We start from the raw sequence: 112543 nt of genomic DNA on the forward strand, positions 1-112543 counted from the left end.
CCCCGCTTCTTTCCCTACCTGACCGTCTCCCCCGACCTCACCCCCGAAGCCGCCCGCGCCGAAGCCACCTCCCTGATGGAATGCCTGCGCGAAGTCCTCGACTTCTATTTCGACACCGATTCCGAAGAGCAGCGCCAAACGCTGCTGAACACCTGCGTGTACCTGAACCAGTTGCTCTACCCGCTGATCCGCCACGAAACGGGGGCACAGCCATGAGCGAGCCAGCCCCCCAGGGGAACACGGCCGGCCGCACCCACTGCCTTGAGCTGTACAGCATCCGCCCCGGCATCCCCTTCCAGCATGCCTTCGACGAGTTGTCGGTACTGCTCGGCTGCATCCGCCACCTCACCTGCGAGGCCGAAATGGAAAGCGACCTGCTCGCCGGCAGTTCGGCGCGCATCCTCAGTGCCATGGCCAAGGCGCTGATTGATGACATGGAATTGGGGATGGGCCGAGGTAGCGAGTAGCCTTCGGGGCTGCTGCGCAGCCCTTTCGCGGCACGAGGCCGCTCCTACAGGGGACCGCGTATCCCCTGTAGGAGCGGCCTTGCCGGGGCGCCGGACCGGCCGGAAAGGGCCGCAAAGCGGCCCCAAAATCAACCAACCAACACATCTCCCGCAGAACTCCCACCGCCCCACCCTGTCTGTCCTCCTAACAAGCCAGCCAGCCCGTCTAAGCTCTGTGGGTCGGCTCACTGCCCCTGGTTCCAAGGAGGAAGCATCATGTTGCTGTTGTGGTTGCTGGTTCTGGTGTTGGGCGCTGCGTACCTCACGCACCGTCGCCTGCCGCCGTTGCAAATCCTCGCGGCGATGGCCGCCTACACCCTGCTGATGGGCCTGTTCAGCCACGCCCCCGGCTGGCTGCTGACGCTGATCTGGGCGGTGATCGCCCTCAAGGTCGCCTTCATCGCCCTGCCCGAAATGCGCCGCAAGCTGTTCACCGCGCCCGTGTTCACCTGGTTCCAGCGCACCCTGCCGCCGATGTCGCAAACCGAGCGCGAAGCCATCGACGCCGGCACCGTGTGGTGGGACGGCCACCTGTTCAGCGGCCGCCCCGACTGGCACACCTTGCTCGACTACCCGGCGCCCAAGCTCACCGAAGAAGAACAGGCCTTCATCGACGGCCCCACCGAAGCCCTCTGCGCCATGGTCAGCGACTGGCAGATCGGCCAGGACCTCGACCTGCCCCCCGAGGCCTGGGCGCACATCAAGCAACACGGCTTCTTCGCCCTGATCATCCCCAAGGAATACGGCGGCAAGGGGTTCAGCGCCTACGCCCATTCGCAGGTGGCGATGAAACTGGCCACCCGCAGCGGCGACCTGGCCTCGACGGTGATGGTCCCCAACTCCCTGGGCCCGGCGGAGCTGCTGCTGCACTACGGCACCGACGCACAGCGCAACCACTACCTGCCCCGCCTGGCCCGTGGCGAGGAGATCCCCTGCTTCGCCCTCACCGGCCCGCTGGCCGGCTCCGACGCCGGCGCCATGCCCGACACCGGCATCGTCTGCAAGGGCCAGTGGAATGGCGAAGAAGTCATCGGCCTGCGCCTGAACTGGGAAAAGCGCTACATCACCCTCGGCCCCGTCGCCACCCTGCTGGGGCTGGCGTTCAAAGCCTACGACCCAGACCACCTGCTGGGTGAACAGGAAGAACTGGGCATCAGCCTGGCGCTGATCCCCACCGACATTCCCGGCGTGGACATCGGCAAGCGCCACCTACCGATGGGCGCCGCCTTCATGAACGGCCCCAACAGCGGCAAGGATGTGTTCGTGCCGCTGGACCAGCTTATCGGTGGCCAGCAGATGCTCGGCAAGGGCTGGATGATGCTGATGAACTGCCTGTCGGTGGGCCGCTCCATCTCCCTGCCCGCCGTGGGCACCGGTGCGGCCAAGTACACCAGCCTGGTCACCGGCCAGTACGCCCGGGTGCGCGAACAGTTCAACGTGCCGCTGAATGCCTTCGAGGGCATCCAGGAATCCCTGGCGCGCATCGGCGGCAACGCCTGGCTGATGGACAGCGCCCGCCTGCTCACCGCCAAGGCGGTGGATTTGGGCGAAAAACCCTCGGTGCTGTCGGCGATCCTCAAGTACCACCTTACCGAGCGCGGCCGCGAGTGCATCCAGCACGCCATGGACGTGCACGGCGGCAAGGGCATCATCATGGGCCCCAACAACTACCTGGGCCGTAACTGGCAAGGCGCGCCGATCTTCATCACCGTCGAGGGCGCCAACATCCTCTCGCGCAACCTGATGATCTTTGGCCAGGGCGCCATCCGCTGCCACCCGTTCGTGCTGCGCGAGATGGCCCTGGTCGGGCGCGAAGACCACGACCATGCGCTGAAGGAGTTCGACGACCTGCTGATGCAGCACATCCTGTTCGCCGCCGGCAACGCCGCCAGCACCCTGGTGCTGGGCCTTGGCCTGGGGCATTTCGAGCGGGTGCCGGGCGATGCCCTGAGCCAGGGTTATTTCCGCGCCCTCAACCGCCAGGCGGCGGCCTTCGCCCTGCTGGCCGACCTGTCGATGATGCTGCTCGGTGGCGCACTCAAACGCCGCGAACGGCTCAGTGCCCGCCTGGGTGATGTGCTCAGCTACCTGTACCTGGCCAGCGCCGCGCTCAAGCGCTACCACGACCTCGGCTCGCCCGAGCGCATGCGCCCGCTGCTGCGCTGGGCACTGGAGGAGAGCCTGGGCAAGGCCGAGCAGGCCCTGGATGCGTTGCTGGACAACTTCCCCAACCGCTTCATCGGCTGCGCCCTGCGCGTGCTGGTGTTCCCGCTCGGCCGCCGCCACACCGGGCCCAGTGATGAACTGGATGCCGAAGTGGCGGCACTGATCGGCCGCAGCAAAGGCGATGCCGCACTGGAAGAACTGCTGGCCGGCTGCTTCCGGCCACAGGCCGCGGGTGACCCGGTGGCCGCCCTGCAACGGGCCTGCGACCTGCTGGACGAGGTAGCGCCGTTGCAGGTGGTGATGCACAAGGCCCTCAAGGCGGGCACGGTGCAACCGCAAGCGGGCCAGCCGGTGATCGATGCGGCGGTGCAGGCCGGGGTGTTGCAGCCGGCCGACGGGCAACGCCTGCAGGCCGCCGAGCAGGCCAGGCGGGTGGTGATCGACGTGGATGCGTTCGACAAGGAGCAACTGTTGCCGGTACCCGGCAAGGTGCGTTGAATTCCATCGCTGGGCCTGTGGGAGCGGGCAAGCCCGCTCCCACAGGTACGGCGCTGGAGCCAGACGTTGCGCGATTAGGCGTATACTCCGCCCCCTGTTTTGAACCACCGAGGACCACCCCATGGCCACCCCCCACCTGGACTACCACCTGCAACTGCTGCACCACCTGCGCACCATCCTGGCCGCGCTGGGCGAGGCCGAGCAGGTGCCCGAGGAGAGCCACGCCCTGTTCCTCGACCGCTACGACGAGCTGCTGACCCTGCTGCCGCAAGACCCGCTCGAAAGCCAGTACCTGGGCCAGGACCTGCTGTGCCAGGTGATCCAGCGCTACCCGCAAATCGCCCACCTGGTACCGCGCGACCTGCTGTGGTTCTTCGGCGGCGACTGCCTGCACTTCATGCCCGACGAAGAGCTCGACCTGTACCAGCAACTGGAAGAGCGCCGTTACGAGGCCGAGCAGAACGGCGAGCCGTTCGACTGGCACCAGGAAAAGCAGCTGCTGTCGATGCCGGGCGACAACACCACCAGCCACTGATCGAGCCCTTTCGAAATTCCCTCCCCCGCAAGTCGATTTACCCTACATCGCCTGTGCGCCCACCTTACGTAGTCTTGTGCTCCGCCCCGCAGCAGGCCCCGCCTACTGTGGGGCATCCCATAGACTACGGATGTCCTTCATGAAAAAAACCCTGATTGCCCTGGGCCTGAGCCTGGGCGCCACCGCCGGTATTGCCCACGCCAACACCGGCACCATCAACTTCCATGGCCTGGTCACCGCCGGTACCTGCTCCATCGAAATCATCGACCCCACCACCGGCCTGCCACTGAGCCGCGTGTTCATGGGTAACGTGCCGGCCAGCAAGTTCACCGCCATCGGTACCGAGTTCGGCAGCCGCGATTTCTCCATGCGTGTCACACCTGGCACCAACTGCGACACCACCGGCAAAAAAGGCGTGGTGACCTTCACCGGCGCGTATGGCGCGGCGGGCGCAGCGGGCGACCTGCACGCTCTGGATTCGGCCAGCACCGCCGGCCTCGCCCTGGCGATCAAGGACAACACCAAGACCCTGATCGCCTATGGCAAGACCTGCACGCTCTGGATTCGGCCAGCACCGCCGGCCTCGCCCTGGCGATCAAGGACAACACCAAGACCCTGATCGCCTATGGCAGCGACTCCAAGGAATACGACCTGGACGACACCGACCCGACCGACATGCTGTTCTCGGCGCATTACCGCTCCATCGCCGCGAACGTCGCCCCTGGCCCGGCCAACACCGACGTCGCCTACGTGTTCACCCTGAAGTAATCCCCACGCCCGGTGAGGCACCCTGCCTGACCGGGCGTCCTTGTGCCGCAACCCATCACCACGGTCCCCCATGAACCTTCGCCCTCAACGCCTTCGCCGCGCCCTGCTGAGCCTGGGCCTGGCCGCCAGCCTGCCCTGCGCCGAAGCCGCACTGACCATCAACGCCACCCGGGTCATCCACAGCAGCGACGCACGCAGTTCGTCGGTGGTGGTCGCCAACCCCAGCAACCGCCCCTTCGCCGTGCAAACCTGGGTCAACACCGAAAAAGATGACACCCTGGCCGCCGTGCCGCTAATCCCCACACCCGCGCTGTTCCGCCTGGACCCAGGCAAAGAGCAGATGGTGCAGATCAACGGCCTGCCCAACGACCTGCCGCAGGATCGCGAGTCACTGTTTTTCTTTAACGTTCAGGAAATCCCGCAGCAAGCCAGCGGCGGCGAGAACGTGCTGACCATCGCCCTGCGCACGCGCATCAAGCTTTTCCATCGCCCGGCCCAGCTCAAGGACAAGCCGGAGGATCAGCTCGAACGCCTGGCCTGGTCGCTGCAAGATCTCGACGGCAAGCCGCACCTGGTGGTCGACAACCCCTCCCCCTATCACTACACCTTCAACCACCTGCGGGTCGGTGCCGAAAGCCAGACACAGGATGTGAAGGCCGCGGCCATGGTGGCGCCCTTCGCCCGCCAGGCGTACCCGTTGCCGAAGGGCCAGGCGCGCCCGACCCGGGTCAGCTACCTGCTGGAACATCAAATGATGACGGTCATAAACACGCTTGATCTTGCGCACCACCTCGCCTGCTCGGTACAGACTTTCCTCGGAGTGGAACACATAGCTGGCACCCGCGTTATAGAGGTTGTCTTCGCCGTCGATCCAGCTGACCGCACTGTTGCCCGCCATGAAGTTCTCGGCACTGTAGGCCCAACGCGTTTCCATCACCGGCTGCTTGCCACCGGGGTCGAGCGTGTGGCTCCCGACCCGCGGCAGCCGCTCACGCGGGCCGCCTTGCGGCAAGCGATGGCCGCCCGCGTCGTAGGTGAGGGTTTCCAGGCTGCCGGTCGGGGTCTCCACGCTGGCCAGGCAGGTCATGCCCTGAGTGCTGGCATCAGTGAGGTAGGTAAAACGCCAGCTGCCTTGCTCGTCAGGCAGCACCACCTTGTCCACCAGGCCCCCGATCAGGTGCACCGCATAGCTGGCGAGCGCCTTGCCCCCAGCGCCGGCATTGGGGTGCAGGTTCAGGTTGTAGCGGTTGCTGCTGGCGTAATCCACCTGTAACAGGTGTGCGCCGCTGGCATCGCGGATGCTGGCCAGGCATTGGTGGGTGCTGCCCGCAGGCTGGCCGAAGGCGCGCTGGACTTCACCATCACCTACCGCTGAACAGGCAAAAGCCCCGGGTGCCAGCGGCACACGGGGCTTTCTATGCGACTTTTAAAACGCCAGAAACGAAAAAAGAGACTTTCGTCTCTTTTTTCGTTCATCTATTTGGAGCGGGAAACGAGACTCGAACTCGCGACCCCGACCTTGGCAAGGTCGTGCTCTACCAACTGAGCTATTCCCGCAATGTGAAGCTTTACCGCATTTGGCGTGAAGCGCCTTGAAGACCTTCACCACCCTGCACCGTTTAGAACGACGCCGTTGAAACTGGAGCGGGAAACGAGACTCGAACTCGCGACCCCGACCTTGGCAAGGTCGTGCTCTACCAACTGAGCTATTCCCGCAATATGGCGTCCCCTAGGGGACTCGAACCCCTGTTACCGCCGTGAAAGGGCGGTGTCCTAGGCCACTAGACGAAGGGGACTAAGCCGACGCTTTTCAGCGCACCAGGGCATGAACCTCGCGATTCAACCTGGATTTTCTTTTCCTGCCCTGCCGAAGCATTGCCGGAGAAACTGGAGCGGGAAACGAGACTCGAACTCGCGACCCCGACCTTGGCAAGGTCGTGCTCTACCAACTGAGCTATTCCCGCATTGGCGTCCCCTAGGGGACTCGAACCCCTGTTACCGCCGTGAAAGGGCGGTGTCCTAGGCCACTAGACGAAGGGGACACAGCTACATCTTCACTCCCTGCCGCGTTTCGCTGTGTGCTTTACGCTGCAAGTGGCGCGCATTCTATGGATGCCATGGAAAGCCGTCAACCCCTTTGTAGAAATTTATTTAAATCAATGACTTCCCGCGTTCCTATAAGGTGCTGACAGGCGCGCCCGAGGATTGGCGTTGATTTTCTGACGGCAGCCCGGCAAGCTCATGGCAATGCGCCAGCACCTAGAGAAATCCAGATCGCGGCCGATATACAGCAGTAGCCCCGCAGGCCTGTGCATACAACGACCCCTACCTGTCCGCCGGGCTGCACTGTTCGCTTTTCGGCGAACTCACTACACTCTCGACAGATGCAAAACTTCTTCATGAGGCGTTTACGGTGACACCACTTCTGATCACCCTGCTTATCGTTGCGGGTATCGCATTGCTGATCGTGATCGGCTACCTCAACAACGTGGTCGAAAACGGCAAACTCGAACGCGCCAGGCTCAAGGTAGAACTGGCCGACCGCCTGCGCCGTTGCGGCGAAATCACCGAAACCTTCCCCGGCCAGTTCATGACCCCGGCGCTCAAGCTGCTGCTGACCCGCCTGGAGCTGAACCTCAACCAGCGCCAGCTGGCACTGGACAAGCACAGTGCCGAGCTCAAGGCGCGTATCGCCGAGCTCGAAGGCCTGATCGCCCAGGGCGACAAGCTCCCGGTCGGCAACCCGCCCTCGCCTATCCACACCGAGGTCAAGGCCAAGGACGTGCGTTTCTTGCTGGAGCTGCTGCACAACCAGATCGTGCGCGCCACCCAGGAAGGCTTCCTGGCCACCAACGAGGGCAAGTACTGGGTCAAGGAGATCCGCCACATCCTGGTGCTGCTGCACATCGAGTTCTTCAACAACCTCGGCCAGCAGGCGCTGCAGCAGAACCAGCCGGGCCAGGCGCGGCTGGCCTTCGAGCGTGGCGTCCAGTACCTGCGCAAGCAGCCCGAACCCAAACAGTATGAAGAGCAGCTCACCTACATGGAGAAACTGCTGAACCGGGCGAACGCCCAGGTGCTGGATCAGATGGAGCCGGCAGCGGACGATCAGAATGCGCTGACCGAAGGCCTCAAGACCGACGAAGACGAGACCTGGAAGAAGAAGGTCATCTACGACTGATTACGCATCGCCGCGGAGCGGCCTTGACGGGGCGCCGGTCCGGTCGGAAAGGGCCGCGCAGCGGACCCAGGGTCTCAGCGTAAAAGCAGATATCGCCGGTGCTGCTTTGCAGCCCTTTCGCGGCACAAGGCCGCTCCTACAGGGTCCGTGCGAACCGTGTGGGAGCCGGCCAACACAGGTGACACAAGAAAGGGGCCTTTGCAGGCCCCTTCTTCATTTCAGCAATCGCTCAGCTCGAGGAAGATCGCCGCCAGGCGCTCCAGCCCGGCCTGGTCGGCCTCACTGAAACGCCCAAGCTTCGGGCTGTCCAGGTCAAGCACGCCGATCAACCGACCGTCTTTTACCAACGGAATCACCAGCTCACTGTTCGACGCACTGTCACAGGCGATATGCCCGGGGAAGGCGTGCACGTCCTCGACCCGCTGGGTCTGCCGGGTGGCCGCTGCCGCGCCGCACACGCCCTTGCCGAACGGAATGCGCACGCACGCCACCTGGCCCTGGAACGGCCCGAGCACCAACTGCTCGTTGCGGTTGAGGTAAAAGCCGGCCCAGTTCAGGTCATCCACCTGGTTGTACAAAAAAGCCGAGAACTGCGCCGCGTTGGCGATGAAGTCACGCTCGTTGGCAAACAGCGCCTGCACTTGCGCAGCCAGCAGGGCGTAGCCGTCGAGGCCCTGGCCACTGGCGTTGAGGTCGATCATTTATTTCTGCTCCAGCAATTGCAGCCCGACCCAGTAGCGGGCGAACTGATAGGCACAACGGCCATTACGGTTGCCGCGGCCGGTGGCCCAGCGCACGGCGAGAATATCCAGTGCTTCGGTACGTTCCCAGCGCAGCCCGGCCGGGCGCGCCAACTGGCCGATCCAGTGCTCGACCACGTTCAGGAAGTGCTCCTGGCTGAAGGGGTAGAACGACAGCCACAGGCCGAAGCGGTCAGACAGGGCAATCTTGTCTTCCACCGCTTCGTTGGGGTGCAGCTCGCCGTCGACCATCTTCCAGTTTTCGTTGTCGCTCTGTTTTTCCGGCACCAGGTGGCGGCGGTTGGAGGTGGCGTACAGCAGCACGTTGTCCGGGGCCTGTTCCAGCGAGCCGTCGAGCACGCTCTTGAGCACCCGGTAGTCGCCCTCCCCGGCTTCGAACGAGAGGTCGTCGCAAAACAGAATGAAGCGCTGTTCGAGCTTTTGCAGTTGCTCCACCACACGCGGCAGGTCGGCCAGGTGGTCGCGCTCGATTTCGATCAGGCGCAGGCCTTCGCTCGCGTGTTCGGCCAGCAGCGCGCGCACCAGCGACGACTTGCCGGTGCCGCGCGAGCCCCACAGCAAGGCGTGGTTGGCCGGCATGCCGTTGATGAACTGGTGGGTATTGCGGCCCAGCTGGTCGCGCTGCTGATCGACGCCGATCAGGTCGGACAGGCGGATATCCAGGCTGACCTCGAGCGGCATCAGGTAGCCACTGCGACCATCGCGCTGCCAGCGGGCGGCGAGGGTCTGCGACCAGTCGATGTCGGGGCGTGGGGCGGGCAGCAAAGGCTCGAGGCGCGCGAGGACGGATTCGGCGCGGTCGAGGAAGGTAATGAGGCGGGGATCCATGACGACTCCTGGTAGATGGCTAGCAAGGCTGAATGTTTGACAGACCCGCCAGCAGCCAAGGCTGATCGGCTATGCTTGCGCAGCGCACGGAGCACATCACCGGCTTGGGACCCATGGATATCAAGTTCACCAATCGCCTGTCATACAAGCAAGCCCGGTTGACAGTCCTGGTCGGCTTCATCCTGGGAACATTGCTCAGTCTCATCCAGATCGGCATCGATTATGCCAGCGAAGACGCGTCCATCAACCGTGAAATTCAGGCGCTGCTGAAGATCAGCCACGACACCGCCTCACGGATTGCCTACAACATCGACACCGAACTGGCCCAGGAACTCACCGGCGGCCTGCTCAAGTCCCCGGCGCTGCTGCGCGCCCGGCTGATCGACAACAATGACACGGTACTGGCCGACACCGAACGCCCGCGGCTGGAAAGCCGCTACCGGCCGTTGTCGGACTTCCTGTTCGGCGAGCAGCGCCAGTTCCAGGACCGCCTGTACCTGGCCCACATGCCCGGCGAATACCTGGGCACCCTGTATCTGGACGTCGATACCTTTGCCTTCGGCGGGCGTTTCCTCGACCGCGCCGGGGTCACCCTGGTCAACGGCTTCGCCCGCAGCCTGGTACTCACCGGCATTCTCCTGGGGCTGTTCTACCTGATGCTGACCAAACCGCTGGTGACGGTGATCAGCGCCTTGAGCGGTGGCGATGCGCGCACACCCCGGCAAACCCGGGTGGACTGCCCCAAGGGCCACGAAAACGACGAGATCGGCGTGCTGGTCAAGGTCGCCAACCAGCAGTTCGTCAGCATGGCCACCGAGATCCAGCAGCGGCGCAACGCCGAGAACCGCCTGACCCAGTACCTTAACGAACTGGAAGACATCGTCTCGGCCCGCACCAACGAGCTTGAGGCCAGCAACAGCCGCCTGAGCCAGTCCAACCAGGAACTCGACGAAGCGCGCCAGCGCGCCCTGGGCATGGCCCAGGCGCGTGCCGCCTTCCTGGCCAACATGAGCCACGAGATCCGCACCCCGCTCAACGGCATGCTCGGCATGATCGCCCTGGCCCTGGACAGCCCCCTGGCCGGCGAACAGCGCCAGCAGCTGTCGATCGCCCACGACTCGGGCAAGGTACTGGTGGAGCTGCTCAACGATATCCTCGATTTGTCCAAGTTCGACGCCGGCCAGCTGGAGCTCGAACGCATCCCCTTCGACCTCGGGGCAATGGTCGAGGACACCGCCAACCTGCTGTCGCAGAACGCCGCAGCCAGTGTCGAGCTGACCTGCCTGATTGCCGCAAACTTCCCCAGCAGCGTGCTCGGCGACCCCACCCGGGTACGGCAGATCGTCAGCAACCTGCTGTCCAACGCCCTCAAGTTCACCCGCTTCGGGCGCGTCGACCTGCGCCTGTCGAGCATCGTCGGCGGCGTGCGCCTGGAGGTCAGCGACACCGGCATCGGCATCCCCGAGGAGGCCCAGGCGCGCATCTTCCAGCCCTTCACCCAGGCCGGCGCGGGTATCACCCGCCAGTATGGCGGCACCGGCCTGGGCCTGACCCTGACCCACAACCTGTGCAAGGCCATGCAGGGCCGCCTGCACATCCAGTCCGAAACCGGCTTTGGCAGCCGCTTCAGCGCCGACCTGCCGCTGCCCGCCCACACCGAGGCGATCCCGCCGGTGCCGCTGACCGGGCGCGTGGTGGCCCTGACCAGTGCCGGCAGTGGCCTGGCCGAGCTGCTGCAGGGGCTGCTGCCGCGCTGGGGGCTGGACTATGCGCGGATAGACGCGGCGAGCGAGCTGAGCGGGGCCGTCGACCTGCTGATCACCGATGACCTGGACCCGCTACTGGCGCTGCGCCCAAGCATCCAGGCGCCGATCCTGCTGGTCACCGCCTACGGCAGCTTCCTGCCCAGCGAGCAGGCGACGCAACTGGCACCGTTGCAGCAACTGGCCCGCCCCCTGGCGCGCAACGCCCTCTACCACACCCTGCGCCGCACCCTGCAGGGCGAGGCCAACGCCCCCCTGCCCCACGAGGTGTCGATGGCACAGGAACGCCGGGCACGCATCCTGTTGGTCGAGGACAACCCGGTGAACCAACTGGTGGCCAAGGGCATGCTGGGCAAGCTCGGCTGCCAGGTGCAAGTCGCTGCCCAGGGTGCCGAAGCCCTGGAATTCCTTGAGCAGGAAGGCTTCGACCTGGTGCTGATGGACTGCAACATGCCGGTGATGGACGGCTACGAGGCGACCCGGCGTATCCGCCAGAGCGGTCGCTGGCCGGAGCTGCCCATCGTCGCCCTGACCGCCAATGCCATGCCCGAGGAGCGCGAGCGCTGCCGCGCCGCCGGCATGAACGACTACCTGGCCAAGCCATTCCGCCGCGAGGAGTTACTGGCGCTGATCGACCATTGGGTGCCGCTTAGCGTTTGAGCAAACGCTCGATGTCGGCCTCAAGGGCCTGGGGCTTGGTGGTCGGCGCGTAGCGGGTGACCTTGCCGGTGGCCGGGTCGAGCAAAAACTTGGTGAAGTTCCACTTGATCTTCTGCGAGCCCAACAGGCCCGGGGCGCGCTGCTTGAGCGCGGCGAACAACGGGTGGGTGCCGGGGCCGTTGACCTCGACCTTGCGAAACAGCGGGAAGCTCACGCCGAAATTGACCTCGCAGAACTGCGCGATCTCTCGGGCATCGCCCGGCTCCTGCTTGCCGAACTGGTTGCAGGGGAAGCCCAGCACCACCAGCCCCTGCTCGCGGTAGTCCTGCCACAGGCGCTGCAGGCCCTTGTACTGCGGGGTAAAACCGCACTGGCTGGCGGTGTTGACCACCAGCAGCGCCTTGCCGGCGAAATCGCCCAGCACTTTCTGCTCGCCGCCGAGGGTGACGCAGGGAATGTCCAGCAGTGCATCGGCCATGCGTTTGCTCCTTCAATCGCGGGGTTTGAGGTCCAGGCACACCGAGTTGATGCAGTAACGCAGGCCGGTCGGTGGCGGGCCGTCGGGGAACACGTGGCCCAGGTGGGCGTCGCATTGCGCACAGGTGACTTCGGTGCGGATCATGCCGTGGGAGGTGTCGCGGATCTCGATCATCGCGGCCTCTTCAATGGGCTGGTAAAAGCTCGGCCAGCCGCAACCGGAGTCGAACTTGGCCTTGGCGTCGAACAGCGCCAGGTCGCAGCAGATGCAGTGGTAGATGCCGTCGCGCCGTTCGCTGTTGTACTTGCCGCTGAACGGCCGCTCGGTGCCTTTGAGGCGGCACACCTGGTATTGGGCGGGGTCGAGCATGGCGCGCCATTCTTCCAGTGTCTTGTCGATCTTTTGCATGAAGGAACCTCGGCAGGCTGAATTTCACCTCGCACCGTCTTTATTTATGGCGCGGGTGGAACGTATATTAGTTGGCTTTCCAAGCCAGCCAGTCTGGCATGCGCCTCGCCCTTTTCAAACCTTTACGCCGGCGGCGCGCCGCGCCTTGTCCAACCAGGATCCCATCATGCAGTTCAGCAAATCGAACAAGCTCGCCAATGTCTGCTACGACATTCGCGGCCCGGTGCTCAAGCACGCCAAACGCCTGGAAGAGGAAGGCCACCGCATCCTCAAGCTGAACATCGGCAACCCGGCGCCGTTTGGCTTCGAGGCGCCGGACGAAATCCTCCAGGACGTGATCCGCAACCTGCCCACCGCCCAGGGCTACAGCGACTCCAAGGGCCTGTTCAGCGCGCGCAAGGCCGTGATGCAGTACTGCCAGCAGAAGCAGATCGAAGGCGTCGGCATCGAGGACATCTACCTCGGCAACGGCGTGTCCGAGCTGATCGTGATGTCGATGCAGGCCCTGCTCAACAACGGCGACGAAGTGCTGATCCCGGCCCCCGACTACCCGCTGTGGACCGCCGCGGTAAGCCTGGCCGGCGGCAAGCCGGTGCATTACCTGTGCGACGAGCAGGCCGACTGGTTCCCTGACCTCGAAGACATCAAGGCCAAGATCACCCCGAACACCAAGGCCCTGGTGATCATCAACCCGAACAACCCCACCGGCGCCGTGTACTCCAAGGAGCTGCTGCTGGGCATGCTGGAGCTGGCGCGCCAGCACAACCTGGTGGTGTTCTCCGACGAGATCTACGACAAGATCCTCTACGACGAGGCCGTGCACATCAGCACCGCATCGCTGGCCCCGGACTTGTTGTGCCTGACCTTCAACGGCCTGTCCAAGTCTTACCGCGTGGCCGGTTTCCGCTCCGGCTGGCTGATCATCTCGGGCCCCAAGCAGCATGCTTTGAGCTACATCGAAGGCATCGACATGCTGGCCAACATGCGCCTGTGCGCCAACGTGCCGGCGCAGCACGCCATCCAGACCGCCCTGGGCGGCTACCAGAGCATCAACGACCTGGTGCTGCCGCCAGGCCGCCTGCTGGAGCAGCGCAACCGCACCTACGAGCTGCTCAACGAAATCCCCGGCGTGAGCTGCGTCAAGCCGATGGGCGCGCTGTATGCGTTCCCGCGGATCGACCCCAAGGTGTGCCCGATCTTCAACGACGAAAAGTTCGCCCTCGACCTGCTGCTGTCGGAAAAACTGCTGATCGTCCAGGGCACGGCGTTCAACTGGCCGTGGCCGGACCACTTCCGCGTCGTCACCCTGCCACGGGTGGATGACCTGGAGCAGGCCATTGGCCGCATCGGTAACTTCCTGCGCACCTATTCGCAGTAAGTGATAACCCCATCGCAGGCTGTCGCCAGCTCCCACAGGTAACTGGTCTCTCTGTGGGAGCTGGCGACAGCCTGCGATGATCCGTAAAGCATTCTTACATCCTGCAACGCTCTATCCCACAGCCCTTCCGGCATCCTCTGCCATACTCCCCGCGTACACAGTTTGAAATAGTCGACCGGTTGAATCCGCCAGGCCTCCCCCTTATATACCCCCGCAGTACGCAACAATCTTATCCGTCAGGAGAACGTGACAACCATGATGCGCATTCTGTTGTTTGTAGCCACCAACCTCGCGGTGGTGCTGGTTGCAAGCATTACCCTGAGCCTGTTCGGCTTCAACGGGTTCATGGCCGCCAACGGGGTTGACCTCAACCTTGGCCAGTTGCTGGTCTTCTGCGCCGTGTTCGGTTTCGCAGGCTCGCTGGTCTCGCTGTTCATCTCCAAGTGGATGGCGAAGATGAGCACCGGCACCCAGATCATCAGCCAGCCGCGCACCCGCCACGAGCAGTGGCTGCTGCAGACCGTCGAGGAGCTGTCCCGCGAGGCCGGCATCAAGATGCCCGAGGTGGGTATCTTCCCGGCCTACGAGGCCAACGCCTTCGCCACCGGCTGGAACCGCAACGACGCGCTGGTCGCGGTATCGCAAGGCCTGCTCGAGCGCTTCTCGCCCGATGAAGTGCGTGCGGTACTGGCCCACGAGATCGGCCACGTGGCCAATGGCGACATGGTCACCATGGCGCTGGTGCAGGGCGTGGTGAACACCTTCGTGATGTTCTTCGCCCGCATCATCGGCAACTTCGTCGACCGGGTGATCTTTAAGAACGAAGAAGGCCACGGCATCGCCTATTTCGTGGCAACCATCGTCGCCGAGCTGGTACTGGGCATCCTCGCCAGCATCATCGTCATGTGGTACTCGCGCCGCCGCGAGTTCCGCGCCGACGAAGCCGGCGCCCACCTGGCCGGTACCGGCGCGATGATCGGCGCCCTGCAGCGCCTGCGCAGCGAACAGGGCCTGCCGGTGCACATGCCCGATACCATGAAGGCCTTCGGCATCAACGGCGGCCTCAAGCACGGCCTGGCCGGCCTGCTGATGAGCCACCCGCCGCTGGAAGACCGCATCGACGCACTGCGCCGCCGCGGTTGATTCAGGACAGCAAACAAAAGGGCGACTTCGGTCGCCCTTTTTTATACGTGTGTGATGGCTGATCCGGCCTCATCGCTGGCAAGCCAGCTCCCACAGGAAAGGCGCATAGCTTGGGCTGGTGCGATCGGGGTGGGAGCCGGCTTGCCGGCGATGAGGCCAGACGGGCCACCCTCGCTGTCAACGGCTCAACCGGTAAACCCTCTCTACCAGGCTTGGCACTCCAGCGTTTTGAAACTTAGGGCTGTCAGCCAGTATTTGTGCCTGCTCAGCCTGCAAAGGCTGCCAACCCGCAAACCCCTGGCGCACTTCCTCATCCCCCACCGAAAACGGCGGCCCGTCGATCAACGCCTGGTCGTAATCCAGTGTCACCAGCAAGCCCTTGGCCTTGGGTAGCAACGCATCCAGCAGCTCCATGTAGCGCTCGCGCATATCCGGTGGCAGGGCAATCAGCGCCGCCCGGTCGTACAGCCCGGTGCAGCCGGCCACATCCTCGGCATTCAACGCAAAGATATCCCCGCACCACAGCTCGATCTCGCCACAGCGCCACACCTCGAAAGTGCCCTGCTGCGAAACCTCGGCCACCAGCCCGTGCTCGACAAAGAAGTCTTGCACCGCCCGCCGCGACAGCTCGACACCCAGCACCCGATACCCCTGCGCCGCCAGCCACAGCAGGTCGAGGCTCTTGCCACACAAGGGCACCAGCACCTGGGCCCCGGCGGCCAGGCCCAACGCCGGCCAGTGCGCCTGCAGGTACGGGTTCACCTGGGGCTGGTGGAAGCCGATCTGGTTGTCCGCCCACCGCTTGTGCCAGAACGCTGGCTCCATGATTCCTCCCGGTTTTTCGATATATAGCCGTGAAAACTTATATTGGATCTCGATCGTTTACTGACCGAAGATGACAGCATCTTACCTGCCAGGACCTCACCATGCTGCCCAGCCTGTTCATCTCCCACGGATCGCCCATGCTCGCCCTGCAACCCGGCGCCAGCGGCCCGGCCCTGGCCGCACTGGCCCGCGCCCTGCCACGCCCGAAAGCGATCGTGGTGGTGTCGGCGCACTGGGAAAGCCGTGAACTGCTGGTAACGAGCAACCCACAACCGCAGACCTGGCACGACTTCGGCGGCTTCCCGGCGGCACTGTACGCCGTGCAGTATCCGGCACCGGGCGAGCCGGCGCTGGCCCGCCGAGTGGCCGATCTGCTGGGCGCCAGGCTGGACGATCAACGCCCCTTCGACCATGGCGCCTGGGTGCCGCTGTCGCTGATGTACCCGCAAGCGGACATCCCGGTCATCCAGGTATCACTGCCCAGCCAGGCCGGCCCAGCCCTGCAGCTGAAGGTGGGCGCGGCGCTGGCGGCACTGCGCGAGGAAGGCATTCTGCTGATCGGCTCGGGCAGCATCACCCATAACCTCGGCGAACTCGACTGGCACGCCGGGCCGGATACCATCGAGCCCTGGGCGCTGGCGTTTCGGGACTGGGTGGTGGAGAAGCTGCAAGCGGACGACCAGGCGGCCTTGTTGGCTTACCGCCAACAAGCGCCGTTCGCGGTGCGCAACCACCCGAGCGATGAGCACCTGTTGCCGCTGTATTTCGCCATGGGGGCCGGCGGGCAGTTCGGCATCGTGCACCAGGGGTTTACCCTGGGGGCGCTGGGGATGGACATCTACCGATTCGACTGACACAGCCTTGTGCCGCGAAAGGTCGCAAAGCCCCCCGATTCTCAGGCAAAAAAAATCCCCGGCCTAGACCGGGGATTTTTTCATTACAGCGCCAGGATCAGTCCTCGCGGTAGCGGCGCAGCTTGAGCTGCTTACCGGCTACGCGGGTGTCCTTGAGCTTGGTCAGCAGACGCTCCAGGCCATCTTCCGGCAGCTCGACCAGGCTGAAGCTGTCGCGTACCTGGATGCGGCCGATGGCGTCACGCGCCAGGCCACCTTCGTTGAGGATCGCGCCCAGCAGGTTCTTGGCGGCGATACCGTCACGGGCACCCAGGGCAGTACGGCAACGCACACGGCCTTCGGCCAGCGGCATCGGCGCACGGCGCTCACGGTCACCACTGCGCTCGCTGCGCTCACCACGGTCGGCACGCTCGGTGCGCTCGCGCGGGGTGTGGGTCGGCACCAGCGGCTGCTCGCGCTCGACCGAAGCCAGGTCCAGGGCTTGGCCGTTGGTGGCTTTGCGCAGCAGGGCCGAAGCCAGTGCACGCGCGCTGCAACCCAGGTCGGCGGTCAGGCGGTCGAACAGCTCGCCGTGGCTGGCCTCGGACTCGGCCACCAGCGGCGCCAGGCTCTTGGTCAGCTTCTTGATGCGTGCATCGAGCACCGCTTGCGGGTTAGGCAGGCGGGCTTCGGCGACTTTCTGGCCGGTCACACGCTCGATGACCTGCAGCATGCGGCGCTCACGCGGGGTGACCAGCAGCAGCGCACGGCCTTCGCGACCGGCACGGCCGGTACGGCCGATACGGTGCACGTAGGACTCCGGGTCGTACGGCATGTCAACGTTGAACACGTGGGTGATGCGCGGTACGTCCAGGCCACGGGCAGCGACGTCGGTGGCGACAACGATGTCCAGGCGGCCATCCTTGAGCGAGTCGATCACGCGCTCACGCTGGTTCTGGGCGATGTCGCCGTTCAGCGCGGCAGCCTTGTAGCCCTTGGCTTCCAGTGCGGCGGCCAGGTCCAGGGTGGCTTGCTTGGTACGCACGAAGGCGATCAGCGCGTCGAACTCTTCCACTTCCAGCAGGCGCAGAACAGCCGGGATCTTCTGGTCGGCATGGACCATCAGGTGGGCCTGGTCGATCGCGGTGACGGTCTGGGTCTTGCTCTGGATCTTGACGTGCTTCGGCTCGCGCAGATGGCGCTCGGCGATCGAACGGATCGAAGACGGCAGGGTGGCGGAGAACAGCACGGTCTGGCGCGAGGCCGGGATGGCGTCGAAGATCACTTCGAGGTCGTCCATGAAGCCGAGCTTGAGCATCTCGTCCGCTTCGTCCAGTACCAGGTACTGCACGGTGGACAGGACTTTCTCGTCGCGACGCAGGTGGTCGCACAGGCGGCCAGGGGTGGCAACGACGATTTGCGCGCCGTTACGGATGGCACGCAGTTGTGGGCCCATCGGGGCACCACCGTAGACAGCCACTACGTTAACGCCCGGCATCTGCTTGGCGTAGGTTTCGAATGCGGTAGCAACTTGCAGCGCCAACTCACGGGTTGGCGCCAGGATCAGGGCTTGCGGTTCGCGCTTGCTCACGTCGATCTTGTTGAGGATCGGCAGGGCGAAGGCAGCGGTCTTGCCGGTGCCAGTCTGCGCCTGGCCGATCATGTCGTGACCGGCGAGGATGATCGGGATCGACTGTTGCTGAATGGCCGACGGCTCTTCGTAGCCGGTGGCCACAACGGCAGCAACAATATTCGGATTGAGTTCGAGAGCGGCGAATCCGCCGGTTTCCTGGGTCATGGGTCTGCCTCTAAAGTGCATCCGCAAAGACCCATGCTCCAAAACTGCACATGCCTTGAAAGACCAAACGGTCACCCAGGCAGCTTTGGCGGCGGGGATTTGCGAAAACGATGGAAAAAGGGAACGTCTTGGGAAAGTCCGACTAGCGGACGCGCAGCCGAAGCTGGGTTCGGAGGATTTGCACCACCTGATTTGAGGTCCGCTAAAAGACCGGCGCGTACTATATACGAAATTGCCTGCAACCGTGAGAAATATTTCAGCGGGAAAGGCCAGTATGTGGCCACTGCTTCGCCCTGGCTGAAACGTTTCCCTGTAGGAGCGGCCTTGTGCCGCGAAAGGGCCGCAAAGCGGCCCCCGACAATCTTGTGGTGGGTACACATCCTGGGGCCGCTCTGCGGCCCTTTCCGGCCGGTCCGGCGCCCCGGCAAGGCCGCTCCTACACAGATCGCGTTGGCCTGCGACCCTGTCAGGTTGCCGGCCTTACGGCCTTGATCAGGTACTCCAGCGAATACCCCAAGCGAGGCGCCAGCGACTCGGCCCGGGCGCGCAGGCTGTCGATGTCCAGCTGCTGATCCAGGTCGGCGGGCACCAGCAGGATCACATTGCCCTCCTTCACCGGCAGCTCCCAGTAATGGCGGTGATACAGCCCGCGCAACAAGGCGGCGCCCAGCGGCCGGCCGTCATCGCTGGCCCACTGGTTGATCACCAGCCAGCCACCCGGGTTGAGCTGCTTCTGGCAGTTCTCCAGGAACGTCCAGGCCAGGTGGCCGACACCGGGACCATGGTCGGTGTACAGGTCGACAAAGATCAGATCGGCCTTTTCCGCCGTTGGCAGCAGCTCGATGGCGTCGCCCACCCGTACATACAGACGCGGGTCATCGTCCAGGCCCATGAACTCCATGGCCAGGCGCGGCACGTCGGGGCGCAGCTCGATGGCCTCGACATCGTCCAGCGGCAGGTACTTAAGGCAAGCTTGGGTCAGGGTGCCGGCGCCGAGGCCAAGGAACAGCGCACTCTCGGGCTGTTCATGGCACAGCGCGCCAACCAGCATGGCGCGGGTGTAGTCGTACTCCAGCCAGCTGGGGTCGGCGGTGAAGGTGCAGCTCTGCTCGATGGCGTCGCCGAACTCGAGGAAGCGGTAGTCCTCCACCTCGTACACGCTGATGACGCCGAAGGCATCCTCCACCCGTGCCAGCAGCCGCTCTTCCCGCTCCGTCGCCATCCCACCACCGCCCGCGCAAAACGCGCATTGTCCGCCAATGCCGGTGGTGCAACAAGCACGTCGGCGGCTGTACCATGGCAGCTACGCCTGAACCGACACTTATAGATAGAGCCCGTGATGACCCAACCCTGGAGCCCTGACAGCTGGCGCGCCCTGCCGATCCAGCAGCAACCCGTCTACCCGGACGCCGCCCACCTGCTGAAGGTGGAGCAGACGCTGGCCAGCTATCCACCGCTGGTGTTCGCCGGCGAGGCCCGTGAGCTGCGCCGGCAGTTCGCCGAGGTCACCCAGGGCCGGGCGTTCCTGCTCCAGGGCGGCGACTGTGCCGAAAGCTTCGCCGAGTTCTCGGCGGCGAAAATCCGCGACACCTTCAAGGTGCTGCTGCAGATGGCCATCGTCATGACCTTCGCTGCCGGCTGCCCGGTGGTCAAGGTCGGGCGCATGGCCGGCCAGTTCGCCAAGCCGCGCTCGGCCAACGACGAAACCATCGGCAACGTCACCCTGCCGGCCTATCGGGGCGATATCGTCAACGGCATCGGCTTCGACGCCGCCAGCCGCATCCCCGACCCCGAGCGCCTGTTGCAGGCCTACCACCAGGCCACGGCCAGCCTCAACCTGCTGCGCGCCTTCGCCCAGGGTGGGTTTGCCGACCTGCACCAGGTGCACAAGTGGAACCTGGACTTCATCGCCAACTCGGCGCTGGCCGACAAGTACCACCAACTGGCCAACCGCATCGACGAAACCCTGGCGTTCATGCGTGCCTGCGGCCTGGATACCGCGCCACAGCTGCGCGAAACCAGCTTCTTCACCGCCCACGAAGCGCTGCTGCTCAACTATGAAGAAGCCTTCGTACGCCAGGACAGCCTGACCGGCGATTACTACGACTGCTCGGCGCACATGCTGTGGATCGGCGACCGCACCCGCCAGCTGGACGGTGCCCATGTCGAGTTCCTGCGCGGCGTGCACAACCCGATCGGGGTGAAGGTGGGGCCAAGCATGAACCCCGAAGAGCTGATTCGCCTGATCGACGTGCTCAACCCGGACAACGACCCGGGCCGCCTGAACCTGATCGTGCGCATGGGCGCAGGCAAGGTTGGCGCGCACCTGCCGGGGCTGATCCGCACCGTCGAGCGCGAGGGGCGCAAGGTGCTGTGGAGCTCCGACCCGATGCACGGCAATACCATCAAGGCCAGCAGCGGCTACAAGACCCGTGACTTCGCGCAGATCCTCGACGAGGTCAAGCAGTTCTTCCAGGTGCATCAGGCCGAGGGCAGCCATGCCGGCGGCATCCATATCGAGATGACCGGGCAGAACGTCACCGAATGCATCGGCGGTGCCCGGCCGATCACCGAGGACGCCCTGTCCGATCGCTACCACACCCATTGCGACCCGCGCATGAACGCCGATCAGTCGCTGGAGCTGGCGTTCCTGATCGCCGAAACCCTCAAGCAGGTGCGCCGCTGAGCAAGGCCTGACGCAGCCGGCTGCCCTCGCCACGGGGGCAGTTGAGCTGCACCTGCGCAAGCCCCAGCCAGCCGGCCAGGCGCCGCAACTCGATGGCCAGCGCCTGGTAGCCCTCCTCGTCCAGCCCTCGATCCTCTTCATGCACCGCATGTACCGCCAGCCGACCATGGCCACGTTCGGCGCGCAGGTCCAGGCGCGCGGCAATGCGCTCGCGGTGCAGGAAAGGCAGCACGTAATAGCCGTACACCCGCTTGTGCGCAGGGGTGTAGATCTCCAGCCGGTAGCGGAAGTCGAACAACCGCTCGGTGCGGCTGCGCTCCCAGACCAGCGAATCGAACGGCGACAGCAAGGCGCTGGTGTGGATACGCCGGGGGATTCGCGGCGTGCCCGCCAGGTAGGCCGGCTGCTTCCAGCCCTGAACCGAGCACGCCTGCAAGCGCCCGTCCGCCAGCAATTCGGCCAGGGCGGCCTTGCTTTGCTGGGGTGACAGGCGAAAGTAATCGCGCAGGTCCTGCTCGGTGGCCACGCCGAGCGCGTTGGCGGCTTGCAGCAGCAGGCCCTGATGGGCTTCGGCCTCGCTGGGCACGGGCTGGTCGAGAATGGCCGCTGGCAGCACCCGTTCGGGCAGGTCATACAGGCGCTCGAAGCCGCGGCGCCCAGCCACCGTCACCTCGCCTGCGGCGAACAACCATTCCAGCGCGTGCTTCTCTTCGCTCCAGTCCCACCAGGGGCCGGCGCGCTCCTCGCGGGTCGACAGGCTGCCAGCGCCCAGTGCACCGCGCTCGCACACTGCCGCCAGTACGCGCTCGATCACCTCGGGACGCTCACGGCCAAAGGCCGCGAGCTGGCGGTAGATGCCCTTGCCCTCACGGGCTTGAGCCATGCGCCAGCGCATCAGCGGATAGAGCGCCAGTGGCAGCAACGAAGCCTCGTGCCCCCAGTACTCGAACAGCCGGCGCTGGCGACGCGTGCCCCAGGCGAGCTGGTCCAGCGACGCCTGTGGGTAGTCGCCCAGGCGCGAGAACAGCGGCAGGTAGTGGGAACGCACCAGGGCGTTGACCGAGTCGATCTGCACGACGCCCAGGCGCTGGAAGGTGCGGTTGAGGCTGGCCGGCGTGGCCGGGGTATCGGGAGACTTGCCAAAACCTTGAGCGCACAGCGCCAGGCGGCGGGCCTGCTGGATGGACAGTTCGAGGGGCAAAGCCTGTCACTCCGATTGATCTGCAACCCTTCTAGTGTCTGCACCATAGCATTCGCGGCCAAAGCCGCTCCCACAGGTTCAGCGAGTACCTGTGGCAGCGGCTTTAGCCGCGAAGAAGCCAGCGAGGTCTTCAGCCTCTCACTTACGCAGCGGGTCCTCCCAGAAGTGGCGGTCGGCTTCCTGCTGGATATCCGCGCGCGACAGCCCCAGGTCGTGCAGCGTCGCATCGCTCAGGCGCGCCAGTTCATCGCGCTGGCGGTGCAACTCGTACCAGCGCAGGAACAGCCCGCCGGCATCGTGAAGCCAATGGTTCAGGGTCGACACAGGTTGGTGAGCAGCATTGAAATGACCTTTCATCTTGACGCCCTCCTTGTGGATGGCTTCAGTCTCTGCCCAGGCCTAAGATCAATCCAACGAATGTTTCTGATGCCATGCATCTCGGAGATTGATGCAATGTCCCAGTATCAGAGTCTCGATGCCGACGTGCTGCGCACCTTCGTCGCCATCGCCGAGCAAGGCGGCTTCACCCGCGCCGGTGAAGTGGTCAACCGCACCCAGTCGGCGGTCAGCATGCAGATGAAACGCCTGGAGGAAGACATCCTGCAGCGCCAGCTGTTCGAGCGCGACGGCCGCCAGGTGCGCCTGACCGCCGAGGGCGAGGTGCTGCTGGGCTACGCCCGGCGCATCCTCAAGCTGCATGGCGAAGTGTTCAATACCCTGCGCATGCCGCACATGGTCGGGGTGGTGCGCATCGGCACACCCGACGACTACGCCATGCGCTACCTGCCCGGCATCCTCACCCGCTTCGCCCAGGCCTACCCGCTGATCCATGTCGAGGTGCACTGCGACTCGTCGAAACAGCTGATGCTGCGCCAGGACCTGGACCTGACCATCGTCACCCGCGAACCGGGCAACGAAGTTGGCCAGCTACTGCGCCAGGAACGGCTGGTGTGGGCGGCGGCCCGAGGGTACTGCCCACAGGAACAGCGGCCGATGCCGCTGGCGCTGTTCAACACCGACTGTTTCTGCCGCGCCTGGACCTGCAATGCCCTGGAGCAACAGGGCATCGAATACCGCATCGCCTACACCAGCCCCAGCCTGGCGGCGATTTTCGCCATCGTCAGCGCCGGGCTGGCGGTGACCGCGCAGTTGCACAGCCTGGTCGGCGGCGAGCTGCGCATCCTGAGTGAGGAAGATGGCCTGCCGCAGCTGCACATGGCCAATGTGATGCTGCTGCGCAACGCGCAGCAGCAGTCGCCGATCACCGACTGCATGGCCGAGTACATCGTCGAGGGGTTCAAGTGACCTAAGCCGCTCCTACAGCGGACGTGCAACAGGTGCAGCGGCCCCTGCAATCAAAGCTCGAAACCGAGCATCACCGCACACACCACCAGGAACACACAGAACAGCGCGCGCAACACCTTCTCCGGCAACGCATGGGCCAGTTTCACCCCCCAGCTGATGCTGAGCAGCCCACCCACCGCCAACGGGATACCGACGCTCCAGTCCACGCTCTGATGCACCCCGTAGGTGAGCAAGGTCACCGTGGTACTCGGTGCCGCCAGCGCCAGCGACAAGCCCTGGGCCACCACCTGGGTGGTGCCGAACACACTGGTCAGGATCGGCGTGGCCACCACCGCCCCACCCACACCGAACAACCCGCCCATGGTCCCGGCGAAGCTGCCCAGCACGCCCAGCCATGGCCAGGGATAGCGCAATTCATTGCTCGGCGGCCGCACCCGCAGGAACATCCGCGCCACGTTCCACACCGCCAGCGCCACCAGGAAACCGACAAAGCCCAGGCGCATCGACTGGGCATCGATGCCCACCGCCCAGATCGAGCCCAGCCAGGCAAAAAGGAAGCTGCACAGCGACAATGGCACGGCATGGCGCAGCTCGATGCGGTTGCGCTGGTGGTAGCGCCACAGCGCCAGCAGCACGTTCGGCACCACCATCACCAGCGCGGTGCCCTGGGCCAGTTGCTGGTCAAGGCCAAACAGCACGCCCAGTGCCGGAATGGCGATCAACCCGCCACCGATGCCGAACAGCCCGCCCATGGTGCCTAACGCGGCGCCCAACACGATATACATCAACCACTCGATCATCAGCGCCTCATCCGCACACCTGCAAAGAATCAACGCATGCTACCCAGTCGCGGCTGGCGGGGAAACGCACAGCAGCGCACAATGGCTGTGCGCAATACGCATAAGCAGACCCGCCATGAGCCCCGATATCCTCACCGAACAACTGAGCCTGTTCCTCGACGTGCTGGAAACCGGCAGTTTCTCTGCCGCCGCCCGCCGCCACCCCTTGACCCCATCAGCCGTGGCCCGGCGCATCGACAACCTGGAAAGCGCCGTCGGCAGCCGTCTGTTCGCCCGCAGCACCCACGCCGTGCGCCCCACGCCCGCCGGTAACGCTTTCGCCGAGCGGGCCCGGCGCATCATCGAAGAGTTGCGCCTTGCCCGTGCCGAGGCGGTGTCGCTGAGCAACGCCCCCGAGGGGCTGATTCGTATCGATGCCCCGGCGGCCTTCGGTCGCCGCCACCTGGCCCCGGCCATCGCCGACTTCCTGGTGGCCTACCCCGGGCTCGACGTGCAGTTACGCCTGATCGACAGCTTTGTCGACCTGCACGGCAGCCACCTGGGCGAAGTAGACCTGGTACTGCGCGCCGGCCCCCTGGCCGACACCCGCCTGGTGGCCACGCCCCTGGCCTACATGGTGCGGATCGCCTGCGCCAGCCCTGGGTACCTGGCCAGCCGTGGCGTGCCCGCCTGCCCCAGCGAGCTGCCCGGGCATGACGGCCTCGACTGGGACGGCCTGGCGCCGCCGTTCGCCTGGCGCTTCACGGTCGATGGCCAGGCGCGCCTGTACCGGCCCACGCGCATGCGCATGACCGCCAACAATGCCGAAACCCTGCTGTTCGGCGCACTGGGCGGCCTGGGCATCGCCCACCTGCCCACCTGGCTGATCAGCGACTACCTGCTGCGCGGCGAACTGCTGCCACTGTTCTGCGACAACGGCCTGCCTGAGCCTGAGAGCAGTGGCATCTATGCGCTGCGCCTGGAACATGAAACGAACTCTCGCAGCCGCTTGCTGCTCGAATTCCTCAAGAGCCGCTTCAGCCCGGTGCCCCCCTGGGACCTGGCGCTGCGCAGCGAGCTGCGCTGGCAATGAGCGCGCCAACCTTCAGCGTGCTAGATTTTCCCCTACACCGATTTCAAGGACCTGCATGAACGCCACCCCCCAAGCCCCCTGCGACGAGCTGCTGCTGGACAACCAGGTCTGCTTCGCCCTGCATTCGACGTCGCTGCTGATGACCAAGGTCTACAAACCCCTGCTGCAGGCGCTGGGCCTCACCTACCCGCAGTACCTGGCCATGCTGGTGCTGTGGGAACAGGACGGCATGACAGTGGGCGAGATCAGCCAGCACCTGCTCACCGACCCCGGCTCGCTCACCCCGCTGCTCAAGCGCCTGGAAAGCGAAGGCCTGCTCAAGCGCACCCGCAGCCGTGAAGACGAACGGGTGGTGCTGGTGCAGCTGACCGACAAGGGCCGTGCCCTGCAACAGCAAGCCCGCGACGTGCCGCACTGCATCCTCAAGGCCAGCGGCCGCACGGTCGAGCAACTGGCCAAGCTGCAGGCAGAACTGATCGAACTGCGCGCGAACCTGCAAGAAAACCTCTGACGACTATGCTGGGTGGTGGCCGTTCGGACGAGTGGCCGAACATTTAGCTTGCGCACAAACTAATTGCGCGCTAAGTTCTGTCCCGTACCCACCCAGCGCCCCTTCCATCAACGGGCGCACAGCATATGAACGAGGCTCAAGATGCAAAAGGTCACTCCGCTGTACATCGCAGAAGCCACTTCCACCGGCGGTCGCGACGGTAAATCCCGCTCCAGCGACGGCAAGCTGGAAGTCAAGCTGAGCACCCCTAAAGAGCTGGGCGGCGCTGGCGGTGACGGCACCAACCCCGAGCAGATGTTCGCCGCCGGCTACTCGGCCTGCTTCATCGGCGCCCTGAAATTCGTCGCCGGCCAGGAGAAAAAGGCCCTGCCGGCCGATGCCTCGATTACCGCCAAGGTGGGTATCGGGCAGATCCCCGGTGGCTTCGGCCTGGACATCGACCTGCACATCAACCTGCCGGGCCTGGCCCAGGCCGATGCCGAAGGTTTGGTGGAGAAGGCGCACAAGGTCTGCCCTTACTCCAACGCCACCCGCGGCAATGTGGATGTGCGGTTGCATGTGACGGTCTAAACATTGCGCGGGGCCGCTACGCGCCCCATTCGCCGGCAAGCCGGCTCCCACCTACAGCGTAAGCCCAAGCCTTGCGCTAACCCTGTGGGAGCCGGCTTGCAGGCGATGAAAGCGACGCCGTTTCACAGGCACAAAAAAAACCCGGCCAAGGCCGGGTTTTTCGTGCTCATCGCAAGAAGCATTACTTCTTGGAACGGCCCTTGAAGCTGTTGTCGCGAGTGTCGATGTCGATCCACTCGTCGATCTGGATGAAGTCGGCAACCGAGATCTCGGTACCGTTCTTCAGCTTGGCCGGCTTCATGACCTTGCCCGAGGTGTCGCCGCGAGCAGCGTTCTCGGTGTAGACAACCTGACGGCTGATGGTGGTCGGCAGTTCTACCGATACCAGGCGGCCTTCGAAGAACACGGCTTCGCAGATGTCTTCCATGCCTTCTTCGATGTACGGCAGAACGGCGTCGATGTCTTCGGCGTTCAGTTCGTACATGGTGTAGTCGGTGGTGTCCATGAAGGTGTACGAGTCACCGCTGATGAACGACAGGGTCGCTTCTTTGCGATCCAGGATCACGTCGTCCAGCTTGTCGTCCGCACCGTATACGGTTTCGGTCTTGTAGCCGGTCAGCAGGTTCTTCAGCTTGGTCTTCATGATCGCGCTGTTACGGCCCGACTTGGTGAACTCAGCTTTTTGAACCAGCCACGGGTCGTTATCGATCCGCAGTACGGTACCGGGTTTCAGCTCTTTACCAGTTTTCATTACGAAGTATCCGAATCTGGATGGATTTATAAAAATCGAGGCCGCGTATCATAGCGAATTTCGGTAAAACTGTACCAGCCTCGTGGCAAGGTCCGGCTGAGCGGCCTGTTCGGCGCACCACTGGCGGGCGTGGGCGCGCAATTCATCCCAGTGCGGCTGCAGCGCTTGCCAGGCATGCCCCATCGGCTGGTCCATGTTCCAGGCACGCCACATGGCGGTCAGCGCCTGGCCGGCGGCGTCCGACAGCCCGCGACGGTAAATGGCCAGGAAGGCTTCGAGTTTTTCCCAGTGGGCGTTCTCGTCCTGGACGTAGATGTGCCACAGCATCGGCGCGCCGGCCCATTGCGCGCGCACGAACGAATCCTCGCCGCGCACGGCGTTGAAGTCGCAGCTCCACAGCAGCCTGTCGTAATCGTCCTGGCTGACGAACGGCAGCACCTGCACGGTCAAGGCGCCGCGCCGGTGCAACGCCCCCACGGGCAGCTCCGGCTCGCCCAGCCAGCGGCCCAGGTCACCCAGGATGCGCCCTTGCGGCACCAGCAGGTGGACAGGCTGCCCATCGGCCGCCAGCACATCCAGCCAGTTGCCCAGTTGTGGGTTCTCGTAGGCGAACAGTGAGATCAGCCGCGCGCCTTGTTGGGGGGCAATGCCCAACCCGGCCAGGAAGCTCGTGCGCTCGAACGCCTCACGGCGTGGCAGCAACGAGGCTTCGCGCAACAGTCCACCGGTTTTTTCGGTGAAGCCCGGGAAGAAGAAAATCTTGCGCAGCCCGTTGGCCTGCGGAGAAGGCAGCCCATGGCAGCCCTCGACCCAGTCTTCGGCACTCAGGTAGTCCAGGTTCAGCCACAGGGGCGGCTTGGGCCGGCGGGCCATGGCCTCGACAAACGCCATCGGCAACTGGCAGGCAAAGGCCCCGATCACCACTTGAGCAGGCTCCGCGCCCTGCCATTCGGCGGCCCAGCGGCGCACCTCGACGCCCTCCTGCCATTGCTGCCCGGCATTGCAGTCCAGCGCCGGGCACAGGCGTGCGAAGGACTGCGGGTCATCCACCCACAGGCGCACGGCCAGCCCATGCTCGGCCACCAACTGGCGGGCCAGGCGCCAGGTCACGCCGATGTCACCATAGTTGTCGACGACCGTGCAGAAGATGTCCCAGGTGGTTTTCATCGCCACGTCCCGTTACCTGCAAAAAAGACCGCGAATTCTGCGCACAAATGCGCGCCGACAAAAGCGCCGCGCTAAAAAAACCTGCCACGCCATGCGACAATGCCGCCATCGATCCGCCCTGCCAGGAGGCCGCCATGCCCCGCCCCCGCGAACTGAAGATCACCCTCAAGCCCGTGCAGCTGATCCTGTGCGTCGCCTTCGGCCTGTGGCTGGGCGCCGTCGCTATCGCCCTGAGCCTGTGGCTGGCCCTGCGCCTGTGGCCGGAACAGGTGCAGCCGGTGGCCCAGGCGGTGGCACCCGCCATTGCCCAGCCCGCCCCCGCCGCTGCGCCCGTGCAACCGGGGGATGCCCAGGCGCAGATGTTCGAACGCTACAAGGACATCCTGCACCAGCAGGAACTGCAACAGGCGGCTGAAACGGCCGAGCGAAGCCCCCGTAATCTGAATAACCCCAAGTGCCAGTTCTGGCTGCAGCAGAACCGTACCGCGCCGACCGACAAGAGCCAGGCCAACGTGCTGGAGTTCTGCTACTGAGATGAACAAGACCAGCCTGCTGCAGCGCATCATCGCCACCCTCGAACACGACATGGAAGTGCTGCGCCAGGCAGCCCAGACTGCCTACGAAACGGCCACCGCCGAAGAGAACATCGCCGAGAACAAATACGACACCCTGGGGCTGGAGGCGTCCTATCTCGCCACCGGCCAGGCCCGGCGCACCGCCGAGATCCGCCAGGCGCTGCTGACCTATCAACAACTGGTGCTGCGTGACTACGACCCGGCGCGGGGCATCCAGATCGGCTGCCTGGTGACACTGGAAGACGAAGACGGCCGCCAGCGCCTGCTGTTCCTCGGGCCTGAAGGGGCCGGGCTGAAGATTGGCGAGGGCGATGCCCTGGTGACGGTGATCACCCCGCGTGCGCCGCTGGGGCAGCAACTGGTGGGCAAGAAGCTGGATGACGAGGTGAGCCTGGTGGTGAATGGGGTGGCGCAGGTGCAGTTCATCGTCGCTGTTGCCTGAACTGCCTGCTCAGCGGTGTGTAGGAGCGGCCTTGTGCCGCGAAAGGGCTGCACAGCAGCCCCGGCAATTTATGTGGTAACGCTAAAAACCGGGGCCGCTGTGCGGCCCTTTCGCGGCACAAGGCCGCTCCTACAGAAAAACCGCGCAAGGCAGTTGCTCCCACAGAGTCCCGCGCTAATCATTGCAACGCATTGAACCGCCCCGCCAACCCCTGTTCGGCAAACTGCTCGACCACAAAATCGATGAACGCCCGGGTCTTGCCCGGCAACAGCTTGTGTTCGGCGTAATACAGGCTGATGTTGCCATCGTCCACGTACCAGTCCGGCAGCACCCGCTGCAGCCTGCCCTCGGTCAGGTACGGCAGCGCAAACGGCAAGCTCACCAGGGCAATGCCCAGCGCCTGCCCGGCCACGGCGCAGGCGGCATCGGAGTCGCTCATGGTCATGCTCTGCGGCAATTGCAGCGGGCACTGTTCCTGCCAACGGCTGGTCAGCGGCCAGGCCCGCACGCGGCCGGTCTGCGGCGAACGGATCAGGATGCCTTCATGCTGCGCTAACGCGCTGGGATGCTCGATCGGCGGGTGCCGCTGCAGGTACGCCGGCGCCGCCACCAGCACCCGGTGCGCCGGGGTCAGTTTGCGCGCCACCACCCCCAGCGGCAGCTCGAAACCACCGCCGATGGCGGCATCGAAGCCCTGCCCGATCAGGTCGACCTGGCGGTTGTCGAAATGCCAGTCCGGGGTAATCGCGGGATAACGCCTTAGAAACTCCCCCAACAGCGGCAGTACATACAGCCGCCCGAACACTGTGCCCATGCTCACCCTTAGCACGCCCGCCGGCTGGCCCTCGGCGCTGGCCAGGTTGGCCATGGCGTACTGGATAGTGCGCAAGCTGTCGCTGACCTCCCCCAGAAAACGTTGCCCCGCCTCGGTCAGGGTCAGCTTGCGGGTACTACGCTGGAACAACCGCACGCCCAGGCGCGCCTCAAGCTGGGCGACGTTCTTGCCGACCGCCGCCGGGGTCAGCGACAGGCGCCGGGCGGCTTCGGCGAAGCTGCCCACTTCAGCGCTGCGGACAAAGCATTCAAGGTGACTGAACGATTCCATGGCTTGGATTCTCAACCAACGGTTTACTCAGATGATCGTGATTACCATCTTATCAGTGGGTAATCATCGGTCGATACTGCGCCCATCCAAGGCAACCTGCCTTGCTTGAATACTGGAGATCAGCATGTCCCAAGCACTTCCCCTGAGCGGCAAAGTGGCCCTGGTCCAGGGCGGTTCCCGTGGCATCGGCGCGGCCATCGTGCGCCGCCTGGCCCGCGACGGCGCCAAGGTAGCATTCACCTATGTCAGCTCGGCCGCCACCGCCGAAGCCCTGGCCGGCGAGATCAACAACGCCGGCGGCCAGGCCCTGGCACTGCGCGCCGACAGCGCCGAGGCCGCTGCCGTGCAGCAGGCCGTGGCCGACACGGCCAAAGCCTTCGGCGGGCTCGATATCCTGGTCAACAATGCCGGCGTGCTGGCGGTGGCGCCGGTGGCCGAGTTCGACCTGGCCGATTTCGACCGCATCCTGGCAGTCAATGTGCGCAGCGTGTTCGTCGCCACCCAGGCCGCAGCGAAACACATGGGCCAGGGCGGGCGGGTCATCAACATCGGCAGCACCAACGCCGAACGCATGCCGTTTGCCGGCGGCGCGCCCTATGCCATGAGCAAGTCGGCGTTGGTCGGCCTGACCAAAGGCCTGGCCCGTGACCTGGGGCCGCAGGGCATCACCGTGAACAACGTACAGCCCGGGCCGGTGGACACCGACATGAACCCGGCCAGCGGCGACTTCGCCGACAGCCTGATCCCGCTGATGGCCATCGGGCGGTATGGGCATGTGGAGGAAATCGCCAGCTTCGTGGCCTACCTGGCCGGGCCGGAGGCGGGGTATATCACCGGCGCCAGCTTGACGGCCGATGGTGGGTTTGCGGCCTGAGGCAAACTTAGCCTGTGCTGGCCTCATCGCTGGCAAGCCAGCTCCCACAAGGGTCAGGCAATAGCACATCACCCTGTGGGAGCCGGCTTGCCGGCGATGAGGCCAGCACAGGCAGCAACACCCTCAGCCATCTGAACCCAAGCTCTGCTCCATCACCTCCAGAAACGCCCGCGCCGCGGGCGTCGGGCTGGGCGACCATACCGCATACAAATGCCGCACCGGCGCATCGCGCAACGGCACCACCGCCACCCCGCCAAACCCCCGGGCAATCCGCTCCGGCACCAGCCCCACGGCCATGCCGCGCTGGACGAACTTTTCCACCAGGCGAATATGGCCGATCTCGAACTGCACCCGATGCACCAACCCCGCCGCCTGGAACGCTTCGTCGGTCTGCCGGCGCGCGCCAGTGCCTTCGGGGAAGTCCACCAGCACCTCGGCGGCCAAATCCGCCAGGGCCAACCGTGCCGTGCCCGCCAGGGCATGCGTAGGGGGCAGCACCGCCACCAGCTCTTCGCGCGCCAGCAGGCGATGCTGCACACCCTGCAGCACTTCGCCCTGCCACAACCCCACAAACCCTACGTCCAGGCGCCGCTCGCACACATCGGCCATCAGCAGCTCGCTCTTGGCGGTCAGCCAGCGCACGTCCACGTCCGGGTGGCGGCGATGGAACACGGCCAACAGGTCGACCAGGTCGAGCGCGGTGAGCGAACTGATTTCACCGATCGACAGCCGCCCGCGCACCTGGCCACAGGCAGCGGCCACGTCATCGGCAATGCGCCTGGCGGCCTCCACCGCCGGCCGCGCGCTGAGCACGAAGGCTTCACCGGCGTGGGTCAGGCGCACCCGCCGCGAGCTGCGCTCGAACAGGCTCACGCCCAGTTGTGCCTCCAGCCGCGCCACCTGGTGGCTGAGCGCCGACTGCACCACATGGCAGCGCTCGGCGGCACGGGTGAAACTGCCGGTGTCGGCCACCGCCAGGGCGTATTCAAGCTGCTTGAGATTCATCGATTTATCTTATTTCGAGATGGATAAGCTGAAAACTATACATTGGCGTCATGCCAGACACTTCCTGATACTGGTCGCCATTCCACCTTGCCTGCCACGAGACAACCATGAACACCCCCACTCTCAGCCGCGCCCTGATCCTGCTGATGGCCACCGCCACCGGGCTGGCCGTGGCCAGCAACTACTACGCCCAACCGCTGCTGCACAGCATCGCCGAGCAGTTCGGCCTGAGCACCGCCGGCGCCGGCACCATCGTCATCGCCGCCCAGCTCAGCTATGGCGCCGGCCTGTTGTTGCTGGCGCCCCTGGGTGACCTGTTCGAACAGCGCCGGCTGATCGTGACCATGGTGCTGATCGCCACCGCCGGCCTGGTCATCAGCGCCTGTGCACCGAGCCTGCCCTGGCTGATCCTTGGCACCGCGCTCACCGGGCTGTTCTCGGTGGTGGCGCAGATCCTGGTGCCGATGGCTGCCGCCCTGAGCGCCCCTGACCAGCGCGGCCGCGCCGTGGGCACGCTGATGAGCGGCCTGCTGCTGGGCATTCTGCTGGCCCGTACCGCCGCCGGCTTCATGGCCGAGCTGGGCGGCTGGCGCAGCATCTACGTGCTGGCCGCGGTGCTGATGGCGATTACCGCCCTCGCCCTCTACCGCAGCCTGCCACAGCACCACAGCCACGCCGGGCTCAAGTACCCGGCACTGATCGGCTCGGTGTTCCGCCTGTTCATCGAAGAGCCGGTGCTGCGCCTGCGTTCACTGCTCGGCTTGCTGGCGTTCAGCCTGTTCGCGCTGTTCTGGACGCCGCTGGCATTCCTGCTGAGCAGCCCGCCGTACCACTATTCCGACGCCGTGATCGGCCTGTTCGGCCTGGCCGGCGCGGCCGGGGCGCTGGCGGCCAACTGGGCCGGGCGCCTGGCCGACCGCGGCAAGGGTTCGCTGGGCACCACCGTGGGCCTGGTGGCGCTGCTGCTGTCGTGGCTGCCGCTGGGCTTTGCGCAAAGCTCGCTGGCGGCGCTGCTGCTGGGCGTGCTGCTGCTGGACCTGGCGGTGCAACTAGTGCACGTGAGCAACCAGAATGCGGTGATCGTGCTACGCCCTGAAGCGCGTACACGGCTCAATGCCGGCTACATCACCTGCTATTTCATCGGCGGCGCGCTGGGGTCGTTGCTGGGGACGCAGTTGTTCCAGCTGTATGGCTGGAACGGGATCGTCGCCGCCGGGGTGGTGATCGGCGCCGTGGCGCTGGCGGTGTGGGGGTTGGCCGAGCGCAAACGGGTCAAGGCGGCGCCTGCGCCTGCATGAGGGACTTGCACGCTCCTACAACGGACGAGCAAGCCCATTAAGTGGGAGACGGCGATGAAGCCCACGCAGCTGTTCAGGCCCCACCCACACCAAACGCCTCATCCACCCGCGCCAGCTGCGTCTCGCTCAACACCCCCGCCTGGTAATGCAATTTGATCCATGCCAGCAGGTAGTCATACCGCGCCTGGGCCAGGTCGCGGCGGGTGGTGGCCAGCTGCTGCTCGGCATTGAGCACATCCAGGTTGACCCGCTCGCCGCCCTGCACGCTCTTGCGCGTCGACACCACCAACGCCTCGGCCGCCACCAGCGCCCGCTGGTAGGCACGCAGGCGGCTGGCCCCGGACTGGCAGGCGTTGTACTGCCTGCGCAGCTCGATCAGGGTGCTGCGGGTAGTGCCGTCCATGGCGTACTCGGCCTGTTCCAGGTGCCGGCTGGCCTGGCGGGTCGAGGCCGAGACGGCGCCACCGGCGAAGATCGGCACACTGACCTCGATGCCCACGGTATTGGTGTCGTAGCGCTGGTTATAGGTATTGCCGCTGTCCGACTCCTGGCGCCGCGAGGTGGCAAACGCGGTGACCCTGGGCAGGTGCCCGGCGCGGTTGCGCTCCACTTCGTGACGCGCCACCTCCACCGCCTGGCGCGAGGACGCCAGCTGTGGGTTGTTGGCCACGGCCCGTTCCTGCCAGGCGTCATAGCCACTCGGCTCGACCGGCGGCAGGACGAAGCCGGCCTGCAGCGGCGCCAGGTCCTCGACCCGCACCGCCGGCTCGCCGATCAACGCACCCAGCTCGCGCAGCGCGGCATCCTGCTCGTTGCGCGCCTGGATCTCCTCGGCATCGGCCAACTCGAAACGGGCCTGGGCTTCGAGGATGTCGGTGCGGGTGCCTTCGCCCGCATCGAACAGCCGTTGGTTCTGCTGGAACTGCTGGCGGTAGGCCTGCTTGCTGGCCACGCTGATGGCGATCTGGTCCTGGGCGAACAGCGCCTGGGTATAGCTGGTCATCACCCGCACCAACAGTTGCTGGCTCTGATCGCGGAAGCTCTCGTCGGCGAACAGCGCCTGGGCCACGCCCTTGCGGTAGCTCGCATAGGCTTCGTAGTCGAACAGCGGCTGCTGCAGGATGAAGCTCGACCCCATGCTGTTGTAGTTGCGGTCCTCGGTCTGGCGCCGCGAATCCCCCAGGTAGGACACCTCGGAATCGTTGCGGCCGCGGTTGTAACTGTACGTCAGGCTCGGCAGCAGCCCGGCACGGCCAATGTCGCGGTAGGCCTGGCCGGCCTCGTGCTCCTTGAAAGCGGCCAGGTAGGTCGGGTCGCGGCGCAGCGCCTGCTCGTAGACCTGGAACGGCCCCATGGCCGCTTGCGCGGCCGCCGGCAGCCAGGCACAGGCCGCCAGCAGCCCGATCAATTGCAGCTTGTTCACACGCAGTCCTTATTGTTCGGTCAAGGCGCTGCCTGCACGGTCGAGCAGGGGCTTGAACAGGTAGTTGAGCAACGAGCGTTCGCCGGTACGCACGAACAGTTCGGCCGGCATGCCGGGGCGGATCGACAACCCTTGCAGGCGTGCCAGCGCCGCGTCGCTGACGCTGCTGCGCAGTACGTAATACGGCTGGCCGGTACGTTCGTCGATCAGCTGGTCGGCCGACACCAATGCCACTTCGCCGGTCACCCGGGGCGTGCGGTTCTGGTTGAAGGCGGTGAACAGGATGTCCACCGGCAGCTGTGGCGCCACCTTGTCCACCAGGTTGACCGGCAGGCGCCCTTCCACCTCCAGGGCGGTGCCCTGGGGGACGATTTCCAGCAAGGTGTCGCCGGCACGCACCACCGCGCCCTCGGTGTGCACGCCCAGGTTCACCGCAATGCCATCGGCCGGGGCGAGGATCTCGCTGTGCTGCAGGTCGAAATGCGCGGAGTTGAGCTGCTGTTCGAGCGTCGCCGCTTTCACCTGGGCCTCGGCCAGCTGGCTGCGCACTTCTTTCTGGTACTCCTCGCGGCGCTGCTGCAGGTTGAGCCGCGCCTCGACGATCACCTGTTCGAGCCGCGCGCTTTCGCCAGCGTTCTGCGCCAGGTCGCGCTGCACCTGCGACAGTTGGCGCTGGTACTCCAGCACCCGGTTGCGCGGGATGTAACCCTCGCCGGCCAGCGGGCGCAGGCTGTCCAGTTGCTCGCGCAACGAATCGGCCTGGGCCTGCAGGTCGCCCCGGGCGCGGCGCATGCCGGCCAGCTGGGCCTGGGAGCCGTCGATGCTGGCGGCCAGGGCGCCCTGCTCGCGGGCCTGGGCCTGGCGCCGGCTGTCGAACAGCTGGCGCTGGCCTTCAAGGATCAGCCCCAGCCTGGGGTCGGCATCGGCGCTGAGCTCGGCGGGAAACTGCAACTGGCCGAGGTTGTCGCGCTCGCTCTGCCAGCGCGCCAGGCTGGCGCGGGTCATGCGGTACTGGGCCTGCAACGCGTCGACATCGGCCTGCACCTGGGTGCGGTCGAGACGAAACAGCGGCTCGCCCTGGCGCACCTGTTGGCCTTCGCTGACCAGGATCCGGCTGACCACGCCGGCCGCCATGGACTGCACCGCCTTGCGCTTGCCCGACACCACCACCGTGCCCTGCACCGGCACGCCCTGATCGAGCGGCGCCAGGCTGGCCCAGGCCATGAACCCGCCAAAGCCGACCAGGGTCAGCAGCCAACCCAGGCGCACATGGAAACGCGCATCGCGCTCATGCCGGCTCATGCGCCACCTCCGGCCTGCAACGGGCGTTGCGCCGGGCCCTGGCCAAGGGCATGCAGAATGTCACGGGCCGGGCCGAAGCCTTGCATGCGTCCTTCGTTGAGCACCAGCAGTTTGTCGGCCTGGGCCAGCGCCGCGCTGCGATGCGTCACCAGCACCACGGTGCGGCCCTGGGCCTTGAGCTGCATCAGGGCGCTGGCCAGGGCGGCTTCGCCGTGGCTGTCGAGGTTGGAGTTGGGTTCGTCGAGCACGATCAGGCACGGGTTGCCATACAGCGCGCGGGCCAGGGCAATGCGTTGCTTCTGCCCGCCGGACAGGTCGGCGCCCGCCTCGCCCAGGCGGGTGTCGTAGCCCTGGGGCAGGCGCAGGATCAGCTCGTGCACCCCCGCCAGGCGCGCGGCCTCGACCACCTTGGGGCCATCCAGCTCGCCGAAGCGGGCGATGTTCTCGGCAATGCTGCCGCGCAGCAGCTCGATGTTCTGCGGCAGGTAGCCGATGTGCGGGCCGAGGGCCTCGCGGTCCCACTGCGTGAGCTCGGCGCCATCCAGGCGCACGTGGCCGGCCAGCGTCGGCCATACGCCCACCAATACCTTGGCCAGGGTCGACTTGCCCGAGCCCGAGGCACCGAGCACACCCAGCAACTCACCCGGCGCCAGGCTCAAGCTCACCTGCTGCAGCGTGGCCAGGTTGCGCCCGGGCGGGCCGGCGCTGAGCTGCTCCACCGCCAGGGCACCGGCGGGTGCCGGCAACGGCATCGGCGCCGGCGGCTCGGGGTGCTCGCGCAACAGGCTGTCGAGGCGCTGGTAGGCCAGTTGGGCGCCGCTCCACTGCTTCCACACCGCGATCAGCTGGTCGATCGGGCTGAGCACCCGGCCCATGAGGATGGAGCCGGCGATCATCATGCCGGGGGTCATCTGCCCTTCGATCACCAGCAGCGCGCCCAGGCCCAGTACCAGCGACTGCAGGCACAGGCGCAGGCCCTTGCTGCTGGCGGTGATCACCGCCGAGGTGTCGCTGGCGCGGTTCTGCAGGTCGAGGAAGCGCCCGTGCAGGGTGAACCAGCGCTGGCGCAGGGCGCCGAGCATGCCCATGGCCTGGATGCTTTCGGCGCTTTGCAGCTGGCTGCCGGCCAGCAGGGTCGATTGCTGCTGTACGTTGCTGGCCTCGGCCAGGGTGGCATGGGTCAGGCGTTCGTTGAGCACGGCCAGGCCGACCAGCAGCAGCGCACCGACCGTGGCCATCACCCCGAGCCACACATTGAAGAGGTAGATCACCGCCAGGTAGAGGGGGAACCAGGGGGCATCGAAGAAGGCGAACAACGCAGGCCCGGTGACGAACTGGCGCAGTTGGGTGAGGTCGTTCAACGCTTGCCCGGCGGCACCATCACGCTGGCGCAAGTTACGCTCGAAGGCCGCGCGGTACACACGCAGGTTGAAACTTTTCTCCAACTGGTTACCCACGCGGATAACAATGAAACTGCGTACTGCTTCCAGCGCACCGATATAAACGAAAAAGCCGACGACCATTAACGTCAGCATCCATAACGTGGTGGTGTTCTGCGAACTCAGTACACGGTCGTACACTTGCAACATATAAATGGACGGCACCAACATCAATAGATTGATGAGTGCGGTAAAACAGCCGACGCTGATCAAGGTCGACTTGTAATTGCCCAGCGCCGCCCACAAGGGCGCCCCGGGCTTATGGCTCGGTAGTTTCATGTTTCGCCCTGCTTGCCTGGAACGTTTGACGTTACAGGCGGGGGTTATTTGTCCAGGCGCTCGAGCACCAGTTGCTTGCCGTCAGGGGCGGTCCAGGCGTAGCGCTGGACGCTTTCGCGGCTGAAGTGCACCACGCTGCTGCCGTCAGCGCCCACCAGGGCCAGGGTGTCGGGGGTCACCAGCCAGCTGCCTGGGCGCACACCCAGCAGGCCCTCGGCGCAATCGAGGTCACCTGCAAGCTTGCCTTCGCTGGCTTGCAGGCTCAGGTCGCAGGCCTGGGCCTGCTGTTGTACGGGGTATAACTGCCAACGGCCGGCCAGTTGCGCGGCGTTGGGGAGTAACAGGCTGCTCGCCATGGCTACCTCGGTCATCGACATCAGCGTGATCGCGGCCTGCGCGACCCTTCGCAAGGTTGAATTCATCTGCCTGCCTCATCAAGGCAAGGGGCGACGCGCAAGCACCGCCCCCTTGTTGCATCAGACCACGATGTCAGTGACAGCGGCCTGGCCAACGGTGGTCACCAGGAAATCGCCGAGGCTGTTCCCGGTGAAGTCGATGGCCAGGCTGCCCAGGTTGGTCGCCTGGTCGTAGCTCAGCACCGCCTCGCCGGCATGGCCGGTGAAGGCGTTGACGAACTGCAGCGGCAGCTTGCCCACGGCAAAGGCGGCAATGCCCGACAGGTCGATCTTGTCCTGGCCGCTGGTGAAGTCCATGATCCGGTCCGGTGCCGCCTTGGCCGAATCACTGACCGCGCCGAACACGAAGGTGTCCGCGCCCGCACCGCCCCACAGGGTATCGGCACCGCCCCCGCCATAGATGATGTCGTTGCCGGCCCCGCCCTTGAGCAGGTTGGCCACGGCATTGCCGATCAGCAGGTCGTTGCCCGAACCGCCGAAGGCATTCTCCACGGTGACGCCCTTGGCGATGGACACGTTGCCGACCATGCCGCCCACGTCGGAGAACGACGCCTCGTTGAGGTTGATCTTCTGGTTCTGGGTGAACCCGGAGAAGTCCAGGGTGTCATTGCCGCCGCCGTCCCACACCGCGAACACCACCTTGGACACCGCCGAGGTCGCCGAGTAGAAGTCGCGATCGGCAGTGGAGTTGAAGCCATACACCGTGTCGCCCGAACGGGTTGCGTAGTTGGCGCCGTAGAGTTTCTGGATCGCCGCGATATCGTCCACCAGCGGCGCCGAGGCGTAGTACTGCCCGCCGCCCTTGACGAAGTTCTGCGCGGTGTTGCTCTCGCTCCAGTAGCTCATGACGCTGTAGCCGCGGGTATCCTGGGCGTAGGTGGCGTCGCGGTAGGTCGGGTTGCCATTGCCGGCGTTGTAGTCGCCGGGGTGGGACAACCCGAGCACGTGGCCGATCTCGTGGGTGAGGGTCTGGCGCCCGTAGTTGCCGGTGCCCGGAGTGGTGTTGACCTGGTAGCCGCTGTTGATCAGGTACCAGGATTCACCCTTGTGCGAGCCCGGCTGGTCGAATGGCAGGTAGGCGAAGGCCGCGCCGCCGTCGTTGGCGCTGTAGTTGCCGAAGGTCATGTGACCGTCGCCGCCCGATGCCGCCTCGGTAAAGGTTACCTTGGCCACATCCGCCCAGGACTGCATGGCGAGCTTGGCCTGGTCCTTCTGCAGGCTGCTGAACTGGCTGAAGCTGCCCAGTTCGCGGCTGTAGAAGTCCGACGGTGCGCGGGTGAGGAAGGTGTAGGTGAGGCTGATGGTGCCGTCCTTATTCAGGTCTTTCCAGGCCGCACCATCGCGCAGGATGAAATCGGCCGCCTGGTCGACGGTATAGGACGGTTTGCCGTTGATGTTGGCGCCGCCGCGATCGTACTGATGGGCGAAGCTGTCGATCAAACCGGCCCCGGTACTCGGCCCGTGCGGTTGTAACGCAGAAGTGGCCGAAACACTGGCATTAACTTTGACTTTCGACATGCAGGTTACTTCCTTGTTTACAAACAAGCGTTGATGTCAGACAGGAGTCTCCCACTTGGCGAGTTCATCCTGTCACTCGCCCTTATGAGGCGCAAAAAAACTGACACATATTGAAACTTTCTGTCCAGCGTTTTCTGACAGTCTTTTTTCGTTTGTGAACACCGACACTGTCATGCCGTTATTTGCGCAAACTGTTATTACCCCGGCAAACCTCGATAAAACCATGAGTCCCGTTAATGACTCCGTGGTTTTTATTCATCCGCTCGAAGTTTACTTATGAAAATGCGACCACTTGATGTTCATTCGAAGCAGCATTTCGTTTAGGCGCTTTACTGCGCGACAACCGGCCGCATGACCCTCCGTCGCCTGGCCGTTGACTTGCCCGCGCCCTCGGCGCTCATTAGGCGTTGGTCAAAAGCCCTTTCCTGACAGGACGACACGATGACAAGACTCACGGTGCAATCCGGCGATTTCTTGCAAGGTGAAGGCGAGTATCGCAACGGAGCGCTCACACTCAAGACCCCGCGCAGCCCCTCGCCTGGCGAGCGCATTTCCCTCACACGCATCCAGGAGCTGAAACTGGCCAACCTGGAGTCGACGCGCAGCCTGGGCGGTACCCTGGGCTGGGGCGTGGCCGGCGCGTTGGTGGCCGGGCCGGTCGGCCTGCTCGCCGGCCTGTTGCTGGGTGGCAAGGAGGAGGAAGTGACCTTCATCGCCACCTTCAAGGATGGCCGCAAGCTGCTGGCCATCACCGATGGCAAGACCTGGTCGAAGATCGACGACACCTGGCGCCGGCATCAACGGCCAGTCGCCGCCTGAATTTACCCGGCCCCCACACGTTTTCTCCCTGAGTGCCTGCGTTTGCAGGCACTCGCTCGTGTGCGCCTGTTAACATGGCGCCCTTTTGCATCCGCCTGACCTGCGCAACGCTGGCCGGCCACCCCTGCCCGACACCTGCCCTGCCGACCGCCGCCGACCGATAACGGCTGCGTCGGTATTTTCAAGGAGCCCCGCATGACCCCGCTTCGCCCTCGCCTGCCCCTTGGCCTGATCGGCCTCGGCCTTGCCCTGCACAGCACCCATGCCCTGGCGGCAGACACTGTGGCCCTGGCACCGGTAAAGGTCACCGAGGTGTACGGCAGTGATGGCTACCAGGCCCGCGAGGCGCAGGTTGGCGGGCTGCACAATGCGCCGCTGCTCGATACCCCGGCCGCCGTCAGCGTGTTCACCCGCCAACTGCTCGACGACCGCCAGGTGCGCAAACTGAGCGAAGTGCTGCAGAGCGACGCCTCGGTGGGTGAAAGCTATGCGCCGGTCGGCTACTACGAAAACTTCAACGTGCGCGGTTTCGAGCTCAATGCCGCCAGCAGCTACCGGGTCAACGGCCAGACCATCGCCGGCGAGCAGAACGTGGCGCTGGAAAACAAACAGCAGGTGGAGCTGCTCAAGGGGTTGTCCGGGCTGCAAAGCGGGGTGTCGGAGCCTGGCGGGCTGGTCAACTACGTGACCAAGCGCACGGAAGACGTGCGCACGCTCAGTGCTTCCAGCAACGAACAGGGTGAACGCTACCTAGCCACCGACCTGGGCGGCTGGTTCGGCGCCGAGCGCCAGTTCGGCCTGCGCGTCAACCTGGCCCATGAGGACATCCGCAGCTACGTCGACCATGCCGACGGCAAGCGCGACTTCGCCTCGCTGGCCGCCGACTGGCAGATCAACCCCGACGCCGTGCTGGAGCTGGATGCCGAATACCAGCACCGCGAGCAGTACTCGGTGCCCGGCTACCAACTGCTGGGCGGCAGCCAGCTGCCACACAACGTCGACCCCAAGGACCACCTGGCCTGGCAGCAGTGGGCCAAGCCTGTGCAGAACGACTCGCTGAACCTGGGCGGGCGCTTCAAGTACCGCTTCAACGATGACTGGAACGGCACCTTGAGTGCGTCGCGCAGCAAGGTGGTGATCGATGACTACAGCGCGTTTGCCTGGGGTAGCGCTCGCGGATGGGCATCGCATTTCAGCCCAGAAGGCGATTACGACATCTATGACTTCCGCAGTCCGGATGACACGCGTCGAATCGATGAGGCCCAGGCCATGCTCGATGGTCGCTTCGACGCGCTCGGCGTCGGGCATGAACTGACAGTCGGTACCAGTGCACAGCGACGAACACTTGATCAACGTTCCTACTACAACGAGCTGCTGGCAGAACCCGGCAACATCTACACCGGCGCACCGGCGCTGGCACCGTCCGACAAGCCCATCGGCGACAGCGAACGCCGCCTGGACAGCCGCCAGTACGGCCTGTTCATCAGCGACCGCATCACCTTCAACGAACACTGGCAGACCGTCATCGGCGCCCGCGAAGTGCGCCTGGACGAGAAGACCTGGGATGAAAACGGTGTCGCCGGCCGGCATACCCGGCAATACCAGTTGCTACCCAACGCCGCGCTGATCTACAAGCCGCAGGCGGATACCACGCTGTACGCCAGCTATTCAAAAGGTCTGTCCGCCGGCGGCACGGCCCCGTGGTTCACCAACAACAAAACAGAAATCCTCTCCCCTACCCTGTCACGCCAGCTGGAGCTGGGCATCAAACGCGACTGGCAGGGCATGAGCTTCAGCGCCGCGCTGTTCCAGATCCGCCAGGCCTACCAGTACGCGCAGCCGCAGGGCGACGGCAGCTTCACCTACGTGCAGCAGGGCCAGCAGAAGAACACCGGCCTGGAACTGGGCGCCAGCGGCTGGGCAACTTCGAAACTGCAACTGCAGGCCAGTGCCGCAGCAATCCGCGCCCGGGTGCAGGACAGCGGCACCGACGCCTACGAAGGCCACCAGGCGATCAACGTGCCCCGCCTGCGCGCCGCGCTGCACGCCGACTACGCCCTGCCCGTGCCGGGCCTGGCGCTGCTCGGCGGCGCGCGCTACAGCGCCAGCAAATATGCCAGCCAAGCCGGTAACGTCGAAGTCGGCGGCTACACCGTGTTCGACATCGGCAGCCGCTACAGCACCCGCATCGGCGGCTACGACACCGTGCTGCGCCTGACCGTGGACAACCTGTTCGACAAGCGCTACTGGCGCGACGTGGGCGACTACCTGGGTGACAACTACCTGTTCCAGGGCGCGCCGCGCACGGCAAGGCTGTCGGCTTCGGTGAGTTTCTAAGCGTACTGCTTTCTGTAGGAGCGGCCTTGCGCCGCGAACGGGCCGCAACGCGGCCCCAACCATCTGTGCCGCACCGCAAGTCAACGGGGCCGCTTCGCGACCCGTTCGCGGCACAAGGCCGCTCCTACAGTGGTCGTGCAAGCCGATCAGGTGGACGGTAGCCGATGCGACCTGCCCCGCGAACGGGCGGTAAAACAAAAAGCCCCCGAACCTTTCGATTCGGGGGCTTCTCGTAGAATGTGGCGGTGAAGAAGGGATTTGAACCCTTGATACGATTTCTCGTATACACACTTTCCAGGCGTGCTCCTTCGACCACTCGGACACTTCACCGTTTCTCTTCAAGCTATTCAGCCTGTCGAGGCGCGCTAATTTAGTAGAAGCGCTTTTCTTTGGCAAGCATTTTTTTCAGAATTTTCATGCGCTTAAGCCAATTAGCCGAATTCTCTGGGTTATCAAGGCAAAGCTGCCATTGTGGCCTGCGCTTTTACCCGCCGTTAATGCGCAGGCCCAATGGCGCGAGGGGTAGCGGCCCGGCGCTGACCAACCGGTCAGTCTTGGCGCTTTACCTGGCAGGCGACGCTGGGTAACGTCGTCGCCACGCCACCCTAAGGACTCTGCCATGAGCGAGCTGATTACCTACCACGCCGAAGACGGCATCGCCACCCTGACCCTGAACAATGGCAAGGTCAACGCGATCTCGCCGGACGTCATCAAGGCGTTCAACGCCGCGCTCGACCGCGCTGTTGAAGAACGTGCCATCGTGATCATTACCGGCCAGCCGGGCATTCTCTCCGGCGGCTACGACCTCAAGGTGATGACCGCCGGCCCCAAAGAAGCTGTCGGGCTGGTCACCGCCGGCTCCACCCTGGCCCGCCGCCTGCTCTCGCACCCCTTCCCGGTGATCGTCGCCTGCCCTGGCAACGCGGTGGCCAAGGGCGCCTTCCTGCTGCTGTCGGGCGACTACCGCATCGGTGTCGAAGGCCCCTACAAGATCTGCCTGAACGAAGTGCAGATCGGCATGACCATGCACCATGCCGGTATCGAACTGGCCCGTGACCGCCTGAGCCGTGCGGCCTTCCAGCGTTCGGTGAACAATGCCGAGGTGTTCGACCCGCAGTCTGCGGTGGCTGCTGGATTCCTCGACAAGGTGGTGCCGGCCGAGCAGTTGCAGGAAACCGCCATGGCGGTGGCCCGCGAGATGAAGAAGTTGAACATGCTGGCGCACAAGAACACCAAGCTGAAGGTGCGCAAGGGCCTGCTGGAAGTGCTGGACGAGGCCATCCTGGCTGATCAGAACCACCTGGGCTGATTGGCTCACTGTGGGAGCGGCCTTGCGTCGCTCTCACAGGCAGTACGCAAAGACCGACTCCCACAGCATTTGCCGCCATCAGTGCACGTCCGTACACTGCGCCGCGATCGTCTTGTGTGAGCCGTACCATGCTTTATCTGCTTCGCATGCTCCTGCTGGGGCTGCATTTCCTGCTCGTGGGTGTGCTCGGCCTGTTCATCGGCCTGCTGCGCCCGTTCAACCCCGACAACAGCCGCCTGTTCGCCCGCCTCTACAGCGTGCCCGCCGCCTGGTTCCTACGCATCAAGGTCAAGGCCGAGGTCGGCCCGTTGTGGGACCAGCCCCCAGGCTGCGTAATCATTGCCAACCATCAGTCCAACTACGACCTGTTCATCATTGGCCAGGTGGTACCGCGGCGCACCGTAGCCATCGGCAAGAAAAGCCTGGGCTGGGTCCCGCTGTTCGGCCAGCTGTTCTGGCTGGGCGGCAACGTGCTGATCGACCGTAAAAACAGCTTCCAGGCACGCCAGGCCCTGCAGGCGACCACCCGCACCCTGCAGCACGACACCTCGATCTGGGTCTTCCCCGAGGGTACGCGCAACCCCGGCGAGCAGCTGCTGCCCTTCAAGAAGGGGGCATTTCACATGGCGCTCGAAGCCGGCGTGCCGATCGTGCCGGTGTGCGTCAGCCGCTACTCGCAGCGCATGGCCCTGAACAGCTGGCGCCGGCGCACGGTGATCATCCGCTCGCTGGCACCGATCGCCACCGCAGGCCTGACCCAGCAGGACCTGCCCGCGCTGATCGAGCAGTGCCAGGCGCAGATGCAGCACTGCATCGACCATATGGAAAACGAGCTGCCAGGCAACTGAGCCTCGCGCTCGGGCCCTATCGCTGGCAAGCCGGGCCCGCGCAAATCTTCATGCCCGCGGGTTGCCCCCAGCGCCCGCACAGCCCAAGCTGTCCGATGTGTTCAACCGAATAAGCGGACAACCATGGGTCGAGTCGTCGCGTCTGCGGTGTACAGCGCCGGCAGGAAAGTCACCAACATCAGCCTCGATGAAGGCGCAGAGTGGGCACGCAAGCCTGGGCATTTCGTCTGGATCGGCCTTGAAGAGCCCAATGCCGAGGAGCTGGCCAACCTGCAGCGGCAGTTCGGCCTGCATGAGCTGGCGATCGAGGATGCCCTGGAAAAACACAGCCGGCCGAAACTCGAAACCTTCGGCGACGCGCTGTTCATCGTCACCTACTCCCCGGTGCGTCACGAGGGCCGGCTGGAATTCATCGAAACCCACATCTTTGCCGGCAACGGCTACATCATCACCTGCCGCAACGGCCATTCGAAATCCTATGCCCTGGTGCGCCAGCGTTGCGAAGCGCGCCCGCTGCTGCTCGAACACGGTGAGGACTTTGTGCTGTATGCCTTGCTCGACTTCGTCACCGAGAACTACCAGCCCGTCAGCGAAGCCATCCACGGCGAGATCGAGGAGCTGGAACAGAGCGTGCTCAGCAACTCGCTCAAGGAAGAGGACATCCAGCGCCTGCACAGCCTGCGCCGCGACATCCTGCGCCTGCGCCGCTACGTGGCACCGATGGTCGAGGTGAGCGAGGAACTGCAGCGCTTGAGCTTCCCGTTCATCGACAAGAACATGCGCCCGTACTTCCGTGACGTGCAGATCCACGTTACGCGGCAGATGGAAGACCTGGCCGGTATCCGCGACATCGCCAGCCAGACCATCGAGATCGGCATGCTGCTGGAGTCATCACGCCAAAGCATCACCCAACGCAAGTTCGCGGCCTGGGCGGCGATCCTGGCGTTCCCCACGGCGATTGCCGGGATCTACGGGATGAACTTCCAGAACATGCCGGAGCTGGGCTGGCATTACGGCTATTTTGCCGTGCTGAGTGTGATCGGGCTGGGGTGTTCGGGGTTGTTCTACAGCTTCAAGCGTTCGGGCTGGCTGTAGAACGCATCGCGGGGCGCGCCATAGCGGCGCACCGCCGCTCCCACTTGACGGCCGCTCCTACAAAAAACTGCGCTAGACAGTTGCTCCCACGCATATCCGTGGGAGCGGGCGGTCACGCCACTCAGGCAGCGCTGGGCTTGGCCTTGGCCGGCTGCTGGATGAAGCGCAGCATCCACTCGCCCACCAGGTCACCCTGGTGCTCGGTGGCCAGGCTGGCCACGGCTTTCTGATAGACCTCATCACCCAGGTAGTCCTGGCGCGCATCGAGCAAGGCGCGCGAATAGTCGTGGACGAACTCCGGGTGGCCCTGGAAGCACAGCACCTGGTCGCGAATGTGATAGGCGGCGTTCGGGCAAAAATCGCTGGAGGCAATCACCGTGGCATCCTTGGGCAGCTGGGTGACCTGGTCCTGGTGGCTGATCAGCAGGGTCAGCTCGGTCACTTCCGGGTCCATCCACGGGGCATGGGCCGCCAGGCTGTAGCGGTGAATACCCACGCCCCAGCCCTTGTCGGCGCGCTCGGCCTTGCCGCCGAGGGTCAACGCCAGCAGTTGATGGCCGAAGCACACGCCCAGCAGCTTCTCGCCACGCTCATACAGCTTGAGCAGGTAGGCCTTGAGGGCCTGGATCCACGGGTCGTTGCCAAACGAGTCGGCCTTGCTGCCGGTGACCAGGTAAGCATCGAAGGTTATGCCGTCCGGGGGGTAGTCGCCGTTCATGACGTTGTACACGTCAAACTCGGCGGCGATTGGCTGACGCGAAAACAGCTGCTCGAACATCCTTCCGTAGCCCTGGTACTGCGCGAGCAGTTCCGGTCGCAAGACATCGGTTTCAAGGATGCAGATGCGTAACGACATAGCGGTAGTCCTGAACGACATGTGGGTGGGATTTGCTGTAAAGACTGACGCGAAATATCAGCACAAGCAAGTAGGATGTCCGGACGAACGGTAGGCCCTGTAACCCTCGGTAACCCCCTGCGCGCACTCGTCTAGCCAGAGCGTGCCAGCGAGGTGGCCAGTGGCCTTAAAACGCTCAGGAATCAATGCAAACACCAATAGAACAAAGGGTTCTGAAACATGCCTGACGCGCGCCCTACTGTTGGTTGTATATCGACAAAACACGAGGCAAGCAGCGACGGCGTGATGCCACGCCACTGCGATCGACCCGACGCGTGACAGGGAAGCCAAGGGTTATTCAGGAATAACAACAAGAAGGCGGTCCGCCATGTTCAGACAATCGAAAGTACGCCAAGCCGGGCTCATACTGTTCGCCACCACGCTGCTGCTGATTCTGCCGAACCTCACCCGGCTGTTTGGCTGACAGTGGCTGTGGCCTTTGTGGGTAATGCACAGGTAATCTGCCGACCTTGATGGTTGGAGACCCCCATGCGCCTGTACCTCGCCCTGCTGTGCCTGTTGCTCACACCACCGCTGACGGCGGCGCAGTTGAACCTGGAGCTGGGCAATTCCCACCGGCAATGGCAGAGCGAGCAGTTGCTCAAGCACCCGCAAGCCCGCGACATCACTGTCGACCAGGACGTTGCCTACAAGCGCACCATGCATTACCGCGCAGTACCGCTGGCGGCGTTGCTAACGGGTGTGAGCCCGGTCGATCACCTGCAAGCCGTGGCCCTGGATGGTTTCGCCGCCGAAATGCCGGCAGGCCCGCTACTGCAAAGCGGCCCGGCCCAAGCCTGGCTGGCCATCGAAGACCCTGCCCAAGGCTGGCCGCCACTTGCCGCAGGCAAGCCGAGTGCGGGGCCGTTCTTCCTTGTCTGGACCCACCCGCAGGCCAGCGGTATCCGCCCCGAACAATGGCCGTTCCAGATCGCCACGATCCGCCAGTTGGCAGCGGTGCAGACACGCTTCCCTGCCCTGCTGCCCGCCCCTTCGTTACCGGAGAACGATCCGGTACGCCAGGGATTTGCACTGTTCCAGCAAAACTGCCTGGCCTGCCACCGGCTCAATGGCGCGGGCGATGCGCAATTCGGCCCGGACCTTAACCTGCCGCACAACCCCACCGAGTATTTCCAGCCAACGTTCCTGCGCCAGTACATTCGCGACCCGCAGAGCCTGCGCCAGTGGCCGCAGGCAAGGATGCCGGGGTTCTCCACGGAGGTGCTGAGCGAGCAGGAGCTTGATGCGTTGCTGGCGTATCTAAAGCATATGGCCGGACGCAAAAAATGAGGCCAATCTTGCGCCGACTGTAGGAGCGGCCTTTCGCGGCACAAGGCCGCTCCTACAGGAACAGCGTAAAAACCCTTCTGACATGGTCTCAGGCGATCGGCCGTTCCTGCTTGACGCCCCAGCCTTCGACCTCGCCGCCATAGGGTGAAACCACGCGTTCGAAAGAGGCCTCGAAAGCGCCAATCCCGCCGTAGGTGGCATACATCACCTTGCTAAGCTCCAGGTGCCAGGCGCCATCGTCACGCTCGCTCACCTGGGCGTTGAGCGACTCCCCACGAAAATGCCCCGCCGCCCGGCGCGCGCAGGCCTCGTCGGGGAACACGGCATAGAACTCGATGGGGTGGATGCGGGTGAAATCGAAACCGCCAGCTTTCATCTGGCTGAGGACACTGCTGCTGACATCGTCGTTCAGGCTGCTCATGAAACGTCCTCCTGCAATGCAATGGATAGACTTTCCGTGCACAACGCACTCGCCTGGCATGTGAAGGCTGCCAAACGTTTAGAGCTGATGCAAAACGAGAATGAAGACGACGCGGGCCCGCAGATTAGGCCCACGCCTTCATGCAGCGTAGTGCCTGAGCCGGCACCACGCCAGAAAACCGTTGTTCAGGGGGCTTCTTGAATAGCGGTGATGGTGACGCCGCTCTGCTCCTTGAGCCAACGTGCGGTCGGGGAAAAGCTGCGGTCCTGAAAATCGTTGAGGTCCAGTTCATCCATGAGCGGAAACAAACGAGAGCGAATCGCCCGCGCGGCATCTTCCTCACTGGGGCGCTGCTCGGCGTTGAGCAACAGCGTCTGCGGTTCGCCCTTCTGGTCGGCAAAGCGGACTTCCCACTCTTTCATCGATGAGCCCTCGCTACCACTACGGTGAGTGAAACTGCGTACTAGCTTGACCGTGGCAAGGGGGCAATTGTTCAGCCCCAAGCATGAAACTTGATAAAAAAAGCCCGCCGGGTCAGGGCGGGCTTTTTCAATGCAGCGGCTTACTTACTTCGGCGTGCCATGGACCACACCCGCGGTGTTGTCCAGCAGGCTCTTGGTTGCGGTCTGGATATACGCCTCCAGTTTTTTCTGCAACTGCGACTCGTCCGGGCTTTCGATCAGCTCGGCCTTGAACTCGCGGCCCAGCTGGTAGCGGTACATACGCGGGCTCATGTCCTTGGACTCGATGAGGATGCGGTCACCCTGCACCAGGCCGACGATCTGCTCGCTGCCCGATGGCTTGATGATGCCCACGCCCTGGTCGCCTTCCGGCAGGTTGAGCAGGTCGCGGCCCCAGCACTGGTGGCGTGCCTGGCCACCAAGGCGGCCCATGATGGTCGGCACGATGTCGACCTGGGTGCCTACGGTGTGGTTGACCGCGCCGAACTTGTCCTGGATGCCCGGGGCAATCAACAGCAGCGGTACGTTGAAGCGACCCAGGTCCAGCTCGGTAACCTGCTGGTGGTTGCCGAAGCCGTGGTCGCCGACGATGACGAACAGGGTCTCCTTGAAGTACGGCTCCTTGCGCGCCTTCTCGAAGAACTGGCCCAGCGCCCAATCGGAGTAGCGCATGGCGGTCAGGTGTTCGTCCAGGCGGCCTTGACCGGTGACCTTCTCGACCGGCAGGTCCTTGGGCAGCGCGTACGGGGTGTGGTTGGACAGCGTCTGCAGCAGGGCATAGATCGGCTTCTTGCCGTCATGCTTGGCCAGCTCTTCGTTGCCGCGGTCGAACATGTCCTGGTCGGAAACGCCCCAGGTCGGGTCGGAGAACACCGGATTGACGAAGTCGTTGCGGCCGATGAAGGTGGTCATGCCCTGGTTGCCGAAGAACCCGGACTGGTTGTCCCAGGCGAAGTCGCCGTTGTAGACGTAGACATCGTCATAGTCGCGGGCGCTGAGCAGCGCTGGCAGGCCGGACAGCTTGTGGCCGCCTTCCGGGGTCTGCATCAGGTATTCGAAGCCCGGCAGGTTGGGGAAGCAGGCCATGGTGGCGAACATGCCCTGGTGGGTATGGGTGCCGTTGGAGAAGAAGCGGTCGAACAGCAGCCCCTCTTTGGCCAACTTGTCGAAGTACGGGGTGATGTTGGTCTCGCTGCCCAGGGCGCCCACCGAGTGCCCGGCAAAGCTCTCCATCAGGATGACCACCACGTTCTTGATCGGCAGGGTGCGCTCCTGCGGCGGCACGAAGTCGCGGCGGATCGCCGCTTCGTCGGCATCGACCAGGGTGTCATGCGGTGTCAGCAGCTGGTCGCGCACGCTCTGGGTGGCCAGGTTCTGGTCCAGGGTGGCTTTCCAGATGTTGGCGCGGTCTTCACCGAAGCGGCTCTTGGCAGCATCGATCAGGGTCAAGGTGCCGTTCAGGCCAAGCTGGTTGACGAAGTTCGAGTCGGTGGTGAAGGCATCGCCCCAACGCATGGGCGGGCCTTGGCGCAGAGTGCCACGGGCGGCGATCACAGCGATCAGCAGGATGACCACGAACACCACCAGGCGGCCATACCACGGCGCCACAGTGCGGGAGCCTGTGCCTTGCAGGCTGGCGCCACCACCACGGGTCAGGCGGTCGATGCCCTTGAACAGCAGGCTCAGCAGCCAGGTACCGACCAGCCAGGCCAGGATGTAGCGCACCACCGGGAAACCGTACCAGAGCATGCTCATGACGGTCTTGGGGTCTTCCTTGATGTACTGGAACACCAGGCCGTTCAGGCGCTGGTGGAATTCGCGGTAGAAATCCATCTCCATCAGGCCGAGGAACATCACCACGCTCGACGCGATGGTCAGCCAAAGGCGGAACAGGCCGCGTCGGGCCATCAACCAGGGGCTGAGCACGGCCAGCAGCAGCGGAATGCTGATGTACACCACCACCCGCAGGTCGAAGCGCAGGCCGTTGAGGAAGCCTTCGGCAACGGTCGAGTACGGGGTGTCGCCGATCATGTCGCTGTTGTAGACCAGCAGCGCCAGGCGCACGAGGCTGAGCATCAGCATGATCACCAGGCCGCTGAGCAGCGTGTAGGCCAGGTGGGATTTCAGGGTCGGCGAGAATGAGCCTCGCGCGCCCCCTTGCTTCAAGGCGTCCGTGTTAGCCATGAATGGAGAGGTCCTAGGATTGCGGGTTTGCGAAAAGGGCGAAATCGCCGACAGCCAGGCCTTGCCATCGAACATGGCGCAGGACCTGCGCGGTATTGTGCGGCGCGGATTCTCGAAAATCGAGTGTGAAAATTTTGTCGATAGCGCCCGTCACAGGCTATGGCAGGATAGGCCTTGTTGTTGGCAAATTGTAACTACTGATGCCAGCTTTTCTGCGGAGCACAGCGTCAGATCCGCAGGTTGCCCCGCGGGCCGGCAATGGCCCAGATAATCAGCCCCAGTACCGGCAGCAGCACGATCAGCAGGATCCACAGCACCTTGATGCCGACTTCGGCGCTGCTTTTGAGTACGTTGAGCACCGCCCAGATGTCCAGGGCGAGGATGATCAGGCCGACCAGCCCGTTGAAAGTAGAGCCCATGCCGCCGCTCCCGTGGGATGAATGTGAGCCACAGCATAGCTGCCTATGGCCTCGATAGAGGGGAATCCTTGGTCCCGCGGGCCGGTCAGTGGATAGACTGCCAGCATTCATCGCTTCGAGGTCCGCATGTCCCCAGCCCATAGCCAAGACGCCACCCCCTTCTCGCCGCTCAGCGCCTGGCGGCAACAGGCTCGTAGCACCCCCTGGCTCAGCGCCGGCCTGGGCCTGAGCCTGCTGGCCATCGTCGCGCTGCTGCTGGCGAGCGTCTGGAATGCGCTCAATGGCGACCATGCCGACCACTTGCCCCTGGCCACCCTCGGCGGCCTGTCGGGCTTTGCGGCCACCGCGCTGGGCGCGGTGCTGGCGGTGGTGCTGCGCGACGTCAGCGCGCGTAGCCAGGACGTAATGCTCGGCTTTGCCGCCGGTATGATGCTCGCCGCCAGTTCCTTCTCACTGATTCTGCCCGGCCTCGACGCCGCCCGCGAAATCACCGGCAATGGCCCGGCCGCGGCCTTCACCGTGGTGCTGGGCATGGGCCTGGGCGTGCTGCTGATGCTCGGCCTCGACCGCTTCACCCCGCACGAGCACGAAAGCACCGGCCCTTGTGGCCCGCAGGCTGAACGGGTGAGCCGGGTGTGGCTGTTCGTGCTGGCCATTACCCTGCACAACCTGCCCGAAGGCATGGCCATCGGCGTGAGCTTCGCCAATGGCGACATGAGCATCGGCCTGCCACTGACCAGCGCCATCGCCATCCAGGACATCCCGGAGGGCCTGGCCGTGGCCCTGGCCCTGCGTGCCACGGGGTTGTCCAATTTCAAGGCGGCGCTGGTGGCGATCGGCTCCGGCCTGATGGAACCCTTGGGCGCGGTGATCGGCCTGGGCATCTCCACCGGCTTCGCCCTGGCCTACCCGATCAGCATGGGCCTGGCGGCGGGGGCGATGATTTTCGTGGTGTCCCACGAAGTCATCCCGGAGACCCACCGCAACGGCCACCAGACGGCGGCGACACTGGGGTTGATGGGCGGGTTTGCGGTGATGATGTTTCTCGATACCGCGCTGGGCTGAAGGAGCCCTGACTGCTGGTGCAGGAGCGGCCTTGTGCCGCGAAAGGGCTGCGCAGCAGCCCCAGGATCTCAAGTAGCTTCAAGATCGCCCGGGGCCGCTATGCGGCCCTTTCGCGGCACAAGGCCGCTCCTACACCAGCCTTTAGACGTGTACCGCCACCTTCAACGCTTCCAGCGCCGGCTCGGCCTTGATCCCCACCGCAGCGCCCAGCTCCAGCACCCGCGCCAGGTCGTTCTGCCCCACCATCACCATCTGCAGCTCGTCATCGAGCAACTGGCTGAAGTTCAGCAGCACATAACCGCCGGCTTCCTTGTTCAGCGCGCCCATCTGCACCTGGATGCGGTTGAGCGCGGTCAGCGGCTCGGTGCGCGCCAGCTGCTTGGGCTTGAGGGTGAACGGCACGCTCTTGTCGAACGAGTCGCTGATCTGCTGGAACAGGTCCTGGTAGCTGTCGGCCTGGAACAACACGGTGTCGGGCAGGCTGCCGACCACCACCCATTCGCCCAGCGGGAACGGGAAGCTGTCGTCGTAGTTGATGTCGGGGTTGGCAGCGAGGAAGGCGGCGGGGTCGGCGTAGGCCTGGGCGGCTTCGTCGGCGATGCGCTCGATGTCCTCATCGCGCATGCAGCCGGCACCGATGAGGCGGATGAGTTCGAGCAACTGGTCTTTCATGGGGGGGCCCTGCGGGTTGGCGTGAAAAGCGCCAAGGATAGCCGCAAACGCCCCCGGGCCGTTAGCCGGCCAGTGCTTCGAGGCGCGCTGCGGCGTCCGCCGCGCCCATGGTGCGCGCCGCCATCAGCGCGGTGGCACCCGCGGCATCGCGGTGCGCCGGGTCGGCGCCCTGGGCCAGCAGGTAGTCGATGATCTCCAGCCGATTGAACATCGCCGCCAGCATCAGCGCAGTGCGGCCGTCCGCTGCGGCGGCGTCCACCGGTACGCCTTGCTCCAGCAACAGCCGGATCATCGCCAGGTCACCCTTGAATGCCGCGCCGGCGATGGGCAACTGGCCGTTGTCGTTGGCGATCAAGGGGTCGGCACCATGGGCCAGGAGCACCTGCACCGCCTCATGGTGGCCGTGGTAGCTGGCCAGCATCAGCAAGGTATCGCCCTTGTGGTTGCGCAAATCCACCGGCAGGCCGCTGTCGAGCAGGCGCCCGAGCATCGGCGCATCGCCGCGGCGGGCACGTTCGAAGACTTCTTCGGCGAACGCGGCGGTTTCTTCGGCGGTCATGGGCGCGGGCTGTTGGTCGGACATCTGGAACCTCCTGGCAATTGAATGGGCCCAAGTGTTGGTCAGGCACCGCCAGTGGGTCAAAGGTTCAGATTCTATGGGGTACAGAGACAGAAGCTATGACCGTGCAAATTGCACTGTGCAACAGTGCGCGACCTTGCAGAATGCAATGCCACGCGCTTCGCGCTCATCTGTAAGTCATTGTTTTTAAAGGTTTTTTCACAATAAAAAGAATGGCACGATCACTGCAAAACTCAACTCATGTCTGCCCACACATCAGTCAGGAGTTGATATGGACCTCATCCAGCAAAAGTTCGTCTCGGTGTTTTCCGCGTATCAGGTGGACACTCAGGCCCGCCCGGACGGCGGGGTGCTGCTGACCCTGCGCGCCGCCGATGGCGTGGTCACCCGTCGCGTACTGAGCTACGCGCAACTGCACAGCGCCGAACAGCTGTCCTGGGCGATCAGCGCACTGCGCCGTGACCTCGCCGAACAAGCCAGTGAACTGCCGGTGATCTCCAGGTTGCAGAGCCAGCAGCGCTTCGCGCTGCCGACCTATCGCTGAACAGCTGCTTCAGAGCTCGCCAAACCCCGGGAACTGTCGGGCACTGGCATCACCGGTGAAGTGCGGCTGCACGCCCTGCTCGCTGGCGTGAAGCCGTAGCGCCAGGCAGAACGGGGTGTCCCCCAGGTCGAGCCAGCGCGGGGTGCCGGCCGGCACCACCAGCACATCATCTTTTTCGCACAGCACGGCATAGACGAACTCGCCCAGGCGCAGGCTGACCTGGGCACGGCCGCTGATCAGCGCGAACACTTGCTCGTCTTCATGCACATGCTCGTCACGCAAGTCGACCTCGGCGGGGTCTACGCCATCACGGCTGAGCAGGCTGAAGGTTGCACTGCCATGCTCGCTCATCAGGCGGTCGAGCGGTGCGCGGCATGCGTCCAGTACCTCGCCCAGGCTACTGCCCGGACGCAGGCGAGCGCCGGACTCCCAGCGCGCCAGGCGCACACCCTGCTCGGCCAGGGTGGCGACGATATCGTCATGGTGGGTCAGCACCTTGTTCGCAATCTCTGGGCTGCTGCGGTGGAAAACGCTGAGGATGCTCATCAGGGGTCGTTCCTGCTGTCTTTCAAACGGAAGGCAATGATAACGGCTGCCGCCAGTGCCGCGACGCTGGCCATACCAAAGGTGAAGTGCGGGCCCAGCAACTTCCAGCTGTAGCCCGAATACAGCGCGCCCAGCGCACCGCCGGTGCCGGACAGGGCGGCGTACAACGCCTGGCCCTGGCCCTGCTGGCGGGCACCGAAGCTGGCCTGCACGAAGGCGATGCTGGCGGCGTGGAAACAACCAAAGGTAGCGGCGTGCAGCACCTGGGCCAGCACCAGCACCGCCGGGATATCGGCAAGGTTGCCCAGCAGCAGCCAGCGCACGGCGGCCAGCAGGAAGCTCGCCATCAGCACCCGGCGTACCGAAAAACGCGCAAAAATGCGGCTCATGCCCATGAACACCAGCACCTCGGCCACCACTCCAAGCGCCCATAAAAGGCCGATCGCACCGCGGCTGTAGCCCAGCGACTCCAGGTGCAGGGTGAGGAAGGTGTAGTACGGGCCGTGGCTGAGCTGCATCAGCCCCACGCACAGGTAGAACGCCAGCACGCCCGGGGCCAGCAGCTGCTTGAGGAAGCCCCCTGCCCCGCGCCGCTCGGCATGCTCCACCGGCTGGGCGTTGGGCACCCACAGGCTGGCAGCGACGATGCCGGCCATGATGGTCACCAGGGCCACCGGGTAGATGTCCAGGCTCAGCTGTTCGAACAACCGCCCCAGGCCGACCACGGTGAGGATGAAACCGATCGAGCCCCACAGCCGCACCTGGCTGTAGCGCGCGGTCTGGCCGTGCAGGTGGGCCAGGGTGATCACCTCGAACTGCGGCAGTACCGCATGCCAGAAGAACGCGTGCAGGGCCATCACCAGCGCCAGCCAGGCGTAGCTCTTGCCGAAGAAGATCAGCGAGAAGGTCGCCAGGGTCGACAACGCCCCCAGGCGCACGATCAACAGGCGCTGGCCGCTACGGTCGCCCAGCCAGCCCCACAAGTTGGGGGCGATGCAACGCATCAGCATGGGGATGGCCACCAGCTCGCCGATGCGTGCTGGAGAAAAGCCCAGGTGATCGAAGTACAGGGCCAGGAACGGCGCCGTGGAGCCGAGCAGAGCAAAGTAGAAGAGGTAGAAGCTGGACAGGCGCCAGTAGGGGATGGGGGGCATGGGGCAGACCGCGGGCTCGGTGGTGTCTGACCGGGCCTATCGCTGGCAAGCCAGCTCCCACAGGTAATGCGCAGGCCTCAGCGGCAACCCATGACCTGTGGGAGCCGGCTTGCCGGCGATAGCGCCGGCACAGTCGGCTGAATACTCAGAGCTGGCCCAGCACCGGGGTATTCACCTTCACATCGGCATTCTGCCCACGGTGGCGCAGCAGGTGGTCCATCAGCACGATGGCCATCATCGCCTCGGCGATCGGCGTGGCGCGGATACCGACGCACGGGTCGTGGCGGCCCTTGGTGATCACTTCCACCGGGTTGCCGTCGATGTCGATCGAGCGGCCCGGGGTGGTGATGCTGGAGGTCGGCTTGAGCGCCAGGTGGGCGACGATAGGCTGGCCGGAAGAGATGCCACCAAGAATGCCGCCGGCGTTGTTGCTGAGGAAACCTTCCGGGGTCATTTCGTCGCGGTGTTCGGTGCCGCGCTGGGCGACGCTGGCGAAACCGGCGCCGATTTCCACGCCCTTGACGGCGTTGATGCTCATCAGCGCATGGGCCAGCTCGGCGTCGAGGCGGTCGAAGATCGGCTCGCCCAGGCCCGGCATCACGCCCTCGGCCACCACGGTGATCTTCGCCCCGACCGAGTCCTGGTCGCGGCGCAACTGGTCCATGTAGGCCTCGAGCTCCGGCACCTTGGCCGGGTCGGGGCTGAAGAAGGCGTTGTCTTCCACCGAGTCCCAGGTCTTGAAGGGGATCTCGATCGGGCCGAGCTGGCTCATGTAGCCGCGCACGCGGATGCCCTGGGTGGCCAGGTACTTCTTGGCGATGGCGCCGGCGGCCACGCGCATGGCGGTCTCGCGCGCCGAGCTGCGCCCGCCGCCGCGGTAGTCGCGCTCACCGTACTTGTGGTGGTAGGTGTAGTCGGCGTGGGCCGGGCGGAACAGGTCCTTGATTGCCGAGTAGTCCTTGGACTTCTGGTCGGTGTTGCGGATCAGCAGGCCGATCGAGCAGCCGGTGGTGCGGCCTTCGAACACGCCGGAGAGAATCTCCACTTCATCGGCTTCCTGGCGCTGGGTGGTGTGCCGGCTGGTGCCGGGCTTGCGCCGGTCAAGGTCGTGCTGCAGGTCGGCCAGGGAAATTTCCAGGCCGGGCGGGCACCCATCGACAATGGCGACCAACGCCGGGCCATGGCTTTCGCCAGCGGTGGTGACAGTGAACAGCTTGCCGTAGGTATTGCCGGACATGGACGCTCCGCGAGTCTGCCTGAAGTGAACGAAAGCGGCAGTATACGGAAATCGGGGCGTTACAGGTGCACGAACCTTCCATCATCCACCCTGTCCTACTGTCATCCCATCAAGTAGTGCCCCTCCATGATGTCGCGCCTAGTCGTCCTGCTCCTGCTGTTCTGCGCCAGCCTCGCCCAGGCAGCACCTACGGTCCTGCAACGCCCGATCGACCTGGACACCGGCCAAGGCACCCTGCACGGCAGCCTGCTGTTGCCGCAGCAGGACACCCCGCCGCCGGTGGTGCTGATCATCGCCGGCTCCGGCCCCACCGACCGCGACGGCAACAACCCGGCCTCCGGGCGTATCGACAACCTCAAGCGCCTGGCCTTGCTGCTGGCCGGCGAACACATCGCCAGCGTGCGCTACGACAAGCGCGGCGTGGCCACCAGCCAGCCGGCCACCCCGGACGAGCGCGAGCTCAGCGTCGAGCGCTACGTCGCCGATGCCGTGGCCTGGGGCCGCAAACTGCGCCAGGACCCGCGTTTCGGCCCGCTGATCCTGGTTGGCCACAGCGAGGGCGCGCTGATTGCCAGCCTGGCCGCCGAGCAGGCCGGCGCCAGCGCCGTCATTACCCTGGCCGGCAGCGGCCGCCCAGTGGCCGATGTGCTGCGCGAGCAGTTGGCCCAGCGCCTGCCAGCGGCGCAACTGGCCGGCGGCGTAGCACTGATCGACCGCCTGCAGGCCGGGCAGACCAGCCTGGATGTGCCGGCCCCGCTGCGCCAGGTGTTCCGCCCAAGTGTGCAGCCGTACCTGATTTCGCTGCTGCGCCAGGACCCGGCGGCGGCGTTTGCCCGGCTCAAGGTACCGGCGCTGATCATCCAGGGGCGCAACGACGTGCAGGTGGAGGTTGCCGACGCCAAGCTGCTCAAGGCCGCCAAGCCCGACGCGCAACTGGCGCTGATCGACGGCATGAACCATATGTTGCGCATCAGCCCCCGGGACATGCGCCAGCAACGCGACAGCTACAGCAATCCCGAACTGCCGCTGGCCCGCGAACTGGGCGAACGCATCGTCGCCTTCATCCATGGCCTGCCGCCGGCGTGAGCTTTGCTGGCGCGGGGCCTCAGGTCTTGACGAAGGCTGCCGATAACGCGGCATGAGAAAGGTGGTGACTGCGCGTGCGACGTCCACGCGCACCCGGCCGCCGCGCACCTGAGGATTGCCCTGATGACCGATGCTCCCGCCGCCGAGGCGACCGAAGAACAAGCCCCAGAAAGCGCCCCGCTGCCGTGGGCGGACTTGGCTGCCGAACACTTCCAGCTGCTGCGCCTGGCCGCCCTGCCGACCGACCGCAACAGCGGCGCGCGCCCACTGCGCTTCGTCCAGTTCGGTTACGCCGAGCGGCATGACAAGGCCCACAGCCTGCTGCGCATGGAGATCCGCCTGCCTGGGCAGAAGGTGCGCAAGGAACAGAATCAACTGGACGTGCGCGTCGATCACGAGCAACGCCTGGTAAGCATCGGCAGCGACGCCGGCCTGCAGCTCGAGCCGCTCAACCGTGGGCTTGGCCGTTACCTGCTGGCTCAGGCGGTGCAGTGGCTGCAACAGCGCTGCATGGGCTATCGCATCGAAGGCATGAACCTGCCGATCAAGGACGCGTTGAACGAAGACACGCGCCTGCGCCGCGACCATGTGCTGACCAGCGTCGGCCTGGCCGTGGAGTACAGCGAAGGTCAGGTGCTCAAGGGCACCGTGGTGGAAACCACCGTGGGCCAGCTCAAGGGCGGCTGGAATAGCGACAAGGTGCAGCGCGTCGATATCCTCGAAGCGGCCGGCATGCTGCAGCAGGCCGAGCAGAACCTGATGGAAAAAGAGGCGCAGTTGCGCGAACGCGACGAGCGGGTGGCCAAGTACCGCCGCGAAGACAACGGGCTGCGCTTTACCATCACCTGCCTGGTGGCCTTTGCGGTGTTCCAGGCGGGGTTGCTGATCTGGATTGCCACCCGTTGACAAAAGCTGGGGCCGCTTTGCGGCCGGTTCGCGGCACAAGGCCGCTCCTACAGGGGTACGGGGTCTCCTGTGGGAGCGGCCTTGTGCCGCGAAAGGGCTGCACAGCAGCCCCCAGTTCACCGAGCGCCGATCAAACCCGCGAAGCGAACAGTTCCTGATGCTGTCGGCACTGCTCGGCGGTGAGCATGAACACCCCGTGCCCGCCGCGCTCGAACTCCAGCCAGGCAAAGTCCACCTCGGGGTACAGCGCCTCGACGTGCACCTGGCTGTTGCCCACCTCGATGATCAGCAAGCCTTTCTCGGTCAGGTGGTCAGCCGCCTCGGCGAGCATGCGCCGCACCAGGTCCAGGCCGTCGTTGCCACAGGCCAGGCCCAGTTCGGGTTCGTGGTGGTATTCGGCCGGCATATCGGCGAAATCTTCCGAGTCGACGTACGGCGGGTTCGACAGGATCAGGTCGAAGCGCTGCCCCGGCAGGCCGGCGAAGCCATCGCCCTGCACGGTGTAAACGCGCGCGTCGAGCCCATGCCGCTCGATGTTCTGGTTGGCCACTTCCAGGGCGTCGAAGGACAGGTCGCCCAGCACCACCTCAGCGTCCTGGAACACCTCGGCGGCCACGATGCCGATGCAGCCGGAACCGGTGCACAGGTCGAGGATGCGCGCAGGCTCTGCCGCCAGCCACGGCTCGAAGCGTTTTTCGATCAACTCGCCGATCGGTGAACGCGGCACCAGCACACGCTCATCGACGATGAACGACATACCGCAGAACCACGCCTCGCCCAGCAGGTAGGCGGTCGGTACCCGCTCCTCGATACGGCGCTTGAGCAAGTGCATCAAGCGCACCCGCTCGTCGTCCTCCAGTTGGCAGTCCAGGTAGCTGTCGGCCACCTCCCACGGCAGGTGCACGGCGCCGAGCACCAGCAGGCGGGCTTCGTCCCAGGCATTGTCGGCACCGTGGCCGAAAAACAGCTCATGCTCATGGAAGCGGCTGACCGCCCAGCGGATATGGTCGCGCAGGGTGCGCAGGCGGGATGTGATCACGGAGGACTCCTTTTCAGACAGGCCAAAAGTCTAACAGCCCACACCACACAATTGTTCTCTGCGATAGCCGAATGGGTAGCCACAGGCCAGTAACCATGCCGCCTGCAATGTCAACCATTCACATTGGCGCCAAGGCAAGGGAGAATAGGTGCACAAAAGCCCTACCCAAGGAGCCCTTGATGTCCGTTCCAACCACGATGTTCCGCCTCAGCGGCCGCGATTACCCGCCGGCCAAGCTGGGCCAAGCCAGCCTGATCGTCATCGACGCGCAAAAGGAGTACCTGAGCGGTCCGTTGGCGCTGTCGGGCATGGACGAGGCCGTGGCCAACATCGCCCGGTTGCTCGACGCTGCCCGCAAGGCCGGGCGCCCGATCATCCACGTTCGCCACCTGGGCACCGTCGGCGGCCTGTTCGACCCGCAGGGCGCGCGCGGCGAGTTCATCCCGGGCCTGGAGCCGCTGGCCGGTGAAACCATCATCGAAAAGCGCATGCCCAACGCCTTCAAGAACACCAAGCTGCACGAAACGCTGCAGGAACTCGGCCACCTGGACCTGATCGTCTGCGGCTTCATGAGCCATTCCAGCGTCAGCACCACCGTGCGCCGCGCCAAGGACTATGGTTATCGTTGCACCCTGGTGGAAGACGCCTCGGCAACCCGTGACCTGGCCTTCAAGGATGGGGTCATTCCTGCCGCGCAGATCCACCAGTGCGAGATGGCCGTGATGGCCGACAACTTCGCCTGCGTGGCCCCTACCGCCAGCCTGGTCTGAGCCAGGCACCGCCCGGCGGACGGGCGGAACCCGAGGGCGGGCAGCAGGTCGAAACCCGGATCAGCTACACCAGATCCTGAGGAATTCGAATGAAGCTCAAAGGCAGTTTCGATGCCAGACGCCTGCGCCAGCGCGAACCGCGCAACTGGGGCGCGCGCCTGGCCGCCGCCTTCTCCGTCCTGCTGGCTACCCTGGGCGTCCTGCTCGCCATGGCCGGCATCGCCGGCCTGCTGGGCAACTACCCTGCCCTCGCCGAACTCAATGCCAACCGCCCGCTCGCGGCCATACTGACCGTGGTCGGGCTGTTGCTGCTGTATGTCGGCGTGCGCTTCTGGCGGCGCAGCCGCATTCGCCTGCGCCGCGGGCGTGAGCTGAACCTGTCGCCGCATTTGATGAAAAAGCACGACTAATCGCTGCAGACTCGCTCTTCTGCAGGAGCGGCCTCGTGCCGCGAAAGGGCTGCAAAGCAGCCCCGGCGATTCGAACGTTTGCGCTGGAATCTAGGGCCGCTTCGCGGCCTTTCGCGGCACAAGGCCGCTCCTACAGAGAACGTGAAACACAGGACTTCACTCGGGGCAGGACTCGCGTAAACTACGCCGCCCACGTGGAGGCATCATGCAAGACGACGATTTTTCCCTCTTCCGCAGCGAAGTGCGCGGGGTCAAACAGATCAAGCACGACCGCGCCGAAGTCGGCAAAGCCAAGGCTGATCGCAAGCAGTTGGCCGGCCTGCGCCAGGCGGCGACCATCCGCAGCGACCAGCCGCTGGTGGTCGACGGCCTGTCCGACCAATTCGTCATCGACGTCGGCGCCGAAGACGAGCTGATGTGGCGCCGCGACGGTGTGCAGGAAGGCCAGATCCGCAAACTCAAGCTCGGCCAGATCGCCTTCGAGGGCAGCCTGGACCTGCACGGCATGAGTGTGGAGAAGGCCCGCGAGATCCTCTGGGACTTCATCGCCGAGGCCACCAAGCTGGAGGTGCGCTGCGTGCGCGTGACCCACGGCAAGGCCGCGCGCATCGATGGCAAGCGCCCGATGATCAAGAGCCACGTCAACACCTGGCTGCGCCAGCACCCGCAGGTGCTCGGCTTTGCCTCGTGCCAGGCCCGCCACGGTGGCACTGGCGCGGTGTATGTCATGCTCAAGCGAACCATGCTCGAAGGCCGCGACGAGTGACATCGCGCTTGCAGCGCCGCCGCCGCCGCCGTACCCTTCGCCTTTGCGAAATTTTCCACAGGTAGATCCATGTCCCTGGAACAGAACTACACCGAGATCCTCAGCCAACTGGGTGAGGACGTCTCCCGCGAGGGCCTGCTCGACACGCCCAAGCGGGCTGCAAAGGCCATGAAGTACCTTTGCCGCGGTTATGAGCAGACCCTGGAAGAAGTCACCAACAACGCGCTGTTCAGCTCCGACAACAGCGAAATGGTGCTGGTCCGGGACATCGAGCTGTATTCGATGTGCGAACACCACATGCTGCCGTTCATCGGCAAGGCTCATGTCGCCTACCTGCCCAAGGGCAAGGTACTGGGCCTGTCGAAAGTGGCGCGCATCGTCGACATGTTCGCCCGTCGCCTGCAGATCCAGGAAAACCTCAGCCGCCAGATCGCCGAGGCCGTGCAACAGGTGACCGGTGCCGCCGGCGTGGCCGTGGTCATCGAAGCCAAGCACATGTGCATGATGATGCGCGGTGTCGAGAAGCAGAACTCCACCATGCTCACCTCGGTGATGCTCGGCGAGTTCCGTGACAACGCCGCCACCCGCAGCGAGTTCCTCAGCCTGATCAAGTGATCGGCCTGTGATCCGCAGCCGACCCCCAGGGGTCGGCTTTTTGTTTTGTGCGCCTCAACCAGATCAGGAGTCAGTCATGATCGTCAAAGCCCTGCGGGTCGGCCTCGGCCAGCTCATCGTGTTCGGCGACTGGATCAGCCGCCCGGCCAAGAAGAAACGCGATGCCTCGGCCCAGGCGCGCGTGGAACAGGAAGCCAAGGGCATTGCCCTGTACCAGTTCCACGCTTGCCCGTTCTGCGTCAAGACGCGCCGTACCCTGCACCGCCTGAACGTGCCGGTAGCACTGCGTGACGCCAAGAACGATGCCCAGCACCGCCAGGCGCTGCTCGAAGGCGGTGGCCGGGTGAAGGTGCCGTGCCTGCGTATCGAAGAAGGTGACAAGGTGACCTGGATGTATGAGTCCAAGGACATCATTGCCTACCTGGACAAGCGCTTCGCGGCGGTCTGAGAATCCTGCATCGACGTCATCGCCGGCAAGCCGGCTCCCACAGGGTTAATGTGTGGGAGCCGCTTGCCGGCGATGAGGCCAATAATGCCTCAATCCACCATCGGCACATGCCGTGGATGGCTGGCCACGCGCGCCAGCCAGGCTTGCACTGCCGGATAGGCAGACAGATCAAACCCGCCCTGATGCGCCACATGGGTGTAGGCATACAACGCCACGTCGGCAATCGAATACTGCTCGCCCACCAGGTACGGCGTCATTTCCAGCTGCTTGTTCATCACCTTGAGCGCCTTGTAGCCGCCCTTGTGCAGCCCCTTGTACTCCTCCAGTCGCTCGTCCGGCAGCCCCAGGTAAAACTGGATGAACCGCGCCACGGCAATGTACGGCTCATGGCTGTACTGCTCGAAGAACTGCCACTGCAGCACCTGGGTGCGCAGGCGTGGCTCGCTGGGCAGGAACTCGCTGCCATCGGCGAGGAAGTTGAGGATCGCGTTGGACTCCCAGAGGCAGGTGCCATCCTCCAGCTTGAGCACCGGCACCTTGCCGTTGGGGTTCATGGCCAGGAACTCGGGGGTCTCGGTTTCGCCCTTGAGAATGTCCACCGCCTGCCACTCGTACGGGCGGCCCAACAAGCTGAGCATCAGCTTGACCTTGTAGCAGTTGCCCGATTGGTAATCGCCATACACCTTGTACATCGCCCCTCCCCTTTCACGCAGTTGCACAACCGTGGCCAATAGTTGGCGACTGTACGGCTAAATGCAATGCCTGCTGTATGGCAAGGATCAAGCCATGGCACGGTAGCCTGAAAAAAATGCTTACACCTGCACAAGGAATTCACCCTATGACCGAGGCCACCACCGTGCCCTTGCGCCCACTGGCAGACAGCTCCCCCTCGGCGGTCGTCGCCGGTTTCATCGCCATGCTCACCGGCTACACCAGCTCGCTGGTGCTGATGTTCCAGGCCGGCCAGGCGGCAGGCCTGACCAGCGCGCAGATTTCGTCGTGGATCTGGGCGCTGTCGATCGGCATGGCGGTGTGCAGCATTGGCCTGTCGCTGCGCTACCGCACGCCGATCACGGTGGCCTGGTCGACGCCCGGCGCGGCCCTGCTGATCACCAGCCTCGGCGGCGTGAGCTACGGCGAGGCCATCGGCGCCTACATCACCTGCGCCGTGCTGGTGCTGATCTGCGGGCTCACCGGCAGCTTCGAACGGCTGGTCAGGCGCATCCCCGCGTCGCTGGCCTCCGCCTTGCTGGCGGGCATCCTGTTCAAGATCGGCAGCGAAATCTTCGTCGCCGCCCAGCACCGCACCCTGCTGGTGCTGGGAATGTTCTTCAGTTACCTGCTGGTCAAGCGCCTGTCGCCGCGCTACTGCGTGCTGGCCGCGTTGCTGGTGGGCACCGCGCTGTCCGGCGCGCTGGGCCTGCTGGACTTCAGCGACTTCCAGCTCGAGGTGGCAACCCCGGTGTGGACCACGCCCAGCTTCTCGCTGGCGGCGACCATCAGCATCGGCATTCCGTTGTTCGTGGTGGCGATGACCTCGCAGAACATGCCCGGGGTCGCCGTGCTGCGCGCCGACGGCTACCAGGTGCCGGCCTCGCCGCTGATCTCGGCCACCGGCTTCGCCTCGCTGCTGCTGGCACCGTTCGGTTCGCACGGCGTCAACCTGGCGGCCATCAGCGCCGCGATCTGCACCGGGCCGCACGCCCATGAAGACCCACGCAAGCGCTACACCGCGGCGGTCTGGTGCGGGATCTTCTATGGTATCGCCGGCACCTTCGGCGCCACCCTGGCGGCGCTGTTCGGCGCCCTGCCCAAGGAGCTGGTGCTGTCGATCGCCGCGCTGGCGCTGTTCGGTTCGATCATGAATGGCCTGAGCGTGGCCATGGGCGAGGTACGCGAGCGTGAGGCGGCGCTGATCACCTTCATGGTGACGGCGTCGGGGTTCACCCTGTTCTCGATCGGGTCGGCATTCTGGGGGATTGTGGCGGGGGTACTGACCTTGCTGATCCTGAGCCCGCGCAAGGCTTGAGTATTAGGCTGCCGGCCCGGCCCTATCGCCGGCAAGCCGGCTCCCACATGAATCGCGCCATGCTCAAGGCCTGCACACCACCTGTGGGAGCCGGCTTGCCGGCGATGGGGCAGTACAGGCAGTCACAACCTGAAATGCCCCACCATCCCCTTAAGGTCATCCCCCAGCCGCGCCAGCTCGACGCTTGAGCGGGCATTGTCCTCCATCGCCAGCGCCGCCTGATCGGCACTGCCACGGATCTGCGTGACACTGCGGCTGATCTCCTCGGCCACCGAGCTCTGCTGCTCGGCTGCCGCCGCAATCTGCTGGTTCATCTGCTGGATCAACGACACCGCAGCGGCGATGCTGCCCAGCGCACTTTCGGTCTGCAGCGCATCGGCCACCGCCAGGCGCACCAGCTCGGTACTGCCACGGATCTGTGTCACCGACTGCTGGGCATTGCCCCGCAGGCTGGCCACCAGGCGCTCGATCTCTTCGGTGGACTGCTGCGTACGCCGCGCCAAGGCGCGCACTTCATCGGCCACCACGGCGAAACCACGCCCCTGTTCACCGGCCCGAGCGGCCTCGATGGCGGCATTGAGCGCCAGCAGGTTGGTCTGCTCGGCGACGCTCTTGATCACCGCCAGCACGTCGCCGATGGTATGGATCTCGGCACTTAGGCTGTCGATCCCGCTGCTGGCAGTTTCGGCGGCGGCGGCCAGCTGCTCGATGCGCTGCATGCTCTGGCGCACCACCTGCTGGCCGGATTCGACCTTATCGTCGGCGGCCTGCGCCGCTTCGGCCGCCTGCTCGGCGTTGCGCGCCACATCATGCACGGTGGCGGTCATCTGTTGCATGGCGGTGGCCACCTGCTCGGTTTCGTCCTTCTGGCTGCCGACTTCACGGTTGGTCTGCTCGGTCACCACGGACAACGCCTGGGCGCTGCCGGCCAACTGTTCGATCCCCTGCTGCAGGCCGCTGACGACACCGGACAAGCCTTCGGCCATCTGCTGCATGGCCTGCAGCAACTGCCCGACCTCGTCCCCCCGCGGCGCCTCGGCCTCGATGGCCAGCTCACCGGCGGCGATGCGCCGGGCCCGGGTGATCACCCGCTTGAGCGGCGCGACCACCGCACGGGTGATCAGCCAGGCCGCCAGCACCCCGACCAACAGCGCCAGCGCGGTGGCGGCCGCGATGGCCACGGCATTGCGCGTGAGTTCGGCCTGCATTGCCTGTTCCTGTGCACTGTAGGCCTGCTCGACCCGCGCCGTGGCCTGCTCCGCGCGGGCCTGCAACTGGGCCTTGATGCCCTGCTCCTGAGCCAGCAGGTCGGTGTATTCGTTGAGTTTTTCGGAGAAGCTGGCGATATGCCCGGCCACCTCACCCAGCACGCTCTGGTAACCGGCATCACTTACTGAACCCTTGAGCTGTTCGACCAGGCTGGCGGCCTCCACGGTCTGGGCAATACGCCCCTGGCCCACCTCGCCGCCCTTTCGGCTCTGCTCCAGGCGCACCCGGGCCTCATCCATGGCTTGCAGCATCAGCCGTGACACCTGCGCCACTTGGCCGGCCTGTTCGAGAAACTCACCTCCCTGCTGGCCTTGCGATTGCTTGAGGGTGTAGGTGCCGTCATCGGCCAGGCCCGCCTGCAGCACGTCAAGGTTGTTGGCCACGCTGGACACCGACCAACTGGCTGTATCCAGTGCCAGTTCCTTGCCCTGCACCGCCTGCACGAACTGGTCGAACGCCTGGCCGTAGGCGCTGAGTTCGCCTTCGGCCGAGGCCAGCCCCGGCAGCCCGCGGGCACGCTCGACCAGGCCCTGCAGGCCAGTGCGCAGCGCATCTGCTTCGGTGATATCGGAGCGCAGGGCAAACGCCTGCTCGTGCTGGCGCAGGCGCAGCAGGTCGGTATTGAACTGGGCCATCTGGCGCAAGCCGTCGAAGCGCTGGCCCACGCTGGACAGCGCGTACACGCCGATGGCCGCCACCAGCAGTGTCAGCAGCAACACCAAGGCAAAGCCCAAACCGAGCTTGCGGGCCATGCCCAGGTTGGCCAGAACACCGTGCTTGGTCACCGCCATCACCGATTCCCCTCTGCCTTGTCGGGCTTTTGCGAAAGGCAAGAGTGACAATCGCAGCCGCCACCTCACAAGAGCCTGGCGTCAGAATGGTGTCATTTAGCTATGAGCGTGTCGCTTTCAGGCCACTGGAGGTCGCCCCGCATGCCGGAAGAACGCCTGGGCGCGAACGTCCTGCCCGTAGGCGACATTGATGCGCAACCAGTCGCAGGCCCGCCCCAGGGGGTCGAAGGCGCTGCCGGGCGTGAGCAGCACGGCATGCTCCAGGGCCAGGCGCTCCAGCCCGGCAAAGTCGCGCCCGGGTACGCGGGCCCAGACGAACATGCCGCCACAGGGCTCGCACAACACCTCCCAGCCCCACGCCTCCAGCTGCCCGAGCAGCTTGGCCATGTGCTGCCCCAGGCGCACGCGCAGGCGCTGGATACTCTTGCGGTAGCTGCCGTTGGCCAGCATCTGCCCGATCACCTGCTCGGCAAAGCGGCAGGTGCCGATGCCGCTGACCATCTTCAACTCGGCCAGGCGGGCGATCAGCGCCGGCTCCGCGACCACGTAGCCGACCCGCAGCGAACTGCTGAGGGTCTTGGAGAAGCTGCCCAGATAGATGACCCGCTGCTCGCTGTCGAGGGTGGCCAGGCGGGTGGCCGGGCCTTCCTGGAAGTCGGCGTAGAGGTCGTCCTCGATGATCCGCAGGTCATGCTCACGGGCCAGTTCCAGCAGGCGATAGGCAACCTTGGGGGTCAGGCTGGTGCCGGTGGGATTCTGGTACAGGCTGTTGGTGAACAGGCAGCGTGGCCGGTGCGCGGCCAGCAGCCGCTCGAGCTCGGCAACGTCGGGCCCGGTGGGCGTGCGCGGCACTTCTAGCATGCGCACGCCGTGCTGGCGCAGCAGGTTGAACAGGTTGTAGTAGCCGGGGCGCTCCACCAGCACGGTGTCGCCTGGCGCCAGCAGGGTGCGTACCAGCAGGTCGAGGGCATGGCTGATGCCCTGGGTGGTGAGGATGCGCTCGGGCTCGGCGCTGATGTCGAGCCGCGCCAAGCCCTTGTGCAGCTGCAGGCGCAGGCTGGCCAGCCCCAGGGGCGGGCAGTAGTCGAACAGCGCCTCGGGCTCGCCGCGGCTGACCTGGCGCACGGCCTGCGCCAGTTCCGCCTCGGCGCGCCAGGCCACCGGCAGCCAGCCGCAGCCCAGCTTGAGCAGTGCTTCATGGCCTTCGCCGAACAAGCGCCAGCTACCGTCAATGGCCTCGCCCCAGGCGCTGCCGGCATCCATCTGTTGCCCCGGCTTGCGTTCGGCAACAAAAAAACCGGCACCGTGCCGCGCCACCAGCCAGCCGCTGGCCACCAGGCGGTCGTAGGCCTCGATCACGCAGGACGCGCTCACCGCCTGGGCCTTGGCCAGGGTGCGGATCGACGGCAGTCGAGCGCCGGGGCGCAGGCGTTGCTGTTCGATCCAGGCTTGCAACTGTTCGGTCAGTTGCTGGACCAGGGGCGTTGGGTGCAGGCGATCCAGGTTCAGGTGCATGGCAAGTGTTCGCTGATTTCAGGCAAACAGTTAATCACAAATGTCTGGGGAGTGTGCCTTGTTGTGCCCCCCTCCAACCTCGATGCTGCCGACAGACATTCACCCTGTTAGCGGATAACCCCATGACCACGCGCCATGCCCCAGCCCTACTGGCTTTCGCGCTGTGCCTGATCACCCTCGCGGTGAACCTGCAGGCACCGCTGTACATCACCTACGCCGACCTCGCCGGCCGTGGCGCGGCGGCCACCGCCGTGGCCTTTTCCGGCTATGTGCTCGGCGTGCTGCCGGTGCTGCTGGCCCTTGGTGGCCTGGCCGACCGGGTCGGGCGACGCCCGCTGATCATCGCCGCCCTGGCTCTGTCGATGCTCGCCACGCTGATCATGCTGCTGTTCCCAAGCTTGGAGGCACTGGGTGTCGCGCGCATGCTCCTGGGGCTGGGTACCGGGCTGGCCTCGGCCACGGCCACCGCGTACATGGGCGAACTGATGGCGGGCAGCGATAGCGGCCGCGCCGCCAGCTGGGTCACGGCCAGCACCTCGCTGGGTTTTGGCCTGGGCGCGGCGCTGACCAGCCTGTGCCTGCTGCGCGGGCCCACCCTGGCACCGGCAAGTTTCCACCTGCAACTGCTGCTAGCAGGCATCGCCGTGCTGCTGGTGTGGCGCCTGCCCGACCCGCGCCCGGTGCAGCGCAGTGCCATGCTGCGCCTGCCCAGCTTCCCCACCGGCAGCCTGGCCTACGGCCTGGCGATCCTGCTCGCCTGGGCCTGTGTCGGCCTGGTGATTGCGCTGCTGCCGGGGATCCTGCGCCAGCACGGTCTCAGTGCCTGGTCGGGGTTCTCGACCTTTTGCGTGATCAGCTGCGGGCTGCTGTTCCAACCCATGGCCCGCCATCTACCAAACGCCCAGGCCACATTGCTCGGGCTGCTGATCCTGCCCTGCAGCTATGGGTTATTGGCCTGGGGCGCCGACAGCGGCCAGCTGGCCGGCGTGCTGCTGGGCGCGATTGCCGCCAGCAGTGCCTGCTATGGCTTTGTCTACCTGGGTGGGTTGGCCGCGGTGAACCAGCTCGCCGGCAGCGAGAAGACCCGGGCCAGTGCCGGGTTCTTCCTGCTGGCCTATCTGGGGTTCAGCCTGCCGGTGATCTTTACCGGCTTGCTCAGCGACAGGCTGGGGTCGCGGCTGGCATTGATGGTGTTCGGAGTGGTGCTGCTGTTAGGCTGCGCGGGAGTGGCCTGGCGGTTGTGGATAACCTTGCCGGCCCTTTCCCGGATAAACCCGCTCCCACCTGTTCAGCGATAACAAGACACTCAGATCGCCAGTGCACCGCCATCGACGGTCAGGCTGTGCCCGGTGGTGAACGCCGCGCCGTCACTGCACAGGTACAGCACCGCACTGGCAATCTCCTCGACCTTGCCGATGCGCCCGACCGGGTGCATCGCCGCGGCGAACTCGGCCTTGCGCGGGTCGGCCTCGTAGGCACGGCGGAACATGTCGGTGTCGATCACCGCCGGGCATACCGCGTTCACCCGGATGCCCTTCTTCGCGTACTCGATCGCCGCCGACTTGGTCAGGCCGATCACCGCGTGCTTGGACGCGGCGTAGATGCTCATCTTCGGCGCCGCCGACAGGCCCGCCACCGAGGCGGTATTGACGATCGCGTCACCGCCCTGGGCCAGCAGCAACGGCAGCTGGTACTTCATGCACAGCCACACGCCCTTGACGTTGACGCCCATGATGGCGTCGAACTCGGCCTCGCTGCCCTCGGCCAGGCGGCCCTTCTCGATCTCGATACCGGCATTGTTGAAGGCGTAGTCCAGCCGGCCATAGGCCTGCACGGTCTTCTCGTGCAACTGGCGCACATCGCTGTCGCGGGTCACGTCGCAGGCCACGAACAGGGCCTCGCCACCCGCTTCTCGAATCAGCGCCACCGTGGCTTCGCCGCCTGCGGCATCCAGGTCGGCCACCACCACTTTCAGCCCCTCGGCAGCGAACGCCTGGGCTGTCGCCCGGCCGATACCCGCCGCACCACCGGTGACCAGGGCGACCTGGCCGGAGAACGTCATGCTCATTACTGGCTCCTGCATGGAGAAATTGAGTCGAGGCTGAGTCTAGTCAGCCCTCCCGCAGGCTGGGCAGCATCATCAGGGGCACGGTTGGACTACTATCGTTTGCGGTGATTTTGCGTGACGCAATCCATCATCACAGCCGATCATCAGCGCCCTTATACCCTGTTCAGGAGAATCCGCCATGCCCCAGACCAACCGCCGTTTCCTGCTGGCAAAGCGTCCGGTCGGCGCCGTGCGCCGCGACGACTTTACCTTCGAGCAGGTGCCGGCTGACGAACCCGCCGCGGGCCAGATCCAGGTGAAGAACCTTTACCTGTCCCTCGACCCGGCCATGCGCGGCTGGATGAATGAAGGCAAGTCGTATATCCCGCCGGTGGGCCTGGGCCAGGTGATGCGTGCCCTTGGCGTGGGCGAAGTGGTTGCCTCGCAGCACCCGGACTACAAGCCAGGTGACCACGTCAGCGGCGCCTTGGGCGTGCAGGACTATTTCACCGGAGAACCCCAGGGCCTGCACAAGATCGACCCACGGCTGGCCCCCCTGCCCCGCTACCTCTCCGCCCTGGGCATGACCGGCATGACCGCCTACTTCGCCCTGCTCGACGTCGGCCAACCCAAGGCCGGCGACACCGTGGTGATTTCCGGTGCGGCTGGCGCGGTGGGCAGCATTGCCGGGCAGATCGCCAAGCTCAAAGGCTGCCGCGTGGTCGGCATCGCCGGCGGCGCGCAGAAATGCCAGTACCTGCTCGACGAGCTGGGCTTCGACGGCGTCATCGACTACAAGGCCGAGGACGTGCTGGCCGGTCTGAAACGCGAATGCCCCAAGGGCGTGGACGTTTACTTCGACAACGTCGGCGGCGACATTCTCGACGCGGTGCTGTCGCGCCTGAATTTCAAGGCGCGGGTAGTGATCTGCGGCGCCATCAGCCAATACAACAACAAGGAAGCGGTCAAAGGCCCGGCCAACTACCTGGCGCTGCTGGTCAACCGTGCGCGCATGGAAGGCTTCGTGGTCATGGATTACGTCAAGGAGTACGGCAAGGCCGCACAGGAGATGGCCGGCTGGCTGGCCAGCGGCAAGGTGAAGAGCAAGGAAGATGTGGTAGACGGGTTGGAGACCTTCCCGGAAACGCTGCTCAAGCTGTTCAGCGGGGAGAACTTCGGCAAGCTGGTGTTGAAGGTCTGAACCCCCCGGGGCTGCAAGGCAGCCCCGGCAGGCTCGAATCAGCCGCGTATTTCGGCGACCACTGCGGCCAGCGCCTGCGCCGGATCCGCCGCCTGGCTGATCGGGCGACCGATCACCAGGTAGTCGGAACCTGCATCCAGGGCCTGGCGCGGGGTCAGGATCCGGCGTTGGTCGTCCTGGGCACTGCACGCCGGGCGGATACCCGGGGTGACCAGTTGCAGCGACGGGTGCGCCGCCTTGAGTGCCGGTGCTTCCAGCGCCGAGCACACCAGGCCGTCCATGCCGGCCTTTTCGGCCAGCGCCGCCAGGCGCAGCACCTGCTCTTGCGGCTCGATATCCAGGCCGATACCGGCAAGGTCCTCACGTTCCATGCTGGTCAGCACCGTCACACCAATCAGCAGTGGCTGTGGGCCGCTGCGCTTGGCCAGCTCTTCACGGCAGGCCGACATCATGCGCAGGCCACCGGAGCAGTGCACGTTGACCATCCACACGCCCATTTCGGCTGCAGCCTTGACCGCCATCGCGGTGGTGTTGGGGATGTCGTGGAACTTGAGGTCGAGGAACACTTCGAACCCCTTGCTGCACAGGGTCTCGACGATCCCCGAAGCGCTGCTGGTGAACAGCTCCTTGCCCACCTTGACCCGGCACAGGGCGGGGTCGAGCTGGTCAGCCAGCTTCAGGGCGGCGTCACGGGTGGGGAAATCCAGGGCGACGATCAGGGGCGTCTGGCAGGCGGACATGGGCGCGGTCTCTTGGCAAGTCGTAAACGGCGCGCATTGTAAACGAAGTGGTGGTGGGTTTGGGGGCCGCGGGTCACGAGAATTGGCCCCAGGCAACGTCACTCCTATAATTGAACCATCCCTCGCGAACATGGCTCGAACGTCATGCAAGCGTTGACCCCGTTGGTTTGCAGGAGAACTCCGATGCCTTGGTATGCCTGGTTGATACTCATCATTGCCCTTGGCTCGATCGTCGGCGGGCTGATGATGCTGCGCGATACAGCGAAGAAATTGCCGCTGACGGATGAGCAGTTGAGGAAGGTGCATGAGCGCAATGCCGAGGCGGATGCGAAGGATGCGCAGGATCGTTGATAGTAGCACTCCCGTCTCAGCACGAGACCAATGGCACCGCTATTCAAAAAGGAGGGGGCCTGCTTTGGACAGGCCCCTAAGCTACAGGATATGCATTAATTGCCAATGCTCAGTCGATCACGATTACGCTCGAGCAAGGCCTGACCGATGCCCTTGACCTCAAGGAGTTCATCTACGGACGTGAAGGCTCCGTGTGCTTCACGGTAATCGACTATGGCTTGAGCCTTGGCCTTGCCAATACCCATCATGGTGCTCTGCAGGCTCGCCGCGTCTGCTGTATTGAGGTCAAGTTTACTGCTTACCTCGGCACTGGCGGCAATCACAGGGGAGGCATGGCTCTCTGCAGCATTCAAGGGGAGCGAGGCAGAAGCTAACAGCGATACCAAAAGGTAGGGAATGATTGTATTGCGTATCATGCGATAACTCCTTGAGTAGTATTTCGACGGCAGCAGTTCCTGTGCTGCATCGAAAAAGTAGACGCTCCCCTTGCGCTCAACAAGCATTGATATTTAACAATCTGTTAATCAGGAGCGAGCAACTCCTGCACAAAAATAGAAAAGGCCAGCAACGCTGACCTTTTCCCACACCATCAAACTCTCTGAACTACAAGTTAAGGCGAAACCGCTCCAAGCTCGACGTTCTTCAATGCCACTACCGCACAGGTGCTGGCACTCGGGAAGTCCAGGCGGACCTCTTTCAACGGCGTTGAGCCCGCGTCCAATATAACCCTCGAAAGGTTAAGCACCGTCGTGCCCTGGTGGGCATTGAAGGTAAAGCTGTTGGTCTGTTTGAATCCCATGGCAGCGTTGCGCCAGAAAACCTCCATCAGAATATTATCCGTGGAGCGTGGCGCCAAGCAGGTCAAATCCATCGCCAGGTAATCATCGGCATGATTCTGCGAGGCCTCTGGCAAGCCAAACACGACATAGGGATCACCGCCGGTAATCTTGTAGGATCCGTCCGGCAATTTGACGACATCATGCAGGAAGTTCTCTGCACCCTGACGCTGTGCAACAAAACCCTCGCGCGTACTGCGCAGGAGGTTTTGATACAGGTCCTTCCTCACGTAGAAGGGACGCCCTGGAATCTGGACATATTCCTTGTCAATCAAGGACTGGACGCACCCCGCATAGCTATCCCATGGGTATTTGTCCCAAACTTTCCACTTGTTGATCAACATCACTTTCGGACGATTCTGAGCAATTTGCTCGCAGGCATCGATTCGCACACCATAGCGCGGGCTTTCATTATATTTCTCCTGCCAAGGCAAATAGAAATAATAGCCAGAGGCCGGCAGCCGATTCGCCGCAAGGTACTCATGATTATTGAAAGAGTAGGCAATAATCTTGTCATCCTTGTCCGTCAGCCTTTGCACAAGCTGCGAGAACTCAGTCACTGCCGGGTTCTTTTTCGACAAGAGCCTCTGCTTGTCACCCGGCAACAACAACGACACTTTCAACAGACAGACCCAGAGCAGCAGCAACAGCACCAAGCGTGCCTGGAACGCCAGCGCGAGCGGCTTGACGAAGAAGATCAACGGTAATGCCAGGGCCATGTAGTAAAATGGCACACCGTGCAACCCAAGCCCCCTGATCAGCAGACTACCCGCGCCCAGGCCCACGAGGATGCTGCGCCATGGAATGCGACTATCTTCCTGGGCCAGTCGAATGATTGCGAAGACCACAACGGAAAACAACGTGAACCCTGCAAGGTTAGCGGTCCCCGCATTGAAGGCGGTCATGATCAAGTTGAACCCGGACTGCCCGCCATTGTACAGCGACAGCACCTGAGAGTTCAGGTAAATATGATATGCCAGATAACCGGCAATCGAGCCCGTGATCAGCAGAAATGCCAGGTTCAGTGCTACGCCGACCATCAGGCCAACTAGCGCGACCTTGAGATACGACCTACGCAAGCTGGCGAGAAGCAGCAATACTGCAATCGGCGCGTAGGTAATGGCGAGGAACGGCAGGCAGGCAATCAGCACGTTACCTGCGAACACCCACTTGCGCCCCAGCAACTGCGGCTCTGCAATGGCCGGCAGTGCGTACTGCGACAAGATGATCACCAGCAGCAAGCCAGCCAGGATCTGGTACATGTACATGCTGCCGAAGTTATCGGCGAAATAGAGCAACAGCACCGAACTGGCCAGCATCACGTAGGCTTTCTTGACAAGCCCTCCCCTTAACAACGGAGAGTAATACACGGCGAGCATGCTCACGACTTGGAGTATGGCAACGGGCACACGATGCCCTGGCACGGAAAAGCTGCCGAAGCTCTCCAGCAGATATCCAGTAAGGAATGTCAATGGCCCATGATGGTTGAATATTTCGCTATAGAGCTTCTGCCCGGCGACCATCATCTTCGCCGCGACGATTGTTTCAGCTTCGTCGCCGAAGACCGCATAGTCCAGCAAATAATATTGGTAGCGTATCGCCAGGATGGCAAATACCGCGAAGGTTGCCAGGTACAGATAGGACAGTACGCGCTGACCAGACTCATTGAGCCTTGGGTCGACAGCTTTGTTAATTTTCAATTCAACGTTATGCATTGTACTGCCCAAAACATGCCTTGAACAAAACCGCCAATACCGCAAGGTTGCCCTTCACCGCACTGATCTTGGTGGGGACTTCACCTTTGGGGTAGCGCCTGACCGTTGCCAACTCCACACACCGATAACCGAGCTTCGGAGCTCGATAAGAAAGATAGGCCAGTAATTCATAGGTCGAAAAAACTTCACGGAACGGGGCCACCCGCGGGTCCAGCAGCATCTTGCGGCTATAGCCCCTGAACCCTTGTGTGGTATCGGTCCACTTAAAGCCGGATGAAAGGCTCAACATCGGGGCATGTATGAAACGGATTGCCAGGTCGCGAGAGGCTGGTGTGTTTTCCGCAACCCCACCCGAGACGAAGCGCGACGCCTGGACGAAATCCACCCCGCTGCCCAGGGCCTCGATGAACCGTGCGATAGCCTCAGGGTCATCCTTGTCGTTGCCATCGATAGTGACGATGCCTTGGTACCCTTGATCCAACGCAAACGCATAGGCGCAACGCAATTGCGCACTCAGCTTGCCTGGCCCGGTCTTTAGCAGTAGGCCGCAAACGCCCAGTTCCTGAAGTCTGGCAAGCGCCAGGGAACCGTCGGTGCTACCACCGTCGACGATAATGATGTCGGCCAGATCGGACACGCGATTGGCTTGCATGCGTGCCAGCAGGTTCTGGATCCTGGTTCCTTCGTTGATCACAGGAATGACTACGCAATACTTGTGCTTTCGGCCATTCCAAAGAGTCTGCTCAAAGGCGGGTACCTGCCAGTGAGTTCGCGCAGCAACGTCCATTTCGGTTGTATTCATTGTCTCTACCATCAGGCCACTCGGGCCGTAATCAGCCCCACGCCAGCTATTACCAGCAAGATCCCTACACCGGTCGTCCAGTGAAAGGCCTCACGAAAAAAGATCACCGAAAACAGCGCCACCGTCGCCACGGCCCCCGCCGTCAGCACCGGATGGGCGACATTGAGCGGCAACCGCGCCAGCGCCGCCGCATATAGCAGGAACGCCGCACCATACAGCCCGAGCCCCAGCCAGAACGGCCAATTGCTCAGCGCCGCCATGGGCTCGGCGAGAGAAGGAAACTTGCGTGGCGGCAACATCGCCATCTTCACCAGCACGCTGGCCGAGGCGTTGGACAAGATGCCCAGCAGCAGAATCAACCATTTGACGCTCATGGGCGCACCTCCAGGTAATGCTGGCGGGCAATGCCCAGGGCGCGCGCCACCGACTGACCGTGCGCCTCCCCCGCCGTGGCGACCATTTCGACAGTCACGATGTGCTCCGGCAGGTAGCGGGCAATCGCCACGGCCATGTCGGCGTGGGGGGTCGCGCCATCGCCCAGGGGCAACAGCTGCGGCTCACTGGCGTGCACATGACCAATCAGCTCGGCGCAATCCGCCAGCACCGCCAACGGGTCCTCGCCATTGATCGCCAAGGCCCCCGTGTCGAACTGCATGCGCACCGCCGGGTGAGCGACCTGGCGCACGATGTGCGCGGTGTCGGCCGCGCAGGTCATGAAGTTGGCGCCATAGCAGGTGGGGTTCGGCTCGAGGCAGAACACCACGCCCTCGGCCTGGGCGATAGCGCCCACCTGGCGGAAGAACGCGACCGCTATCGCCTGCGCCTGCTGGTCATCCAGCCCGCTGCGATCACGGTTCTTCGGCGAGCCGAACACCACGCGTGTGGCTCCCAGCTTGCCTGCGATGCGGCACACCGCCGCCAGGTGCTCGAGCAGGGCCGCACGGCTGTCAGCATCACCGAATACATTCAGGCCGCTGGTACCGAACAACAGGGCCTGCATGCCGACGATCTCGACGCCACGGGCGCGCCACCAGTCGCGAACCTGCAGGATCTGCTGCTCGCTGGCCTGGGCCGGTTGCGGGAAGTACTTGCCCGGTGCGATATCGATGGCGTCGACACCCGAGGCAGCAAGCAACTCGGCGATCTGTTCGTCCTCGGCGACCTCCCAGGCGATATTGGAAATCGACAGCCTCATGCGCCGACCTCGGCAATGGCTTTGCGCGGCTCCGACTGTGCATAGGCACGCACCGCCAGCAGGGTTTCCCGGGCACTGTACTGATAAGCGCCGGATGCGCCGAACAACGCGGCATGGCGGGTACGCATGTCATAGACTGCAGGCGGATTGTGCAGGGTATTGGCAAAGGGTTTGCCGAAGCCCTGGCTGGCCACATCACCGACACTGAGCGGCTGCCCGGTCAGGTGCACCAGCTTCAATCCCGCAGCCAACGCCACCTGGATGTCATGCCAGAGGTTGACCATCGGATAGAACTGGAACACGCCCCGGCTGTCGATGGCGGCCAGGTTATTGTCGTTGAGGAAGTCGTAGATCACGTTCTTGCGCAGCCCAGGCCCCACCAGGCCCGGGAGGCGGACGATCAGGTGGCTGGGGAAATGCTCCTCGACGAAGCGTTCCAGCAGGCGGCGGTTCAGGCCATAAGCATGCAGCCCCTGCTCTGGCACCGGGCTGTCCTCGTCCACGCCCATGGCGTTGGCGAACACATCCACGGTACTGATGAGGATGAAGGTCTTGCAGCGAATGGTCTTCAGATGGGCAATCAACGCCTCGATCTTCTGCCGGTCCGCTTCCGGCTCACGATTGGCGATCCACTTCTGTGCCGGCGCGCCGGCACAGACCACGGTATCGAATGTCAGGCCCTCGATTTCGGCGATTGTGGTCGAGCGATAGAGGGAGGTGAACTCATGCTGGCGCAGCAGCGTGCCACCGACAAAACCAGAGAAACCAATCAGCGCGTTCGTATTCATTCAGTACTCGATACCTTGGCTTTGCTGCAGCGAGGCAGGCACAAGCGCCTCGCCGTCAAGCTGTTCAAGCACGTCGTAGATGTTGTCGATCTTGCTGCCCAGCACGGAGTAGCAGCCAGGCAGGCCTTGATGTCGTTCGAAGAGGATGGGACGTCCATCATCCCCTTCGTTCTTTTGCAGCACCGTCTTGACCTCGTAGAGCGAGTCAATGTGGGCGGCGCCCTGGATGGCCGGGATGTAACGTGCGACGTCACGGACCATGCGGTCGACACGTGAATCGCGTGCATACTCGTCCAGCCGCGAGTAGGGATCAACCCCCGCCTGGTCGTTCCAATGAAGATGCGGGGTGTAGCGCACGTGCGACAGTGTGTGCAGGCCTCGTGCAGGGAACGGCATCATCGAGAAGAAGGGCCCATCCATGACCGTCACGCCGATACCGTCCAATGGCTCGGGCATGCGCATCAGCGCCATTTCGGTGATTTCTTGCTTGAGCTCGCTGCGCACCCCGGGGAAGTCGCCGGCAAACTGGTTGAGCCCGCTGTAGGTGCAGTTGAACACATAGCGACAGTCGATCGCTTCGGGCGCGCGCCCCGGGTTCTGCATCACCACCTGCAAGCGCTGTTTGGGCTGCCGGTTGATTTCGCTCACACGACTGTTGCAACGCACCTGCACGCCGCCTTCGGCCAGCTCACGCTTGGCCCAGGACGCAAGCTTGGTGCTGTCGAAAGCATATTCCTGCACCAGAAACACATCTTCGATCAGCCGAGGCTCGAACAACTGCTTGTGCTCAGGCGCCGCCGGCAGGATGCTGCCGCCGATGTCTTTGCAAAAGCGTTGGAACTGGGCGGCGGTCACCTTCGAGTTGCGCCGTGCAATGGCGTACAGCTTGGTGAAGTCCTGGCGGACCGCTTCGGGCCAATCCTGCACAAAGCGTGGCAGGTTGATCCGGCTGCGGTACGCCGTGGTGAAGCTGCGCGGGTAGTGGTAGCCGTTATGCACCCTGGCCTGGTTGTGGTACGAAGCGCGCTGCAACAGCGACGGCTCGCGCTCCACCAGAAGCACGCGCTTGAACCCGCGCTGCCGGGCCAGGTAGATGGCGATGGCGCAGCCATAGAAGCCGCCACCGATGATGACCGCATCGAAGCTCTCGCCGCTCCCTGCCCCCATCAAGCGCGCTCCTGCACCGGTTCAACCTGGCCACCGGACAACGCGGAAACGTCCTCGACATTGAGCTTTTCGTGGCGGGTAATGCGTGCGCTGTTGAGCTCCTGGCCAACGTGGTACTGCGGCCCCTCGTTGGACAGGCTGGCCATGTTGAGGATGTATTCGCCCAACACCAGCAACACCAGGGATATCAGGAAGAACATCCCGGATTGTTGCAGCGAGACGCTGGTCCAGCCGGCGGCGACATTGTCCTTGAACAACGCAACGGCAATGACATAGATGCAGTAGACCAGGTTGGCGATGGCGCCGAACAGCGACAGCGAGGTCACCAGGCGCATCGGTGCCCGGGTGGTGGAGACCAGCAGGCGCATGCCCCTGTCGATGCTCTCGCCCAGGCGCTTGGCGGCCGGGGCCAGCGGGGTCGAGCTGTAGGTCAGGTAGGCGCGGGCGAAGCCCCCGTCGCCGGCAGGTGGCGATAGGTCATGGCTGGCTGCGGGTGTTGCAGGATGAAATTGATCACCCGCTTGTTGAGGATGCGGTACTGCGGCGCTTCCTTGGCCAGGTGCACACCGTTGAATGCGCTGTAGAGGCGATGGAAGACCGTGTAGGCGGTACGGTAGGCCCAGCTCTGCGCGGGCTTTTGCTGGTTGCTGGCAAACACTACGTCAGCGCCCTGGGAGGCCTGTTCGAGCATCTGTGGCACGAAGTTGATGTCGTCCAACAGTGGGTCGATGACCGCCACGTAGTCGCCCAGTGCGTTTTCCAGCCCGACCCACGAGGCGGTGTCGCCATCGACTTCCTTGGTCAGGGCGTAGACCTGCAGGTTGGCCAGGCCCTTTTCGCCGGTCAGGCGCTTGAGCACGGCGATGCTGTCGTCATCGGAGGCGTTGTCGACAATGATCAACTCGTAGTCACTGACGATCGACGACACCACGCTGGCCGCCTCGGTCAGCATGCGCTCCAGCGCGTGCGACTGATTCTTCACCACGAAGACCACGGACAGGAAGCAGGGGAAAAAAGCCATAAATAAGTTCTCTTTGAATAAACGCCCAAGGCCTTCGCGTCAGGCGAAATCGGCGAGCGAAGAAACAGCCTCGATGTTCGGCAATCCATTGTCGCGGCAATACACTTCCCAGCCGTCGAACTCCGACCACTTGGAAACAAAAACGAAATCCAGCTCAAACTGCGAAGCCGCGACATGGTCGTAACGGCTGTCGCCCAGGAACAACGCTGGCAACTGCAGGTTGCCAGCCACCAGTTCCCGCGCGACGATCACTTCCTTGGTATCCGGGCTGCCAAAGATGCCGCCATCGAACAACGGCGCCAGCCCGCGCGCCTCGAATACTTCACGCAGTTCGCATTGCGCGCCTCCGGATGCCACCATCCAGCGCGTTGCCGGGTACTGCGCACGGAGTTCAAGCAAGCCGTCCGCCACGGCGCAGTTCATCAGGCCGCTGGCAACCTCAGTGGCGTAGCACCTCAACAGTTCGTCCAGGCCTGGCCCTTCGGCGTCTGCCGCGACAAGGTGACTCAGTAGATATTCAAACTTTTTGAACCGGGAAATCCCGCCGTTGCGCTGGTGATATTCAACCAGTCGCTTCGCCGCCTCATGACCGTAAGGCAGCGCAGCCTGATAGAACGCGTCGGTCTTGATCTTGTTTGAATCCAGGATGACGCCATCGCAGTCGAAGACGATCGTCTTGTAGTGGCCAAGGTCGATCACAGCGCGTGCGCTCCGCGCAACGCCAGCTCTACCGCGGGCACGTCTTCGGGGGCATCGACGGCAAGGCTTCCGCCCGAGGTTTCGATCATCCTTACCGGCACATCGAGCTCGAGGAAACGCAGGATCTCGATGTCTTCGCAACGCTCGGTATCGCTCTTGCGCCCAAGGCCTGCGTATGCCGCCAACTGCTCAGCGGTAAAGGCATAGATGCACACCTGTTTCTTGTAACGGGCAGGCGCCAACTCCGAACTCTTGAACCCCGGAATCGGTAACCGTGACATGTAGATCAAACGGCCCGCCTCGGTCGTCAGCACCTTGGGAATATTCACACTGCGTGGATCTTCGGCATCACTGATCCAACAAAATCCGTTGATCACCGAACCCATGTCGGACTGCTTGATGCGCGCGATATTGAGAATGTCTTGGGGGTCGACCAAGGGCTCATCGCCTTGGACGTTGATATAGATGTCCGCCTCGATCTGCCGGGCCGCTTCAGCCAACCTGTCAGTTCCGGTCATGGCTTGCTCACTGGTCATCACCACTTGGAAACCCGCTTCGGTAACAACGTCGGCGATACGCTGATCGTCGGTGGCAACATAGACATTGCCTGTGCCCACGGCCTTGGCCGACAGCTGGGCCACCCAGAGGATCATGGGCTTGCCGTTGAGCGGAACCAGCGGTTTGCCTGGATAGCGAGACGACTTGTATCGCGCGGGGATGACCACGACCGTCTTCATAGCCACATACTCACATTGCATAAATTGATTTCGACTTGATCATGTAACGCGATGGCGTCACGGCACTCACCGACAGTCCGGGTGAGGCTTCGAGGAATTGTTCGAGCACCTTTTGCACCTCTGCCATTCTGGGGTCGTCGGCGCCGTAGCCATCGAAACCAGCCAAGTGAACGCAACGCGCTCTGCCGCTGGCGGCAATGGCCAGGGCATAGGCAAAGACCAAGGAAGTGGGCAACGTGCAGCACGTGGCCTCGAAGGCAAAGGTGTCAGCTTTCACTGTGATGCCGAAGTCCAGCAGGGTCTTGCCCTGCAGCGCCGCCAGGACGTCTTCCGGCAAGACACTGGCAGGCGCCACCAACGGCTGTGGCAACCGGGCATGCTCTGCGCTGTCGGCCAGCAGCCGCACCGGGTGGCACGCCACCCTGATGTCGATCAATGCCGGGTCGATCCGCGACTGGGTGTTGAGCGCCATCACGAAGGGTGAGTTGCGCCGGATATAGGCTTCCAATGCTGACCGGTGTGCCTCGACACCCGGCCCGGTCCCCAGCAACAGCACTTCTCGCCCAGCCACAGCCTCAGCCGGAGACCAGGCGCCGCCAGGGGACTGCTGGTAGAAATTACGTGCGCTGTCCAGCGTATCCAGGCAGAAACGCTTGCCGCCCTTGACCCGAAGGTGGTTGATCACCGCCAGTACGTCTTCTTCGTTGTAACGCGGATCGCCAAGCATTTCCTGAATATAGGTGGGGTGAATACCGTATTTGCCCGCGAGGTAGTAATAGGTGTTGGTGCCCCAACCGCAGCTATGCTGCATCGGCCTGAAGTACTGGTTGATCAAGGACATCAACGGCACGATGTTCACTTGTGTACCTGCGTGCTGCTGCAACTCCAGCATCAGGTACTCGGTCTTTGCATTGCCTGGCCCGCGCCCCATACCCGTCACGGTAGCGTCCAGCCAGGTGACCCCGTTGTCGACGGCGCACAGGGTGTTCTGCAGGGCCAGCCCCATGTTGTCGTGGGTATGAATGCCCAATTCGCCCTGCCAATGCGATCGCAGCCACATCACCACCTGGCTCACGCACGCAGGGCTCATGCTGCCCATACTGTCCGCGAAATACAGGACATCCACCGGCCAGCGGCTGGCCTGCCGGGCAAGCGCTTCGATTTCATGCTGCTGGCGGTCGGCCACCTGCATCAGGTTGAAGCCCACTGTAAAACCACGCTCTTTGAGCCAGGCGGCCGCGGGCAGCGATCGCTCGAACTCGTGCACATGGCAGGCGATGCGCACCAGTTGGACCGGGCTGGTGCTCGCCCCCTCGGGGAACAGGCGCTCGAGGGCCTGCTCCAGCGACGTTTCGGCGCCCAGCAGCTCGACGGCGTTGACCATGACCGCGACGGTCAGGGCTTGAGGAATGTTCAACCCACGCAGATAGGCATCCGTGGTGAATGCATTGGCGCCCTTGAAGCCCTTGTTATTGAGCGAGCGCAGCCCCAGCTCGACGATCGGGACATTGGCCGCGGCCATGGCCTTGAGGTAGCTGTCCACCACCTCGGGCGGGAAATTCCAGGCGTTGTAGTAACCGCCGTCGCGCAGTGTGCAGTCGATCACCGTGCACGTTTTCATACCGACACTCCTTGCAAGATATCGCGCACTTCGTCATAGACCACGCGCCAATCGAGGCTGTAGCTGATGAAATCCATTCGACGGTCCGCTGCATCGGGTTGATCAATGATCAGTGATTTGTCCACCAGGCGCGTGCGCTTGCGGATATGGTTGTCGGCATCGATCATCTGCGTGTTCAGGTGTGCAACCCCAGGACAACCGGCGAACCTGGCCACATGCAACCCGCCCGTCGCCGAATTGCCCACATACACATCAGCGCACTTGCCATAGAAGATCTTCTGCACGCTGTCCGCGCCCACCACACTGAACACCTTGATGCCCGGGTCGAGCTGGGCAACGATCTGCTCGACCACTCGGTTGTCCTGCGCGGTCTCTTCAAGATCCCTTGCGGTAGGGTGAAGCGGGGAAGTCCAGCCATCGAACACAACGCCCACATCCGGATAAGTCTTCTGCAACGCCGTCAGCAGGCTGGCGGCCGCCTCGACTTGTTCGATCCACGCACGCTTCTGCACGGTGATGCCGAACCAGACCAGTGGATAACACGTCAGCAGCTGTGCCGGCGCACTGGGCTGCTGCTGGATGAGCTGCTTTCTGGAATAGGCATTGAATTCGCCATCGAAGCGCGAGGTGCTCTTCAATCGGCTGTTGTCGAACACCATGCCAACATGGAAGTAGAAGCCCTGCTCGGCCACGCTCTGCGCCCAAAGCTCATCGGGTGCCAGGCGTTGCTCTGTGGCTTCGAGCGCATAGAGGCTTTTGAAGGAGCAGAAATCACCACCGGGGTAATAGATGATTTGCGCCACATCCTTGAGTACACCGGCCTCGTTCAGGTCACTCATCGCCGCAGCCACATCGTAGTAGAAGTGGTAAGGGCGGGCGTGGGAAGCGATGACACCAAGGAAGCGACGTTGCCCTGCACTGTAGTGCGTGACCCGCTCCAGGTTGCGAATGAAGCGGTAGACGAAGTTTCTCACCAGCACGGCATCGACATGGTGGATCGTCACCATCGCGCGGCGGGTGGGGAAGTAGATCGTATCGGCAGATCCAACATGCTGGAACAGGAAGAACATCTCGCCGGTGGACGAGATGAACTTCAGGACGTTGATTTCATCGGTAAACAGGTAGCTTTCATCGGCGAAGGCCATGCCGTAGCCGAACGGGTCCGGGACGATGATCGCGCCCTTGGTCGTCGCCGACTGCACCGCATCGATGCAGAACTCTTCGCGGCTCACGTACTGCAGAAAGCCTCGGCAGCGCTCCAGACCGGGTGCATCGGCACCGGCGAGGATGTCCTCTGCCAAGTACTCATCCAACTGCTCGAAGAGCAGTGCGCGTAGCATGCTGTCATTGAGCCGGTCCAGCTGATCGACCAGCGCATGGGCATCGGCATCCAGGACCTTGCCGTGGCAATAAGCAGACCACAGGCCACCGACTACGCTGGCGTCAATACCCGACGGTTGGCAATGGATCACCTTCCAGGGGTGTTCAACGCCGTTGAGCTGAAGCGACAACTCGGTCGGTACGCCGAACTGCATATCGACTTCAAAGCTGAAACCGCACTTCAACTGTGCATGGCCGTGATGCCCTGCCTCGGCAACGTCGAGTATTGCGCACAGCACATCGGCGCGCTCGATATTGAGCTTGCGCACGACCTTGTTCTTGCCCGTGCGAATCACCAGGCTCGCGCGCTGGGCTTCCTCGGTCGGCAACAGCCAACCGGAGATTGTCACAGGCCCCGCGCACAATTGTCGGTCTTGAGGAAAATCCAGGCACGAATGCGCGATCGCGTCGACCATCTGCATGGTGCTTTGATCCTGCACTGAAAGTTCGACAATTTCCGAAATCAACACACATCTCCAACCCGTCGGGTAAATAGGTGAACCTTGCGCTTGCCGTGCTTAGATCAGGCCACGGAAAAATGCCGCGCGCTTCCAACCAAACAACACATCGCCGCCGTACGGGCGCGAGTACATGATTCGGCGAAACTCCGGGCGCTGCGCTTCTTCCAGGTCGAATGCAAGCCGCTCGATGTCACGCGTGGTGAACGCGCCACGGAATACGCCATCGAGCTTGATGATCGGCAAGCCGATACGGTGCAGGAAGATATTGTTCTGGTGGATTTGCGAGCCATGGGCGAAGCACGCCATGAAGCGGGCAATCACCTCCTCCTTGAGAACCGGAAACAGCGCATCGTTTCGCGCAGCACCATCGACGACGGTCGAGCTGACGTACTGCTTGAAGCTGCTCAGGGAGTTGGCGAAGTGGATGTCGATACCGTGCAGGTTTTCCAGCTCGGCCTTGTCCAGGGAAATACCCGCCATGCTGGTGGTCGAGTGCAGGTACTTGGAAGCCACGCTGTCGGCGACCGAAGCGAACGAGAAGCGCGGCCAATGCACCAGGTCGGAATCGCGCGCCAGGCTCGAGACATCTTCGAGCAAGGCAGGGTCTTTACCGATGACCTCGCAAGCTCGGGACATGTCGTACAGGGCACGGAAGTTATCAGGGGTACTGACGAGTTTCTTCAGGAGTTTGGACAGCTCCATCTCCCCGGTATCGATGACCACCGGGCGCACGTCAGTGCACACGTAGTTTTTCCAGTACTTCTTCAAGCGCGGGTTGTTCAGCACATTGCCGCTCAGCGCAATGCAGAACGAACCGAGGTGGTGTTCGATTTCGTAGTTCTCGGTGGCGCCCAGGGCCTCCACTGGCGAGGCGAACATCTCGGCAATGAAGCCCTGGTTGTTCTTGGCGCTGAAGAACACGCTGTCGTTGACCAGCATCATGCGCGGACACTGGGCTGCCAGGCCACTTTGGTACAGGTACTGAAAGCCGGATTTGTAGCTACCGAAGTCACGGCCGAAGTTGTAGCGCTCGATGTAACAGTCAATGACCTGGTCATAGCGCTGGGGGTCAGCCACCTTGAGGGTGTTGACGCACACGACATAGATGCCCTGTTGCTGGGCCGCCTCAAGGAACGCCAGGATGTCATTGCGCAGCTCACCCTTTTCGAACAGCGCCATGAGCATGATTGGCTGTCCGTGATAGGGGCTGGCAAAGACAACGCGATCCTTTTTCCCCATGCCCTTGAACTTGTTGACCTTCGACTGGTAGGCCATGTAGGCGTACGCAGCCGGGTAGACCAAGTAGTTTTTTATCCGCTGAACTATTTGCACGAAAACCTCACCAACGCCTGGCAGCCCCAGGCGTGAACCTTATTCAACGATTACGTTTTTCTTGACCTGGCACAGCAAGACGCCATGGGGGTCCAACAGACGGATGGCGATGCCATAACTGCCTTTCTCTAATGTCGACAGGTCGGCCATAAGCTTGAACCCGGCATTCAGGTGCGCATCACTGCTCATTGCCCGAGCCACGTCTGGCCGCGCCATACGCTCAGCGCCCTCGAACGGATAAGTCTTGCCTGCGCCGGACTTGAGTTCCAAAACCACCTTGTCGCTGGCCTCACTCTTCGTGTTGCCTGCCATCCAGCCCTGGAACCGTACTGGCCCCTGCTTGACCCGTAGCACCACGCCCTCCGTGCCATTGGCACTGTCGAGCGCGCAGTAGATCACCGGGGTAACCAGGCCAGTACTCGCCGGACGCTCCTGATCGCCACAACCACTGACGAGCAGTGCCGCAACAAGGGGTACCAACGCCGAATGAAACGTGCGGATCATCTGAATCATTTCCTTGATAATTACTGCGACTTGATCAATTCGTCATAAATGGCCAGGACACTTTCAACCGACTCGCCCGCGATCAACTCTCCGCCGTGAAGAATGACGCAGCGGTCGCACAGGCTGGCCACCTGGCCACGGGAGTGGGAGACCAGCACGACCGTCTGGCCGGCCGCAATCTTCAGCATCATGGTTTTCTCGGCTTTGTCTCGAAAGTGCGCATCGCCCACACTCAACACTTCGTCCACCAGCAGTACATCCGGGCTGATGATGGTGCTGATGGCAAAGCCCAGCCGCGACGACATGCCGGTCGAGTACTTCCTCACCGGCTCGTAAAAATAGTCACCCAGCTCGGAGTATTCTTTGATGGCCTCCAATTGGGCGACCACCTGCTGTTTGGTGTAACCCAACAGCATGCCGCCGAAGATGGCGTTGTCACGCCCCGACAAGTTCACATCGAAACCGGCTTGCAACGCCAACAGCGACACACTGGCGCCATGGTTCTCGACCCGGCCGCTGTCGGGTTTCAATGCACCGGACATCACCTTGAGCAGCGTGGATTTACCGGCGCCATTGACGCCGAGGATGCCGAGGGTCTCCCCGGCATAGACCTCCAGGCTGATGTCCTTGAGCGGCTCGAAGTAACGCCCCCCGGGTACGCCAGCGGAGCGTTTGAAACGCACGCCGATGTTCGCGAGGGACAAGTATTTTTTGGGCATCATCAGACCATGCCCCGCTTGACGAACTCGCTGCGCTGAGTGCGATAGATCACATAGGCCAGCACCGCCGCACCCAAGGTACACAGACCGACGTAGCCCATGGCGGCAAAGTCGGGGGCGCGGCCTTCCATGATGATGTCACGGTAGGCGCCGATCACCAGGGTCATCGGATTGAGCCGAATCACCGCCGCCACGCCGGGGGACAGTGCGCTGGCGTTGTAGATCACCCCTGACAGGAACATCAGCATCAACAAGCCTGTGCTCACCAGGTTCGCCAGGTCACGCAAGAAAGCCACGGCAGCCGCCACCAGCATGCCCAATGCGGCGGTCAGCATGAATTGGGCCAACACCACCACAGGCAGGTACATCAGGTGCCAGCTCAAAGTCTTGCTGTCGGTTGCGGCGCCCAGCAACAGCAGGATCATCAACGGCGGCAGTTGCTTGAGGGTGCTCTGGACAATGCTGACCAAGGGGAAGAATGCTGGCGGCATACTGCAGTTGAGCATCAGGCTCTGGCCACTGACGATGCTGCCGCTGCTGGTGGAAATGGCCTTGGTGAACCACATCCACGGCACCAGCCCGCACAACAGGAACAAGCCGTAGTTCTCGACCCCTGCGTTCAACAAAGTACCGAACAGGTAGTAGTAGATCATCAAGTGCAGCAATGGCTCCATCACCACCCAGGCATGGTTCAGGCGCATGCCGGAAGATTCCGACTTCAGGTTCAACCAGGACTTGACGAATACCAGCTGCAGGAAGTGCCACGGGGCTTTCTGACGGTTCACCAAGTTGGGCGACTGCAACGGCTCAGGCCCGTCCTGCAACAACTCGGCGCCATATTGGCCGGCAAGACGGTAGCGTTTGGACAATACAAAATTGCCCATGCTTCGGTAGACATCGGCCAGGCGCGACAGGTACTCGCGGCTCTCTGGCTTCAAGACGATCGCCTGCTTCCAGCACTGTTCGGCGTCTGCCCAATCCTTGCGTCGATTGGCAAGGTCAGCCCCCTGGATCAGCGGCTCGGTACGCTCCGGCGCATGTGCGCGCGCCTGCCGATTGAAGGTGCTCGCCAACTCCAGGTTGCCCAGGCGCAGCGCCACTTCGGCGGACTTGTAGAGCAGGTGCCAATGGTTGCCGAGCTGTTCCCGACCAGTGGTGAGGAACTGCTCTTCCAGCGCCTCGTCGCCGGACAGGAAGGCCCATTCCGCGCTGGTAATCCAGGTTACCGCGTGGTTGGCGAACTGTGCACGGGCGTGTTGCAGCAAGCTGTCGGCGCCCTGGAAATCGTCCTGGCGAATCAGGCTGATCGCCCCTTGCAGCCAAGGTGTAGGGTGATCGTTGAATTGCGTACGCAGCATCTGCCACAAGGTTGCGGCCTCGGCCCAACGCCTGTGACGCATCGGCTCCATGGCCAACTCGAATGCGTCCGCCGGCGCCAGTGTTGCGGTATGAGACATAGAAAGCCAACCCGTCCGTCTTTGTTTACGCTGCAGTACTGCCACAGTGGATCAATCGAACAGCTCTGCCTCAGCCAGGCGCTTGCCGACACTGTCCTTGGCGGACAGTTGCGGCGCGTCATCGAGTGGCCACGAGATACCGATCTGCGGATCATTCCAGGCGATGCACCGCTCATGGGCTGGCGCGTAGAAGTCTGTGGTCTTGTAGAGGAATTCGGCCGTTTCGCTGAGCACCACGAAACCGTGGGCAAAACCCTCGGGTACCCACAGCTGGCACTTGTTTTCGGCCGACAGGTGCGCACCCACCCACTGACCGAAGGTCGGTGAGCTGCGCCGGATGTCGACCGCAACATCGAACACCTCGCCCTGGACCACCCGCACCAGCTTGCCCTGGGGTTGGCGCACCTGATAATGCAAGCCGCGCAGCACGCCTTTCAGTGAGCGGGAGTGGTTGTCCTGGACGAAATTGACCGTACGCCCCACCACTTCGTCGAAGATCTTCTGGTTGAAGCTCTCGAAGAAGAAGCCGCGCTCGTCACCGAATACGCGAGGTTCGAACAGCACCACCTCGGGGATGGCCAGGGGAATCGCTTTCATCCGTAGATCTTCTCCTGCAGCAGGCGCTTGAGGTACTGGCCGTAGCCGTTTTTGAGCATCGGCACGGCGAGGTTTTCCAGCTGCTCCGGGCTGATCCAGCCCTGGCGGAAAGCGACCTCTTCCGGGCAGGCAACCTTCAGCCCCTGACGGTGCTCGATGGTAGCGATGTAGTGGCTGGCTTCGAGCAGCGAATCGTGGGTGCCGGTATCGAGCCAGGCGTACCCTCGGCCCATGATCTCCACCGACAGGCCACCCTGCTCAAGGTAGATCCGGTTGATATCGGTGATTTCCAGCTCACCCCGGGCGGATGGCTTGATGCTCTTGGCAATCTCCACGACCTGCTGGTCGTAGAAGTACAAACCGGTGACGGCATAATTGGATTTGGGCTGCAGAGGCTTTTCTTCCAGGCTTACCGCTTTGCCCTGCTGATCGAACTCGACCACGCCATAACGCTCGGGATCATTCACGTGGTAGGCGAACACCGTGGCCCCTTGCTCGCGCTGACTGGCGCTATCGAGCAGTTCGCTGAAGTGGTGCCCGTAATAGATGTTGTCGCCCAGCACCAGTGCCGAGAGGTCGTTGCCGATGAATTGCTCACCGATCAGGAACGCCTGGGCAAGCCCGTCTGGCGAGGCCTGGACCGCATAGGAAATGTTTACTCCCCAACGCTGGCCGTCACCGAGCAGTTGCTCGAAGCGTGGGGTGTCCTGGGGGGTGGAAATGATCAGGATGTCGCGGATCCCCGCCAGCATCAGCGTGGTCAGCGGATAATAGATCATGGGTTTGTCGTACACCGGCAGCAATTGCTTGGAGATCGACAGGGTGGCGGGATGCAGTCGGGTTCCCGATCCACCGGCCAGGATGATGCCTTTACGTTTGCTCATCATTGTTTCTCGATAATTTCCGTCAGCATCCGTGCTACCCCGTGTTGCCAGGCGGGGAGTTGCAACTTGAAGGCAGCCTGCAGTTTCTGTGTATTCAGGCGTGAATTGCCTGGGCGCTTGGCTGGCGTTGGGTAGGCGTCGGTGGACAAGGCGCTGATCGCCTCGGGCCGCACCTGCAACTCGACACCAGCCGCCTGGGCTTGCGCGAGGACGAAGCGGGCATATTCACACCAGGTGGTTTCCCCTGCCGCGGCCAAGTGATAGAGGCCACCCAAGGCAGGTTGCGCGCGGCAGGCCACGATGGCATGGGCGGTCACGTCCGCGATCAGCTCGGCACCGGTCGGAGCGCCATACTGGTCATCGATCACGCCAAGGCTGTCACGCTCGCGGGCCAACCTGAGCATGGTCTTGGCGAAGTTGTTGCCGCGCGCGGCATACACCCAGCTCGTACGGAAAATCAGATGCTGGCAAGCGGCTGCCTGGATCGCCCGCTCACCCGCCAGCTTGCTGGCGCCATACTGATTCAGCGGTGCAACAGCATCGCCCTCGTGCCAAGCGTCATGGCCATGTCCGGGAAACACGTAGTCGGTGGAGTAATGCACCAGCAAGGCACCCTGACGCGCCGCCGCTTCAGCCAGCACCGCCACTGCCTGGGCATTGACCTGGTGGGCCAGCTGTGGCTCGGACTCGGCCTTGTCCACGGCGGTATAGGCCGCCGCATTGACTATCACATCCGGCGCGTAGCGCCTCAGCGTGTCGGCCAGCCCCTCGAGGTTGGCCAGATCACCGCAGTAGTCGCTACTGCGCGCATCCAATGCCAACAATTCGCCCAGCGGCGCGAGGCTGCGTTGCAGCTCCCAACCAACCTGGCCGTTTTTGCCCAGCAGGAGAATCTTCATTCGCTGCGCCCGGCATAGTTTTTCGCGACCCACTCGCGGTAGTTACCCGACTGTACGCTTTCGACCCAGGCTTGGTTTTCCAGGTACCACTGAACAGTCTTGCGAATTCCGGTTTCGAAGGTCTCGGCAGGCTTCCAACCCAGCTCACGCTCAAGCTTGCGGGCATCAATCGCGTAACGGCGATCATGCCCTGGACGGTCGGCCACGTAAGCGATCTGCTCGCTGTAGCCCTTGCCGTCTTGCCGTGGACGCAGCTCGTCCAGCAGCGCGCAGACCCGGTTGACGATCTCCAGGTTAGGCTTTTCGTTCCAGCCCCCGACGTTGTAGACCTCGCCCACCACGCCTGCCTCGAGTACCCGGCGAATAGCGCTACAGTGGTCTTTCACGTACAACCAGTCGCGAATCTGCTGACCATCGCCATATACCGGCAGCGCCTTGCCTGCCAGGGCATTGACGATCATCAGCGGGATGAGCTTCTCCGGGAAATGGTACGGGCCATAGTTGTTCGAGCAGTTGGTGGTCAACACCGGCAGCCCGTAGGTGTGGTGGTAGGCACGCACCAGATGATCGCTGGCCGCCTTACTCGCCGAGTAGGGGCTGTTGGGCTCGTACTGGTGGTTCTCGGTGAACGCCGGGGCATCACTGGCAAGGGAACCATACACTTCGTCGGTGGAAACATGCAGGAAGCGGAACTTTGCTTTCTGCTCGCCGTCCATACCATTCCAATAGGAACGCACCGCCTCAAGCAGGCGGAATGTACCAACTATGTTGGTCTGGATGAAATCTTCCGGGCCATGGATGGAACGATCGACGTGGGATTCGGCGGCAAAATTGATGATGGCACGGGGTTGGTGCGCGGTCAGCAGCTGCAGCAGCAGTTGGCTATCGGCAATATCGCCATGCACGAAGACATGCTGGGCATTACCTTCCAGGCTGGCAAGGTTTTCCAGGTTGCCTGCATAGGTCAGCTTGTCCAGATTGATGACGGTTTCACCCGACTGAGCCACCCAGTCGAGCACGAAGTTGGCGCCGATGAAACCGGCGCCACCAGTTACCAGAATAGTCATGAGATCAAATCTTTTTCAGTAATGTCGCGAGGAACAAACCAAGGTTGCCGAGAAGTGTCTGCCGATGCAGGCCAGCCCTGAACACGTTCGCCAATCGCGCAGGCAGGCGCTGCTCGCGCGCTGCCTTGAACAGCGCGAGGGTTTTGCGGTGATCGTTGCTCAAACGGTGATTCATGGTTTCCAGGGCACGGATGTTCTGCGCATTCCACTGGTAGAAGCGCCCCTGGAAAACCATGACCAAGCGGCGAATGCGGGCGGGCCAGTCGGAGTTGGCGCCAATCACGTTGTACTCGTGCTGACGGTAGAACACCCGTGGCTGGGGGTCGTAATGGACAATCCCACCTGCCCCGGTGATGAGCTGGTAGCACCACCAGTCATGGGAAGGCACTTCCAGATTCGACCCTGCTTCGAGGATCATTGACCGGGCGGCCTTGTTGAACACCATGGTGTTGCCACCGCCGATGCTTTGCACCAGGGCATTTTTGAAATGGGGTGGCAGCGAGAAGTTTGGCGAGAGCCCACGGTGAATACCACCCTCGCAGATGAGCTGAGTGCGACCGCAATACATGGCCGGCACCTCGGAAGGAATGCCCTGCAACCACTCCACAGCGACCTGCAGCTTCTCCGGGCTCCAGATATCGTCCTGATCCGACCAGGCGAAATAGTCGGCATTGATATCGGCGCGGCAGGTAAGGCTGAGGAAATTACGTACAAAACCAGCCCGCGGCCCATCGAAGACCTTGACGCGGTGCGCGCCCCATAGTTCGGCGTAGGACTGCAAAACGGTCGGCGTCCGGTCTTCGGAGCCGTCATCGGAAACGTGCAACGACCAGTTGCGATAGGTCTGCTGCTCGAAGGAGTCGAGCTGCTGGCGCAAAAACGAGGCACCGTTGTAGGTGCACATCAGGATGGCAACATGGGCGACTCCCGGGAGACTGAGCTCGCGAGAAAACGCCATGGTATCTGCCGTATCGAGGCCAGGAGGCTGAATAAGCACCGCCACGTTTCTTCATCCCTGAAATGACACTCGCCCACGCGAGCTGTCGTAAACGCACCTAAAAGTGCCATCAAAAAGCCATTGCAAAATCGCGAAAAATCCTACCACGCTCTCAGAAAAATCTAAAGACATAGTGAAGAAACCCTACAATTCATGAAGATCCTGTTAGGCGATGAGTAGGAAATGCCCTACTTCTGGTGCGGATAGGCGCTTCGACACAGCGCCAGTCGCGTTAGGGATGGCAGCTACCCGCACTCACATAGATTCGTACATGCGGAGCTACCGTATGCGAACCCGCCTCGGGTCGGCGGAGCGAAGCGATCCGCAGGGCAAGCATACGCATCTCTTGGTTTAGGCTTTGTAGGAAAAATCGCCAAACGGCGATCAAGCAGGGCAAAGATAGGCGAGCGTGCGGAATGCTGGCCCCTGAGGCCACAACCTCAACCCATTAGCCTGCCATATAGCGCCACGTATTTTTTTACCATTTCATCCGCGGTAAATAATGCTTGATAGCGCTCTCTGGCGCGCTCGCCCATCCTCTCACTTTCTATAGGGTTCTTCATCAACTGATGCATTGCAGTCGCCAACTCAACAGGGGAGCCAGGGGAAATTGCAAGGCCTGTTTCATCGTGCCTATTAATATAAGTAGTGCCCGTACCTATTTCACAGGAAATCATTGGCTTGCCATACATTGCCGCCTCAAGCAAGGATATTCCAAACGCCTCCGAACGCAAATGTGAAGGGAATACAAGCGCATGGCAGAGATGAAGAAGTGCCACTTTGTCATGATCCGGAAGCGCGCCTAGAAAGTGAACATTCTGCAATTTTTTTCGCATCGCCAGCTGACGTAGCCGATCACCTTCTGGCCCATCCCCTACAATAAGAACCGGATAAGGAACCTGCAAGCATGCCTCTAACAGGGTATCTAACCCTTTATAATACCGAAGCACACCAACAAACAGGAAGAAAGGGCCCGGAAACTTAGCCTTCCACGAGCTAAGAATCGACTCCTTCACCACCGGGTAGGTGTTAACATCAAGACCTATCGGAATGATTTCGGTCTTACCAGCAAACCTTTTTAGCACTGGACTGCTGCGTAAATAGTTTGGCGATGTCGCAACGATACTATCTACGCAACTTAGAAATTGATTCATAAGCGGCGCATACAGACGCATAGCAAATTTCTGTTTTACCACATCAGAGTGATAAGTTACGACACTCTTTGCCTTAACCCCTCCCAGCAAATGAGCCACATCCATGAAGGGCCAGGGGTAATGGTAGTGAACAACATCCACTTCTCGCGAAAGCTGACTCAACTTAGAAATAGCAGACAAAGAAAAGGGGGTCGACAACAGCTCGAAATTTTTCTTAAGCGCTACCACGTTGTGCCCCGCAACACTTCGCACCCCCGGCTTGCCATCAGTGACAGTCAGTACAGAACTTTCAACACCATATGAGTGCGCACCCTCGCATATCTGGAATATAACCTGCTCAATCCCCCCAAAAGTATCGGGGTAATAGGTCTTAAAGAAGTGAAGTACCTTCATAGCATCTTATCAAATCTATTTTTTAGTGACTTGAACCAAACGGCATAAGGCTGGTATAGCCACCATTTCAAGGGAATCTTTCCATGATGCTTACCTACAACCGCCATCGCCTCACTATAATGCCTGGCCCTTTGAGTGTTTGTTTTTGTATCGGAATGTTCTCGATTGACAGCTACAAATTCTTCTACATAGGAAGGGTCACCAGCAAATCTGAACAGACGCCACCAGAGATCATAGTCCATCGCCATGTGCAAGCTATCATCAACTCCATTGATGGCCTCCCATGCGCTTCGACGGATAAGTGTTGCAGGCTGCGAAACGATACAGCGCATGGCCAGCCGGCGCTCAGTAAATCGTTGTGTCCAGACAGCGGAGCGACTCCCATCCTCCTTAAGGTTCAAGGCCTTGCCGTATACAAATGGCGCCTTGGCAGAGCTCTCAAGAGCACGAACAAGCATGTCCAAGCCACCCGGCAAGTAAAGATCATCACTATTCAGCCAACAAACATACGGGGCGGAGCCCCTGCGGATAGATTCGTTTATCGCCGCCGCCTGCCCCTGGTCAGCATGACTACGCCACCCAGCCAGGCGATGCGCCCAAGACTTAATAATTTCAACCGAACCATCAGTAGAGCCGGCATCAGCCACGAAAACTTCTACCTCGACCTCGCTATTGAATATTGATGACAAGGCCGAGTCCAAGAACTTCCCTTGATTGAACGAGGGAACAGCAATCGTCACTAATGGTTCGCTCAATTTATACTCTCGTGCTTTGTAGAAAGTCGGAGTAAGCCAGCTTCAGACCGTCTTCCAACGATACGCGAGGACGCCACCCCATGGCCTTTAACCGATTAATGTCCATCAATTTCTGAGGCGTTCCATCTGGCTTACTTGGGTCCGTTTCAATATCACCCCCAAAGCCAACAACACCAGCTACCAACCTTGCCAATTCCAAGATACTGAGATCAGCCCCATAGCCCACGTTAATATGCGAAAGCGTCGGAAGCGTAATCTTCTGATATAACTCCAAATTCAAATCCATCACATGCACTGCGGCTTTGGCCATATCATCCACATAGAGAAACTCTCTTCTGGGCGTCCCGCTTCCCCAAATACTGACGCGAGGTGCATTCGCAAGCTTTGCTTCATGAAAACGCCGTATCAACGCAGGAATGACATGACTATTCTCGCCGTGGTAATTGTCACCTGGGCCATAAAGGTTGGTTGGCATGACACTGCGGAAATCTGTACCGTATTGACGATTGTATGACTCACACAATTTAATACCCGCGATCTTGGCAATCGCGTAGGGCTCATTGGTAGACTCAAGAACCCCTGTGAGTAACGCGTCTTCAGACATCGGCTGAGGTGCGAGCCGTGGATAGATGCAGCTGGAACCTAGAAAAAGCAGACGCTTGACGCCGTACTTCCAAGCCGAATTGATTATATTTGCCTCAATCATGAGGTTTTCATAAATGAAGCTTGCCGGATAAGTATTGTTGGCATGAATACCACCAACTTTCGCAGCTGCCAGATACACATAATCTGGTCTCTGCTCTGCGAAAAAATTATCTACTTGCAATTGGCTGCAGAGATCTAACTCCTGCCGAGTGCGAGTTACGATATTTTCATGACCATGACTACGGAGCTCACGCAGAATGGCAGAGCCCACCATTCCGCGATCCCCGGCCACATATATTTTTTCAATGTGCGCCATGACGTTGTTACTCGTGATAATTAAACGCGCTGTAACCATGACGCTTAACAAGCTCGTCACGCTCGGCTGCCTTCAGATCCTCTCGAACCATTTCGGAGACCAATTCCTGGAAGGTGGTCTTAGGCGTCCAACCGAGTTTATTTTTCGCTTTCGACGCATCACCCAAGAGCGTTTCGACTTCCGCAGGACGGAAATAACGTGGATCAACAGCGACGATGCAATTTCCCTTGTCATCGAAGCCTTTTTCGTCAACGCCTACGCCTTTCCAGCTAATAGCGAGGCCAAGCTCTTTAGCGGCAGCATCGACAAAGTCACGCACGCTGTATTGAACACCAGTCGCAATAACAAAGTCCTCTGGCTTCTCCTGCTGAAGCATAAGCCATTGCATTTCCACATAGTCACGCGCATGACCCCAGTCGCGCTTCGCATCCATGTTCCCCAGATACAGGCAGTCTTGTAAACCCAGTTTGATTCGCGCAAGCGCACGTGTAATCTTACGGGTTACAAATGTTTCACCACGAATAGGCGATTCATGGTTGAACAGAATGCCGTTGCAAGCATACATGCCATACGATTCACGATAGTTTACGGTGATCCAATACGCATAGAGCTTAGCCACAGCATAGGGGCTACGCGGGTAGAATGGAGTTGTCTCTCGCTGCGGAATTTCCTGGACTAGACCGTACAGCTCCGACGTGGACGCCTGATAAAACCGGGTCTTCTTTTCAAGGCCCAGGATACGAATTGCTTCAAGAATACGTAGAGAACCCAACGCGTCGGAGTTCGCAGTGTACTCGGGCTCCTCAAAACTGACTGCAACGTGGGACTGGGCCGCGAGATTGTAGATCTCGTCAGGCTGCACCTGTTGAATGATTCGAATCAAACTAGTCGAGTCGGTCAAGTCACCGTGGTGAAGTATAAAGTTGCGATTTTCGACATGAGGATCCTGGTAGAGGTGATCAATACGGTCAGTATTAAACAGCGAGGTCCGCCGCTTGACACCATGAACCTCATAACCCTTCCCAAGCAGAAATTCGGCCAGATAGGCGCCATCTTGACCTGTAACACCAGTAATTAGGGCAACTTTCATGATTATCTCCACCTTATTTACGCAGAATCTTCAGAGTCGCTGAGAGCCTGCTATCCGCTCGAACGTGCTTTATTAAAAAAATCAAATGCCTGATAGGCATGAGTATCTTGGCTATTCGACTCGGCGCGTATTTCCGTCTAAGAACCCGCATCTCATCAACGCCATTCTTAATGTATTCACTACTCGTTTTTTGCTCTTCGTGGACACGAAACCCGCCAAGGAAATGAGGCGCATGAAAAAAATGCGCTCCGCAAGTCATGAATTTCAGCAGCAGGTCCCAATCCAGTGCAAATGCTAAACCAGCATCCAATCGCCCACCGACTCGCGTCCACAACTCACGACGCCAGAACAGTGTCTCCTGGGGAATGTAGTCAACATGGCGCAACAACTCACCATCATGGCCTGGCAGTACCCAGCGACCAACTATATTGCTCTCTGCGTCTATCAGCACGCGATTACCATAAATGGCGTCAACTTCAGGATATTCTTGAAAGATCTGAGCGACGTAAGCCAGGGTCCCTGGTAGTAAAACATCATCAGAATTTAAAAACGCCATGATCTCGCCGCGACTACGGGAAAACCCACGATTTATAGCATCGGCCTGCCCCTGATCGCTTTCCACATAGAATCTGAAACAACTGGACAACTCAGCCGTCAATACATCAAGCGTACCATCTGTAGACTCATTATCTTGAACAATATATTCAAGATTAGAATACCCTTGAGACAATACACTGCGAATGGTTTCACCGATGAAACCACCCTGATTGTATGACGGGGTAACGATTGATATCAGCGGTAGCGAATCAGGGACTTTCGCCTGCAACACTTGATCAACCAACTGGTAGTGTACATTGCCTTGTTGCAAAACGCCGAGCTTTATACCTAACAGCGTCCGAACCCGAGCACCTAGCGACCTATTGCCTGCCATCATCTCAGCTTTCCGTACAGATTCTAGCAGTGGAGTCGACTCCAGCAATACCATAGAAAGGTTGTGCCTGGTATCCCATATGTCCCAGCGGAATAATAGAGAAACTGCTACCACCGGTTACAACACAATGACGCGAAGATGTTGATTCAATTTCTGCCATTGTAACGCTTTCGATATTGCGATGCAGCGCTCTGGGCCACGTTGCGAACCCTATGTCCAGTACATATTCTCCGGCTGCAAATGCCAGGGGAACATCAAACGAGGCACGTATGATATCCCCTTTTCGCAAACGAGTAGGCACGGGAGCCGCGCACTGACCTGAGTTTTTGCCGTGGATTACCACGCCGCGATCTGTACGGAGTACAAAACCAACAACCGGTGTTTCAAGAGGCTCATGCACGAAAAATTCTGCATAGATTCTAAGTTTCTCGAACTGCCGGAAAACTTGACGTGCCTCGTCAAACTCATCGGTCGTGATTAACTTAGTACATGTCACCATCCCGTCACCCGTTTGCTCGCGAGAGGACATGTCCACGCCCGCGTGCTCAGGCCATAGGAAACGGGCACCAGAAGGCGCTTCGCTCGGGTCTTCCAGATGCTCTGCCTTCTGATTCAAACGCTGTGCATCCTCGCTCAGCATCTTCTTTGCGCTTATATGCCCCAACGCATAATAGCGATTTATCGCCTCTGCAGCATCACCCTGATAGATGACACTTCCATGATCAAGCAGCAACACTTCATCACAATAATGCATCACATCATCCATGCTGTGCGTGACCAAAATCACCGTACATCCACGTTGACGCAATCTCTCCAAACGCTCATAGCACTTGAGCCTGAAAAATATGTCGCCTACCGCCAATGCCTCGTCGACAATCAAAACGTCTGGATCAATGCAGGCCTGCACTGCAAATGCAAGGCGTACAAACATACCGCTAGAGTACGTTTTAACGGGAGAATCGATAAACTCCCCAATATCAGCAAATGATTCAATTTCAGGGAAAATCTTATCGAAGTCTTTTCCAGAAACCCCGAGAATCTGCGCATTTAGCCTGGCATTTTCACGGCCTGTGAATTCAGGATTGAAACCCGCACCCAACTCTAAAAGCGCCGCGACACGACCATACACGGTGACATCGCCAGTCGTAGGCTTAAGTATCCCACTGATGATTTGTAACAGAGTAGACTTTCCGCTACCGTTCTGACCAATAATACCGAAAAAGCTACCGCGACGAATTTTCAGAGACAGGGACTTCAGCGCTGTGAACGTTTGCTGCTTCCGCTGGCGCCCTAACAATAGCCCTTTGACACGGTGCAAAGGACTTTTGTACAGATCGTACAGCTTAGAGACATTTTCGACACTGATAGTGTAATCAGAGCACATCGGCAAACCCTGAGCGCATTCTGTGGAAGACAACGTAGCCAACTGCCGCAGTAACAGCCGCCACGATCGCATAACTCCCTAAGGCCAACCAATCGATACTATCATGAGAGAAGATCAACGTACGCACCGTCTCCACAGGAATCGTCAAAGGGTTAATATTTAGTAGCCAGCGGAAAGCCTGAGGCACCATCTCTGCAGGGTAGCATATTGGTGCCGTAAAGAGCATTATCGTCGCCAGACTGGTCGTCAACTGCGGTAGATCCCGAAAAAACACCCCCACCGCAGAGAGCAGCCACCCTAATCCAACGGTGAGAATAAACAACAGCACCAGCGGAATTGGCAACAACAATGCTTGTAGTGGCACGGCGCCAGAATAGTAAAGAACACCAACTAATAGAATACCAATCCCGAAAATTACCCCTACAGCAGTACTTGCAGCCCCTACCAGAGGTAGAATCTCCAGAGGAAAAATGACCCGCTTCACATATGAGGTGTTACTCACAATTAATGACGGCGCGCGCACTAACGTATCTGCAAGTAAGCCATGCAGGAGAATGCCGCAAAATAAAAGCAACCCAAACGGGACATCGCGTCCATCTGGCGTTTGAATGCCCCAGCGAGCGCGCAGCACAACCTGAAAGACAAACCCGTACAATAAAAGCTGAAGCAAGGGTTGGCCAACTATCCATAAGCTGCCAAGCACGGAATTTTTGTAACGCATAGAGATATCGCGGCGCGTCATCTCAAAGATGAGCCCGCGATTTCTTACGATTGAGCGAATACCACTGAATAGCCCTGTACCCACGCGCTACCTCTCAAGACCCGGAGGTGTTCATGACGGAACGAACGACACCCATGAAGGAGTCGGCGAATTCTTGCTGACAGCGTCTGTAGTCAAGCTCTTTACGCACCGGCGGCACCTTTGCATATTTCTCGATGAGCGCAGCTAAGGCCATCGAGTCAGTAGCATCAAAAAACTCAATATTCTCATTAGCCTGCTCTACATTGGCAGGTATGCGAGAGGCGATAACGTACTGAGAAACCGACTTTGCGTCCTCAACTACTGTCGACCACCCTTCGAACAACGACGGCTGAACAATGCTTGCTGCGCACTTGAAGATCACCATTTGATCTTCGCGGGGGATAAACCCTAGAAAACGGACATTGGATGCCAAACCCAGTCGCTCAACTTTTTGTCGAAGTTTAGCTGTGTGCTCCGGCGCACGGTGATCATGCTCCTTCCCTGAGAAAGCTACCACAACATCAACGCCGCGATCCTTTAGTAACTTCACTGCATCAATGACGGTTTCATGATTCTTATGAATCCAGAACTGATTCGGGCAATAGAAAAAATGCTCCGGCAGATCATATCGACCCAAGACACTCGAAGAATCCAAAGATGGAGAAAGCGGTTCGAATGTTGCAAAGTGCACTACATGCTTTTGAACGCGTGCTTCTGGATAGAATTCTTCAAAATCGAACTGCGCTGCGTGACTACTGAAAACGAGATGTCGAAAACCATTAAAATAGGAGCGATGTTGTACTTCTCTAGCTTTTAGCTCGTCCTCGCTAAAGAAACTTGGCAACCGCTTATCCTGAAAGTCTGGAATCCAACAGGCGGTCTGCTGATGCTTGCTATCAATCGGATAGGGATAGATCAAATCAAAATGCAGCTTTCTTTTCCATAAACGCGGCACCAACCAAGAAAGCACCTTTATCCTTCGAGAAATTCCACCATCAACCCCCTCAATCAATTCAGGCCTAATCCAGTTAAGGCGTGAATAGCCCGTTTCTTTTTTAATGAAATCAAATGACGCCTGCGAATGACAAATAATCCATACGTCAGGCTGTTCATCACTACCTATTAGATTCAAAGAGCTAACGAGATTTTTAATGTAATACGTACCACCGATCCAACTCTCGTCATAATTGAAAGGAATGCCAATGACCGGACGCTTCAACACATAACCTCCAACAACCATCGATTCAGAGCGACTTCAGCCAAATAGCAACATGTTCCAGGCCGGCGTTAAGATCAACCTGGGGGACAAAACCAAGACTCTTAAGGTACGAGACATCAGCTTGCCAACGAGTAGGATCTCCCGCGCGTTCAGCACCAGAAAATACAACGTCCTTATGCACTCCAAGGGCACTCAACAAGGTAGTAGCGGCATTTTTGATTGTGGTCGACGTGCCGCTGGCAACGTTCACCGCACGCCCATCAAACTCTCCACGAGAAAGCAGCACATGCAAGGCCTGAGCGATATCAGCCACATAGATGAAATCCCGTGTTTCTTCGCCCGTACCAAACAGCTCGACCCGAGGGCACTCTATAGATTTTTTGTAAATATCCCAAAAAATCTGTTTTCTTAGATTAGCACCGTAAGCCGAGAATACCCGCAAGGATATGGTTTGCACGGAAAACAGCCGAGAATATTCAAGACAAATTTCCTCAGCGCTCCTTTTGTGCCAACCATAAGGGGATAAAGGCTCAAGCTTATCGCACTCTCTAATCGGCAAACTACTAGATGGATTGCCATAGACCGCCGCGCTTGAAAAGTGAACGAATTTTGTACGAGGCGAAACGATACGAATCGCATCAAGCATTTGCGCAATGCGCACTGTATTTAACGTATAGTCATGCAACGGACTTACGAATGATTCGGGCACACTAGCGGCGCCGGTGCAGTTAATACAAACATCGCACTGTGCAATTCTGAACAACCCTTCAAAGTCCGGACTGCACGGATCAACACTAAAGTAATCACCATCCCCCACTAACGCAAGGTCAGCACCAACAACCTGATGGCCCAAGCCTGATAAAAAGTCAGCGATATGTCGACCAATAAACCCGTGAATTCCAAGAACTAAAACTTTCATGCCTCAGCCTTTTTCTTCTGGACTATGTATGTATACGGGCGGCCCGCTATCTGCCGCTCATCAAAGCTAGCCACCGTTTGCTCAGAGTGAGGGAAATAATTTATTGGACTATCAGCAAATTTGTATTCTTTTACCAGCGCCAGGCCTGCCTTATCAATGAAGTCACAGTACTCCTCTCGACGATACGCATTCTCCCCTCCGGTGTACCGGTGGAACGGATGGTTTGCCAAAAAGAATTCCATATCGGCATCATCAAATACCACATGCTCTCGAACAAAAAACGCAGTCGCATCATCCTGCATGAGAGTGCCAATTTTTTTCAATGCAATCACAGGGTCTCTAAAGTGATGAACGACCTGACGACAGTAGACGATATCGTACAACTCCGTCGCGCTCAGTAATTCGATCGGCAACGGCTCAATTTTAACGCGATCAACTACTGTCACATCGATTTGGGCCGCTGCAAGTTCCAGCAGTTTTCTAGCGGCACCAACCCCTACAATCTCATCGGTGGAGGGTTCGGCAAGAGTTACATGGTAGCCAGACAACGCGAATGCAATCGCCATTACCCCCCCCGCCCCACCGACATCCAAAACAGATCTCGCGTGCGGTGAATGCTGCCTAAACTCATTGAGCGTTTGAGTGAACTCTTCTGTTGCCATATAGCGACGAAGTGAACCCATAAGATCGGTGTGGAGATAGGATTCAATGAGCGTTTTCTCTAGACTGGGGTCGCCCTGAGCCGCTTGAATAATTTCCTCCCAGGCCCAACGGTCTCGTGGAACGAAACTAACAAACCGCGCCGGGGATCCTGCATAAACACAGAACGGAGCAACATCACGAGTCACCATAGAGCGGGCCCCAACAACGGACCCTTTGCCGATGCGAACGCCTTTGAGGATGACAGACTCAAAACCAACCCAAACATTGTCCTCAATGTAAATCGGCGCCGAGGCTACTTGCGACCAATCCTTGTAAGCCCCCATCCGGCCCGCATCAACACCGACCTTCCAGTCATAGGCGTCATTGGCTCTAATGTCTGGATCGAGCGAATGCGCGTTCGAGTCCATAACTGTGCAATCCCATGACAGCATCACATTGCTACCAATGTGGATACCTCGTTCTTGAGCGCAAATAAACTTACAACCGCTACCAATGGAACTACGCTCACCAATTGTGACAGACCCTATACCACGCTCAAAAACAAAGGTTCCGCCAACATGGCTATAGTCACCCACTTTGACATACGGCCTGTTTTCCACACTAACCCGAACATCGATGTAAATCGGTTCAACTCGAACCCCTGCACCAGCACTGAGGAATCGATACCCGCTAGCATCTATCCCCAAATGCCGCGCTGGATTTAACAAAAACTGTTTCAGCGACTGCAACCGCCCAACAATTCTGTGCACTACAGCTTTCTTGATCCGAGCAATGAGACGCCGAGCACCGGCGCGACTATATTTCATTCGAATTCGCTGCGTATCAAGCGCTCTACCGATTACAGAAGGATCCTTACTGCGAACAGCTTTAGCAAACAACTGACTGGACCAATCCCCGTGCTTTTCACCGAACTCAAGGTCTTCTGGATCCATGTCCTGATGAAGACGCTCGATAAATTCTTGCTGGTAGGGTGTAGCAACATGTGCCGAAAAGAAATTTGCTGGCAATATATAACCTGCGACGATAGGCGCCAGTTTTTCGTACTGATTGAAACGCTTAAACAGCTCAAGACACAACTTGCGCACAACCAAAAAATCAAACGCCTTTTGATCGTTAGTCTTTGTGGTAGATGTTGCACGCTGATAATAAGCATAAGTTATACCCGCATCTACGTAGACACGCGCGGCCGTCAGCATCAAGTGTATCGCGAATGGGTGATCTTCGTAGAAAACACCGTGGGCAAAAGTGATGTCATGCTTTATCAAATGACTACGCCGGGCAATAAGACGCCAGGGCGGAGTATTCCAGCACGAAATAGCAGCGAAATCACCAGCATTTTCTGTTGGGCACAGAACCTTGCCCGCCAAATGTTGGGGCACCAAGCTCGAAGGCACCGCAGGCTGATGGTCAAATACATATTCAAAGTTAGTAACCAAAACATCGGGATCGATTTGTGACAACAATCGGCTCAAGCGAGGCAAAACGCTTTGAAGCAACCAGTCATCACTATCTACAAACCAGACATAATCGCCACGCGCCAAGGCGAGGCCGTTAGAACGTGCTGCACCTTGCCCGGAGTTTTCCTGATAGATTGTTTTTATCCGACCGTCCAACCGGAGATATTCTTCGATAATCTCTTGCGTACCATCCGTAGAGCCATCGTTTACAACAATAATTTCGTACTGGTCATAGGGCTGCTGCAGTATCGAATCAAGACATTTCTTCAGACTAGCCTGAGAATTATATGCTGGAATAATGAATGAGATTGACATATTAATAATTCTCACTCCGAAGGCGGAAAAGACGCTGAATTTTACGCAACACCCGCACTGTTAATGAGTTACCCAACCGACTTACTCGCACGCCGCCGGCCTCCTCAATTGTAGCGCCAGAATACAGTCCAGTCGCGACGGCCTGTGCAAGCATTAAATTGTCAGAATTTCTACCCAGTACGTCTGCTACCTGAGAGTCATCAGTCCAACGCCTAACAGCCTTGAAAAGTGTTTCCGCATCATCAAGTGAGAGACCAGGGAAATTCGAAGCTATCACCGCGTAGGTTTCAGCCATTATAAGTTCGTCATTTACCGACGAAGTACCACACAGACTGAAATGAACCAGCGGCTTGTCAATACGGGCGCAAGTACAGCCCATTCGAATAGACCGGTGCACCCAATCTGCATCAGCACAAATCTTGTAATTCAGGTCGTATTTGCCAACGCTCAAGTATGCGCCGGAAGTCACAAACATACTGTTGTGACAAAATGGGATTCCACTGACCAGTGCACCCACGCCGTAATGCTCATCCACGCGAAGTGTAGCAACTCCCTCAGGGGACTCTAACAATGCACCGCCAGCAACGATATCGGTTTTAGAAACCATCCAAGCATCATGAACTGCTTGTAATGCGCCTATAGCCAGTCGGTCATCCGAACCGATTACACAGATGAGGTCGCCAGTGGCGTTTGCCACGCCCTTATTAATGGCATCATAGATCCCTTGATCCGGCTCACATATAATCTTCAAGTCCAGACCACAAAACGACCTAGCAATCTCAACTGTATTATCGCTAGACAAACCGTCTACAATCAAGACTTCTAAATTTGACCAAAATTGGCTGCGCAGCGACTCTAGTGTCAACAACAAGGTTTTCGCCGAGTTGAACGTTGGCACAACCACACTAAACCGCGTAGAGTTATTATTAACGACTGGCATCGACACGACCATATTCCTCGCAAACAACTGGTTGATAACCAGACGCAACAATAAAAGCGAAAAACGCTCCCTCCGCCCTGCTAAATGGACTCTCTATATGGAGCACATGATAATCGCAGCGATCTATTTTGCTCACATCCCCCTCGTAACGCTTTCGCGTGATCGTACTACTACGCTTGGGCTGCAGCATCTTAGATGGTTTGTGACTGCCGGGAATGTTCACGGCGTGTGCTTCCTTCCGCCCTGCCGCCTCCAGAAAAGGCCTCTCGGCCGCATTCGTGCAATCTGAATATCTTAAGCAAGCAGCAAGCATCCGTCCCCTCAGAGATGTCAGTGAGCACTCACTGTTCGCCTCACAAAATATGGTTACAGGAATCACCATTCATCATGCCTTTTGAAAGTAGCTCCAGGCGACTGCACTCAGCTTGCTGATCTGACCTCTGTGGCGGCGAGCTGGCTTCTGAAAGCTACAGAACATACACCATAGCGCTAGGATCTTCATAGCGCTATCGACCGAAGGCTAGCGCCAAAAGGGCTAGAAATGCGCGCCTTCAACCGCAACAACTCTTAAACGGCTCACCACAACAATCAGCACAGAAATAAATATCACCACCCGTACCAATGACTCTACTGAACGACGCCAACACTAAAAACAATGCTCAAACAACATGCACTTTCGCATGACGCCCCCTCCTTACAGCCCCATCGCGGTCGCTCGATCCACCCTACATAAATTCCTTCGCTCGACTGCGAAAAGACCAGCTCACAAACTTCGCAAGGCGGGAAGCTTAGGCCTCAAACAACTAAGTTCATAGGGAGGCAACCGACCTATCTATGACTGCAGGACGAAAGCCCTGCCCCTTTAGCGATCGCCATGCACCATTATTGATAAATGGTAGCTCCCAGGGCGATTGAAAGTCGCGTGCCCCTTACTTTAATTGGCCCACTCGACCATAGTTATCTTCGAAGCGAACAATGTCGTCTTCACCCAAGTAATCACCACTTTGCACTTCGATCAGTACAAGGTCGATGACACCCGGATTCTGCAGGCGATGCTTATGTCCAGCGCGTATGAAGGTGGACTCATTGGTATGCAACATCAGCTCCTGCTGATCGTTGAGGACCACCGCAGTACCACTGACGACAATCCAGTGCTCGCTACGATGGTGATGCATCTGCAACGACAGGGACGCCTTGGGTTTCACGACGATGCGTTTGATCTTGAAACGCTCACCTTTTTCCAGGGTGGTATAGGTACCCCACGGACGGTGCACGGTCTGGTGCAACAAATGCGCGGCATGACCATTGCATTTCAGCTGCTTGACGATGTGCTTCACATCTTGGGCGTGGTCCTTGTGAGCGATCAGCACAGCGTCCGGGGTGTCTACCACAAGCAGGTCCTGAACCCCCACCAAAGCGGTCAGACGATCTTCGCTGTTGACGTAGTTATTGGACGAACCGTAGGCCAGGACCTCCCCTTCGAAGCGGTTGCCCTGAGCATCAGCCACGGTCAGCTCACTGACGGCATTCCATGAGCCGATATCGCTCCATCCAATATCGCATGGGATGGTGGCTACTTTGTGCGAACGTTCCATTAACGCATAATCAATGGAAATATCCGGCACTTTCGCGAACCTGTCAGCATCGAGCGACAAGCAGCTATACCCTACAGACGTCGATCGACGCGATGCCTCCAAGGTTTCTGCAACGGCTGCCAATACGTCGGGCGCATGTTCCTGAAGCTCTTCCAATACCGAGCCTACGCGGAAGCAGAACATGCCAGCGTTCCAGAAATAGTTACCGGCAGCAATATAACTTTCAGCGGTTTTGGCATCGGGCTTTTCGACAAAACGCGCAACTTTCATAGCACCATCAAGCTGGCCAGCCTTGGCCGCTTCAATATAACCGAAGCCGGTTTCGGCATACTGGGGCTTTATTCCGAAAGTAACCAACCACCCTTGACCTGCCAGCGCCACCGCCTTATTCACGGCGGCAGAAAATGCCGCTTCGTCCTGAATAAGATGATCTGCGGCCAACACCAACATGTTTGCATCGGGGCCGTGGGTCTCGGCCAACTGCAGGGCCGCGGCGGCGACGGCAGCTGCGGTGTTGCGACCAAACGGTTCGAGAATGAAGCCTTGGGCATGACCTTGGCTATTGATTGCGCGGTATTCGTCTTCAGTCTTGAACAATAACTCACGGTTGGTAACCGTCAGAACTTCTACAACACCTTCAAGCCGGGCCGCACGCAGAAAGGTCTTCTGAATAAGATTCTGCCCATCAGGCAATGCCATGAAAGGCTTTGGATGCGCCTCACGCGATACTGGCCACAAGCGACTTCCCACGCCGCCCGAGAGAATTACCGGGATCAATTCCATATTTGATTCCTTAACGGCTACCCAATGTTCAGGATATCCGGGGGTTGGCTACCATTATTATTTGACCCACCGTGTACACGACAGGATACCTAATCCGCGCATCTCCAAATGATAGCTTTTTGACATCTCTCGACTGCTAGCGTCAGCCTCGAATAATCAGAATAACAGAGATTAATCCGAGTGGCGTGAAGCGCCAATCGTTACTTTCAACAAGGCCAGGCAAAGCATCTGCCCACCCATCACGGCTCCTGCCGACGTTGCTGATAGATCCAATCGACAATCTCACCATCTGGTGCGTAGCCGCTGACCACCTCCCGCAAAAGTTGTCGAACCTGGCCATAATCATCGCCGGAAATCGCCTTGAGCAGCAGCTCCAGACGCTCCTTCAAACGCTCCCACGAGAGATAGTCCTCCTGAGCACTCATGATCATCGGGTGCCGAGTAGATACCACGTTATCGCCGATAAGCAGCTCTTCGTAAAGCTTTTCTCCGGGGCGCAACCCGCTGAACTCGATGGCTATGTCGCCATGCGGGTTGCTCTCCGAGCGCAAGCTCAAACCAGAGAGGTGAATCATCTTCTCCGCCAGCTCGACAATCCTCACCGGCTCACCCATGTCGAGCACGAAAACGTCGCCGCCCTGCCCCATGGAGCCCGCCTGGATCACCAGTTGCGCCGCTTCAGGGATGGTCATGAAGTACCGGGTGATCTTCGGATGAGTCACCGTCAGTGGCCCACCCGCCTTGATCTGCTGGTGGAACAGCGGAATGACCGAACCGGAAGACCCCAGCACATTGCCGAAGCGCACCATGGTAAAACGCGTCTTGTTGACCCGCGAAACATTGGCCGGATCATTGAACAAAACGGGGGCCTGCTCACGGCTCAACGCCTGCAGCACCATCTCTGCGAGGCGCTTGGTGCTCCCCATCACATTGGTCGGACGCACGGCCTTGTCGGTGGAAATCAGCACGAAGTTGGACACACCTGCCTGCAGGGCCGCCTGGGCCGCATTCAGGGTTCCCATGACATTGTTCAGCACACCTTCGGCAATATTGTGCTCGACCAGCGGCACATGTTTGTACGCCGCCGCGTGATAGACCGTGTCCACCCCCCAGGTGCTCATCACATCGAACAACTGCGCCGGATTACGCACGGAGCCAAGGATCGGCAAGATACGGGTCGGCATCGATGTGCGCTGGGCACTGGCTTCCAGCTCGGAGAGGATGCTGTAGAGGTTGAACTCACCGTGTTCGAACAGCAGCAACGTGCTGGGTTTGAGCGCCAGGATCTGCCGGCATAGCTCCGAGCCGATCGAGCCGCCTGCGCCGGTCACCATCACCGTCTTGCCCTTTACGCAGTGCTCGAGAAGGTCGGCCTGGGCTGGCACGGCATCGCGACCCAGCAGGTCGGCGATATCCACCTCTTGCAGGTCATCGACCTTGACCCGGCCACTGGCCAAGTCCATGAAGCCCGGCACGCTGCGAACATGCAACGGGTAGCCTTCGAGCAACCCGAGGATTTCGCGCCGGCGCGTACGGCTGATCGACGGCACGGCCAACAGCAATTCCTGGGCACCGGTCTCTTCGATCATGCGCTCGATCTGGCGGGGCTTATAAACATGAAGACCGGCGATTATCCGCCCGACGATACTGTTGTCATCGTCGATGAACGCCACTGGGCGCATCACTTTGCCCATCCGCAACGCTGCCACCAGTTGGTTGCCTGCAGAGCCTGCGCCGTAGATTGCGACTTTAAGCAGGCCATCGTCACGATTGCTGAAGGGTATGTGCTGAGCCGCGGCAAACCAGTCACCGAGAAAATACTGGCGCATGGCCAAGCGCAACCCGCCGATCAATACCAGGCTCAGCCACCAGTAGTTGAAGATGACCGAACGCGGCACCAGGTACTGATGATTGGCCGACCAGTAGACCACGAGGCCGAGAATCAATGCTGACAGCGTCACCGCCTTGACGATGACCATCAGCGCGTCGTTGCCGAAGTAGCGCATCACAGCTCGGTACATACCGAACCGGATGAACAGCGGAATCGACACCAACGGCGCGCAGGCGAACAGCCAGAGGTGGTCCTGGGCCAGCTCGATGGACTCCACGAACCCCAGGCGGACCACGAAGGCGAGCCACATGGCCAGCCACACCAGCACCACATCGGCCAGCACCTGGATCATTCGCTTCTTGGCGCGCGGCAGCCCCAGCAGAAATGCCCGCATTCTTTCACAGCC

Annotated in this window: 108 protein-coding genes, 6 tRNA genes and 2 pseudogenes; 39 read left to right on the forward strand and 77 right to left on the reverse strand. The window is 61.7% G+C overall.

The window, feature by feature from the left end; translation table 11 throughout:
• From L6D77_RS04310 to L6D77_RS27275, 6 genes are all read left to right on the forward strand, one after another.
• On the forward strand, positions 1 to 216 hold a 216-nt coding region (locus L6D77_RS04310; protein WP_236169972.1), incomplete at its 5' end, for a hypothetical protein.
• Positions 213 to 467, forward strand: a complete 255-nt coding sequence (locus L6D77_RS04315) for a DUF3077 domain-containing protein (RefSeq protein WP_232885201.1) — start codon at positions 213 to 215, stop codon at positions 465 to 467. The genes L6D77_RS04310 and L6D77_RS04315, both read left to right, overlap by 4 nt.
• A 255-nt stretch (positions 468 to 722) precedes the next feature.
• Entirely contained in the window at positions 723 to 3170 is a 2448-nt protein-coding gene (locus L6D77_RS04320; protein ID WP_232885200.1) for an acyl-CoA dehydrogenase, read from the forward strand.
• A 121-nt stretch (positions 3171 to 3291) separates the two neighbouring features.
• Entirely contained in the window at positions 3292 to 3705 is a 414-nt protein-coding gene (locus L6D77_RS04325; protein ID WP_232885199.1) for a PA2817 family protein, read from the forward strand.
• Positions 3706 to 3844: 139 nt separating this feature from the next.
• Positions 3845 to 4324, forward strand: coding sequence for a fimbrial protein (locus tag L6D77_RS04330; RefSeq protein ID WP_232885198.1), 480 nt, complete (start codon positions 3845 to 3847; stop codon positions 4322 to 4324).
• A 219-nt stretch (positions 4325 to 4543) separates the two neighbouring features.
• Positions 4544 to 5746, forward strand: coding sequence for a fimbrial biogenesis chaperone (locus tag L6D77_RS27275; RefSeq protein WP_269807701.1), 1203 nt, complete (start codon positions 4544 to 4546; stop codon positions 5744 to 5746).
• Between the two features lie 208 nt (positions 5747 to 5954).
• Here the strand turns inward: L6D77_RS27275 and L6D77_RS04340 are convergent.
• The 5 genes from L6D77_RS04340 to L6D77_RS04360 all read right to left on the reverse strand — a co-directional run bounded on the left by L6D77_RS04340 (position 5955) and on the right by L6D77_RS04360 (position 6515).
• Positions 5955 to 6030: transfer RNA gene (locus L6D77_RS04340), tRNA-Gly, on the reverse strand.
• A gap of 83 nt (positions 6031 to 6113) precedes the next feature.
• Positions 6114 to 6189, reverse strand: a tRNA-Gly gene (locus tag L6D77_RS04345).
• Positions 6190 to 6193: 4 nt separating this feature from the next.
• A tRNA-Glu gene (locus L6D77_RS04350) sits at positions 6194 to 6269 on the reverse strand.
• A 92-nt stretch (positions 6270 to 6361) separates the two neighbouring features.
• Positions 6362 to 6437 (reverse strand) — tRNA-Gly (locus L6D77_RS04355).
• A 2-nt stretch (positions 6438 to 6439) separates the two neighbouring features.
• Positions 6440 to 6515 (reverse strand) — tRNA-Glu (locus L6D77_RS04360).
• A gap of 371 nt (positions 6516 to 6886) precedes the next feature.
• On the opposite strand from L6D77_RS04360, the gene L6D77_RS04365 reads away from it, so the two are divergent.
• Positions 6887 to 7654 (forward strand): hypothetical protein, encoded by a 768-nt coding sequence (locus L6D77_RS04365; protein WP_232884963.1) that lies wholly within the window; start codon positions 6887 to 6889, stop codon positions 7652 to 7654.
• Positions 7655 to 7872: 218 nt separating this feature from the next.
• Here the strand turns inward: L6D77_RS04365 and L6D77_RS04370 are convergent, their stop codons facing one another.
• Positions 7873 to 8355, reverse strand: coding sequence for a GAF domain-containing protein (locus tag L6D77_RS04370; RefSeq protein WP_232884964.1), 483 nt, complete (start codon positions 8353 to 8355; stop codon positions 7873 to 7875).
• Positions 8356 to 9243, reverse strand: a complete 888-nt coding sequence (locus L6D77_RS04375; protein ID WP_232884965.1) for an ATP-binding protein — start codon at positions 9241 to 9243, stop codon at positions 8356 to 8358.
• A 71-nt stretch (positions 9244 to 9314) separates the two neighbouring features.
• On the opposite strand from L6D77_RS04375, the gene L6D77_RS04380 reads away from it, so the two are divergent.
• On the forward strand, positions 9315 to 11666 hold the full coding sequence (locus tag L6D77_RS04380; protein ID WP_232884966.1) for a hybrid sensor histidine kinase/response regulator: 2352 nt from the start codon (positions 9315 to 9317) through the stop codon (positions 11664 to 11666).
• On the opposite strand, the gene L6D77_RS04385 is transcribed toward L6D77_RS04380, so the two are convergent.
• Complete coding sequence (locus tag L6D77_RS04385; RefSeq protein WP_232884967.1) at positions 11656 to 12144, reverse strand: glutathione peroxidase; 489 nt, start codon at positions 12142 to 12144, stop codon at positions 11656 to 11658. The two genes, L6D77_RS04380 and L6D77_RS04385, sit on opposite strands and share 11 nt — an antisense overlap.
• A 12-nt stretch (positions 12145 to 12156) precedes the next feature.
• On the reverse strand, positions 12157 to 12552 hold the full coding sequence (gene msrB, locus L6D77_RS04390) for a peptide-methionine (R)-S-oxide reductase MsrB (RefSeq protein ID WP_232884968.1): 396 nt from the start codon (positions 12550 to 12552) through the stop codon (positions 12157 to 12159).
• Positions 12553 to 12718: 166 nt separating this feature from the next.
• Between msrB and L6D77_RS04395 the strand changes: the two genes are divergently transcribed.
• Both L6D77_RS04395 and htpX read left to right on the forward strand, forming a co-directional pair.
• The gene (locus tag L6D77_RS04395) at positions 12719 to 13930 is read left to right on the forward strand and encodes a pyridoxal phosphate-dependent aminotransferase (protein ID WP_232884969.1); all 1212 of its coding nucleotides are present in this window, start codon (positions 12719 to 12721) and stop codon (positions 13928 to 13930) included.
• A gap of 255 nt (positions 13931 to 14185) precedes the next feature.
• Positions 14186 to 15073, forward strand: coding sequence for a protease HtpX (gene htpX / locus L6D77_RS04400; protein WP_125463197.1), 888 nt, complete (start codon positions 14186 to 14188; stop codon positions 15071 to 15073).
• A 177-nt stretch (positions 15074 to 15250) separates the two neighbouring features.
• Here htpX and L6D77_RS04405 read toward each other — a convergent pair whose 3' ends face one another.
• Positions 15251 to 15898 carry a thiopurine S-methyltransferase gene (locus L6D77_RS04405; RefSeq protein WP_232884970.1) on the reverse strand — a complete coding sequence of 216 codons (648 nt, stop codon included), beginning with the start codon at positions 15896 to 15898 and terminating at the stop codon, positions 15251 to 15253.
• A gap of 101 nt (positions 15899 to 15999) precedes the next feature.
• Here L6D77_RS04405 and L6D77_RS04410 point away from each other — a divergent pair, with 101 nt between their 5' ends.
• Positions 16000 to 16752, forward strand: coding sequence for a DODA-type extradiol aromatic ring-opening family dioxygenase (locus L6D77_RS04410; protein WP_232884971.1), 753 nt, complete (start codon positions 16000 to 16002; stop codon positions 16750 to 16752).
• A gap of 97 nt (positions 16753 to 16849) precedes the next feature.
• Here the strand turns inward: L6D77_RS04410 and L6D77_RS04415 are convergent, their stop codons facing one another.
• Positions 16850 to 18529: a DEAD/DEAH box helicase gene (locus tag L6D77_RS04415; protein WP_479685090.1), complete on the reverse strand. Its 1680-nt coding sequence runs from the start codon at positions 18527 to 18529 to the stop codon at positions 16850 to 16852.
• 466 nt (positions 18530 to 18995) lie between these two features.
• A complete protein-coding gene (locus tag L6D77_RS04420; RefSeq protein WP_232884972.1) occupies positions 18996 to 19751 on the reverse strand; it encodes a spermidine synthase in 756 nt (251 codons plus the stop codon).
• 117 nt (positions 19752 to 19868) lie between these two features.
• On the opposite strand from L6D77_RS04420, the gene L6D77_RS04425 reads away from it, so the two are divergent.
• Positions 19869 to 21215 carry a class II 3-deoxy-7-phosphoheptulonate synthase gene (locus L6D77_RS04425; protein WP_232884973.1) on the forward strand — a complete coding sequence of 449 codons (1347 nt, stop codon included), beginning with the start codon at positions 19869 to 19871 and terminating at the stop codon, positions 21213 to 21215.
• On the opposite strand, the gene L6D77_RS04430 is transcribed toward L6D77_RS04425, so the two are convergent.
• Together L6D77_RS04430 and L6D77_RS04435 are read right to left on the reverse strand one after the other, a co-directional pair.
• Positions 21196 to 22416 (reverse strand): winged helix-turn-helix domain-containing protein, encoded by a 1221-nt coding sequence (locus L6D77_RS04430; RefSeq protein ID WP_232884974.1) that lies wholly within the window; start codon positions 22414 to 22416, stop codon positions 21196 to 21198. The two genes, L6D77_RS04425 and L6D77_RS04430, sit on opposite strands and share 20 nt — an antisense overlap.
• A 138-nt stretch (positions 22417 to 22554) precedes the next feature.
• A complete protein-coding gene (locus tag L6D77_RS04435) occupies positions 22555 to 22773 on the reverse strand; it encodes a DUF1127 domain-containing protein (RefSeq protein ID WP_232884975.1) in 219 nt (72 codons plus the stop codon).
• 96 nt (positions 22774 to 22869) lie between these two features.
• Between L6D77_RS04435 and L6D77_RS04440 the strand changes: the two genes are divergently transcribed.
• Entirely contained in the window at positions 22870 to 23721 is an 852-nt protein-coding gene (locus L6D77_RS04440) for a LysR substrate-binding domain-containing protein (protein WP_232884976.1), read from the forward strand.
• A gap of 50 nt (positions 23722 to 23771) precedes the next feature.
• Here the strand turns inward: L6D77_RS04440 and L6D77_RS04445 are convergent, their stop codons facing one another.
• Positions 23772 to 24521, reverse strand: a complete 750-nt coding sequence (locus L6D77_RS04445) for a sulfite exporter TauE/SafE family protein (protein ID WP_232884977.1) — start codon at positions 24519 to 24521, stop codon at positions 23772 to 23774.
• Between the two features lie 115 nt (positions 24522 to 24636).
• On the opposite strand from L6D77_RS04445, the gene L6D77_RS04450 reads away from it, so the two are divergent.
• The 3 genes from L6D77_RS04450 to L6D77_RS04460 all read left to right on the forward strand — a co-directional run bounded on the left by L6D77_RS04450 (position 24637) and on the right by L6D77_RS04460 (position 26674).
• A complete protein-coding gene (locus L6D77_RS04450; protein ID WP_232884978.1) occupies positions 24637 to 25593 on the forward strand; it encodes a LysR family transcriptional regulator in 957 nt (318 codons plus the stop codon).
• Positions 25594 to 25648: 55 nt separating this feature from the next.
• Complete coding sequence (locus L6D77_RS04455; protein WP_232884979.1) at positions 25649 to 26104, forward strand: MarR family winged helix-turn-helix transcriptional regulator; 456 nt, start codon at positions 25649 to 25651, stop codon at positions 26102 to 26104.
• 141 nt (positions 26105 to 26245) lie between these two features.
• Positions 26246 to 26674, forward strand: coding sequence for an organic hydroperoxide resistance protein (locus tag L6D77_RS04460; protein WP_023632623.1), 429 nt, complete (start codon positions 26246 to 26248; stop codon positions 26672 to 26674).
• A gap of 181 nt (positions 26675 to 26855) precedes the next feature.
• Here the strand turns inward: L6D77_RS04460 and efp are convergent, their stop codons facing one another.
• Positions 26856 to 27425, reverse strand: coding sequence for an elongation factor P (efp, locus tag L6D77_RS04465; RefSeq protein ID WP_060483780.1), 570 nt, complete (start codon positions 27423 to 27425; stop codon positions 26856 to 26858).
• A 48-nt stretch (positions 27426 to 27473) separates the two neighbouring features.
• Positions 27474 to 28592 (reverse strand): elongation factor P maturation arginine rhamnosyltransferase EarP, encoded by a 1119-nt coding sequence (gene earP, locus L6D77_RS04470; RefSeq protein ID WP_232884980.1) that lies wholly within the window; start codon positions 28590 to 28592, stop codon positions 27474 to 27476.
• Positions 28593 to 28726: 134 nt separating this feature from the next.
• On the opposite strand from earP, the gene L6D77_RS04475 reads away from it, so the two are divergent.
• Together L6D77_RS04475 and L6D77_RS04480 are read left to right on the forward strand one after the other, a co-directional pair.
• Positions 28727 to 29125, forward strand: a complete 399-nt coding sequence (locus L6D77_RS04475; RefSeq protein WP_232884981.1) for a hypothetical protein — start codon at positions 28727 to 28729, stop codon at positions 29123 to 29125.
• Position 29126: 1 nt separating this feature from the next.
• Positions 29127 to 29609, forward strand: a complete 483-nt coding sequence (locus tag L6D77_RS04480; RefSeq protein WP_232884982.1) for a GreA/GreB family elongation factor — start codon at positions 29127 to 29129, stop codon at positions 29607 to 29609.
• A 178-nt stretch (positions 29610 to 29787) separates the two neighbouring features.
• On the opposite strand, the gene L6D77_RS04485 is transcribed toward L6D77_RS04480, so the two are convergent.
• Positions 29788 to 30714: a LysR family transcriptional regulator gene (locus tag L6D77_RS04485; protein ID WP_232884983.1), complete on the reverse strand. Its 927-nt coding sequence runs from the start codon at positions 30712 to 30714 to the stop codon at positions 29788 to 29790.
• A 118-nt stretch (positions 30715 to 30832) separates the two neighbouring features.
• On the opposite strand from L6D77_RS04485, the gene L6D77_RS04490 reads away from it, so the two are divergent.
• The gene (locus tag L6D77_RS04490; protein ID WP_232885020.1) at positions 30833 to 31588 is read left to right on the forward strand and encodes a 3-oxoacyl-ACP reductase family protein; all 756 of its coding nucleotides are present in this window, start codon (positions 30833 to 30835) and stop codon (positions 31586 to 31588) included.
• A 123-nt stretch (positions 31589 to 31711) separates the two neighbouring features.
• Here the strand turns inward: L6D77_RS04490 and L6D77_RS04495 are convergent, their stop codons facing one another.
• Positions 31712 to 32593 carry a LysR substrate-binding domain-containing protein gene (locus L6D77_RS04495; RefSeq protein WP_232884984.1) on the reverse strand — a complete coding sequence of 294 codons (882 nt, stop codon included), beginning with the start codon at positions 32591 to 32593 and terminating at the stop codon, positions 31712 to 31714.
• A gap of 107 nt (positions 32594 to 32700) precedes the next feature.
• Between L6D77_RS04495 and L6D77_RS04500 the strand changes: the two genes are divergently transcribed.
• The gene (locus L6D77_RS04500; protein ID WP_232884985.1) at positions 32701 to 33891 is read left to right on the forward strand and encodes an MFS transporter; all 1191 of its coding nucleotides are present in this window, start codon (positions 32701 to 32703) and stop codon (positions 33889 to 33891) included.
• Positions 33892 to 33964: 73 nt separating this feature from the next.
• Here L6D77_RS04500 and L6D77_RS04505 read toward each other — a convergent pair whose 3' ends face one another.
• From L6D77_RS04505 to L6D77_RS04525, 5 genes are read right to left on the reverse strand one after another with little or no spacing between them, the layout of a single operon-like run.
• Entirely contained in the window at positions 33965 to 35314 is a 1350-nt protein-coding gene (locus tag L6D77_RS04505; RefSeq protein WP_373870567.1) for a TolC family outer membrane protein, read from the reverse strand.
• 9 nt (positions 35315 to 35323) lie between these two features.
• The gene (locus tag L6D77_RS04510) at positions 35324 to 36616 is read right to left on the reverse strand and encodes an HlyD family type I secretion periplasmic adaptor subunit (RefSeq protein ID WP_232884986.1); all 1293 of its coding nucleotides are present in this window, start codon (positions 36614 to 36616) and stop codon (positions 35324 to 35326) included.
• The gene (locus tag L6D77_RS04515) at positions 36613 to 38334 is read right to left on the reverse strand and encodes a type I secretion system permease/ATPase (protein WP_232884987.1); all 1722 of its coding nucleotides are present in this window, start codon (positions 38332 to 38334) and stop codon (positions 36613 to 36615) included. Before L6D77_RS04515 ends, L6D77_RS04510 begins: the two co-directional genes overlap by 4 nt.
• 44 nt (positions 38335 to 38378) lie before the next feature.
• Positions 38379 to 38756: an AprI/Inh family metalloprotease inhibitor gene (locus L6D77_RS04520; protein WP_232884988.1), complete on the reverse strand. Its 378-nt coding sequence runs from the start codon at positions 38754 to 38756 to the stop codon at positions 38379 to 38381.
• A 54-nt stretch (positions 38757 to 38810) separates the two neighbouring features.
• Positions 38811 to 40268, reverse strand: a complete 1458-nt coding sequence (locus tag L6D77_RS04525; protein WP_232884989.1) for a serralysin family metalloprotease — start codon at positions 40266 to 40268, stop codon at positions 38811 to 38813.
• 441 nt (positions 40269 to 40709) lie between these two features.
• Here L6D77_RS04525 and L6D77_RS04530 point away from each other — a divergent pair, with 441 nt between their 5' ends.
• Together L6D77_RS04530 and L6D77_RS04535 are read left to right on the forward strand one after the other, a co-directional pair.
• Positions 40710 to 41087, forward strand: a complete 378-nt coding sequence (locus tag L6D77_RS04530) for a hypothetical protein (protein WP_232884990.1) — start codon at positions 40710 to 40712, stop codon at positions 41085 to 41087.
• 195 nt (positions 41088 to 41282) lie between these two features.
• Entirely contained in the window at positions 41283 to 43424 is a 2142-nt protein-coding gene (locus L6D77_RS04535; protein WP_232884991.1) for a TonB-dependent siderophore receptor, read from the forward strand.
• A gap of 240 nt (positions 43425 to 43664) precedes the next feature.
• On the opposite strand, the gene L6D77_RS04540 is transcribed toward L6D77_RS04535, so the two are convergent.
• Positions 43665 to 43754 (reverse strand) — tRNA-Ser (locus tag L6D77_RS04540).
• Between the two features lie 289 nt (positions 43755 to 44043).
• On the opposite strand from L6D77_RS04540, the gene L6D77_RS04545 reads away from it, so the two are divergent.
• The 3 genes from L6D77_RS04545 (at position 44044) to L6D77_RS04555 (ending at position 46676) form a co-directional block, all read left to right on the forward strand.
• Positions 44044 to 44733 (forward strand): crotonase/enoyl-CoA hydratase family protein, encoded by a 690-nt coding sequence (locus L6D77_RS04545; RefSeq protein ID WP_232884992.1) that lies wholly within the window; start codon positions 44044 to 44046, stop codon positions 44731 to 44733.
• A gap of 128 nt (positions 44734 to 44861) precedes the next feature.
• Positions 44862 to 45581, forward strand: a complete 720-nt coding sequence (locus L6D77_RS04550) for a lysophospholipid acyltransferase family protein (RefSeq protein WP_232884993.1) — start codon at positions 44862 to 44864, stop codon at positions 45579 to 45581.
• 123 nt (positions 45582 to 45704) lie between these two features.
• Complete coding sequence (locus L6D77_RS04555) at positions 45705 to 46676, forward strand: magnesium and cobalt transport protein CorA (RefSeq protein ID WP_232884994.1); 972 nt, start codon at positions 45705 to 45707, stop codon at positions 46674 to 46676.
• A gap of 121 nt (positions 46677 to 46797) precedes the next feature.
• Here L6D77_RS04555 and L6D77_RS04560 read toward each other — a convergent pair whose 3' ends face one another.
• Positions 46798 to 47532, reverse strand: coding sequence for an amidotransferase (locus L6D77_RS04560; protein WP_232884995.1), 735 nt, complete (start codon positions 47530 to 47532; stop codon positions 46798 to 46800).
• A 528-nt stretch (positions 47533 to 48060) separates the two neighbouring features.
• Here L6D77_RS04560 and L6D77_RS04565 point away from each other — a divergent pair.
• The gene (locus L6D77_RS04565) at positions 48061 to 48861 is read left to right on the forward strand and encodes a cytochrome c (RefSeq protein WP_232884996.1); all 801 of its coding nucleotides are present in this window, start codon (positions 48061 to 48063) and stop codon (positions 48859 to 48861) included.
• An 88-nt stretch (positions 48862 to 48949) separates the two neighbouring features.
• Here the strand turns inward: L6D77_RS04565 and L6D77_RS04570 are convergent, their stop codons facing one another.
• The 4 genes from L6D77_RS04570 to L6D77_RS04585 all read right to left on the reverse strand — a co-directional run bounded on the left by L6D77_RS04570 (position 48950) and on the right by L6D77_RS04585 (position 52346).
• Positions 48950 to 49282, reverse strand: a complete 333-nt coding sequence (locus tag L6D77_RS04570) for a ribonuclease E inhibitor RraB (RefSeq protein ID WP_232884997.1) — start codon at positions 49280 to 49282, stop codon at positions 48950 to 48952.
• 185 nt (positions 49283 to 49467) lie between these two features.
• The gene (locus L6D77_RS04575) at positions 49468 to 49704 is read right to left on the reverse strand and encodes a hypothetical protein (protein ID WP_232884998.1); all 237 of its coding nucleotides are present in this window, start codon (positions 49702 to 49704) and stop codon (positions 49468 to 49470) included.
• Between the two features lie 144 nt (positions 49705 to 49848).
• Positions 49849 to 51927: an LTA synthase family protein gene (locus L6D77_RS04580; protein WP_232884999.1), complete on the reverse strand. Its 2079-nt coding sequence runs from the start codon at positions 51925 to 51927 to the stop codon at positions 49849 to 49851.
• A 227-nt stretch (positions 51928 to 52154) separates the two neighbouring features.
• Positions 52155 to 52346 carry a PLDc N-terminal domain-containing protein gene (locus L6D77_RS04585; protein ID WP_232885000.1) on the reverse strand — a complete coding sequence of 64 codons (192 nt, stop codon included), beginning with the start codon at positions 52344 to 52346 and terminating at the stop codon, positions 52155 to 52157.
• A gap of 126 nt (positions 52347 to 52472) precedes the next feature.
• Here L6D77_RS04585 and L6D77_RS04590 point away from each other — a divergent pair, with 126 nt between their 5' ends.
• On the forward strand, positions 52473 to 53411 hold the full coding sequence (locus L6D77_RS04590; protein ID WP_232885001.1) for a ZIP family metal transporter: 939 nt from the start codon (positions 52473 to 52475) through the stop codon (positions 53409 to 53411).
• Positions 53412 to 53552: 141 nt separating this feature from the next.
• On the opposite strand, the gene L6D77_RS04595 is transcribed toward L6D77_RS04590, so the two are convergent.
• Positions 53553 to 54083 carry a hypothetical protein gene (locus L6D77_RS04595; RefSeq protein WP_232885002.1) on the reverse strand — a complete coding sequence of 177 codons (531 nt, stop codon included), beginning with the start codon at positions 54081 to 54083 and terminating at the stop codon, positions 53553 to 53555.
• A 61-nt stretch (positions 54084 to 54144) separates the two neighbouring features.
• Entirely contained in the window at positions 54145 to 54666 is a 522-nt protein-coding gene (locus L6D77_RS04600) for an ankyrin repeat domain-containing protein (protein WP_232885003.1), read from the reverse strand.
• A 268-nt stretch (positions 54667 to 54934) separates the two neighbouring features.
• Between L6D77_RS04600 and L6D77_RS04605 the strand changes: the two genes are divergently transcribed.
• On the forward strand, positions 54935 to 55207 hold the full coding sequence (locus L6D77_RS04605) for a DUF3509 domain-containing protein (RefSeq protein WP_110992563.1): 273 nt from the start codon (positions 54935 to 54937) through the stop codon (positions 55205 to 55207).
• Positions 55208 to 55216: 9 nt separating this feature from the next.
• Here the strand turns inward: L6D77_RS04605 and L6D77_RS04610 are convergent, their stop codons facing one another.
• The 3 genes from L6D77_RS04610 to aroC form a co-directional block, all read right to left on the reverse strand.
• Positions 55217 to 55753 (reverse strand): oxidase, encoded by a 537-nt coding sequence (locus tag L6D77_RS04610; RefSeq protein WP_232885004.1) that lies wholly within the window; start codon positions 55751 to 55753, stop codon positions 55217 to 55219.
• Entirely contained in the window at positions 55753 to 56907 is a 1155-nt protein-coding gene (locus L6D77_RS04615) for an MFS transporter (RefSeq protein WP_232885005.1), read from the reverse strand. The genes L6D77_RS04610 and L6D77_RS04615 overlap by 1 nt, the downstream gene beginning before the upstream one ends.
• A gap of 145 nt (positions 56908 to 57052) precedes the next feature.
• On the reverse strand, positions 57053 to 58144 hold the full coding sequence (aroC, locus tag L6D77_RS04620) for a chorismate synthase (protein ID WP_232885006.1): 1092 nt from the start codon (positions 58142 to 58144) through the stop codon (positions 57053 to 57055).
• Positions 58145 to 58270: 126 nt separating this feature from the next.
• Between aroC and L6D77_RS04625 the strand changes: the two genes are divergently transcribed.
• Together L6D77_RS04625 and L6D77_RS04630 are read left to right on the forward strand one after the other, a co-directional pair.
• Complete coding sequence (locus L6D77_RS04625) at positions 58271 to 59230, forward strand: alpha/beta hydrolase (protein ID WP_232885007.1); 960 nt, start codon at positions 58271 to 58273, stop codon at positions 59228 to 59230.
• 123 nt (positions 59231 to 59353) lie between these two features.
• Positions 59354 to 60136, forward strand: a complete 783-nt coding sequence (locus L6D77_RS04630) for a hypothetical protein (RefSeq protein ID WP_236169973.1) — start codon at positions 59354 to 59356, stop codon at positions 60134 to 60136.
• Between the two features lie 130 nt (positions 60137 to 60266).
• On the opposite strand, the gene prmB is transcribed toward L6D77_RS04630, so the two are convergent.
• Positions 60267 to 61175, reverse strand: coding sequence for a 50S ribosomal protein L3 N(5)-glutamine methyltransferase (gene prmB / locus L6D77_RS04635; protein WP_232885009.1), 909 nt, complete (start codon positions 61173 to 61175; stop codon positions 60267 to 60269).
• Between the two features lie 179 nt (positions 61176 to 61354).
• On the opposite strand from prmB, the gene L6D77_RS04640 reads away from it, so the two are divergent.
• From L6D77_RS04640 to L6D77_RS04660, 5 genes are all read left to right on the forward strand, one after another.
• A complete protein-coding gene (locus L6D77_RS04640) occupies positions 61355 to 61945 on the forward strand; it encodes a cysteine hydrolase family protein (RefSeq protein WP_110992556.1) in 591 nt (196 codons plus the stop codon).
• A gap of 89 nt (positions 61946 to 62034) precedes the next feature.
• Positions 62035 to 62355, forward strand: a complete 321-nt coding sequence (locus L6D77_RS04645; protein WP_232885010.1) for a hypothetical protein — start codon at positions 62035 to 62037, stop codon at positions 62353 to 62355.
• Between the two features lie 205 nt (positions 62356 to 62560).
• Positions 62561 to 63121 carry a Smr/MutS family protein gene (locus L6D77_RS04650; protein ID WP_110992554.1) on the forward strand — a complete coding sequence of 187 codons (561 nt, stop codon included), beginning with the start codon at positions 62561 to 62563 and terminating at the stop codon, positions 63119 to 63121.
• A gap of 69 nt (positions 63122 to 63190) precedes the next feature.
• Positions 63191 to 63736: a GTP cyclohydrolase I FolE gene (gene folE, locus L6D77_RS04655; protein WP_110992553.1), complete on the forward strand. Its 546-nt coding sequence runs from the start codon at positions 63191 to 63193 to the stop codon at positions 63734 to 63736.
• Positions 63737 to 63812: 76 nt separating this feature from the next.
• Positions 63813 to 64184 (forward strand): glutaredoxin family protein, encoded by a 372-nt coding sequence (locus L6D77_RS04660; RefSeq protein WP_232885011.1) that lies wholly within the window; start codon positions 63813 to 63815, stop codon positions 64182 to 64184.
• Positions 64185 to 64273: 89 nt separating this feature from the next.
• On the opposite strand, the gene L6D77_RS04665 is transcribed toward L6D77_RS04660, so the two are convergent.
• A complete protein-coding gene (locus L6D77_RS04665) occupies positions 64274 to 64876 on the reverse strand; it encodes a glutathione S-transferase family protein (protein ID WP_232885012.1) in 603 nt (200 codons plus the stop codon).
• 146 nt (positions 64877 to 65022) lie between these two features.
• On the opposite strand from L6D77_RS04665, the gene L6D77_RS04670 reads away from it, so the two are divergent.
• Entirely contained in the window at positions 65023 to 66213 is a 1191-nt protein-coding gene (locus L6D77_RS04670) for a benzoate/H(+) symporter BenE family transporter (RefSeq protein ID WP_232885013.1), read from the forward strand.
• 122 nt (positions 66214 to 66335) lie between these two features.
• Here L6D77_RS04670 and L6D77_RS27475 read toward each other — a convergent pair whose 3' ends face one another.
• The 3 genes and pseudogenes from L6D77_RS27475 to L6D77_RS04680 all read right to left on the reverse strand — a co-directional run bounded on the left by L6D77_RS27475 (position 66336) and on the right by L6D77_RS04680 (position 69788).
• Positions 66336 to 67208, reverse strand: coding sequence for a methyl-accepting chemotaxis protein (locus L6D77_RS27475; protein ID WP_373870569.1), 873 nt, complete (start codon positions 67206 to 67208; stop codon positions 66336 to 66338).
• Positions 67194 to 68273, reverse strand: a pseudogene (locus L6D77_RS27480) (HAMP domain-containing protein); the annotation flags it as partial. The gene L6D77_RS27475 and the pseudogene L6D77_RS27480, both read right to left, overlap by 15 nt.
• Positions 68274 to 68390: 117 nt before the next feature.
• The gene (locus L6D77_RS04680; protein WP_232885015.1) at positions 68391 to 69788 is read right to left on the reverse strand and encodes an aminotransferase-like domain-containing protein; all 1398 of its coding nucleotides are present in this window, start codon (positions 69786 to 69788) and stop codon (positions 68391 to 68393) included.
• Positions 69789 to 69910: 122 nt separating this feature from the next.
• Here L6D77_RS04680 and L6D77_RS04685 point away from each other — a divergent pair, with 122 nt between their 5' ends.
• Positions 69911 to 71086, forward strand: coding sequence for an MFS transporter (locus tag L6D77_RS04685; RefSeq protein ID WP_232885016.1), 1176 nt, complete (start codon positions 69911 to 69913; stop codon positions 71084 to 71086).
• An 8-nt stretch (positions 71087 to 71094) separates the two neighbouring features.
• On the opposite strand, the gene L6D77_RS04690 is transcribed toward L6D77_RS04685, so the two are convergent.
• The gene (locus L6D77_RS04690) at positions 71095 to 71856 is read right to left on the reverse strand and encodes an SDR family oxidoreductase (RefSeq protein ID WP_236169974.1); all 762 of its coding nucleotides are present in this window, start codon (positions 71854 to 71856) and stop codon (positions 71095 to 71097) included.
• Positions 71857 to 72034: 178 nt separating this feature from the next.
• On the opposite strand from L6D77_RS04690, the gene L6D77_RS04695 reads away from it, so the two are divergent.
• The gene (locus tag L6D77_RS04695) at positions 72035 to 73036 is read left to right on the forward strand and encodes an NADP-dependent oxidoreductase (protein WP_232885018.1); all 1002 of its coding nucleotides are present in this window, start codon (positions 72035 to 72037) and stop codon (positions 73034 to 73036) included.
• A gap of 38 nt (positions 73037 to 73074) precedes the next feature.
• Here L6D77_RS04695 and pyrF read toward each other — a convergent pair whose 3' ends face one another.
• Complete coding sequence (pyrF, locus tag L6D77_RS04700; protein WP_236169975.1) at positions 73075 to 73776, reverse strand: orotidine-5'-phosphate decarboxylase; 702 nt, start codon at positions 73774 to 73776, stop codon at positions 73075 to 73077.
• Between the two features lie 183 nt (positions 73777 to 73959).
• On the opposite strand from pyrF, the gene L6D77_RS04705 reads away from it, so the two are divergent.
• On the forward strand, positions 73960 to 74127 hold the full coding sequence (locus tag L6D77_RS04705) for a DUF2897 family protein (protein ID WP_016500979.1): 168 nt from the start codon (positions 73960 to 73962) through the stop codon (positions 74125 to 74127).
• A gap of 95 nt (positions 74128 to 74222) precedes the next feature.
• Here the strand turns inward: L6D77_RS04705 and L6D77_RS04710 are convergent, their stop codons facing one another.
• The 35 genes and pseudogenes from L6D77_RS04710 to L6D77_RS04875 form a co-directional block, all read right to left on the reverse strand.
• Positions 74223 to 74540 carry a ComEA family DNA-binding protein gene (locus L6D77_RS04710; RefSeq protein WP_236170024.1) on the reverse strand — a complete coding sequence of 106 codons (318 nt, stop codon included), beginning with the start codon at positions 74538 to 74540 and terminating at the stop codon, positions 74223 to 74225.
• Positions 74541 to 74737: 197 nt separating this feature from the next.
• Positions 74738 to 76678 (reverse strand): hypothetical protein, encoded by a 1941-nt coding sequence (locus L6D77_RS04715; protein ID WP_236169976.1) that lies wholly within the window; start codon positions 76676 to 76678, stop codon positions 74738 to 74740.
• The gene (locus L6D77_RS04720) at positions 76671 to 77480 is read right to left on the reverse strand and encodes a glycosyltransferase family 2 protein (protein ID WP_236169977.1); all 810 of its coding nucleotides are present in this window, start codon (positions 77478 to 77480) and stop codon (positions 76671 to 76673) included. Before L6D77_RS04720 ends, L6D77_RS04715 begins: the two co-directional genes overlap by 8 nt.
• An 11-nt stretch (positions 77481 to 77491) precedes the next feature.
• Positions 77492 to 77854: an SMR family transporter gene (locus tag L6D77_RS04725; RefSeq protein ID WP_236169978.1), complete on the reverse strand. Its 363-nt coding sequence runs from the start codon at positions 77852 to 77854 to the stop codon at positions 77492 to 77494.
• The gene (locus tag L6D77_RS04730; RefSeq protein ID WP_236169979.1) at positions 77851 to 78675 is read right to left on the reverse strand and encodes a sugar phosphate isomerase/epimerase family protein; all 825 of its coding nucleotides are present in this window, start codon (positions 78673 to 78675) and stop codon (positions 77851 to 77853) included. Before L6D77_RS04730 ends, L6D77_RS04725 begins: the two co-directional genes overlap by 4 nt.
• Positions 78672 to 79463: an NAD-dependent epimerase/dehydratase family protein gene (locus L6D77_RS04735; RefSeq protein ID WP_236169980.1), complete on the reverse strand. Its 792-nt coding sequence runs from the start codon at positions 79461 to 79463 to the stop codon at positions 78672 to 78674. Before L6D77_RS04735 ends, L6D77_RS04730 begins: the two co-directional genes overlap by 4 nt.
• Entirely contained in the window at positions 79464 to 80630 is a 1167-nt protein-coding gene (locus L6D77_RS04740; protein WP_236169981.1) for an NAD(P)/FAD-dependent oxidoreductase, read from the reverse strand.
• Entirely contained in the window at positions 80630 to 80998 is a 369-nt protein-coding gene (locus tag L6D77_RS27330; protein ID WP_309295647.1) for a hypothetical protein, read from the reverse strand. Before L6D77_RS27330 ends, L6D77_RS04740 begins: the two co-directional genes overlap by 1 nt.
• A 62-nt stretch (positions 80999 to 81060) precedes the next feature.
• Complete coding sequence (locus L6D77_RS27335) at positions 81061 to 81651, reverse strand: glycosyltransferase (protein WP_309295648.1); 591 nt, start codon at positions 81649 to 81651, stop codon at positions 81061 to 81063.
• A 39-nt stretch (positions 81652 to 81690) separates the two neighbouring features.
• Complete coding sequence (locus L6D77_RS04750; protein ID WP_236169982.1) at positions 81691 to 82350, reverse strand: HAD family hydrolase; 660 nt, start codon at positions 82348 to 82350, stop codon at positions 81691 to 81693.
• Positions 82347 to 83087, reverse strand: a complete 741-nt coding sequence (locus tag L6D77_RS04755) for a 3-deoxy-manno-octulosonate cytidylyltransferase (RefSeq protein WP_236169983.1) — start codon at positions 83085 to 83087, stop codon at positions 82347 to 82349. Before L6D77_RS04755 ends, L6D77_RS04750 begins: the two co-directional genes overlap by 4 nt.
• Before the next feature lie 10 nt (positions 83088 to 83097).
• Positions 83098 to 84708 carry an aldolase catalytic domain-containing protein gene (locus tag L6D77_RS04760; RefSeq protein ID WP_236169984.1) on the reverse strand — a complete coding sequence of 537 codons (1611 nt, stop codon included), beginning with the start codon at positions 84706 to 84708 and terminating at the stop codon, positions 83098 to 83100.
• Positions 84705 to 86510: a hypothetical protein gene (locus L6D77_RS04765; protein WP_236169985.1), complete on the reverse strand. Its 1806-nt coding sequence runs from the start codon at positions 86508 to 86510 to the stop codon at positions 84705 to 84707. Before L6D77_RS04765 ends, L6D77_RS04760 begins: the two co-directional genes overlap by 4 nt.
• Before the next feature lie 96 nt (positions 86511 to 86606).
• Complete coding sequence (locus L6D77_RS04770; protein WP_236169986.1) at positions 86607 to 87734, reverse strand: rhamnan synthesis F family protein; 1128 nt, start codon at positions 87732 to 87734, stop codon at positions 86607 to 86609.
• Positions 87735 to 87920: 186 nt separating this feature from the next.
• Positions 87921 to 88385, reverse strand: coding sequence for a hypothetical protein (locus tag L6D77_RS04775; RefSeq protein WP_236169987.1), 465 nt, complete (start codon positions 88383 to 88385; stop codon positions 87921 to 87923).
• Between the two features lie 20 nt (positions 88386 to 88405).
• Positions 88406 to 89005: pseudogene (locus L6D77_RS04780) on the reverse strand (ABC transporter ATP-binding protein); the annotation flags it as partial.
• Between the two features lie 101 nt (positions 89006 to 89106).
• Positions 89107 to 90561 carry an ABC transporter permease gene (locus L6D77_RS04785; protein WP_236169989.1) on the reverse strand — a complete coding sequence of 485 codons (1455 nt, stop codon included), beginning with the start codon at positions 90559 to 90561 and terminating at the stop codon, positions 89107 to 89109.
• 51 nt (positions 90562 to 90612) lie between these two features.
• Positions 90613 to 91158, reverse strand: a complete 546-nt coding sequence (gene rfbC, locus L6D77_RS04790) for a dTDP-4-dehydrorhamnose 3,5-epimerase (RefSeq protein ID WP_236169990.1) — start codon at positions 91156 to 91158, stop codon at positions 90613 to 90615.
• Positions 91155 to 92042, reverse strand: a complete 888-nt coding sequence (gene rfbA / locus L6D77_RS04795; RefSeq protein ID WP_236169991.1) for a glucose-1-phosphate thymidylyltransferase RfbA — start codon at positions 92040 to 92042, stop codon at positions 91155 to 91157. Before rfbA ends, rfbC begins: the two co-directional genes overlap by 4 nt.
• A complete protein-coding gene (gene rfbD / locus L6D77_RS04800; RefSeq protein ID WP_236169992.1) occupies positions 92042 to 92941 on the reverse strand; it encodes a dTDP-4-dehydrorhamnose reductase in 900 nt (299 codons plus the stop codon). Before rfbD ends, rfbA begins: the two co-directional genes overlap by 1 nt.
• On the reverse strand, positions 92938 to 94008 hold the full coding sequence (gene rfbB / locus L6D77_RS04805; RefSeq protein WP_236169993.1) for a dTDP-glucose 4,6-dehydratase: 1071 nt from the start codon (positions 94006 to 94008) through the stop codon (positions 92938 to 92940). The genes rfbD and rfbB overlap by 4 nt, the downstream gene beginning before the upstream one ends.
• A gap of 4 nt (positions 94009 to 94012) precedes the next feature.
• Positions 94013 to 95011 (reverse strand): glycosyltransferase family 2 protein, encoded by a 999-nt coding sequence (locus tag L6D77_RS04810; protein ID WP_309295649.1) that lies wholly within the window; start codon positions 95009 to 95011, stop codon positions 94013 to 94015.
• A 434-nt stretch (positions 95012 to 95445) separates the two neighbouring features.
• Entirely contained in the window at positions 95446 to 96552 is a 1107-nt protein-coding gene (locus tag L6D77_RS04815; protein ID WP_236169994.1) for a glycosyltransferase family 4 protein, read from the reverse strand.
• Positions 96549 to 97307 carry a glycosyltransferase gene (locus tag L6D77_RS04820; protein ID WP_236169995.1) on the reverse strand — a complete coding sequence of 253 codons (759 nt, stop codon included), beginning with the start codon at positions 97305 to 97307 and terminating at the stop codon, positions 96549 to 96551. Before L6D77_RS04820 ends, L6D77_RS04815 begins: the two co-directional genes overlap by 4 nt.
• Position 97308: 1 nt before the next feature.
• Entirely contained in the window at positions 97309 to 98268 is a 960-nt protein-coding gene (gene fcl / locus L6D77_RS04825) for a GDP-L-fucose synthase (RefSeq protein ID WP_236169996.1), read from the reverse strand.
• A 7-nt stretch (positions 98269 to 98275) separates the two neighbouring features.
• A complete protein-coding gene (gmd, locus tag L6D77_RS04830; RefSeq protein ID WP_236169997.1) occupies positions 98276 to 99358 on the reverse strand; it encodes a GDP-mannose 4,6-dehydratase in 1083 nt (360 codons plus the stop codon).
• Between the two features lie 13 nt (positions 99359 to 99371).
• Positions 99372 to 100292: a glycosyltransferase family 2 protein gene (locus L6D77_RS04835; RefSeq protein ID WP_236169998.1), complete on the reverse strand. Its 921-nt coding sequence runs from the start codon at positions 100290 to 100292 to the stop codon at positions 99372 to 99374.
• Between the two features lies 1 nt (position 100293).
• The gene (locus L6D77_RS04840; RefSeq protein WP_236169999.1) at positions 100294 to 101673 is read right to left on the reverse strand and encodes an ABC transporter ATP-binding protein; all 1380 of its coding nucleotides are present in this window, start codon (positions 101671 to 101673) and stop codon (positions 100294 to 100296) included.
• The gene (locus L6D77_RS04845; RefSeq protein WP_275094575.1) at positions 101663 to 102415 is read right to left on the reverse strand and encodes an ABC transporter permease; all 753 of its coding nucleotides are present in this window, start codon (positions 102413 to 102415) and stop codon (positions 101663 to 101665) included. The genes L6D77_RS04840 and L6D77_RS04845 overlap by 11 nt, the downstream gene beginning before the upstream one ends.
• Before the next feature lie 73 nt (positions 102416 to 102488).
• Complete coding sequence (locus L6D77_RS04850) at positions 102489 to 103634, reverse strand: glycosyltransferase (protein ID WP_236170001.1); 1146 nt, start codon at positions 103632 to 103634, stop codon at positions 102489 to 102491.
• A 25-nt stretch (positions 103635 to 103659) separates the two neighbouring features.
• A complete protein-coding gene (locus L6D77_RS04855) occupies positions 103660 to 104553 on the reverse strand; it encodes an NAD-dependent epimerase/dehydratase family protein (RefSeq protein WP_236170002.1) in 894 nt (297 codons plus the stop codon).
• Entirely contained in the window at positions 104550 to 106988 is a 2439-nt protein-coding gene (locus L6D77_RS04860) for a glycosyltransferase (RefSeq protein ID WP_236170003.1), read from the reverse strand. Before L6D77_RS04860 ends, L6D77_RS04855 begins: the two co-directional genes overlap by 4 nt.
• A gap of 1 nt (position 106989) precedes the next feature.
• Positions 106990 to 107928 (reverse strand): glycosyltransferase family 2 protein, encoded by a 939-nt coding sequence (locus tag L6D77_RS04865; protein WP_236170026.1) that lies wholly within the window; start codon positions 107926 to 107928, stop codon positions 106990 to 106992.
• A gap of 929 nt (positions 107929 to 108857) precedes the next feature.
• Positions 108858 to 110306 carry a mannose-1-phosphate guanylyltransferase/mannose-6-phosphate isomerase gene (locus L6D77_RS04870; RefSeq protein ID WP_236170004.1) on the reverse strand — a complete coding sequence of 483 codons (1449 nt, stop codon included), beginning with the start codon at positions 110304 to 110306 and terminating at the stop codon, positions 108858 to 108860.
• Positions 110307 to 110545: 239 nt separating this feature from the next.
• Positions 110546 to 112531, reverse strand: coding sequence for a polysaccharide biosynthesis protein (locus L6D77_RS04875; RefSeq protein ID WP_236170005.1), 1986 nt, complete (start codon positions 112529 to 112531; stop codon positions 110546 to 110548).
• Positions 112532 to 112543 lie beyond the last annotated feature (12 nt).

Origin of the sequence: Pseudomonas parasichuanensis, assembly GCF_021601385.1 — a bacterium.
Lineage (GTDB): Bacteria > Pseudomonadota > Gammaproteobacteria > Pseudomonadales > Pseudomonadaceae > Aquipseudomonas > Aquipseudomonas parasichuanensis.

Coding starts and splice junctions, on each gene's coding strand:
- L6D77_RS04640 (WP_110992556.1), top strand. CDS start 61,355: ATGTCCGTTCCAACCACGATGTTCCGCCTCAGCGGCCGCGATTACCCG.
- L6D77_RS04475 (WP_232884981.1), top strand. CDS start 28,727: ATGCCCCGCCCCCGCGAACTGAAGATCACCCTCAAGCCCGTGCAGCTG.
- L6D77_RS04625 (WP_232885007.1), top strand. CDS start 58,271: ATGATGTCGCGCCTAGTCGTCCTGCTCCTGCTGTTCTGCGCCAGCCTC.
- L6D77_RS04585 (WP_232885000.1), bottom strand. CDS start 52,346: ATGGGCTCTACTTTCAACGGGCTGGTCGGCCTGATCATCCTCGCCCTG.
- L6D77_RS04660 (WP_232885011.1), top strand. CDS start 63,813: ATGATCGTCAAAGCCCTGCGGGTCGGCCTCGGCCAGCTCATCGTGTTC.
- L6D77_RS04405 (WP_232884970.1), bottom strand. CDS start 15,898: ATGGAGCCAGCGTTCTGGCACAAGCGGTGGGCGGACAACCAGATCGGC.
- L6D77_RS04375 (WP_232884965.1), bottom strand. CDS start 9,243: ATGGATCCCCGCCTCATTACCTTCCTCGACCGCGCCGAATCCGTCCTC.
- earP (WP_232884980.1), bottom strand. CDS start 28,592: ATGAAAACCACCTGGGACATCTTCTGCACGGTCGTCGACAACTATGGT.
- L6D77_RS04575 (WP_232884998.1), bottom strand. CDS start 49,704: ATGAAAGAGTGGGAAGTCCGCTTTGCCGACCAGAAGGGCGAACCGCAG.
- msrB (WP_232884968.1), bottom strand. CDS start 12,552: ATGCAAAAGATCGACAAGACACTGGAAGAATGGCGCGCCATGCTCGAC.
- L6D77_RS04440 (WP_232884976.1), top strand. CDS start 22,870: ATGTCCCAGTATCAGAGTCTCGATGCCGACGTGCTGCGCACCTTCGTC.
- L6D77_RS04565 (WP_232884996.1), top strand. CDS start 48,061: ATGCGCCTGTACCTCGCCCTGCTGTGCCTGTTGCTCACACCACCGCTG.
- L6D77_RS04520 (WP_232884988.1), bottom strand. CDS start 38,756: ATGAATTCAACCTTGCGAAGGGTCGCGCAGGCCGCGATCACGCTGATG.
- L6D77_RS04515 (WP_232884987.1), bottom strand. CDS start 38,334: ATGAAACTACCGAGCCATAAGCCCGGGGCGCCCTTGTGGGCGGCGCTG.
- L6D77_RS04410 (WP_232884971.1), top strand. CDS start 16,000: ATGCTGCCCAGCCTGTTCATCTCCCACGGATCGCCCATGCTCGCCCTG.
- L6D77_RS04605 (WP_110992563.1), top strand. CDS start 54,935: ATGGACCTCATCCAGCAAAAGTTCGTCTCGGTGTTTTCCGCGTATCAG.
- L6D77_RS04580 (WP_232884999.1), bottom strand. CDS start 51,927: ATGGCTAACACGGACGCCTTGAAGCAAGGGGGCGCGCGAGGCTCATTC.
- L6D77_RS04595 (WP_232885002.1), bottom strand. CDS start 54,083: ATGAAAGACCAGTTGCTCGAACTCATCCGCCTCATCGGTGCCGGCTGC.
- L6D77_RS04535 (WP_232884991.1), top strand. CDS start 41,283: ATGACCCCGCTTCGCCCTCGCCTGCCCCTTGGCCTGATCGGCCTCGGC.
- L6D77_RS04415 (WP_479685090.1), bottom strand. CDS start 18,529: ATGACCCAGGAAACCGGCGGATTCGCCGCTCTCGAACTCAATCCGAAT.
- pyrF (WP_236169975.1), bottom strand. CDS start 73,776: ATGTCCGCCTGCCAGACGCCCCTGATCGTCGCCCTGGATTTCCCCACC.
- L6D77_RS04740 (WP_236169981.1), bottom strand. CDS start 80,630: ATGGGGGCAGGGAGCGGCGAGAGCTTCGATGCGGTCATCATCGGTGGC.
- L6D77_RS04445 (WP_232884977.1), bottom strand. CDS start 24,521: ATGATCGAGTGGTTGATGTATATCGTGTTGGGCGCCGCGTTAGGCACC.
- L6D77_RS04715 (WP_236169976.1), bottom strand. CDS start 76,678: ATGCATAACGTTGAATTGAAAATTAACAAAGCTGTCGACCCAAGGCTC.
- aroC (WP_232885006.1), bottom strand. CDS start 58,144: ATGTCCGGCAATACCTACGGCAAGCTGTTCACTGTCACCACCGCTGGC.
- L6D77_RS04690 (WP_236169974.1), bottom strand. CDS start 71,856: ATGAGCATGACGTTCTCCGGCCAGGTCGCCCTGGTCACCGGTGGTGCG.
- L6D77_RS04765 (WP_236169985.1), bottom strand. CDS start 86,510: ATGCAGATGGTCGACGCGATCGCGCATTCGTGCCTGGATTTTCCTCAA.
- L6D77_RS04555 (WP_232884994.1), top strand. CDS start 45,705: ATGGGTCGAGTCGTCGCGTCTGCGGTGTACAGCGCCGGCAGGAAAGTC.
- L6D77_RS04485 (WP_232884983.1), bottom strand. CDS start 30,714: ATGGAATCGTTCAGTCACCTTGAATGCTTTGTCCGCAGCGCTGAAGTG.
- L6D77_RS04495 (WP_232884984.1), bottom strand. CDS start 32,593: ATGAATCTCAAGCAGCTTGAATACGCCCTGGCGGTGGCCGACACCGGC.
- L6D77_RS04560 (WP_232884995.1), bottom strand. CDS start 47,532: ATGTCGTTACGCATCTGCATCCTTGAAACCGATGTCTTGCGACCGGAA.
- rfbB (WP_236169993.1), bottom strand. CDS start 94,008: ATGACTATTCTGGTAACTGGTGGCGCCGGTTTCATCGGCGCCAACTTC.
- L6D77_RS04455 (WP_232884979.1), top strand. CDS start 25,649: ATGAACGCCACCCCCCAAGCCCCCTGCGACGAGCTGCTGCTGGACAAC.
- L6D77_RS04525 (WP_232884989.1), bottom strand. CDS start 40,268: ATGTCGAAAGTCAAAGTTAATGCCAGTGTTTCGGCCACTTCTGCGTTA.
- L6D77_RS04385 (WP_232884967.1), bottom strand. CDS start 12,144: ATGGCCGATGCACTGCTGGACATTCCCTGCGTCACCCTCGGCGGCGAG.
- L6D77_RS04735 (WP_236169980.1), bottom strand. CDS start 79,463: ATGAATACGAACGCGCTGATTGGTTTCTCTGGTTTTGTCGGTGGCACG.
- L6D77_RS04770 (WP_236169986.1), bottom strand. CDS start 87,734: ATGCTCATGGCGCTGTTCGAAAAGGGTGAGCTGCGCAATGACATCCTG.
- efp (WP_060483780.1), bottom strand. CDS start 27,425: ATGAAAACTGGTAAAGAGCTGAAACCCGGTACCGTACTGCGGATCGAT.
- L6D77_RS04845 (WP_275094575.1), bottom strand. CDS start 102,415: ATGACGCGCCGCGATATCTCTATGCGTTACAAAAATTCCGTGCTTGGC.
- folE (WP_110992553.1), top strand. CDS start 63,191: ATGTCCCTGGAACAGAACTACACCGAGATCCTCAGCCAACTGGGTGAG.
- L6D77_RS04875 (WP_236170005.1), bottom strand. CDS start 112,531: ATGCGGGCATTTCTGCTGGGGCTGCCGCGCGCCAAGAAGCGAATGATC.
- L6D77_RS04500 (WP_232884985.1), top strand. CDS start 32,701: ATGAACACCCCCACTCTCAGCCGCGCCCTGATCCTGCTGATGGCCACC.
- L6D77_RS04315 (WP_232885201.1), top strand. CDS start 213: ATGAGCGAGCCAGCCCCCCAGGGGAACACGGCCGGCCGCACCCACTGC.
- L6D77_RS04680 (WP_232885015.1), bottom strand. CDS start 69,788: ATGCACCTGAACCTGGATCGCCTGCACCCAACGCCCCTGGTCCAGCAA.
- L6D77_RS04425 (WP_232884973.1), top strand. CDS start 19,869: ATGACCCAACCCTGGAGCCCTGACAGCTGGCGCGCCCTGCCGATCCAG.
- L6D77_RS04665 (WP_232885012.1), bottom strand. CDS start 64,876: ATGTACAAGGTGTATGGCGATTACCAATCGGGCAACTGCTACAAGGTC.
- L6D77_RS04775 (WP_236169987.1), bottom strand. CDS start 88,385: ATGATCCGCACGTTTCATTCGGCGTTGGTACCCCTTGTTGCGGCACTG.
- L6D77_RS04510 (WP_232884986.1), bottom strand. CDS start 36,616: ATGAGCCGGCATGAGCGCGATGCGCGTTTCCATGTGCGCCTGGGTTGG.
- L6D77_RS04590 (WP_232885001.1), top strand. CDS start 52,473: ATGTCCCCAGCCCATAGCCAAGACGCCACCCCCTTCTCGCCGCTCAGC.
- L6D77_RS04865 (WP_236170026.1), bottom strand. CDS start 107,928: ATGCCAGTCGTTAATAATAACTCTACGCGGTTTAGTGTGGTTGTGCCA.
- L6D77_RS27475 (WP_373870569.1), bottom strand. CDS start 67,208: ATGCAGCAGATGGCCGAAGGCTTGTCCGGTGTCGTCAGCGGCCTGCAG.
- L6D77_RS04600 (WP_232885003.1), bottom strand. CDS start 54,666: ATGTCCGACCAACAGCCCGCGCCCATGACCGCCGAAGAAACCGCCGCG.
- L6D77_RS04395 (WP_232884969.1), top strand. CDS start 12,719: ATGCAGTTCAGCAAATCGAACAAGCTCGCCAATGTCTGCTACGACATT.
- L6D77_RS04685 (WP_232885016.1), top strand. CDS start 69,911: ATGACCACGCGCCATGCCCCAGCCCTACTGGCTTTCGCGCTGTGCCTG.
- L6D77_RS04570 (WP_232884997.1), bottom strand. CDS start 49,282: ATGAGCAGCCTGAACGACGATGTCAGCAGCAGTGTCCTCAGCCAGATG.
- htpX (WP_125463197.1), top strand. CDS start 14,186: ATGATGCGCATTCTGTTGTTTGTAGCCACCAACCTCGCGGTGGTGCTG.
- L6D77_RS04480 (WP_232884982.1), top strand. CDS start 29,127: ATGAACAAGACCAGCCTGCTGCAGCGCATCATCGCCACCCTCGAACAC.
- L6D77_RS04815 (WP_236169994.1), bottom strand. CDS start 96,552: ATGAAGGTACTTCACTTCTTTAAGACCTATTACCCCGATACTTTTGGG.
- L6D77_RS04545 (WP_232884992.1), top strand. CDS start 44,044: ATGAGCGAGCTGATTACCTACCACGCCGAAGACGGCATCGCCACCCTG.
- L6D77_RS27275 (WP_269807701.1), top strand. CDS start 4,544: ATGAACCTTCGCCCTCAACGCCTTCGCCGCGCCCTGCTGAGCCTGGGC.
- L6D77_RS04320 (WP_232885200.1), top strand. CDS start 723: ATGTTGCTGTTGTGGTTGCTGGTTCTGGTGTTGGGCGCTGCGTACCTC.
- gmd (WP_236169997.1), bottom strand. CDS start 99,358: ATGAAAGTTGCCCTAATTACTGGTGTTACAGGTCAAGATGGCGCCTAT.
- fcl (WP_236169996.1), bottom strand. CDS start 98,268: ATGGCGCACATTGAAAAAATATATGTGGCCGGGGATCGCGGAATGGTG.
- L6D77_RS04870 (WP_236170004.1), bottom strand. CDS start 110,306: ATGGAATTGATCCCGGTAATTCTCTCGGGCGGCGTGGGAAGTCGCTTG.
- L6D77_RS04855 (WP_236170002.1), bottom strand. CDS start 104,553: ATGAAAGTTTTAGTTCTTGGAATTCACGGGTTTATTGGTCGACATATC.
- L6D77_RS04860 (WP_236170003.1), bottom strand. CDS start 106,988: ATGTCAATCTCATTCATTATTCCAGCATATAATTCTCAGGCTAGTCTG.
- L6D77_RS04720 (WP_236169977.1), bottom strand. CDS start 77,480: ATGAATACAACCGAAATGGACGTTGCTGCGCGAACTCACTGGCAGGTA.
- rfbD (WP_236169992.1), bottom strand. CDS start 92,941: ATGAAGATTCTCCTGCTGGGCAAAAACGGCCAGGTTGGTTGGGAGCTG.
- L6D77_RS04610 (WP_232885004.1), bottom strand. CDS start 55,753: ATGAGCATCCTCAGCGTTTTCCACCGCAGCAGCCCAGAGATTGCGAAC.
- L6D77_RS04650 (WP_110992554.1), top strand. CDS start 62,561: ATGCAAGACGACGATTTTTCCCTCTTCCGCAGCGAAGTGCGCGGGGTC.
- L6D77_RS04330 (WP_232885198.1), top strand. CDS start 3,845: ATGAAAAAAACCCTGATTGCCCTGGGCCTGAGCCTGGGCGCCACCGCC.
- L6D77_RS04730 (WP_236169979.1), bottom strand. CDS start 78,675: ATGAGGCTGTCGATTTCCAATATCGCCTGGGAGGTCGCCGAGGACGAA.
- rfbA (WP_236169991.1), bottom strand. CDS start 92,042: ATGAGCAAACGTAAAGGCATCATCCTGGCCGGTGGATCGGGAACCCGA.
- L6D77_RS04420 (WP_232884972.1), bottom strand. CDS start 19,751: ATGGCGACGGAGCGGGAAGAGCGGCTGCTGGCACGGGTGGAGGATGCC.
- L6D77_RS04840 (WP_236169999.1), bottom strand. CDS start 101,673: ATGTGCTCTGATTACACTATCAGTGTCGAAAATGTCTCTAAGCTGTAC.
- rfbC (WP_236169990.1), bottom strand. CDS start 91,158: ATGAAAGCGATTCCCCTGGCCATCCCCGAGGTGGTGCTGTTCGAACCT.
- L6D77_RS27335 (WP_309295648.1), bottom strand. CDS start 81,651: ATGGCTTTTTTCCCCTGCTTCCTGTCCGTGGTCTTCGTGGTGAAGAAT.
- L6D77_RS04550 (WP_232884993.1), top strand. CDS start 44,862: ATGCTTTATCTGCTTCGCATGCTCCTGCTGGGGCTGCATTTCCTGCTC.
- L6D77_RS04615 (WP_232885005.1), bottom strand. CDS start 56,907: ATGCCCCCCATCCCCTACTGGCGCCTGTCCAGCTTCTACCTCTTCTAC.
- L6D77_RS04325 (WP_232885199.1), top strand. CDS start 3,292: ATGGCCACCCCCCACCTGGACTACCACCTGCAACTGCTGCACCACCTG.
- L6D77_RS27330 (WP_309295647.1), bottom strand. CDS start 80,998: ATGCGCCTGCTGGTCTCCACCACCCGGGCACCGATGCGCCTGGTGACC.
- L6D77_RS04460 (WP_023632623.1), top strand. CDS start 26,246: ATGCAAAAGGTCACTCCGCTGTACATCGCAGAAGCCACTTCCACCGGC.
- L6D77_RS04435 (WP_232884975.1), bottom strand. CDS start 22,773: ATGAAAGGTCATTTCAATGCTGCTCACCAACCTGTGTCGACCCTGAAC.
- L6D77_RS04630 (WP_236169973.1), top strand. CDS start 59,354: ATGACCGATGCTCCCGCCGCCGAGGCGACCGAAGAACAAGCCCCAGAA.
- L6D77_RS04370 (WP_232884964.1), bottom strand. CDS start 8,355: ATGATCGACCTCAACGCCAGTGGCCAGGGCCTCGACGGCTACGCCCTG.
- L6D77_RS04785 (WP_236169989.1), bottom strand. CDS start 90,561: ATGTCTCATACCGCAACACTGGCGCCGGCGGACGCATTCGAGTTGGCC.
- L6D77_RS04670 (WP_232885013.1), top strand. CDS start 65,023: ATGACCGAGGCCACCACCGTGCCCTTGCGCCCACTGGCAGACAGCTCC.
- L6D77_RS04835 (WP_236169998.1), bottom strand. CDS start 100,292: ATGATGGCAGGCAATAGGTCGCTAGGTGCTCGGGTTCGGACGCTGTTA.
- L6D77_RS04380 (WP_232884966.1), top strand. CDS start 9,315: ATGCTTGCGCAGCGCACGGAGCACATCACCGGCTTGGGACCCATGGAT.
- L6D77_RS04645 (WP_232885010.1), top strand. CDS start 62,035: ATGAAGCTCAAAGGCAGTTTCGATGCCAGACGCCTGCGCCAGCGCGAA.
- L6D77_RS04705 (WP_016500979.1), top strand. CDS start 73,960: ATGCCTTGGTATGCCTGGTTGATACTCATCATTGCCCTTGGCTCGATC.
- L6D77_RS04725 (WP_236169978.1), bottom strand. CDS start 77,854: ATGAGCGTCAAATGGTTGATTCTGCTGCTGGGCATCTTGTCCAACGCC.
- L6D77_RS04530 (WP_232884990.1), top strand. CDS start 40,710: ATGACAAGACTCACGGTGCAATCCGGCGATTTCTTGCAAGGTGAAGGC.
- L6D77_RS04760 (WP_236169984.1), bottom strand. CDS start 84,708: ATGAAAACGTGCACGGTGATCGACTGCACACTGCGCGACGGCGGTTAC.
- L6D77_RS04755 (WP_236169983.1), bottom strand. CDS start 83,087: ATGAAGACGGTCGTGGTCATCCCCGCGCGATACAAGTCGTCTCGCTAT.
- L6D77_RS04695 (WP_232885018.1), top strand. CDS start 72,035: ATGCCCCAGACCAACCGCCGTTTCCTGCTGGCAAAGCGTCCGGTCGGC.
- L6D77_RS04450 (WP_232884978.1), top strand. CDS start 24,637: ATGAGCCCCGATATCCTCACCGAACAACTGAGCCTGTTCCTCGACGTG.